Source organism: Janthinobacterium sp. SUN176 (genome assembly GCF_030587335.1).
GTDB lineage: Bacteria > Pseudomonadota > Gammaproteobacteria > Burkholderiales > Burkholderiaceae_D > Janthinobacterium > Janthinobacterium kumbetense.
Genome location: NZ_JAPWIA010000001.1, coordinates 282090 through 397432, shown reverse-complemented (window position 1 = coordinate 397432; position 115343 = coordinate 282090). Strand labels below are relative to the sequence as shown.

Annotated in this window: 97 protein-coding genes and 2 tRNA genes (2 of these 99 cut by a window edge); 29 read left to right on the top strand and 70 right to left on the bottom strand. The window is 63.2% G+C overall.

What is annotated here, in order from left to right; translation table 11 throughout:
- From O3299_RS01895 to flhD, 10 genes are all read right to left on the bottom strand, one after another.
- Nucleotides 1-1204, bottom strand: the 5' portion of a protein-coding gene (locus O3299_RS01895; protein ID WP_305053395.1) for a methyl-accepting chemotaxis protein. Its footprint begins 518 nt before the window's first position; 1204 of the gene's 1722 nt are visible here — the first part of the coding sequence; it begins with the start codon at nucleotides 1202-1204; the stop codon falls past the left edge of the window.
- Between the two features lie 188 nt (nucleotides 1205-1392).
- A complete protein-coding gene (locus O3299_RS01890; protein WP_034758356.1) occupies nucleotides 1393-1899 on the bottom strand; it encodes a chemotaxis protein CheW in 507 nt (168 codons plus the stop codon).
- Between the two features lie 30 nt (nucleotides 1900-1929).
- On the bottom strand, nucleotides 1930-4122 hold the full coding sequence (cheA, locus tag O3299_RS01885) for a chemotaxis protein CheA (protein WP_305053396.1): 2193 nt from the start codon (nucleotides 4120-4122) through the stop codon (nucleotides 1930-1932).
- A 43-nt stretch (nucleotides 4123-4165) separates the two neighbouring features.
- Nucleotides 4166-4531, bottom strand: coding sequence for a response regulator (locus O3299_RS01880; protein ID WP_034758362.1), 366 nt, complete (start codon nucleotides 4529-4531; stop codon nucleotides 4166-4168).
- Nucleotides 4532-4614: 83 nt separating this feature from the next.
- Entirely contained in the window at nucleotides 4615-5163 is a 549-nt protein-coding gene (locus O3299_RS01875; protein WP_077401991.1) for a chemotaxis protein, read from the bottom strand.
- A 46-nt stretch (nucleotides 5164-5209) separates the two neighbouring features.
- A complete protein-coding gene (gene motB, locus O3299_RS01870; protein WP_077401988.1) occupies nucleotides 5210-6187 on the bottom strand; it encodes a flagellar motor protein MotB in 978 nt (325 codons plus the stop codon).
- 58 nt (nucleotides 6188-6245) lie between these two features.
- On the bottom strand, nucleotides 6246-7106 hold the full coding sequence (gene motA, locus O3299_RS01865) for a flagellar motor stator protein MotA (RefSeq protein ID WP_077401985.1): 861 nt from the start codon (nucleotides 7104-7106) through the stop codon (nucleotides 6246-6248).
- A gap of 219 nt (nucleotides 7107-7325) precedes the next feature.
- Nucleotides 7326-8087 carry a class I SAM-dependent methyltransferase gene (locus O3299_RS01860; RefSeq protein WP_305053398.1) on the bottom strand — a complete coding sequence of 254 codons (762 nt, stop codon included), beginning with the start codon at nucleotides 8085-8087 and terminating at the stop codon, nucleotides 7326-7328.
- Nucleotides 8088-8208: 121 nt separating this feature from the next.
- Complete coding sequence (gene flhC / locus O3299_RS01855; protein WP_099664754.1) at nucleotides 8209-8772, bottom strand: flagellar transcriptional regulator FlhC; 564 nt, start codon at nucleotides 8770-8772, stop codon at nucleotides 8209-8211.
- Between the two features lie 48 nt (nucleotides 8773-8820).
- On the bottom strand, nucleotides 8821-9138 hold the full coding sequence (gene flhD / locus O3299_RS01850) for a flagellar transcriptional regulator FlhD (protein WP_034758381.1): 318 nt from the start codon (nucleotides 9136-9138) through the stop codon (nucleotides 8821-8823).
- A gap of 605 nt (nucleotides 9139-9743) precedes the next feature.
- On the opposite strand from flhD, the gene kynU reads away from it, so the two are divergent.
- The 5 genes from kynU to O3299_RS01825 all read left to right on the top strand — a co-directional run bounded on the left by kynU (nucleotide 9744) and on the right by O3299_RS01825 (nucleotide 15640).
- The gene (kynU, locus tag O3299_RS01845) at nucleotides 9744-10994 is read left to right on the top strand and encodes a kynureninase (RefSeq protein WP_305053399.1); all 1251 of its coding nucleotides are present in this window, start codon (nucleotides 9744-9746) and stop codon (nucleotides 10992-10994) included.
- 8 nt (nucleotides 10995-11002) lie between these two features.
- A complete protein-coding gene (kynA, locus tag O3299_RS01840; RefSeq protein ID WP_099664756.1) occupies nucleotides 11003-11890 on the top strand; it encodes a tryptophan 2,3-dioxygenase in 888 nt (295 codons plus the stop codon).
- Nucleotides 11891-11905: 15 nt separating this feature from the next.
- Nucleotides 11906-12451 (top strand): alpha/beta hydrolase, encoded by a 546-nt coding sequence (locus tag O3299_RS01835; protein ID WP_305053400.1) that lies wholly within the window; start codon nucleotides 11906-11908, stop codon nucleotides 12449-12451.
- A gap of 106 nt (nucleotides 12452-12557) precedes the next feature.
- Entirely contained in the window at nucleotides 12558-14612 is a 2055-nt protein-coding gene (locus O3299_RS01830; protein WP_305061371.1) for a toxin-antitoxin system YwqK family antitoxin, read from the top strand.
- A gap of 2 nt (nucleotides 14613-14614) precedes the next feature.
- Nucleotides 14615-15640 carry a hypothetical protein gene (locus O3299_RS01825; protein WP_305053402.1) on the top strand — a complete coding sequence of 342 codons (1026 nt, stop codon included), beginning with the start codon at nucleotides 14615-14617 and terminating at the stop codon, nucleotides 15638-15640.
- Nucleotides 15641-15642: 2 nt separating this feature from the next.
- Here the strand turns inward: O3299_RS01825 and O3299_RS01820 are convergent, their stop codons facing one another.
- Nucleotides 15643-16680, bottom strand: coding sequence for a hypothetical protein (locus tag O3299_RS01820; RefSeq protein ID WP_305061370.1), 1038 nt, complete (start codon nucleotides 16678-16680; stop codon nucleotides 15643-15645).
- 134 nt (nucleotides 16681-16814) lie between these two features.
- On the opposite strand from O3299_RS01820, the gene O3299_RS01815 reads away from it, so the two are divergent.
- Nucleotides 16815-17546, top strand: a complete 732-nt coding sequence (locus O3299_RS01815) for an alpha/beta fold hydrolase (protein ID WP_305061369.1) — start codon at nucleotides 16815-16817, stop codon at nucleotides 17544-17546.
- On the opposite strand, the gene O3299_RS01810 is transcribed toward O3299_RS01815, so the two are convergent.
- From O3299_RS01810 to O3299_RS01795, 4 genes are all read right to left on the bottom strand, one after another.
- Nucleotides 17523-17888, bottom strand: a complete 366-nt coding sequence (locus tag O3299_RS01810) for a hypothetical protein (protein WP_099664761.1) — start codon at nucleotides 17886-17888, stop codon at nucleotides 17523-17525. The genes O3299_RS01815 and O3299_RS01810 overlap by 24 nt on opposite strands.
- Nucleotides 17885-18274, bottom strand: coding sequence for a hypothetical protein (locus O3299_RS01805; RefSeq protein ID WP_305061368.1), 390 nt, complete (start codon nucleotides 18272-18274; stop codon nucleotides 17885-17887). Before O3299_RS01805 ends, O3299_RS01810 begins: the two co-directional genes overlap by 4 nt.
- A 148-nt stretch (nucleotides 18275-18422) precedes the next feature.
- The gene (gene htpG, locus O3299_RS01800; RefSeq protein ID WP_305061367.1) at nucleotides 18423-20342 is read right to left on the bottom strand and encodes a molecular chaperone HtpG; all 1920 of its coding nucleotides are present in this window, start codon (nucleotides 20340-20342) and stop codon (nucleotides 18423-18425) included.
- Nucleotides 20343-20440: 98 nt separating this feature from the next.
- Nucleotides 20441-21859 carry a PLP-dependent aminotransferase family protein gene (locus O3299_RS01795; protein WP_305061366.1) on the bottom strand — a complete coding sequence of 473 codons (1419 nt, stop codon included), beginning with the start codon at nucleotides 21857-21859 and terminating at the stop codon, nucleotides 20441-20443.
- A gap of 129 nt (nucleotides 21860-21988) precedes the next feature.
- Between O3299_RS01795 and O3299_RS01790 the strand changes: the two genes are divergently transcribed.
- From O3299_RS01790 to O3299_RS01780, 3 genes are all read left to right on the top strand, one after another.
- Complete coding sequence (locus O3299_RS01790; RefSeq protein WP_099664765.1) at nucleotides 21989-22903, top strand: DMT family transporter; 915 nt, start codon at nucleotides 21989-21991, stop codon at nucleotides 22901-22903.
- A 176-nt stretch (nucleotides 22904-23079) separates the two neighbouring features.
- Entirely contained in the window at nucleotides 23080-24273 is a 1194-nt protein-coding gene (locus O3299_RS01785; RefSeq protein ID WP_099664766.1) for a PLP-dependent aminotransferase family protein, read from the top strand.
- A gap of 290 nt (nucleotides 24274-24563) precedes the next feature.
- The gene (locus O3299_RS01780) at nucleotides 24564-25922 is read left to right on the top strand and encodes a diguanylate cyclase domain-containing protein (RefSeq protein WP_099664767.1); all 1359 of its coding nucleotides are present in this window, start codon (nucleotides 24564-24566) and stop codon (nucleotides 25920-25922) included.
- A 4-nt stretch (nucleotides 25923-25926) separates the two neighbouring features.
- Here O3299_RS01780 and O3299_RS01775 read toward each other — a convergent pair whose 3' ends face one another.
- The 4 genes from O3299_RS01775 to O3299_RS01760 form a co-directional block, all read right to left on the bottom strand.
- Complete coding sequence (locus tag O3299_RS01775; protein WP_305061365.1) at nucleotides 25927-27507, bottom strand: FGGY-family carbohydrate kinase; 1581 nt, start codon at nucleotides 27505-27507, stop codon at nucleotides 25927-25929.
- A 3-nt stretch (nucleotides 27508-27510) separates the two neighbouring features.
- Nucleotides 27511-27738 carry a hypothetical protein gene (locus O3299_RS01770; protein WP_305061364.1) on the bottom strand — a complete coding sequence of 76 codons (228 nt, stop codon included), beginning with the start codon at nucleotides 27736-27738 and terminating at the stop codon, nucleotides 27511-27513.
- Between the two features lie 135 nt (nucleotides 27739-27873).
- The gene (locus O3299_RS01765) at nucleotides 27874-29442 is read right to left on the bottom strand and encodes a glycerol-3-phosphate dehydrogenase/oxidase (protein ID WP_305061363.1); all 1569 of its coding nucleotides are present in this window, start codon (nucleotides 29440-29442) and stop codon (nucleotides 27874-27876) included.
- Nucleotides 29439-31049: an FAD-binding oxidoreductase gene (locus O3299_RS01760; RefSeq protein WP_305053411.1), complete on the bottom strand. Its 1611-nt coding sequence runs from the start codon at nucleotides 31047-31049 to the stop codon at nucleotides 29439-29441. The genes O3299_RS01765 and O3299_RS01760 overlap by 4 nt, the downstream gene beginning before the upstream one ends.
- A gap of 126 nt (nucleotides 31050-31175) precedes the next feature.
- Between O3299_RS01760 and O3299_RS01755 the strand changes: the two genes are divergently transcribed.
- The 3 genes from O3299_RS01755 (at nucleotide 31176) to O3299_RS01745 (ending at nucleotide 34142) form a co-directional block, all read left to right on the top strand.
- Nucleotides 31176-32249 (top strand): AraC family transcriptional regulator, encoded by a 1074-nt coding sequence (locus tag O3299_RS01755; protein ID WP_099664771.1) that lies wholly within the window; start codon nucleotides 31176-31178, stop codon nucleotides 32247-32249.
- Between the two features lie 92 nt (nucleotides 32250-32341).
- Nucleotides 32342-33124: a 3-hydroxybutyrate dehydrogenase gene (locus tag O3299_RS01750; protein ID WP_034777971.1), complete on the top strand. Its 783-nt coding sequence runs from the start codon at nucleotides 32342-32344 to the stop codon at nucleotides 33122-33124.
- Between the two features lie 169 nt (nucleotides 33125-33293).
- On the top strand, nucleotides 33294-34142 hold the full coding sequence (locus O3299_RS01745; protein WP_305061362.1) for a DUF2071 domain-containing protein: 849 nt from the start codon (nucleotides 33294-33296) through the stop codon (nucleotides 34140-34142).
- On the opposite strand, the gene O3299_RS01740 is transcribed toward O3299_RS01745, so the two are convergent.
- The 3 genes from O3299_RS01740 to O3299_RS01730 form a co-directional block, all read right to left on the bottom strand.
- The gene (locus O3299_RS01740; RefSeq protein ID WP_305061361.1) at nucleotides 34114-35742 is read right to left on the bottom strand and encodes a PAS domain-containing methyl-accepting chemotaxis protein; all 1629 of its coding nucleotides are present in this window, start codon (nucleotides 35740-35742) and stop codon (nucleotides 34114-34116) included. The genes O3299_RS01745 and O3299_RS01740 overlap by 29 nt on opposite strands.
- A 248-nt stretch (nucleotides 35743-35990) precedes the next feature.
- Complete coding sequence (locus O3299_RS01735; RefSeq protein ID WP_099664774.1) at nucleotides 35991-36587, bottom strand: hypothetical protein; 597 nt, start codon at nucleotides 36585-36587, stop codon at nucleotides 35991-35993.
- A gap of 61 nt (nucleotides 36588-36648) precedes the next feature.
- A complete protein-coding gene (locus tag O3299_RS01730; protein WP_099380591.1) occupies nucleotides 36649-37014 on the bottom strand; it encodes a helix-turn-helix domain-containing protein in 366 nt (121 codons plus the stop codon).
- Nucleotides 37015-37128: 114 nt separating this feature from the next.
- On the opposite strand from O3299_RS01730, the gene O3299_RS01725 reads away from it, so the two are divergent.
- Nucleotides 37129-37836 carry a glutathione S-transferase family protein gene (locus O3299_RS01725; protein WP_305061360.1) on the top strand — a complete coding sequence of 236 codons (708 nt, stop codon included), beginning with the start codon at nucleotides 37129-37131 and terminating at the stop codon, nucleotides 37834-37836.
- A gap of 118 nt (nucleotides 37837-37954) precedes the next feature.
- The gene (locus O3299_RS01720) at nucleotides 37955-40039 is read left to right on the top strand and encodes a prolyl oligopeptidase family serine peptidase (protein ID WP_370385262.1); all 2085 of its coding nucleotides are present in this window, start codon (nucleotides 37955-37957) and stop codon (nucleotides 40037-40039) included.
- An 81-nt stretch (nucleotides 40040-40120) separates the two neighbouring features.
- On the opposite strand, the gene O3299_RS01715 is transcribed toward O3299_RS01720, so the two are convergent.
- The 8 genes from O3299_RS01715 to O3299_RS01680 all read right to left on the bottom strand — a co-directional run bounded on the left by O3299_RS01715 (nucleotide 40121) and on the right by O3299_RS01680 (nucleotide 49823).
- Nucleotides 40121-42175: an esterase-like activity of phytase family protein gene (locus tag O3299_RS01715; protein WP_305061359.1), complete on the bottom strand. Its 2055-nt coding sequence runs from the start codon at nucleotides 42173-42175 to the stop codon at nucleotides 40121-40123.
- 72 nt (nucleotides 42176-42247) lie between these two features.
- A complete protein-coding gene (locus O3299_RS01710; RefSeq protein ID WP_305061358.1) occupies nucleotides 42248-43174 on the bottom strand; it encodes an AraC family transcriptional regulator in 927 nt (308 codons plus the stop codon).
- Between the two features lie 55 nt (nucleotides 43175-43229).
- Complete coding sequence (locus O3299_RS01705) at nucleotides 43230-44147, bottom strand: AraC family transcriptional regulator (protein ID WP_099664780.1); 918 nt, start codon at nucleotides 44145-44147, stop codon at nucleotides 43230-43232.
- Nucleotides 44148-44163: 16 nt separating this feature from the next.
- Nucleotides 44164-45645 (bottom strand): mannitol dehydrogenase family protein, encoded by a 1482-nt coding sequence (locus tag O3299_RS01700; protein WP_305061357.1) that lies wholly within the window; start codon nucleotides 45643-45645, stop codon nucleotides 44164-44166.
- The gene (locus O3299_RS01695; protein WP_289916111.1) at nucleotides 45645-46694 is read right to left on the bottom strand and encodes an ABC transporter ATP-binding protein; all 1050 of its coding nucleotides are present in this window, start codon (nucleotides 46692-46694) and stop codon (nucleotides 45645-45647) included. Before O3299_RS01695 ends, O3299_RS01700 begins: the two co-directional genes overlap by 1 nt.
- A 23-nt stretch (nucleotides 46695-46717) precedes the next feature.
- Nucleotides 46718-47536, bottom strand: a complete 819-nt coding sequence (locus O3299_RS01690) for a carbohydrate ABC transporter permease (protein WP_034777945.1) — start codon at nucleotides 47534-47536, stop codon at nucleotides 46718-46720.
- A gap of 10 nt (nucleotides 47537-47546) precedes the next feature.
- On the bottom strand, nucleotides 47547-48407 hold the full coding sequence (locus O3299_RS01685) for a carbohydrate ABC transporter permease (RefSeq protein WP_305061356.1): 861 nt from the start codon (nucleotides 48405-48407) through the stop codon (nucleotides 47547-47549).
- Nucleotides 48408-48518: 111 nt separating this feature from the next.
- The gene (locus O3299_RS01680; RefSeq protein ID WP_099664784.1) at nucleotides 48519-49823 is read right to left on the bottom strand and encodes a sugar ABC transporter substrate-binding protein; all 1305 of its coding nucleotides are present in this window, start codon (nucleotides 49821-49823) and stop codon (nucleotides 48519-48521) included.
- A gap of 310 nt (nucleotides 49824-50133) precedes the next feature.
- On the opposite strand from O3299_RS01680, the gene O3299_RS01675 reads away from it, so the two are divergent.
- The gene (locus O3299_RS01675) at nucleotides 50134-51402 is read left to right on the top strand and encodes a carbohydrate porin (protein ID WP_305053421.1); all 1269 of its coding nucleotides are present in this window, start codon (nucleotides 50134-50136) and stop codon (nucleotides 51400-51402) included.
- A gap of 79 nt (nucleotides 51403-51481) precedes the next feature.
- Here the strand turns inward: O3299_RS01675 and O3299_RS01670 are convergent, their stop codons facing one another.
- The 11 genes from O3299_RS01670 to xsc (O3299_RS01620) form a co-directional block, all read right to left on the bottom strand.
- The gene (locus O3299_RS01670; RefSeq protein WP_305061355.1) at nucleotides 51482-53860 is read right to left on the bottom strand and encodes a glycosyl hydrolase family 18 protein; all 2379 of its coding nucleotides are present in this window, start codon (nucleotides 53858-53860) and stop codon (nucleotides 51482-51484) included.
- 112 nt (nucleotides 53861-53972) lie between these two features.
- On the bottom strand, nucleotides 53973-55424 hold the full coding sequence (locus tag O3299_RS01665; RefSeq protein ID WP_305061354.1) for a glycoside hydrolase family 19 protein: 1452 nt from the start codon (nucleotides 55422-55424) through the stop codon (nucleotides 53973-53975).
- Between the two features lie 298 nt (nucleotides 55425-55722).
- The gene (locus O3299_RS01660; protein ID WP_099664788.1) at nucleotides 55723-56337 is read right to left on the bottom strand and encodes a c-type cytochrome; all 615 of its coding nucleotides are present in this window, start codon (nucleotides 56335-56337) and stop codon (nucleotides 55723-55725) included.
- Nucleotides 56338-56347: 10 nt separating this feature from the next.
- Nucleotides 56348-57574 carry a molybdopterin-dependent oxidoreductase gene (locus tag O3299_RS01655; RefSeq protein WP_305061353.1) on the bottom strand — a complete coding sequence of 409 codons (1227 nt, stop codon included), beginning with the start codon at nucleotides 57572-57574 and terminating at the stop codon, nucleotides 56348-56350.
- Entirely contained in the window at nucleotides 57567-59000 is a 1434-nt protein-coding gene (locus O3299_RS01650) for an amino acid permease (RefSeq protein WP_099664790.1), read from the bottom strand. The genes O3299_RS01655 and O3299_RS01650 overlap by 8 nt, the downstream gene beginning before the upstream one ends.
- Before the next feature lie 280 nt (nucleotides 59001-59280).
- On the bottom strand, nucleotides 59281-60075 hold the full coding sequence (locus O3299_RS01645) for an ABC transporter permease subunit (RefSeq protein ID WP_058049276.1): 795 nt from the start codon (nucleotides 60073-60075) through the stop codon (nucleotides 59281-59283).
- 79 nt (nucleotides 60076-60154) lie between these two features.
- On the bottom strand, nucleotides 60155-60970 hold the full coding sequence (locus tag O3299_RS01640) for a taurine ABC transporter ATP-binding protein (protein ID WP_070219220.1): 816 nt from the start codon (nucleotides 60968-60970) through the stop codon (nucleotides 60155-60157).
- Nucleotides 60971-61054: 84 nt separating this feature from the next.
- A complete protein-coding gene (gene tauA / locus O3299_RS01635) occupies nucleotides 61055-62107 on the bottom strand; it encodes a taurine ABC transporter substrate-binding protein (protein ID WP_305061352.1) in 1053 nt (350 codons plus the stop codon).
- A 121-nt stretch (nucleotides 62108-62228) separates the two neighbouring features.
- Entirely contained in the window at nucleotides 62229-63638 is a 1410-nt protein-coding gene (locus O3299_RS01630) for an FAD-binding oxidoreductase (RefSeq protein WP_305062939.1), read from the bottom strand.
- Nucleotides 63639-63696: 58 nt separating this feature from the next.
- Complete coding sequence (locus tag O3299_RS01625; RefSeq protein ID WP_289906548.1) at nucleotides 63697-64104, bottom strand: nuclear transport factor 2 family protein; 408 nt, start codon at nucleotides 64102-64104, stop codon at nucleotides 63697-63699.
- Between the two features lie 199 nt (nucleotides 64105-64303).
- Nucleotides 64304-66109 carry a sulfoacetaldehyde acetyltransferase gene (gene xsc / locus O3299_RS01620; protein WP_370385295.1) on the bottom strand — a complete coding sequence of 602 codons (1806 nt, stop codon included), beginning with the start codon at nucleotides 66107-66109 and terminating at the stop codon, nucleotides 64304-64306.
- A 224-nt stretch (nucleotides 66110-66333) separates the two neighbouring features.
- On the opposite strand from xsc (O3299_RS01620), the gene O3299_RS01615 reads away from it, so the two are divergent.
- Genes O3299_RS01615 through O3299_RS01605 form a run of 3 tightly spaced genes read left to right on the top strand, consistent with a single transcriptional unit; the run spans nucleotide 66334 to nucleotide 69911 of the window.
- Complete coding sequence (locus tag O3299_RS01615) at nucleotides 66334-67170, top strand: IclR family transcriptional regulator (protein WP_369811606.1); 837 nt, start codon at nucleotides 66334-66336, stop codon at nucleotides 67168-67170.
- Between the two features lie 39 nt (nucleotides 67171-67209).
- Nucleotides 67210-68184, top strand: coding sequence for an AAA family ATPase (locus tag O3299_RS01610; protein WP_257218678.1), 975 nt, complete (start codon nucleotides 67210-67212; stop codon nucleotides 68182-68184).
- Nucleotides 68181-69911 carry a cobalt chelatase gene (locus tag O3299_RS01605; protein WP_305061351.1) on the top strand — a complete coding sequence of 577 codons (1731 nt, stop codon included), beginning with the start codon at nucleotides 68181-68183 and terminating at the stop codon, nucleotides 69909-69911. The genes O3299_RS01610 and O3299_RS01605 overlap by 4 nt, the downstream gene beginning before the upstream one ends.
- A gap of 3 nt (nucleotides 69912-69914) precedes the next feature.
- Here the strand turns inward: O3299_RS01605 and O3299_RS01600 are convergent, their stop codons facing one another.
- The 3 genes from O3299_RS01600 to O3299_RS01590 all read right to left on the bottom strand — a co-directional run bounded on the left by O3299_RS01600 (nucleotide 69915) and on the right by O3299_RS01590 (nucleotide 73067).
- Nucleotides 69915-70823 carry an NAD(P)H-binding protein gene (locus O3299_RS01600; protein ID WP_099664796.1) on the bottom strand — a complete coding sequence of 303 codons (909 nt, stop codon included), beginning with the start codon at nucleotides 70821-70823 and terminating at the stop codon, nucleotides 69915-69917.
- Nucleotides 70824-71043: 220 nt separating this feature from the next.
- Nucleotides 71044-72183, bottom strand: a complete 1140-nt coding sequence (locus O3299_RS01595; RefSeq protein ID WP_305061350.1) for an AAA family ATPase — start codon at nucleotides 72181-72183, stop codon at nucleotides 71044-71046.
- Complete coding sequence (locus tag O3299_RS01590; protein ID WP_305061349.1) at nucleotides 72180-73067, bottom strand: RNA ligase family protein; 888 nt, start codon at nucleotides 73065-73067, stop codon at nucleotides 72180-72182. The genes O3299_RS01595 and O3299_RS01590 overlap by 4 nt, the downstream gene beginning before the upstream one ends.
- 446 nt (nucleotides 73068-73513) lie before the next feature.
- Here O3299_RS01590 and O3299_RS01585 point away from each other — a divergent pair, with 446 nt between their 5' ends.
- The gene (locus O3299_RS01585; protein ID WP_305061348.1) at nucleotides 73514-74911 is read left to right on the top strand and encodes an RtcB family protein; all 1398 of its coding nucleotides are present in this window, start codon (nucleotides 73514-73516) and stop codon (nucleotides 74909-74911) included.
- Here O3299_RS01585 and O3299_RS01580 read toward each other — a convergent pair.
- The 10 genes from O3299_RS01580 to hisC all read right to left on the bottom strand — a co-directional run bounded on the left by O3299_RS01580 (nucleotide 74901) and on the right by hisC (nucleotide 85762).
- Nucleotides 74901-75665, bottom strand: coding sequence for a TSUP family transporter (locus O3299_RS01580; RefSeq protein WP_305061347.1), 765 nt, complete (start codon nucleotides 75663-75665; stop codon nucleotides 74901-74903). The two genes, O3299_RS01585 and O3299_RS01580, sit on opposite strands and share 11 nt — an antisense overlap.
- A gap of 1 nt (nucleotide 75666) precedes the next feature.
- On the bottom strand, nucleotides 75667-76668 hold the full coding sequence (pta, locus tag O3299_RS01575; RefSeq protein WP_305061346.1) for a phosphate acetyltransferase: 1002 nt from the start codon (nucleotides 76666-76668) through the stop codon (nucleotides 75667-75669).
- 125 nt (nucleotides 76669-76793) lie between these two features.
- A complete protein-coding gene (gene xsc / locus O3299_RS01570; RefSeq protein ID WP_289899186.1) occupies nucleotides 76794-78608 on the bottom strand; it encodes a sulfoacetaldehyde acetyltransferase in 1815 nt (604 codons plus the stop codon).
- A 225-nt stretch (nucleotides 78609-78833) separates the two neighbouring features.
- Nucleotides 78834-79844, bottom strand: coding sequence for a porin (locus tag O3299_RS01565; protein ID WP_099664802.1), 1011 nt, complete (start codon nucleotides 79842-79844; stop codon nucleotides 78834-78836).
- Nucleotides 79845-79926: 82 nt separating this feature from the next.
- Nucleotides 79927-80742: a thiazole synthase gene (locus tag O3299_RS01560; RefSeq protein ID WP_289911914.1), complete on the bottom strand. Its 816-nt coding sequence runs from the start codon at nucleotides 80740-80742 to the stop codon at nucleotides 79927-79929.
- The gene (locus O3299_RS01555; RefSeq protein WP_305053435.1) at nucleotides 80739-82043 is read right to left on the bottom strand and encodes a D-amino acid dehydrogenase; all 1305 of its coding nucleotides are present in this window, start codon (nucleotides 82041-82043) and stop codon (nucleotides 80739-80741) included. The genes O3299_RS01560 and O3299_RS01555 overlap by 4 nt, the downstream gene beginning before the upstream one ends.
- Nucleotides 82044-82059: 16 nt before the next feature.
- Nucleotides 82060-83124 carry a YeiH family protein gene (locus O3299_RS01550; RefSeq protein WP_251352042.1) on the bottom strand — a complete coding sequence of 355 codons (1065 nt, stop codon included), beginning with the start codon at nucleotides 83122-83124 and terminating at the stop codon, nucleotides 82060-82062.
- 207 nt (nucleotides 83125-83331) lie between these two features.
- A complete protein-coding gene (locus O3299_RS01545) occupies nucleotides 83332-84201 on the bottom strand; it encodes an NAD(P)-dependent oxidoreductase (protein ID WP_099664806.1) in 870 nt (289 codons plus the stop codon).
- A gap of 63 nt (nucleotides 84202-84264) precedes the next feature.
- Nucleotides 84265-84702: a GNAT family N-acetyltransferase gene (locus tag O3299_RS01540; protein WP_305057838.1), complete on the bottom strand. Its 438-nt coding sequence runs from the start codon at nucleotides 84700-84702 to the stop codon at nucleotides 84265-84267.
- Between the two features lie 4 nt (nucleotides 84703-84706).
- The gene (hisC, locus tag O3299_RS01535; protein WP_305061345.1) at nucleotides 84707-85762 is read right to left on the bottom strand and encodes a histidinol-phosphate transaminase; all 1056 of its coding nucleotides are present in this window, start codon (nucleotides 85760-85762) and stop codon (nucleotides 84707-84709) included.
- A gap of 125 nt (nucleotides 85763-85887) precedes the next feature.
- On the opposite strand from hisC, the gene O3299_RS01530 reads away from it, so the two are divergent.
- A complete protein-coding gene (locus tag O3299_RS01530; RefSeq protein WP_305061344.1) occupies nucleotides 85888-86550 on the top strand; it encodes a hypothetical protein in 663 nt (220 codons plus the stop codon).
- Nucleotides 86551-86713: 163 nt separating this feature from the next.
- Here O3299_RS01530 and O3299_RS01525 read toward each other — a convergent pair.
- The 5 genes from O3299_RS01525 to O3299_RS01505 all read right to left on the bottom strand — a co-directional run bounded on the left by O3299_RS01525 (nucleotide 86714) and on the right by O3299_RS01505 (nucleotide 90682).
- Nucleotides 86714-86803 (bottom strand) — tRNA-Ser (locus O3299_RS01525).
- 347 nt (nucleotides 86804-87150) lie between these two features.
- A tRNA-Ser gene (locus O3299_RS01520) sits at nucleotides 87151-87240 on the bottom strand.
- Nucleotides 87241-87350: 110 nt separating this feature from the next.
- Nucleotides 87351-88640, bottom strand: coding sequence for a serine--tRNA ligase (gene serS / locus O3299_RS01515; protein WP_099664810.1), 1290 nt, complete (start codon nucleotides 88638-88640; stop codon nucleotides 87351-87353).
- A 146-nt stretch (nucleotides 88641-88786) separates the two neighbouring features.
- Nucleotides 88787-88984, bottom strand: coding sequence for a hypothetical protein (locus O3299_RS01510; RefSeq protein ID WP_305061343.1), 198 nt, complete (start codon nucleotides 88982-88984; stop codon nucleotides 88787-88789).
- Between the two features lie 276 nt (nucleotides 88985-89260).
- Nucleotides 89261-90682, bottom strand: a complete 1422-nt coding sequence (locus O3299_RS01505; protein WP_305061342.1) for a PLP-dependent aminotransferase family protein — start codon at nucleotides 90680-90682, stop codon at nucleotides 89261-89263.
- Between the two features lie 180 nt (nucleotides 90683-90862).
- Here O3299_RS01505 and O3299_RS01500 point away from each other — a divergent pair, with 180 nt between their 5' ends.
- Both O3299_RS01500 and O3299_RS01495 read left to right on the top strand, forming a co-directional pair.
- Nucleotides 90863-91153, top strand: a complete 291-nt coding sequence (locus O3299_RS01500; protein WP_305061341.1) for a DUF2917 domain-containing protein — start codon at nucleotides 90863-90865, stop codon at nucleotides 91151-91153.
- A complete protein-coding gene (locus tag O3299_RS01495) occupies nucleotides 91150-91890 on the top strand; it encodes an NAD(P)-dependent oxidoreductase (RefSeq protein WP_305061340.1) in 741 nt (246 codons plus the stop codon). The genes O3299_RS01500 and O3299_RS01495 overlap by 4 nt, the downstream gene beginning before the upstream one ends.
- A gap of 3 nt (nucleotides 91891-91893) precedes the next feature.
- Here O3299_RS01495 and O3299_RS01490 read toward each other — a convergent pair whose 3' ends face one another.
- From O3299_RS01490 to O3299_RS01480, 3 genes are all read right to left on the bottom strand, one after another.
- Nucleotides 91894-93201, bottom strand: a complete 1308-nt coding sequence (locus O3299_RS01490) for a replication-associated recombination protein A (protein WP_289906531.1) — start codon at nucleotides 93199-93201, stop codon at nucleotides 91894-91896.
- Nucleotides 93202-93274: 73 nt separating this feature from the next.
- A complete protein-coding gene (lolA, locus tag O3299_RS01485) occupies nucleotides 93275-93931 on the bottom strand; it encodes an outer membrane lipoprotein chaperone LolA (RefSeq protein ID WP_035826475.1) in 657 nt (218 codons plus the stop codon).
- Between the two features lie 3 nt (nucleotides 93932-93934).
- Entirely contained in the window at nucleotides 93935-96295 is a 2361-nt protein-coding gene (locus O3299_RS01480) for a DNA translocase FtsK (RefSeq protein ID WP_099664816.1), read from the bottom strand.
- 216 nt (nucleotides 96296-96511) lie between these two features.
- Between O3299_RS01480 and trxB the strand changes: the two genes are divergently transcribed.
- From trxB to O3299_RS01465, 3 genes are all read left to right on the top strand, one after another.
- Nucleotides 96512-97465 carry a thioredoxin-disulfide reductase gene (gene trxB / locus O3299_RS01475; protein ID WP_034786153.1) on the top strand — a complete coding sequence of 318 codons (954 nt, stop codon included), beginning with the start codon at nucleotides 96512-96514 and terminating at the stop codon, nucleotides 97463-97465.
- 7 nt (nucleotides 97466-97472) lie between these two features.
- Nucleotides 97473-98147 (top strand): Smr/MutS family protein, encoded by a 675-nt coding sequence (locus tag O3299_RS01470; RefSeq protein ID WP_305061339.1) that lies wholly within the window; start codon nucleotides 97473-97475, stop codon nucleotides 98145-98147.
- 123 nt (nucleotides 98148-98270) lie between these two features.
- Nucleotides 98271-98900 (top strand): trimeric intracellular cation channel family protein, encoded by a 630-nt coding sequence (locus O3299_RS01465; protein WP_034786156.1) that lies wholly within the window; start codon nucleotides 98271-98273, stop codon nucleotides 98898-98900.
- Between the two features lie 215 nt (nucleotides 98901-99115).
- Here the strand turns inward: O3299_RS01465 and O3299_RS01460 are convergent, their stop codons facing one another.
- Together O3299_RS01460 and O3299_RS01455 are read right to left on the bottom strand one after the other, a co-directional pair.
- On the bottom strand, nucleotides 99116-99454 hold the full coding sequence (locus O3299_RS01460; protein WP_034758685.1) for a P-II family nitrogen regulator: 339 nt from the start codon (nucleotides 99452-99454) through the stop codon (nucleotides 99116-99118).
- Between the two features lie 41 nt (nucleotides 99455-99495).
- Nucleotides 99496-101112, bottom strand: a complete 1617-nt coding sequence (locus O3299_RS01455; protein ID WP_305061338.1) for an NAD+ synthase — start codon at nucleotides 101110-101112, stop codon at nucleotides 99496-99498.
- A 90-nt stretch (nucleotides 101113-101202) separates the two neighbouring features.
- Between O3299_RS01455 and O3299_RS01450 the strand changes: the two genes are divergently transcribed.
- Complete coding sequence (locus O3299_RS01450) at nucleotides 101203-102336, top strand: GNAT family N-acetyltransferase (protein WP_305062938.1); 1134 nt, start codon at nucleotides 101203-101205, stop codon at nucleotides 102334-102336.
- Between the two features lie 52 nt (nucleotides 102337-102388).
- On the opposite strand, the gene ppa is transcribed toward O3299_RS01450, so the two are convergent.
- Nucleotides 102389-102931 carry an inorganic diphosphatase gene (gene ppa, locus O3299_RS01445; protein WP_034786159.1) on the bottom strand — a complete coding sequence of 181 codons (543 nt, stop codon included), beginning with the start codon at nucleotides 102929-102931 and terminating at the stop codon, nucleotides 102389-102391.
- A 624-nt stretch (nucleotides 102932-103555) separates the two neighbouring features.
- Here ppa and O3299_RS01440 point away from each other — a divergent pair.
- A complete protein-coding gene (locus O3299_RS01440) occupies nucleotides 103556-105985 on the top strand; it encodes a membrane-bound PQQ-dependent dehydrogenase, glucose/quinate/shikimate family (RefSeq protein ID WP_305061337.1) in 2430 nt (809 codons plus the stop codon).
- A gap of 108 nt (nucleotides 105986-106093) precedes the next feature.
- On the opposite strand, the gene O3299_RS01435 is transcribed toward O3299_RS01440, so the two are convergent.
- From O3299_RS01435 to hemC, 4 genes are read right to left on the bottom strand one after another with little or no spacing between them, the layout of a single operon-like run.
- Nucleotides 106094-107290: a heme biosynthesis protein HemY gene (locus O3299_RS01435; RefSeq protein WP_071653290.1), complete on the bottom strand. Its 1197-nt coding sequence runs from the start codon at nucleotides 107288-107290 to the stop codon at nucleotides 106094-106096.
- A gap of 4 nt (nucleotides 107291-107294) precedes the next feature.
- Complete coding sequence (locus O3299_RS01430; protein ID WP_077401782.1) at nucleotides 107295-108443, bottom strand: uroporphyrinogen-III C-methyltransferase; 1149 nt, start codon at nucleotides 108441-108443, stop codon at nucleotides 107295-107297.
- Nucleotides 108440-109222: a uroporphyrinogen-III synthase gene (locus O3299_RS01425; RefSeq protein ID WP_305061336.1), complete on the bottom strand. Its 783-nt coding sequence runs from the start codon at nucleotides 109220-109222 to the stop codon at nucleotides 108440-108442. The genes O3299_RS01430 and O3299_RS01425 overlap by 4 nt, the downstream gene beginning before the upstream one ends.
- Complete coding sequence (hemC, locus tag O3299_RS01420) at nucleotides 109215-110219, bottom strand: hydroxymethylbilane synthase (protein ID WP_099664820.1); 1005 nt, start codon at nucleotides 110217-110219, stop codon at nucleotides 109215-109217. The genes O3299_RS01425 and hemC overlap by 8 nt, the downstream gene beginning before the upstream one ends.
- 243 nt (nucleotides 110220-110462) lie before the next feature.
- Here hemC and ppc point away from each other — a divergent pair, with 243 nt between their 5' ends.
- Both ppc and O3299_RS01410 read left to right on the top strand, forming a co-directional pair.
- Complete coding sequence (gene ppc / locus O3299_RS01415) at nucleotides 110463-113303, top strand: phosphoenolpyruvate carboxylase (RefSeq protein ID WP_305053447.1); 2841 nt, start codon at nucleotides 110463-110465, stop codon at nucleotides 113301-113303.
- 176 nt (nucleotides 113304-113479) lie between these two features.
- Entirely contained in the window at nucleotides 113480-115237 is a 1758-nt protein-coding gene (locus tag O3299_RS01410; RefSeq protein WP_305061335.1) for a PAS domain S-box protein, read from the top strand.
- Nucleotides 115238-115296: 59 nt separating this feature from the next.
- Here O3299_RS01410 and rpoD read toward each other — a convergent pair whose 3' ends face one another.
- Nucleotides 115297-115343 carry the 3' portion of an RNA polymerase sigma factor RpoD gene (gene rpoD, locus O3299_RS01405; RefSeq protein WP_099664823.1) on the bottom strand. Its footprint extends 2500 nt past the window's final position, so 47 of the gene's 2547 nt are visible here — the last part of the coding sequence; its start codon lies beyond the right edge, outside the window; it ends in the stop codon at nucleotides 115297-115299.

Genomic DNA, 115343 nt, shown 5'->3' with positions numbered 1-115343 from the left:
GGTTGCGCACTTCCGACGCCACCACCGCAAAGCCGCGTCCCTGCTCGCCCGCGCGCGCCGCTTCGACGGCCGCATTCAAGGCCAGGATATTCGTCTGGAACGCGATGCCGTCGATGACGCCGATAATATCGACGATCTTGCGCGAACTGTCCTTGATGGAACCCATGGTATCGACCACTTGCGCCACCACCTTGCCGCCCTGCTCCGCCACCGACGACGCCGACACGGCCAGCTGGTTGGCCTGGCGCGCATTGTCCGCGTTCTGCTTCACGGTCGACGTCAGTTCTTCCATCGACGATGCCGTCTCTTCGAGCGAACTGGCCTGCGTTTCCGTGCGCGCCGACAGGTCCGCATTGCCGCTGGCGATCTCGCGCGACGCCACGGTAATCGTATCCGTTCCCTGGCGCACGTCGCTGACCGTCTGCACCAGGCTCGCGTTCATGTCCTTGAGCGCCTGCTGCAAGGCGCTCGTTTCATCCTTGCCTTCGACCACCACGCGCGCCGTCAGCTCGCCGGCAGCCACCTTCTGCGCCACGGCCAGGGCGCCGGACAACGGCACCGTGATCGAACGCGTGATGAAGATGGCGCACCAGGCGCCGATCGCCACCGCCGCGCCGCCCAGGATGAACAACACCGTCATCAGGCGCGCATCGGCCGCCAGCGAGTCGTCCATGAAGCTTTGCTGCGCCACGTGCTGCAGGTCGAGCAGCTTGTTGATGTCGGCCAGGGTCGTCTTGTTCAAGGGATCGATGCGGGTGGCAATCACCTTCGCCGCGCCCTCGCTGTTAAACGCCAGTACCTGCCCCATCGCTTCCTTGAAGGCGGCATCGACTTCGCCGTCAACCTTGGCGATATTGGCCAGCAGCGCCTTCTCGCCCTCGGACAGGCCCAGGCTGGCCAGCTTGCCGCGCGCGCCGTCGTACAGCTTGCGCTGCTCGCGCACCTTGCCCTCTTCCACCTGCATCAGCCCCACATCGCCCTGCAGGCCGATATTGCGCATGGCGATACCGGTTTCCAGCATCGCGCTTTTCATCAGCGACGCCTGCGTATTCTTTTCGCTTGCCAGCTCGAGGCCCGTGAGCAACTGGGCCTTGTTACGGTAATTCAGTGCATTCGCCGAAACGATCACTACCACCAGGATGGCGAGGATGCTGCCAAAACCTATCCCCAGCCGGGTGCCTATCTTGAAATCGCGCAAACTCATTACAGTCTCCAATATTTATGTGAACGGCGCCCGTTCAACCGGACGGCGCCGTGTTGTGGCCTGGTCTCTGACGGACCTTGCAGCCTGCCGGCGCGCCTCTAGTCGCACCGGTACATGCATATCTGTAGTGATTCTTTGCGTGCCAAAACGGCGGCGCACCGGGCGCCGCCTTGCTGCCATGCGACCTCTTAAGCCGCCAGCTTGTCGATCAGGCCCATCTCACTGCTCGACATCAGCTTGTCGATATCGACCAGGATCAGCATGCGCTCGTCGATGGTGCCCAGGCCGATCATGTAGTCGGTCGAGAAGGCGGTACCCATTTCCGGCGCCGGCTTCACCTGCTCCGGCGTCAGCGTGGTGACGTCGGAAACGCTGTCGACCACCATGCCGACGATGCGCCCGCCGATGTTCAGGATGATCACCACCGTGAACTGGTCGTACACGGGCGTGCCCAGGTTGAACTTGATGCGCATGTCGACCACGGGGATGATGATGCCGCGCAGGTTGATCACGCCCTTGATGAATTCAGGCGCGTTGGCGATGCGGGTAACCGCTTCGTAGCCGCGGATTTCCTGAACCTTCAGGATATCGATGCCGTACTCTTCGGAGCCCAGGGTGAAGGCCAGGAATTCACGGCCGGCGATGTCCTTGCCGTCGCCCGCATTGCTTCCGGATGTTTGTTGAGTATCTGACATGGTGCGTTTTCCTATCTTTATCTATCGGTATTACGAAAAAATGGACTCGTCGGCCAGCTGGCGAGAGGAGCGGATCAGGGCGGCGACATCGAGAATCAGCGACACGCCGCCATCGCCCAGGATGGTGGCACCGGAAATGCCCACCACCTTGCGGTAATTCGATTCGAGGTTTTTCACCACGACCTGCTGCTGTCCCACCAGGTCGTCGACGAACAGGGCCGCCTTGCGCCCTTCCGTCTCGAGGATCACGCAGATGCCTTCCGAGGGACTGGTAAAGCGCGGCGCGATGTCGAACATCTGGTACAGCGGGATCAAGGGCAGGTATTCGCCGCGCACTTTCACCACCTGGCCCTTGCCACTGATGTCCTTGATATCCTCAACGGCCGGTTGCAGCGATTCGATGACAAAGCCCAGAGGCAAAATATACACTTCGTCGCCGACGCGGATCGACATGCCGTCCAGGATGGCCAGGGTCAGCGGCAGCGAGATGGAAATCGTCGTGCCGAAACCCTTCGCCGAACGGATATCGACGACGCCGCCCATGGCGCTGATATTGCGTTTGACGACATCCATGCCCACGCCGCGGCCCGACACGTCGGTGACCGCTTCGGCGGTGGAAAAGCCGGGCGCAAAAATCAGCTGCCACACGTCGGCGTCGCTCATCGTCTCGGACACGTCCAGGCCCTGCTGCACGGCCTTGGCCAGGATGCGCTCGCGGTTCAGCCCAGCGCCATCATCGGATACTTCGATGATGATGTTGCCGCCCTGGTGGCTGGCCGAGAGGAACAAGCGGCCCGCTTCCGTCTTGCCGGCGGCCACGCGAGCGGCCGGCATTTCCACGCCATGGTCGATACTGTTGCGCACCAGGTGCGTGAGCGGATCGACGATGCGCTCGATGAGGCCCTTGTCCAGCTCCGTGGCGGCGCCATTGGTGATGAAGTCGACCTTCTTGCCCAGTTTCGTCGCCAGGTCGCGCACCATGCGCGGGAAGCGCGAAAAGACGAAATCCATCGGCATCATGCGGATCGACATCACCGCTTCCTGCAAGTCGCGCGTATTGCGCGTCAGGTGGCTGACGCTGTCGAGCAGTTTTTCATGCAGCATCGGGTCGAGCGCGCTGGCGCGCTGCTCGATCATCGCCTGCGTGATCACCAGTTCGCCCACCAGGTTGATCAGCTGGTCGACTTTCTCGATCGAGACGCGGATCGACGACGATTCGGCGCCGGCCTTGTCGCCCTCTTTCTTGGCCGGTTTCTTTTCCTGCTCCGCTTCGGCCACGGCGCTGGCCACGACCGGCGTGGCGGCGGCGCCGGCGTTGCCCGCCTTGGCCGCGTCGGCGCGAATCTGTTCGAGCGGCTGGAAGAAACCGTAGCCCTGTTCGGCCTCGCTCTGCACGCCTGCGGCGGCGCGGATGTCCTCGAGCGGCTGGAAGAAGCCGTAACCGGGATCGGCCGCGCCCTGCGCGCCTGGCAGCGGGTCGAAGAAGCCGTAGCCCTGGGCTTTTTCCTGCGCCGCGCGGGCCGCTTCGGCTTCGCCTGGCGCCAGTGGCGGCGCCTGCGTGATCACCATGTCGTCCGGATTGAGCACGAAGGAGCAGATGGCCAGGATATCGTCCAGGCTTTCATGCGTCGTCACTTCCAGCACCTTGCGCGCGTCGGGCAGGCTTGATACCACGACGTCGCCCAGCAAGCCCAGTTCGGCCGCCAGCGCATCGACTTCGCGCAGCTCCATGGCCGGCAGCTCCAGGCGGATGCGATGGCCGCCGGCATGACTGACGGCGGCCTTTTCCGCCGTATGGAAAGCCGGCGCGACGGGCGTGAGCGCGGCCACGGGCACGTCCTGCGAGAACGACTGCAGCATCATGCGCACATTGGCCACGGCATCCTGGTCGACGGCGCTGCCCAGACGGTGGCCGTCGAGCTGCATCTTGAGGATATCCTTGGCCGCCAAAAAGGCGTCGACGTGTTCCGCCGTCAGGGCCATCTGGCCCTGGCGGATGCGGTCGAGCAGCGACTCGAGGATGTGCGTCACCTCGCTCATGTCGCTCAGGCCGAACGTCGATGCGCCACCCTTGATCGAATGGGCGGTGCGGAAAATGGCATTCAGGTCTTCGGCGTCGGGCGCCGCAATATCAACGGCCAGCAGCAGCCGTTCTTTTTCAGCCAGCAGTTCTTCGGCCTCATCGAAAAAGACCTGAAAAAACTGGCTAATATCGATGGTCATAGGGTGACTCCGTCAATTGCATCGTTGTGCTGCGCGGCTGGCATCAGCCGATCACCTTCTTGACCACTTCGATCAGGCGTTGCGGATCGAACGGCTTGACCAGCCAGCCATTCGCGCCGGCGGCACGTCCCTTCGATTTCATCTCGTCCGACGACTCCGTCGTCAGCATCAGGATGGGTACCTTCTGGTAGGTCGGCAGTTCGCGCAGCAGCTTGATCAGCTCCAGGCCATCCATGCGCGGCATGTTCTGGTCCGTCAATACCAGGTCCACGGTTTGCAGCTTGGCTTTTTCCAGTCCATCCTGGCCGTCGACGGCCTCCACCACCTGGTAACCGGCGGCTTTCAGGCTGAACGCCACCATCTGGCGCAATGAGCTGGAATCGTCCACTGCAAGTATCGTTTTGGCCATCTTTGCTCCCACTTATTCCGGGCATCCTGCCCGAGTATTTGATTAATCAATCCATGCAACCACAAGCGTTCCGCACTGGCATGCTAGAACAGCTCGATGTCGCCACTTTCCAAATGCTGTTGACTGACAGCCTTGCGCAGCACGCTGCGCAACTCCAGGCTTTGAATCGCCAGCGCCATGCTGACCCGCCCCAGCAAGGCGACAATTTCTTCATTGTCGCTCTCCGGCAACATCTCCGCGCCATGCGAGCCCAGGGTTCCGAGGAACTCGCGCAAGCCCGTCACGCGCTTCAAGGTGCGCTCGATCAGCTGGCTGGTCATGTCCTGGAACTGCAGGCTGGTGATGGCGGCATTCACGTAGCCCCCCACCTCATCCTGCAACGCCAGCAGTTTTTCCCGCTGCTGCTCGGCCGGAATACCGCCGTCGAGCAGCAAGGCGATGGTATCTTGCTGCGCAGCAACAGCTGCGTGTATCGCCATGAAATTGAAGGACAGCTTCTCGATCGCCTCTTCCAGCAAGATGCCGGTCTGCACCAGGTCGGTTTCCACCTCCGTCAAGTGCTTGCGGCCATGGTCCGACACGCCAGACAGCAGGCGCTTTACATGCGAGCCAAGTATTTTCTTTCTTGTCATAAAGGTCTCATTGTTTCAATACACCACGCGTCGACAGCCTTGCGTGTTATTTTTTCGCCGCTACCGGGCTGGGGGCTGGCGCCGCCGCGGGCGGCGCACCGGCCGCCAGCCCAGAAGCGACAGCGGCGGCAGCGGCATCGGTCACCGGCAGCTCGATCGCCGAGCCATCGCGCAGGACATTTTCTTCCGTGCGTTTGTTCATGACGATGATGCTGATGCGCCGGTTGATCGGATTGAAGGGGTCGAGCTTGTCCAGGTGGGCGGCCGAGCCCAGTCCCACCACGCGCAATACTTTCTCTTCCTTCATGCCGCCAATCACCAGTTCGCGCCGCGACGCGTTCGCGCGGTCGGCCGACAATTCCCAGTTGCTGTAGCCGGCATCGCTCATGTAGGGCGTCGAATCCGTATGGCCGGACAGGCCGATGCGGTTCGGCACTTCATTGAGCACGGAGCCGATGGCGTGCAGGATTTCCTTGGTGTACGGTTGCAGATTCGCATTGGCGAGTGCAAACATCGGACGGTTCTGCTCGTCGACGATCTGGATGCGCAAGCCTTCGCTGGTGATGTCGAGCAGCAACTGGTTCTTGTATTTTTTCAGCAGGGGATTGGCGTCGATGGTCGCTTCGATGCGCGCCTTGAGCGCCTGCAGGCGCTTGCCCTCCTCGCGTTCGAGCGCGGCCTTGGCGGAATTGAGGTCGAACGATTTGCGCTGCTGCTCTTCCTGCGCCTTGCGCACTTGTCCATCCTGGCGCGACAGGTCCTGGCCGCCGCCCTGGATAACGGAATTGCTTTCGCCGCTGCCGGAACCGCCCGCCATGGCCACTTTCAAGGGTGTCTTGAAGAATTCGGAAATGCCGTTCAAGTCGCCCTTCGAGGTGGAGCCCAGCAGCCACATCAGCAGGAAGAAGGCCATCATGGCCGTGACAAAGTCGGCGTAGGCGATTTTCCACGCCCCGCCATGGTGTCCGCCAGCCGTCTTCTTGATACGCTTGACGATAATCGGGCGCATGCCTTCATCGGCCATGGCGTCCCCCTTCCGTGTGCTGCAAATGACTCATGGTGTCCAGGCGTATATTCACTGCTTACTTCGTTTTCGATTTCTTGATGTGGTCTTCCAGCTCATTGAACGTCGGGCGCTCGGTCGAGAACAGCACCTTGCGGCCGAACTCCACGGCCAGCGCCGGCGCATAGCCGTTCAGGCTGGCCAGCAGGGTCACTTTCACGCACTGGAACATCTTGCTCGACTCTTCCAGCTTCTGCTCCAGCAGGCTGGCCAGCGGTCCGACGAAACCATACGCCAGCAAGATGCCGAGGAAGGTGCCGACCAGCGCGTGCGCGATCAGCATGCCCAGTTCGGCCGGCGGGATACCCACCGATTCCATCGTGTGCACCACGCCCATCACGGCGGCGACGATACCAAAGGCGGGCAAGCCATCGCCCACCTTGGCGATCACGTGGGCCGGCACGGCGCCTTCGTGATGGTGCGTTTCGATTTCGTTGTCCATCAGGTTTTCGATCTGGAACGCATCCATATTGCCCGATACCATCAGGCGCAGGTAATCGGTCATGAATTCAACGATGTGGTGGTCGGCCAGCACGGCCGGATACTTGGAAAACAGGGGGCTTTCCTCTGGCTTGTCGATATCGCCTTCGATCGACATCAAGCCTTCCTTGCGCACTTTGCTGAGCACTTCAAACAGCAGCGACATCAGTTCCATGTACAGTTCTTTGGTATAGCGCGAACCCTTGAACAGGCTGGGCAAGGCGGCGATCGTCGCCTTGATGGCCTTGTTATTGTTACCAACAAGGAAGGCGCCCAGGGCGGCGCCGCCGATCATCAGCAGCTCCAGCGGCTGGAACAGCGCCGCCAGATGGCCGCCGGCCAACGCGAAGCCGCCAAAGACCGAGGCGCAGACGATGATGTATCCGATTATGACTAACAAGTGCCCTGACTCCCAATAATGGCCGGGGCTGTATGCCCGGCATGTTCAAACCTGTTCCTGTCTTCTGGCGGCTGCGCCGCCGGCAAAGACAGCGGCAAAAAAAGCAACCGGAAGTTAATTGAAATGCGCTGCTTTTCAATGCAATTCCGAGAAAATGCCGTGTGGAACTACAATAACGTGAGATTGCCCGACGGGCAAGCAAATAACGCAGACAATTGCTTAAAAGCACCATATGTAAAGTAAAGGGCCACCCTCTGTGGCGGCAATGGTCTTATCGGGCTCGCGTGCCGCAATCTGGAATTCGTAACTAAGAAGCATGCTACCGGGCAACATTTCCCTTTCCGCCTTGCGCCACAGGGCCGCCATCGCCGCCGGCGACAGGTAGGCAAAGACGGCATCGTAGCGGCCGAAATCGAGCGCCTCGTAGTCGCCGCGCAGGAAGCGCGCGCGGCTGCCCGCCAGCCATGCACGCAAGCGGCTTGCCAGCCACGGCAGCGGCGCCAGCTCGATGCCGGAAAACTGCCCGTCGGGCCGGCGCCGCGCCAGGTCCAGCACCAGTCCACCCAGGCCGCTGCCGATATCGACCAGGCGCACGCCGGGACGGTCCGCGATCAGCTCGGCCACCGCCTGCCACACCTTCGGCCCCGACGGATAAAACGGCACTTGCGTGCGAAACGTCGACCAGTACAAACTCAGCAGGAAAACAAAGGCCGCCAGGAACACGGCCGGCGGCAAATCGAGCAGGCTGGCCGCCAGCAAGGCAGGCGCAAACAGCAGGCCGATGGCGCACCACCAGCGCGCCAGTCCCGCGCGCCACGTGATAAGTGCCGCCAGCACGCCCTGCACCAACGCCACGGCCGGCAACGACATGGCCACGCCGGCACGCGCCAGACCATATACCAATAGCAACATCAAGGGAAAGGCCAGCACCTGGATCAGGATGGCCTTGAGCGCGGGCGCGCGCAGGATTTGTTGCAGCATGGGACAGTCAAAGGAGGAAAACGCCAGTGTAAGCGAAAGCACCATGAAAAAACCGGAGTCCGGTCTGGCGACCGCTCCGGTTTTCACTGAGGCTATTATTCGGGCAGCTATTGAAGCAGCATCAAGCGGCGACGCCCGGCGGCGCGACAGCGGCTGCTTCATCGCGCGCCTTCTTGGTCTTGCCGGCACGCGAAGGCATGTGGCACAGGCCGCACACATAATCGGCGTTCAGGTCGAGGCAGTTGACGACAAATTTGCCGCCGCACTTGCCGCAGGGCGCCATGTCCAGCATCTTGCTGCTGAAAAAGCGCACCAGGGTCCAGGCCCGCGTCAGCGACAGCAGGGGCTCTTCACCCGCTTCGGGCGGCATCTGCTCCAGATACAGCTTATATGCCTTCATCACGGCTTCGATGCCGGTAGCGCCGGCGTGGTCGACGAGGAATTTGTGGATATTAATGAACAGCGAGGAATGGATATTCGGTTGCCAGGTGATGAACCAGTCGGTGGAAAACGGCAGCATGCCCTTGGGCGGCGAGACGCCCTTCAATTCCTTGTACAGATTCAGCAGGCGTTCGCGCGACAGCGAGACTTCGGTCTCCAGCAGTTGCAAACGGGCGCCCAGCTGTATCAATTCGATGGCCAGCTGGATTTCCTGCGCTTCCGATACGACACTTTTCTTGGCCATGCTGTGTACTCCACTACTGACTGATACTGACTGATAAGGTCGGAAACCTTAAGCGATTTCTTCGACGCCCTGGCCGGCCATCAGGATGGCAGCATGGGACTGGGCCAGCGAGCGGTCTTTATTGTAGTTCGTCAACATGCCCAGGATGGCGCTGTCGTCGAAGCGGAAGCGGGCCAGCATCATGTTGCCGCCTGCCAGTTTCAGGATCTGCGCATTGCTCATGCCCTCGATCAGTTCGGCGATTTCGGCGGCAATGCCCAAACGGAAGATGGCCGTTACTTTGTCCGCACGAATCATTTGCTGGGCCAGCATCAGGTAGCTCAGGTTAGCGTCGCGAATCTCAGCCATCATATCGTTAGCAGTCATTTCCATCTCCTCAATCCGTTGAATTCAGCTGGCGTTGTGTGTTGCCAGTGAGATACATTCTGCAGGAGCAACATTAAACGCAACAGAGGCAAAGCGCTGTATTTTTGGTCGGGAAATAGCGGATGGGATCGTAGGTGTTTGTCTGACAAACACTGCTCGATCATGGTCGCACGCCAGCAACGGCGCGGATGTGGGAGGTTGGCTCTGTGCCGGATTTGCCCGACTTTTGGCCTGTAAAAAATATCACTTTTTTACAACAACTTGATAAGAATCAAGCCTGTCTACCTAGATAACGGCTGCCTTGGCAGGAACTTTAGGGCTTTTTTGAAAAATATTTAAAAAAGCTGCATTCTTTTTCCGTCGGTTTGACGCTGTTCATGTAATCGTTGACGGCGGCGCCTGGCAAAACTTTAGGGCTATTTGAAAATATTTTTAAAAATCGTGATTTTTTCGTTGACGCCCCACAAGCTGGCATTTTTTCGCCGCCTGCCCATGCCAGGAAACACGTTTTGCGACGGGGATTTGCTACACTGCCACTTCCGCGTGATACTTTAAGCCTCAAGCAATATCATGCCATTCAGACAAGTATCAATATGAAAGCCACCATGATTTCTCGACATGACTGCAGCGCGCGCGACCTCGACGATCCCCTGGCGCGCCTGCGCCAGGAATTCGACTTGCCGCAAGGCGTGATTTACCTCGATGGCAATTCCCTGGGCGCGCGGCCGAAAGCGGCCCTGGCCCGCGCCCAGCACGTCATCACGGCCGAATGGGGCACGGACCTGATCCGCAGCTGGAATACGGCCGGCTGGTTCGACTTGCCCAAGCGCCTGGGCGACCGCCTGGCCCCGCTGCTGGGCGCCGGCACAGGCGAAGTGGTGATCACCGACACCACCTCCGTCAACCTGTTCAAGGCCCTGGCCGCCGCCCTGCAGATGCAGGCCAGCGACCCGGCGCAGGCCGCGCGACGCATCATCGTCAGCGAACGCAGCAACTTCCCCACCGATCTGTACATGGCGCAGGGCCTGGCCGCCTGGCTGGACCGCGGCTACCAGCTGCGCCTGGTCGACAGCCCCGAGGAACTGGCGCAAGCTATCGATGCCGATTGCGCCGTCGCCATGCTCACGCACGTCAACTACCGCACCGGCTACCAGCACGACATGGCCGCCATCAGCAGCCATTGCCACGCGCACGGCGCGCTGGCGCTGTGGGACCTGGCCCATTCGGCCGGCGCCGTACCGCTGGACCTGAACGGCGCCGGCGCCGACCTGGCCGTCGGCTGCACCTATAAATACCTGAACGGCGGCCCAGGCTCGCCCGCCTTCATCTGGGTGCCGGAAAAACACCAGGCGCGCTTCCGCCAGCCTTTGTCCGGCTGGTGGGGCCACGCCACGCCGTTCGCCATGGATCCGGGCTTCGCGCCCGCCGACGGCATTGCCCGCGCCCTGTGCGGCACGCAGCCGATACTCTCGCTGGCCCTGGTCGAATGCGGCCTCGACATCTTTGCGCAAACGAGCATGGAAGCCATCCGCCACAAGTCGCTGGCCCTGACGGATTTGTTCATCGCGCTGGTGGAGCAGCGCTGCGCCAGCCATCCGCTGGGCCTCGTCACGCCGCGCGAACACGCGCGGCGCGGCAGCCAGGTCAGCTTCACGCACCCGCACGGCTATGCCGTGATGCAGGCGCTGATCGCGCGCGGCGTGATCGGCGACTACCGCGAACCGGCCATCATGCGCTTCGGCTTCACGCCCCTGTATACGAGCTTTGCCGACGTATGGGATGCCGTGGACATCCTGCGCGACATCCTCGATACCCAAGCCTATGACATCGCCGCCAAGCGCGATGCGGTCACCTGAACCATCCCATGAGCGACGACAAGACTATGAACAAGGAAAACACCAGCGGCTGCCCCATGCATGCCGGCGCCCAGGACGCGCAGTGGCATGGCGCGCAGATGGATTTCAGCGAATCTATGAGCTACGGTAACTACCTGGCGCTGGACCGCATCCTCACGGCCCAGCATCCGCTGTCGCCGAACCACAACGAAATGCTGTTCATCGTGCAGCACCAGACGAGCGAATTGTGGATGAAGCTGATGCTGCACGAAATGCACGCCGTGCGCGCCAACCTGCAAAGCGGCGATTTGGCGCCCGCCTTCAAGATGCTGGCCCGCGTGGCGCGCATCATGGATCAATTGGTCCATGCCTGGGACGTGCTGGCCACCATGACGCCGCCCGAATACACGGCCATCCGCCCCTACCTGGGCGCCTCGTCCGGCTTCCAATCCTTCCAGTACCGCGAAATCGAATTCATTTTGGGGAACAAGAACGCCGCCCTGCTCAACGTGCATACGACGGCGCCGGAAACCTATGCGGTGCTCGACGCCGCCCTGCGCGCGCCCTCCGTCTACGATGAAGCCATCAAGCTGCTGGCGCGCAGCGGCTTGCCCATCTCCGCCGAACGATTGAACGCCGACTGGACCCTGCCGACCGCCTCCGACGCCTCGGTCAAGGCGGCGTGGCTGGAAGTCTACCGCGACCCGTCGAAACACTGGGCCCTGTACGAGCTGGCCGAAAAGCTGGTGGACCTGGAAACGGCCTTCCGCTTCTGGCGCTTCCGCCATGTGACGACGGTGGAGCGCATCATCGGCTTCAAGACGGGCACGGGCGGCACGGCGGGCGTGAGCTATTTGCGCAAGATGCTCGACGTGGTATTGTTCCCTGAACTGTTCGCCCTGCGCACGGAGTTATAACCTCAAGGAGCATCGATGTCGCCTCTCGTCTTGACCCTTGCCGGCCTGTGGAATTCGGGGCCGCAGCACTGGCAAACCCACTGGGAAGCGCGCCACCCGCAATGGTCGCGCGTGCCGCACGGGGAATGGCAGACGCCGGACAAGGACGCATGGGTGGCGGAGCTCGACCGCGCCATCGCCGCCTGCGAGCGCCCGCCCGTGCTGGCGGCGCACAGCCTGGCCTGCACGCTGGTGGCCCACTGGGCGGCCAGCGGCTCGCCGCACAGGATCGCCGGCGCCTTCCTCGTCGCCCCCAGCGATGTGGAAGCGCCGTCCTACCCGTCCGGCACGACGGGCTTTGCGCCGATGCCGCTGCAAGCCTTGCCGTTCCCCAGCCTGGTGGTCGCCAGCGGCGATGATCCCTACGTCAGCTTCGCGCGCGCACGCGCATTTGCCGCCGCCTGGGGCAGCGATTTCACCATGATCGGCGACGCCGGCCATATCAACGGCGACGCCGGCTACGGCCCGTGGCCGGACGGCGAGCAGCTGCTGCTGGACTTCTGCGCCGCGCACCAACCCTGACACGCAGGGCGCGCACCTGCGCACGATAGGCGCATATTTGCCCACAAGTAAGAACGCAGGCAGAATCGTGGCCTTTCCATTGCGGCGCCCCGGCGCCAGCCACTCGATGAAACGTCTGCTTCTGCCCTTGCTCCTCTGCTCCGCGCTGGCCCACGGCGCGCCCTTTTATGAAGGCAAGAGCCTCGCCCATCCCGCCATCAGCGCATCCCAGGACAGCGGCTTCGATATCGCCTTCCTCAAGGAAAAAGATGGCGTCAACGGCTATTACTGCGAGTGCAAGAGCGGCAGCGCGAAACCGATTTTTCTCGACCAGTTCGGCAATGCCGTCATCCGTTCCGTCTTCTACGCCTCGCTGGACAAGGAAACGGACGACAGCGTGCAAACCATGCTGGTGCTGTTCCGCCAGGGCGACAAGAACGGCCTGCGCGCCTACCGCTACCACCGCAGTTCCGGCAAATACCGGCGCCTCGATGGCTTGCAGCCGGCCCTGAACCGCATCGCGGCGCAAAGCGCCAGTCCCAACGCGGGCCAGGTCAAGGCCGCGCTGGCCAAGCTGGCGCCGATGGACTACAGCGTCGCCCGGGGCAAGAGCGGCAATGCGGACTTCGACGCCATCGACCATACGCAAGGCACCATCGTCGGCTACTACAGCGATGACGGCAAACCCTTGGCCGCTGGCGGCAAGGACGCCATCACCTACAAGAAAACCTTCCTGAAAAAAGGTGACCACTACCTGACGGCCAGCTACACCCTGTACAGCGACGCGGGCGCGGGCATCCTGCCCAACTACCGCCTGTGGCAAGTGACATGGGAAACGGCGCCGCGGCAGTTCACGGGCAGCGCAGACGGCCCGTCCGTCATTTACAGCCTGGCCTGGGACGACGGTTCGGTGGTCGAACGAGGCCAGTACGTGAAGGGCAAGCGCCAGGGCTTGTGGGTACGCGAAGGCATGCACGAAGGCAGCGAAAAGGGACATTTCGTCAACGGCTTGCAGGAAGGCCTGTGGCGCTTCGATTATCCAAGGCAGAGCGAGAGCGGCATGTACCGGGCCGGCAAGCGCGAAGGCCGCTGGACGGTCGTCAACTATGCCGATGCAGAGGAAGTGACGGGCTTCGACACCTACACGGGCGGCCAGCTCAATGGCCCGCACGAGCGCAGCATGGGCGGCAAGCTGCAAACGCGCGGCAACTACGTCAACGGCGCGCGCCATGGCGCGTGGATCACGGAAGACGGCGACGGCAGCTTCATCGACGGCTTGCGCGACGGGCCGTGGAAACTCAGGCTCAAGGACAAGGTCACGCAGAGCGTCACTTTTGTGCAGGGCAAAAAACAGGGCGAGGCGGTCGACACGGATGCGCAAGGCGCGCTGCGCGTGCGCGACCACTACCAGGCCGGCGTGCTCGATGGCAGCCGCACGCGCTATCTTGGCCCGGCGGGCAAGGAATACGTGGTCTACACGGCCACCTACCGCAACGGCCAACTGGATGGGCGCGAACAGGCGTTCGACGACAGCGGCAATATCCTGCGCCTCGATACCCTGTGGGACAACGGCAAGAAGCAGGGGCTGGATGCGCGCTACTACCCGAACGGCAAGCCGGAACGCCTGGCCGTCATCGATCAGGGCCGTCTGCTCACGCACCTGCGCGAATACTATGAGGACGGCCAGCTGCTCAACGACATCCACCGCTGCACCTTCAAGGAGTACGGCAGCACGCGCGACGACGTGTGCGAGTACCACCACATGTACTACCCGGACGGCAAGCCACAGTCTTACTACACCTTCCAGTACGGCCAGCGCCAGGAAGGATACGAGAACTACCCGAACGGCAAGCGCAAGGACGAACTGCTGGTCGACCGTGCCGCCGACACCTCCGTCTTCAACGTGTATTACGAAAGCGGCCAGCTCAAATGCACGGAGCCGCGCAGCGGCCACAGCACGCGCACGGTGAATGGCCAGACCATGAACAGCTACGCGTCGGCCGACCGCGACGGCGACAATATCTGCTACCACCCGAACGGCAAGGTGGCCAGCATCTACACCTTCCGCAAGCGCGTGCTCGTCGATTGCGGCAAGCGCTACGATGACACGGGCAAGCAGACGTTCCCGGGCCCGGAAGGCTGTCCGCCCCCCAGGCAGGTAACCTACCCCATAGGATTGTGACGATGACGCAAGCAGAACGGCCGCAGTGCATCCAGAACCCCGAACGCATCGACGCCGTGGCGATCCGCGCCGCCATTGCCGCTGGCAAGCAGGTGCTGGTGCAGTTCAATACCCTGGCCGAGCCGGAACCGCTGCTGGCCGACCTCGACGCCCTGGCCGCCACCTGCGGCACGGCGCTGACCATCCGCATCTACGGCTATGACCCGAGGGTGTTCGATGCCCGCATCCTGCGCGCGCTGCCGCATGTGGCCAGCCTGTCCATCGATTACCACCGGCAAGCCATCCATCTGGAAGCGCTGGGCGAACTGCGGCATCTCAAGCGCCTGAGCCTGGGCGTGTACGAACTGGCGCAAGCCGACATCCTGCAGCTGGAGAGTTTGCGCGGCCTCGAATACCTGCACCTGGGCGAGTCGGCAAAGAACAATATCGACCTGGCACCCCTGCACCACTATACGCACCTGGCCAGCCTGGTCCTCGAAGGCCACCACCAGCGCATCGACACCCTGGCCGGCCTGCCGGCGCTGCACGAGCTGTCGCTGTACCGCATCAAGAACAAGGTGCCGCTGGATTTCATCTCGGAGATGGGCCGCCTGGACAGGCTGCTGTTGCAGCTGGGCGGCCGCGAATCGCTCGCCCACATCGAGGCGCCGCTATTGAAGAAACTGGAAGTGATACGCGTGCGCGGCCTGGAAACGCTGGGCGATATCGGCCGCTTCCCCCTGCTGCAGGCGCTATGGGTGGAAGACCAGATCAAGCTGCGGCAGATCGCGCTGGGGGCCAATCCCGTGCTCGAACGCCTGAACCTGCACACCTGCAAGACGCTCGACAGCCTGCCCGGCCTCGCCACCTTGCCTGCCCTGCGCCAATTGTCGGCATCCGAGACCATGCTCGACATCGACGCATTGCTGGCGCATGGCTTGCCCGCGTCCCTGACGCATGCGCGCCTGCGCACCGGCAGGAAAACACGCGACGACGCCATCGCCGCGCAACTGGTACAACTGGGCTACGAACCGGCGCGCCCTGGCTGAAATCAGCGGCCGGCCGCCAGCTTGCGCTGCCACAGCGCCACGTCAATCATCACGCCATCCGCGCCCGTGTTGCGGATGTAGACGCGATAGCTGCCCTGTCCCATGTCGCCATCGAGGTAGGCCGTGCGCTCGTTGCGCTGCAGCCTGGCGCCCTTGGCCAGCTGGCGGTAGCGCTCCACCACCGTGTCGAAACTGGCATAGCTGCGCAGCGCCACTTCCAAATCGCGCGGCGGGCGGCCTTCGGCATGGTCCAGCACATTGTTCTGTTTCTTGCCCTTCAAGGTGAGGGGATAGGCAAACACGCCGGCGCCGGCCGACGTCAGCACCGTGGACTTATCGAGCAGCAGCGGCAGCAGCGCCGGCGGATAGGCGGGCGGCAGCTGGGCGCGGTTCCAGCCCGGCAGGGCCGGCTGCGCCAGCACATATTCGACGCTGGCGATCTTTTGCCCGTCGGCGCCCGCTTCCTTGTCGCCCGCGATCAGCGCCAGCATGGGCGGCAATTGCCGGGCCCAGGCCAGCAGGGGCGCCGCTTCGCCGACCAGCATGCCCTTGCGGTGGAACACCGTCAACACCGCGTTCGGATCGGGATTACAGACTTTCGCCAGCGGCTGGCCCTCCAGGTGGCAATGCCCGTTGACGAGGCCAAAAGCGATGATGGCGCCGCGCTTGTCGAGCAGCATGGCACCCCGTTCGCGGCCCTGCTTGCGGTCATTCATCGACGCCAGTAACTGGCGGCCGTCGGCCAGCACGGTGCGCGTGGCGTCGCGCTTTTCGCTGATCGCTTCGAGCGCCTGCGCCAGCAGCAATTCATCGTCTTCCGTGTAACTGCCGCGCGCGTAACCGAAGAAGTCGAACAGGGCGGCCCGCACCTGCGCATCGTCGCTCAGGCGCGGCAAGGGGCCGCCGGCCAGCAGGGAGGACAGGCTTTTCCCGGCTGGCGCAGAGGGCGCCGCCGTGGCGCGGGCGGGCTGGGAAAGGACGCAGGCCGCTGCCAGCAAGGCACCGCCCAGGGTACGGTAATTCGAAAAAATGATATGCATGATTCTGTCTGTCGGGGATTTGGCCGCTCTTACGGCCACGCAGGGCGCGCTGGCGATTCTAGCATGGCGCCAGCGCCCACGCCGTGCGGCTGGCGGACGGCGCATATGCCGGCGCGGCTGCTATGATGGCCGCAATGACGACACCAACCCACGCCTCGCCCCTGCTTGTCCTCCTGCCCGGCATGGATGGCACGGCCCGGCTATTCGACCGCTTTGACGCCGCCCTGCGCGCGCAGGCCGCCATCGATACCCTGGCCATCGCCTATCCGGCCGCGCCACTCGATTACGCGGCGCTGGAAGCGTTCGTGCGCGAGCGCATGCCGCAGGATCGCCCTTTCGTCGTGCTGGCCGAATCGTTTTCCGGGCCGCTGGGGGCCGCCCTGCGCGCCGATCCGCCGCCCGGCATGCGCGCCCTGATCCTGTGCTCTTCATTCGTGCGCAATCCGCGCCCGATGCTGGCGCCACTGCGCCACCTGCTCGGCCTTGTGCCCTTTGGCCCCATGCCCGGCTTCGCACTGCGCCAGGCGCTGCTGGCGCCCTGCGCCACGCCGCAACTGCAGGCGGAACTGGCGGCGGCGCTGGCGCAAGTGCCTCCCAGCGTGCTGCGCCAGCGCCTGCGCGCCGTGCTGGAAACCGACGCCTCGCGCAGCTTCGCGCGCGGCAGCCTGCCGGTGCTGTATCTGCGCGCCCGCCACGACCGCCTGGTGCCGCCGGCGAACGCCCTGCAGATACTGCGCCTGGCACCCGGCGCGCAACTGGCCGACATCGCCGCGCCGCACATGCTGCTGCAGGCAGCGCCGGAAGCGGCCGCCATCGCCGTCGCCGCCTTTGTCAACGCCCTGTCAGCCGCGCAGGTATCCGCTTAAACGCGTGCCGGCCAGCACGGCCAGCCAACTCAAGCCGCCCGCCAGCACGCTGAAGTAGATCGCCCGTAGCGGATGCTGGGGCAACAGATACGCGAGCACGGCCGCGCCCAGCAAGCCGCACAGCAGCGGCTTCACCCTGCCGGGCGGCAGCAGCGCCAGCACCAGGTTGGTACCCGCATACACGTAAAACACCAGCAGCAGGGCCAGGCCGCCGGCCACGCCGCGCGAGCCGAGGCTGCCGAACAGCTGCGTGTACAGGTAAAACCCCAGCCAGCTCAATGCGATAAACAGCAGGCAGCCCAGCGCATGCGCGCCCAGGCCCGCCATCAGCCGGATCTTCATGGCTGCTTGAGTACGGGAATGAAGCGGTGGCCGCAGGCATGGCACATGAAGGTACGCGCATATTTGTCCTGCAAGGCGGCAGCCTCCTTGTCCCAATTGGCGACGACGGTCGTTTGCGACAAGGCGATGGAGACGACGCCCCCTGCCACGAAGATCCAGAACAGGCCATTCGCGCCAGCCTGGTAAAAGACGACGGCGGCGATGACAAAAATGATCACGCCCAGCACGATCAGCCCTGCCTTCTGGTGGGTCTGCATCGTCGGCCCGGCGGCCTGGCGTGACAGCAAGGTCTGGCTGCGCGTATGCGCATGGCCGTGGATGAAATCACCATCGATCCTGCCCGACATATGGGTAGAGGTGCCGGAAATGCCGGAGGCATGCACCATGGAGAGGCGTTGAATGTTGGAACTGTCACATGCCGGGCAATGCGCCATTGCTTTTTCCATAAAATAAAATAATCGCGCACTGTAGCATAAAAAAAGCCGGCCCTTTCACGAGGAAAGGGCCGGCTTGATGACGTTTGCAGCGAGGCGATTACTTCGCCGAATTGAGCAGCAATTCGTTGAGGCGTTTCACAAAACTGGCCGGATCGGCCAGCGAACCGCCTTCGGCCAGCATGGCCTGGTCGAACAGGATGTTGGCCCAGTCGCCGAACTTGCCGCCTTCCGCATCTTCATACTTCAAGCGCGTCACCAGCGGGTGGTTCGGGTTGATTTCCAAAATCGGCTTCGATTCCGGCGCGCTCTGGCCAGCAGCTTTGAGCATGCGCAGCAGGTTGCCCGACAATTCGTTTTCATCGGCCACCAGGCAGGCTGGCGAATCGGTCAGGCGGAACGTCACGCGCACGTCCTTGGCCTTGTCGGCCAGCACGGCCTTCATCTTGCCCACCAGGTCGGCGTACGAAGTTTCCGTTTCTTCGTGCTCTTTCTTTTCCGCTTCATCTTCCAGCGCGCCCAAGTCCAGGCCGCCCTTGGCGACGGAGACCAGTTCCTTGCCTTCGAAGTCCTGGATAAACGACAGCATCCATTCATCGACACGGTCCGTCAGCAGCAGCACTTCGACGCCCTTCTTGCGGAAGATTTCCAGGTGCGGGCTGTTCTTGGCGGCGGCGTAATTGTCGGCCGTGACGTAGTAAATCTTGTCCTGGCCTTCCTTCATGCGCGCCACGTAGTCGGCGAACGAAGTGATTTGCTCGTCGCTGTCGTTGGCCGTCGAGGCAAAGCGCAGCAGCTTGGCCAGGCGCTCCTTGTTGGCCGCGTCTTCGCCGATGCCTTCCTTCAGCACCTGACCGAATTCCTTCCAGAAGACGGCGTACTTGTCCTTCTTGTCCTGCTCATCCGCGTTCGCCAGTTCTTCCAGCATGCCCAGCACGCGCTTGGTCGAGCCTTCGCGGATCACTTTCACGTCGCGCGATTCCTGCAGGATTTCGCGCGATACGTTCAGCGGCAGGTCGGCCGAGTCGATCACCCCGCGCACGAAGCGCAGGTACGTCGGCATCAGCTGCTCGGCATCGTCCATGATGAAGACGCGCTTGACGTACAGCTTGATGCCGCCGCGCTTGTTGCGGTCCCACATGTCGAACGGCGCCTTGGCCGGGATGTACAGCAGCTGCGTGTACTCGCTGCGGCCTTCCACGCGGTTGTGCGTGTGCGTGAGCGGCGACTGGAAGTCGTGCGACACGTGCTTGTAGAATTCGTCGTACTGTTCCGGCGTGATGTCGGCCTTGTTGCGGGCCCACAGGGCGCTGGCCTGGTTGACGGTTTCGAATTCGTCTTTCAGGACGGTTTCTTTTTTCTCGTCGTCCCACTCTTCCTTCTGCATCACGATCGGCAGCGAGATATGGTCCGAATATTTGCGGATGATGGACTTGATCTTCCAGCTCGACAGCAATTCGTCTTCGCCTTCGCGCAGGTGCAGGATGATGTCCGTGCCGCGGCCCGTTTTTTCGATGGTCTCGATGCTGTAATCGCCTTCGCCGGCCGATTCCCAGCGCACGCCCTCGGAGGCGTCCGCGCCGGCGCGGCGCGTTTCGACGGTGATCTTGTCGGCGACGATGAAGCCCGAATAGAAGCCCACGCCGAACTGGCCGATCAGGGCCGCGTCCTGCTGCTGGTCGCCCGACAGCTTGCCGAAGAATTCCTTGGTGCCCGACTTGGCGATGGTGCCCAGGTGCGAGATTGCCTCGTCGCGGGTCATGCCGATGCCGTTGTCGGAAATGGTGATGGTGCGCGCATCCTTGTCGAAGCTGACCTTGATCTTCAATTCGTGATCGTTGCCGTACAAGGCGTCGTTATCGATCGCTTCAAAGCGCAATTTGTCGGCCGCGTCGGACGCGTTCGAGATCAATTCGCGCAGGAAGATTTCCTTGTTCGAGTACAGGGAATGGATCATCAGGTGCAGCATTTGCTTCACTTCGGTCTGAAAACCCAGGGTTTGCTTTTCGGAGACAGCCATTTTTACCTCATAGTCTTGTGGATGGGACGGATTCTACGGAGTTGGGGATGGTACAAGCGATTTCAAGAGCCCCAGCCGAATGTCCTGCAATGTCCAGTTTACCCCAGTGCGCGGTCGAAAAACGCCCAGATGCGCTCGTCCTGCACCGTGGCCAGGTTCAGGCGCATGCGGGTCGACGGCAGCTGGCGCGGCGAAAACAGGCTGCCCGGCGCCAGCACCAGGCCCTTGGCCAGCGCCTTTTCGGCCAGTACATTCGTGTCGCAGCCCGCATCGGCCCATACGAACATGCCCGCCGACGCCGGGTCGAAGCGCAAGCCCGCCTGCTCGACCTTGCGGTACGTGCCCTCGCGCACCTTGTCGAGCCGCGCGCGCAGGCGCTCCGCATGCTTACGGTACAGCCCCTGCGAGAGGATTTTATACACCACGCGCTCGCCGATGTCGCTGGTGGTGAGCGTTGCCAGCATCTTGCGGTCGGCCAGGCGCTGCGCCCGCTCCTGTGAGGTGGCGATGAAGCCCACGCGCAGGTTCGCCGCCAGGCTCTTGGAAAAGCCGCCCAGGTAAATCACGCGGCGCAGCTGGTCCAGCGCGGCCAGGCGGGTGGCCGGCTGCACCGCGCCGCCCGGGTGCATGTCGCAATAAATGTCATCCTCGACGATGAGGAAATCGTGCTGTTCGGCCAGGCGCAGCACCTGGAAAGCCTTGGCCGCCGACAGCGACGTCGAACTGGGATTGTGCAGCACCGAATTGATCACGTACAGCCTGGGACGGTGCAGCGCCGCCAGCTCGGCCAGCACGGCGATATCGGGACCGTCGGCCAGGCGCGGGATGCCGATGACATTCATGCCCATGGCGGCAAAAGCGCCGAACATCAGCCAATACGCGGGATCGTCGACGAAAATCGTTTCGCCAGGGCGGGCAAACTCGCGCGCCACCAGGTCCAGCGCCTGCATCACGCCCACCGTGGTGACGATCTGCTCGGGCGGACAGGCGATTTCCAGCCCCGCCAGCTTCAGCTGCAACTGCTGGCGCAGCGGCAGGAAACCCTGCGGCGCGCCGTAGCCCAGCAGCAAACTGCCGGGCTGGCGGCTGACGTCGCGCAAGGCGCGCGCCACCAGGTCGCCATCGAGCCACTCGGCGGGCAGCATGCCGGAGCCTGGCGCGGGGATGGCCGGCGTCTGGCGGAACATGTTACGGATCAGCCACACCACGTCCATCGGCTGCGCCGCCGCATCCTGCGCGCCAGCGGGCGGCAAGGGGGTGTTCAACGGCGAGCGCTCGCACACGAAAAAGCCGGCGCCGCGCCGCGATTCCAGGTAGCCGCGCGCCACCAGCTTGTCGTAGCTGGCCACCACCGTGGCGCACGACACGCTCAGGCTGGCGGCGCACTGGCGGATCGACGGCATGCGCGCACCGCCGCGCAGCAGCTTGTCGTCGATGCGCGCCGCCAGCGAGCGCACGATCTGGTCGATCAGGGTTTCGCCCGAGACGCGCGACAGCAAAGGGAGTGTATTGCTCATATGACCATCACAGTATGTGAAATTATGCGTGGAAGTGTATTTGTACTGTATTGCTATTGCCCCCTAGGATAGCAGTATCGGGCAGTTTAATCCATGCCAATACCTTGTCACGCCAGCCTCGGGAATCCCATGCCTTCGCACACCAGCACCATCGTTTCCAACCATCCACCGCGCCTCGGCGCCGACCGCACCGGCCTGTTGCTGGGCTTGATCGCCGTCGCCCTCTTCAGCCTGACCCTGCCTTTTACGCGGCTGGCGGTGGCTGAACTCGATCCCACCTTCGTCGCCCTGGGCCGCGCCCTGGTGGCCGCCGTCCTGGCCGGACTGTGGCTATGGCAGCAGCGCGCGCCTATGCCGCGCCGCGAACAATGGCTGCCGCTGGCGCTCGTGTCGCTGGGCTGCGTGCTGGGCTTCCCCTGGCTGACGTCGATCGCCATGCGCAGCCTGCCCGCCTCGCACGGCGCCGTGCTGGTGGGCATCCTGCCGCTGGCCACCGCCGTGTTTGCCGTATTACGCGGCAAGGAGCGCCCATCGCCGGGCTTCTGGCTGATGGCCCTGCTCGGCACGGCGCTGGTGGTGGCCTTCGCGCTGCGCCAGGGCGGCGGCAGCTTCCACCTGGCCGACTGGCTGATCTTTGCCGCCGTACTGCTGGCCGCACTCGGCTATGCCGAAGGCGGGCGCCTGGCGCAAGCCATGCCGGGCCAGCATGTGATTTCCTGGGCGCTGCTGCTGGCCGTGCCATTTGTCTTGCCCGTGGTGCTGTGGAACGCCTGGCCGCAGCGCGCGCTGATGGCGCAGGCCAGCAGCGCGGCCTGGCTGGGCTTTGCCTATATTTCCGTGTTTTCCATGTTTATCGGTTTCTTTTTCTGGTACCGGGGCATGGCGCTGGGCGGCGTGGCACGCGTGGGACAGACGCAGTTGCTGCAGCCTTTCCTCACCCTGCTGGGCGCGGCGCTGCTGCTGCACGAACCCCTGACGGGTGAAAGCCTGCTGTTTGCGGGCGCCGTGATCGCCGTGGTGGGGATCGGGCGCAAGCTGAAGTAACGCTCCTTGACGCCCATTTGCAACGCCGTTGCGCGTGCGGATGGGCAGAGCGGCGTGCAAGCCGTACAATACCGCAGCACCATGGCGACGCCTATCCGGCGCCGCTTGCGCACGCACCGCCACAAGCGGGCCAACAAATCCAGCCGGCGCAGCTCGGCATCTTCTGTGAGACTCGTATGAAAATTGAAAATCCGAATCCGATCCAATGGCGCTTTGCCGAACGCGCGGAACAGCTGCAAAGCTCGTTCATCCGCGAAATCCTGAAGATCACGCAGCGTCCCGAGATCATCTCGTTTGCCGGCGGCCTGCCCTCGCCCGCCACCTTCCCCGTGGAAGAAATGAAGACCGCCTTCGACAAGGTCCTGTCGAACAATGGCAAGGTCGCCCTGCAATACGGCCCCACCGACGGCTACCTGCCGCTGCGCCAGTGGATCGCCGATTCCCTGTCCGCCAACGGCAGCACCATCATGCCGGAACAGGTGCTGATGACGTCCGGCTCGCAGCAGGCACTGGACTTGCTGGGCAAGGTCCTGATCGACGAAGGCAGCAAGGTATTGGTGGAAACCCCCAGCTACCTGGGCGCCCTGCAGGCGTTTTCCGTCTACCGTCCCGAATTCGTTTCCGTCGATACCGATGACGAAGGCCTGGTGCCGTCGTCGGTCAACCCCGTCGCCGATGGCGCGCGCCTGCTGTACGCGCTGCCGAACTTCCAGAACCCGACGGGCCGCAGCCTGTCCGTGGCGCGCCGCGTGGAACTGGTGGAAACCTGCGCCCGCCACGGCCTGCCGCTGATTGAAGATGATCCGTACGGCGCCCTGAGCTACAGCGGCGAGCCGTATCCGAAGATGATCAACATGAATCCGGACGGCGTGATCTACATGGGCTCGTTCTCGAAAGTGCTCACGCCCGGCATCCGCCTCGGCTACGTGGTGGCGCCGATGCCGCTGGTGCGCCGCCTGGAACTGGCCAAGCAGGCGGCCGACCTGCACACGTCGCAACTGACGCAGATGGTCGTGCATGAAGTGATCAAGGATGGCTTCCTGGACCGGCATATCCCCAGCATCCGCAGCCTGTACGGCAACCAGTGCCAGGCCATGCTGTCGGCGCTGGAAGAGCACTTCCCGGCCGGCGTCACGTGGACCAAGCCTGAAGGCGGCATGTTCATCTGGGTTACCCTGCCGAAGCACATCGATGCGATGCAACTGCTCGATGAAGCCATCGCCAACAAGGTCGCCTTCGTGCCGGGCGCGCCGTTCTACGCCAACACGCCGGAAACGCACACCTTGCGCCTGTCGTTCGTGACGGTGCCGCCGGAACGCATCCGTGTAGGCATCGCGATCCTCGGCAAACTGATCGCCGCAAAAATGTAATCGCACTCCCCACGCCCCGCCTGCCGCGGGGCGTGTCCCAGCTGTCCCTGCTCCAGGGGGCACGCGTCTTTTTCGCCCAAAAACCGCCTTCACGATAGCAATTGCGTGTATTTATTTTTAAAAATAGCATAAAAATAATATTTTACCGCCTCGCGCAACGTCGATTTTTTTACCCAAAAAATTGGCAAGGCGGTATGATTTGACCGCTGTCGCAGATTTGAACCCGGTCAGCATCACCGAAAGTGCAGCAATCGCTGGCATCGCAAAGTACATCGAGAAGGCCGGAAGCAATGAGTCCAGGCAGTGTGGAGCATTCCCAGCGGCGCGAGGCCGCCATTTTGATTGTCGACGATGCGCCGGCCAACCTTGAGCTGCTGCGCAAACTGATGAGCGAGCAAGGCTATCAAACCTATGTCGCCACGTCCGGCGAACGGGCGCTGGCGATCGCCCAGCGCGCCCACCCCGACCTGATCCTGCTCGACGTGCTGATGCCGGACATGGACGGCATCGAAACGTGCCGCCGCCTCAAGCAGCACCCGCTGACGCAGGGCATCCCCGTCATCTTCATGAGCGCCAAGACGGAAACGGATGACGTGGTGGCCGGCTTCGACTGCGGCGCCGTCGATTACATCAGCAAGCCGCTGCGCATGGCCGAAGTGTGCGCGCGCGTGCGCGCCCAGCTGCAAATCCGCAGCAACAATGAAACCCAGCAGGAACAGGCCGAGCGCCTGCGCACCATCGTCAACAACATGGCCGAGGGCTTGCTGATCATCGAAGCCGATGGCCGCATCCAGTACACCAATCCGGCCTGCGATCAGTACCTGGGCTACCGCGAAAACGAACTGGCCGGGCGCTCCATCGGCGAGTTGCTCAGCCCCCTGGTGACGCAGGAATACCTCGATTACTTCGCCATGCACGCGGCCAATCCGGAAAAAGCGCACAACCATGGCACGCGCGAAGTGGCGATCCGCCACCGCAACGGCGAGGCGCTGAGCATGGACCTGACCCTGACGCCCATGTATCTGCGCCAGCCCCTGTATATCGGCCTGCTGCACGACATCACGCACCACAAGCAGTCGGAAGACGCCTTGCAGCGCGCCGCCTATCTCGACCCGCTGACGCAGATCGCCAACCGCCGGCATTTCGACAGTTTCCTGGAAAAGGAATGGCAGCGCGCCGTGCGCGGCGGCGGCGTCCTGTCGCTGGTGGTGCTCGATGTCGACCACTTCAAGCTGTACAACGATAGCCTGGGCCATCCGGCCGGCGACAGCTGCCTGCAGCAGGTGGCGCAAGCCATCGCCTCGCACGCCGCACGCCCCGGCGACCTGGCGGCCCGCTACGGCGGCGAGGAATTCGTCCTGCTGTTCGCCGACACGGATGCCGAAGGCGCCCTGCACCTGGCCGCAGCCATCCGCGCGCACATCGAGGCGCTGCAGCTGCCGCACCCGCGATCGATCACCTCGCCGTGGATCACCGTCAGCATCGGCGTGGCGACCATCCGCCCGCACCAGCTGGACGACCGCGAAGCGCTGTTCGTCGCCGCCGACCGCGCCCTGTACGTGGCCAAGGAAGGGGGCCGCAACCAGGTGCGCGTCACGCAATCGGGCAGCGCGGCCTGGGAAACGGTCAAGGCGCTCGTCCTGCGCTAGCCGTTCACTTTTCAGGATAGCCGGTGATGTCGGCGATTTCGCGGTACAGGGGCTGCAGCCGCGCATACATCTTGCGGTACACGCGCCGGTACAGTTTTTCATAGACCTTGCTGTGCCCGGGATCCGGCTCGAATACCTTGCCCTTGCGCGTCATGGCTTGCACGGCGGCGGGAAAGTCCGCATGCCAGCCCAGGCCCACGCTAGCGGCGATGGCCGCGCCCAGGCCCGAACTTTCATACACGTGGGCGCGCGCGGCGGGCAAGCCGAAGATGTCGGCCGTCAGCTGCATGGCCGCATCGCTTTGCGAACCGCCGCCCGCGATGCGCAGCTCCGTGATGGCGATGCCGCTGCGTTGCTCGATGCGCTCCTTGCCTTCGCGCAGCGCATATGCGAGACCTTCAAGGATGGCGCGATAGATGTGTGCGCGCGTGTGCACGTCGCCAAAGCCGATCATGGCGCCCTTCGCTTCCGGTCCCGGCACCTTGATGCCGGGACTCCAGTACGGCTGCAGCATCAGGCCCATGGAGCCGGGCGGCACGGCCTCGACCAGGCGGTCGAACAGCGCTTCGGCGGACAAGCCCGTGCCATCTTCGGCCGCCGCCGCCCGTTCGCGGTCGCCGAACTGCTCCTTGAACCAGTTGACCATCCAGTAGCCGCGGAATATCTGCACTTCCGTGCTGTAGGCGCCCGGCATGGCGGCCGGATACGGCGGAATGAAGCGCGTCACTTCCACATACTTGCGGTTGGTCGTGTTGATGGTGGCCGTGGTGCCGTAGCTGAGGCACGCCACGTGCGGTTCGACGCAGCCGGCGCCCAGCACCTCGCACGCCTTGTCGGCGGCGGCCGCCAGCAAGGGCGTGCCTTCCAGGATGCCCGTCGCCGCAGCGGCGGATGCCGTGATGGCACCCATGCGCGTGCCCGGCGTTACCAGCTCGGGCAGCATGGCGCGTCGAATCGCCAGCGCCTGCCATTTCCAGTCGAAGCGCCCGGCCCAGGCGTGGCGCTTGTAGTCGAAGGGAATATACGCCACTTGCGAGCCCGTCGAATCGATATACTTTCCGCAGAGCCGGTGGTTCAGAAAACCCGACAGCAGCAGGAATTTGTGCGTGCGGCGCCAGATGTCGGGCTGGTGCGCGCTGATCCAGTTGATCTCGGCCTCGCGGCGGAAGTAGCGTATCGTGCCGTCGAGGCGCGTGGCGCGGAAGGCGGCGCGCCACCATGGCGCCAGCCGGGGAATGTCGCGCGTGCTGCGCTGGTCCAGCCAGGTGATGGCGGGCCGCAATGGTGCGCCATGTTCATCCACGTTGACCACCGTGCCGCGCTGCGTGGTGACGGCCACGCCGGCCACCGAGGATTTGGCTATGTCCGTGCCGCGCCACAGCTGCTGGCACGCTTCGCATACGGCTTGCCAGTAGCCGTCGGCGTCGTGCTCGGCCCAGCCGGGGTGGTCGGAGTAATACGCTTCCAGGAAGACTTGCGCCTTGGCCGCCAGCTTGCCGTCGCGGTCGAACAGCAGCGCGCGCACGCTTTGCGTGCCATTGTCGATGGAGAGGATGTACGGACCATCGTCCGCCAGGGAAGCCATGGCTTATGCCACGCTGGCCAGCGCGGCGCGCAGCGCCTGCAGCAGCGCCTGCGGATCCTTGTCTGGCTGCGCGCTGAACACGGGCGCGTCCCAGTCCTGTCCCCGCACGGCCACCACGCGCAAGCGTCCCTGCGCATTCCAGGCCGGATACCAGCCCACGTCGACGATGTCGCCATTCGCGCACGTGATTTGCAGCAGGTCCTCGCCCAGGTCGTCGACGAGGACGTCCACGCTCTGGCGCAAGTCCAGCGGCGACAGGCTGTCATAGGTGATGCGGGCGTCGCCCAGCGCCAGGGGCTGGCCAAACAGGGTAGTTTCGATGATGCTCTCCTCTTTTATGTTTTTATCGCTGCTTTTATCATTGCGTCATTCGCCTTGCGGCACGCTGTAATGGCGGCGCCACAGGGCCAGGTAGCGCTGCTGTTCGTCCTCCCAGCGTGCGTCGTCCCAGCCCAGTTCCTGCTGGCAGATGGCGCGCAGGCGCGGCATGATAGCAAGCGCGCCGCCGGCCAGCTGCAAACCGAGGCGCGTGCGCCGCAGCAGCAAGTCGTCCAGGTGCTGCACGTCCTCGTTGCGCGCGCCCCAGCGCAGCTGCGCCCATAAAGTCTGCGTGCCGGGAACCGGCGCCAGTTCGCCCTCCTGCGCCGCATCGCACAGCGCCTGTGCGGCCGCGCCATGACGGCCCAGCAGGCGTGCGCGCTGCTCGCCATCGAGCGCCAACGCCTTGCCCGACAAGGGCGGCGACGGGTCAAAGATCGGCAAGGGGCGCAAATCCGCCTGCCAGCCCGGCAGCAGCGGTGCGGCGCGGCGCAATGCGTCCAGGGCGATCACGCGAAACGTCGTCAATTTGCCGCCCGCCACCGTCAGCAAGCCGTTTTCCAGCCATAGCGCATGTTCGCGCGCTTCCTTCGACGGGTCAAGCTGGCCGCTGTCGATCACGGGGCGCACGCCGGCAAACGTGGCCAGCACATCGTCTTCGCCCAGCGCCAGCTGCGGGAACTGCCAGCGCAACGCCGCCAGCAGATAATCGAGTTCGCCGCGCGTGATGGCCGGCTCCAGGTCCAGGCTGGCGCCATGGTCGACATCGGTGGTGCCCACCAGGGTCACGCCCTCCCAGGGATACGCAAACACGGGGCGGCCATCGCGCGGGTGCATCAGGCTGACGGCTTGCGCCAGCGGCAGGCGCCAGGCCGGCAGCAGCAGATGGCTGCCGCGCAGGGGCCGCAGTTTCGGCTGCTCTCCCACCTGGCCGCGCAAGCCGTCGGCCCAGGCGCCCGTGGCGCTGATCACCAGGCGCGCGCGCACAGTAAGTGCCCTGCCATCGACCGCATCGTTCAAGGTGGCGCCGGCGACCTTGCCATCGTCACGCAGCAACGAGTCCACGCCCAGGTAATTGACGGCCACGCCGCCATGGCGGCGCGCCTCCTGCAGCACGCGCAGCACCAGGCGCGCATCGTCCGTCTTGGCGTCCTGGTACAGCATGCCGCCCCGCAGCCCATCGCGGTTGACATGCGGCGCCAGCATGGCGAAATCCGCCGCATCGACATAGCGGCGCGCGCGCCGGCCCGCCATCACGTCATAGATGGCCAGGCCCAGCATGAACTGGCGCCGCCCCGGCTTCCGGCCCGTGTAATCGCCAAAGGCAAAGCCCTGCGGCTCGACCAGCCCCGCCGCATCCGTCAGCAAGGCTTGCCGCTCATGCACCGATTCGCGCGTCAGCGCGAACTGTCCCTGCTTCAGGTAGCGCAAGCCGCCGTGCACCAGCTTCGAGGAGCGGCTCGACGTGCCCCAGGCGAAATCGCGCTGCTCCACCAGCAGCGCCGTCAAGCCGCGCCGCGCCGCTTCCAGCAGGATGCCGGCGCCCGTGATGCCGCCGCCGACGATCAAGATGTCCCACTCGCGCGCCAGGAGGCCAGGCAGCTCCGCCCTGTTCACAATCGGTCTCCAAGGTCAGGCAGCAGTTTGCCGGGATTCATCATGCCCTGCGGGTCGAACTGGCGCAGCAACGCGCGCATGGCCGCGATGCCCAGCTCTCCCTTTTCCGCCGCCAGCCACGGCGCGTGATCGGTGCCCACGCCATGCTGGTGGCTGATGGTGCCGCCGTTGGCGACGATGGCAGCGCTGGCCGCGTTTTTCAGGCTGCGCCAGCGCGCCATGTTTTCCTCGAAGGTGGGCGCCAGCCGATAGACATACGTGGTGTAGACGCTGGCGCCCTGCGCGTACACGTGCGACAAATGCGTGTACGCATGCACCTGCTCGCCGTGCTGCGCCAGCGCTTTGGTGCCCGCCTGCTCCAGCGCCGCCATCATGTGCGCCACGCGCGGCCAGTCGACGGCCGTTTCCACCGTGTCGATCACGTAGCCGTGTTCCCACGCGCCGTTGCGCAGGTAGACGTTGCGAAAGCGCCCCTGCTTCCATTTATCGCCCATGTGCCGTCCCACGTGCACGCCCTTGTGCCGCCGCGCCAGCGCCAAGGCCCCGCGCAGGGCCGCGCGCGCCGGCCCGGCTTCGCCGCTGACGCCCAGCATCAGCATGCACTTGCCTTCGCCGCAGCCGCGCAGCGACAGATAGCGCTCCAGCAGTCCCACCAGCTTCTTGTGCCCGGCCAGGGTCAGCATGGTCTGCGTTTCCAGCGCATTCGACAGGCGCAGCATGCACAAGGACAGCCGCGACTGGGCCAGCGCCCGCACGGCCGCTTGCGCCTGACCCCAGTCGGCGAAAAACACGGCGTGGAACGCTTCATAAGGGGGCAGCGGCGAGACGCGCACCGTCGCCTGCGTCACGATGCCCAGCCGGCCCTCGGAGCCGAGCACCATTTCGCGCAGGTCGATGCCGGCCGCCGAAGCTGGAAAGGTGGGAATGCTCAAGGTACCGGCCGGCGTTTCCACTTCGCCGCCCGCGAACAATTGCTCGATGCGGCCATAGCGCAGCGATTGCTGGCCCGACGAGCGCGTGGCGATCCAGCCGCCCAAGGTCGAATACTCGAACGATTGCGGATAGTGGCCCAGGGTGTAGCCATGCGCGCGCAACTGCGCTTCCAGGTCGGGGCCATACACGCCCGCGCCGAACGTGGCCAGCTGCGCTTCGCGGTCCAGGTGGCCCAGCGCGCACAGGCGCGCGAGGCTGAGCGCCAGCACGGGGCGCGGCCCCGCCGCCACCGTCAAATGCCCGGCCACGCTGGTGCCGCCGCCGTGGGGAATCACGGCCACGCAGGCCTGGCGCGCATACGCGAGCAGCTGGCGCACCTGCAGCGCGCTGTCGGGAAAGGCCACGCCATCAGGCACGGCGCCGATGCGGCCATGGCGTAATTTAAACCAGTCGGGCAGGCTTTGACCGAGCGCATGGCGCACGCGCGTGGCAGGCTGGGTGTCGATCAGCGGATGCGGCGCCAGGCGCGAAGCGGGCACTTGCGCGCAGGCGTCGTCGAAGGTGGCGTCGACGATGGCGCTGCCCGGCCCCAGGCGCTCGCCCAGGAAGGCCAGCGCGTCCTCGCTCAGCGCATACGTGATGCTCTCGTCTCCCCATCCATTCCAGCGTTGCATCGACATCCCCTGTGTTCGGCCAGTTGCGCGCCACGGCGGCTTGCTATACTGTTCTTGCCTGTTCAACAGCATATGCCGCCACAGGCCAAGGGTATTGGTTTTTCATGACAATCGCATTGTTCCATCATGACAAGCACTGAAGGCCGGGTCGCCGGCGCCTATCTGCAGCCGCTGCTGGAAGCGGCCGGCGCGCACGGCATCCCCGTTGCCGCCCTGGCGCAGGCGGCCGGCGTGGCGCCGTACAGCCTGGAAGCGTCCGCAGCCAGCCTGGCCGCGTGCGACTACGTGAGCCTGCTCGATGCGGGCGCGCAACTGGCGGGCGATGCGCATTTCGGCCTGCACGTGGGCCAGCGCGTGCGCATGGGCACCTACAGCGCCTACGGTTTGATATTGCTCAGTTGCAGCAACGTGGGCCAGGCACTGGAACAGACGGCCCGCTATGAACGGCTGGCGCACGACCTGGGCCGCTCGACCCTGCAGCGCGACGGCGCAGTCGCGCATTACCGCTGGGCAAGCAACTACCCGGGCGCCAGCCGGCACCTGGTCGACAGCGTCTTCGCCGGCATCCGCGTGTGCGGCGACTGGCTGGCGGGCATGCCGCTGCCGCCGGCCCGCCTGGCGTTCACGCACGATGGCGGCGGCGACCTGCTGCGCCACGCGGCGCACCGCGACGAATATGTGCGCGTGCTGGGCAGCCTGCCCGCCTTCAATGCCCCTGCCAACACGGCCACCTTCGATGCGCAATTGCTGGACTGGCCCGTGCCGAACGCCGACGTCAGCCTGTACCCCGTGCTGTGCCAGCATGCGGAACAACTGCTGGCGCAGCGCCAGGCTGAAAACGACACCGGCGGTGCCATCGACGCGCAAGTCCACGCGGCCATCGTCGCGGGCTTGCGCCACGGGTCGGCGCGGCTGGCCACCGTTGCCGCCGCCTTGGCCGTCACGCCGCGCACCCTGCAGCGCAAGCTGGCCGACGCGGGCACCAGCTTCCAGGCCCTGCTGGACCAGGCCCGATACGGGCTGGCGCGCGATTATCTGCGCGCGCCGGATTTGTCGCTGGTCGACATCGCCTTCCTGCTCGGCTACCAGGAGCAAAGCGCGTTCAATCATGCGTTCCGCACCTGGGCGGGCACCAATCCCGGCGCCTGGCGCTTGCAGGAAATGCAAGAGAGGCAACTTGACCGGCAGCAAGCCCCATAGGCGTGCGCGGGGCATGCGCGGCGCGTTTTCTGGCTATACTGGCATAGTCAGGTTTTCCACGATCACTCCAACCCGCAATGCAAAGGATTAATATGCAACTCAAAGACAAAGTCGCACTGATTACCGGCGCCGCCAGTGGTATCGGCAAGGAAATGGCTATTGAATACGCGAAACAAGGCGCCAAGGTCGTCATCGCCGACCTGGCCCTGGAAGCGGCCAGCAAGACGGCCGAGGAAATCAAGCAGTCGGGCGGCCAGGCGTTTGCCGTCGCCATGGATGTCTCCAGCGAAGAACAAGTAGACAAGGGCGTGGCCGATGCCGCCGCCCACTTCGGCGGCATCGATATCCTGATCAGCAATGCGGGCATCCAGATCATCAGCCCCGTCGTCGACTACCCGTTCGACCAATGGAAAAAGATGCTGGCCATTCACATGGACGGCGCCTTCCTCACCACGCGCGCCTGCATGCGCGAAATGATCAAGGCGGGCCGCGGCGGCGCCATCATCTACATGGGTTCCGTGCACTCGCACGAAGGCTCGCCCTTCAAGAGCGCCTACGTTGCCGCCAAGCACGGCTTGCTGGGCCTGGCCAAGGTGGTGGCCAAGGAAGGCGCCAAGGATGGCATCCGCGCCAACGTCATCTGCCCAGGCTTCGTGCGCACGCCGCTGGTCGACAAGCAAATCCCCGAACAGGCGGCCCAGCTGAACATCAGCGAAGAAGACGTGATCAAGAAAGTCATGCTGAAAGACACCATCGACGGCGAATTCACCACCACGCAGGACGTGGCGCAAACGGCCGTCTTCCTGGCCGCCTTCCCGTCGAACGCCCTGAGCGGCCAGTCGATCGTCGTCAGCCACGGCTGGCACATGCAATAACAGTGACGCCCGCCCACATCGGCTGCGCGGCGCCCTGTGCGGCCTGCGATGCTCGCTGTGCTCCAGCACAGCTGCGCGTCTCGGCCACACATCGCTGCCGCTCGCGATGATGTGGACGGGTGCTTTTGCATCAGCGTATTCCCCCGGTATCTACCCCGAAAGTTCCCAATTGCAAGACAACACTTACCGCCACCCGCGCGCGGGCTGGCCGGGGCGCCTGTTTGCCGCGCTCGCCAATTCCACGCGCTTTGCCAACCTACGCCAGGCGATCATGTCCCGCCTGCCCTTCCTGACCCTGCACAGCGACGTGCGCGACGTCGTCTACGTGAGCTGGCTGGTCGACGCCGCTGCCGCGCAGCAACTGCTGCCCGCCGGCGTGACCCTGTGGCAGCGCGACGGCAAGACGCCATTTACCGTGCTGACCTACCGTCACGGACACTTCGGCCCGGCCCTGCCCGGCCCCCTGCGCCGGATGCTGCCGTCTCCGTTGCAAAGCAACTGGCGTGTATATCTGGACCACACGCCAGCGGGCGCGCCGGCCGTGCCCTGCGTGTATTTCTTGAAAAACATCATGGACAGCTTGCCGCATGCGCTGGGCACGCGGCTGTTCAGCGACATCTTGCCGACCCACCTGGCCGCCGGCATGACGCTGGAAGTCACGGCCACGCAAGCGCGCTGCAGCATTGCCAGCGGCGCCGGCAGCGCGCCCTCGCTGGACGTGCAGGCGGACATCGCAACCGACCATGCCCTCGATGCCGGCTGGCAAGCGCTGTTCGGCAACTGGCGCGACGCCGTCGCCTTCCTCGCCTGCCAGGATGCGGCCATCGCGCACGTGCCGCGCAACGGCAAGCTGGTCTTCGGCGAAATCGACTTACCTGTTGATCTGGATCAAGTGCAAGCGCTGACGGCCTTGCGCGCCGACTGCGGCTTGCTGGCGCAGTTGCCGCCCGTCTCCCAGCCGTTTGCCTTTGTCGTGCCCAAGGTTCCCTTCAAGGCGTTGTCAGAGCGCCTGCTGTAGCACGCCGGCGCTCCCCCGTGCGCGGGGGCGTGGCGGAGCCTGCCTGGCCGCCGCGCCGCCGTTCCAGCTTGAACAGGGCCATCGCCTGCTCCAGCTGCAAGGTCTGGTCTTGCAGCGACGCCGAGGCGGCCGCCGACTCCTCCACCAGCGCCGCGTTCTGCTGCGTCACTTCATCCATCTGCGTGACGGCCATGTTGACTTGGCCGATGCCGTGGCTTTGCTCGCGCGAAGCGGAGGCGATCTCTTCCATGATGCCGTGCACGCCCTGCACGGCGCCCAGCATTTCGGCGCTGCTGGCGCCCGCCTGCACCTGCGCCAACGACGCCGTGATCAATTGCTTGATTTCCGTGGCCGCCGCCGCGCTGCGATGGGCCAGGCTGCGCACTTCGCCCGCCACGACGGCAAAGCCCCGCCCCTGGTCGCCGGCGCGCGCCGCTTCCACGGCCGCGTTCAGGGCCAGGATATTCGTCTGGAAGGCGATGCCTTCGATAATGCCCGTAATGTCGCCGATCTTCTTCGATGAAGCGTCAATATCGGCCATCATGCTCACCATCTGACCGACGATCTCGCCGCCGCGCCCGGCCAGGCCGTGGACCTTGCCCGCCATGTCGCTGGCCTGCACGGCGTTGCCGCTGTTTTGCTGCACCGTGGCCGCCAGCTGCTCCATGCTCGACGCCGTCTGCTGCAGGGCCGACGCCTGCGCTTCCGTGCGGCCCGACAAGTCCATATTGCCGGCGGCGATTTCCTGGCTGGCCATGCTGATACGCAAGAAATTGCCGCGCACGTCGCCGACGATGGAATGCAAGTTTACGCGCAGCTGGCGCAGGGAGCGCAGCAGTTGCCCCATCTCGTCGCGCCGCGTGGTGTCGAGCTCGCCCGTCAAGTCGCCGCCCGCCATCACGTCGCAAGCCTGGCGCGCCTGCTGCAACGGTTGCAGCACGGCGCGGTGCAGGCTGTGCCAGAAATACAGGGTCGCGCCCAAGGCCGCCACGGACAAGCCCGTCAGCCAGCCGGCCGCGCCGGCCGGCAACAGGCCCGCATTCCACGCCAGTTGCAGCAGCAATACCAGGCTCAGCAAGCCCAGGTTCCAGCCGATGCGCTTGCCCAGCGGCAAGTCGCGCAGGCGCGCGAACCTGGCCAGCCAGCCAGTCCGCACGGCCGCACCCTGGCTGATGACGATGCCGTCGGCCTGCCCCGCCTTGATGCACGCGTACAGGGCCGTGGCCTGCGCCACCTGCTGGCGCGTGGGCTTGGTGCGCACGGACATGTAGCCGACGGCCACGCCGTCTTCCACCACCGGCGTCACGTTCGCCAGCACCCAATAGTAATCGCCATTCTTGCAGCGGTTTTTCACCATGCCGCTCCACGAACGCCCCGAACGGATGGTGGCCCAGAAATCGGCGAACGCTTCGACCGGCATGTCGGGATGGCGCAGGATGTTCTGCGGCGCGCCGATCAATTCTTCCGCGCTGTAACCGCTGACGGCGATGAAATACGGGTTGGCATAGGTGATATTGCCTTGCAAGTCGGTAGTCGAGACGATGGTCTCGGTATCGCTCAGGTTGATTTCGGTATCGCTGACGGGAAGATTGAGTCGCATGGTCACATCCTCAAAGGTAGCCCGTGCAGGCACGGGGAAGCGGGCAAATGCAAGGCGGCAGGAAGCCGGCGGCGGTCTGCACCGATACATTAATTTTAATATCTAATTATTAATTTAAATCGGCAATTTTCACTGGCGAAATTGCCTTGCGAATCTGCAAATATTGCAGGCGGCAGCGTGGCCGCAGGGTGATGGCGGGAACGGCGCCGGAACAGCGTGACTGTCCCGGCGGCAAACAACGCGGCGACTTAGCGCGGCACGTAGCGCCAGCTGGCGTTTTCCAGCATGAAGGTCAGTTCCGTCTTGATGGCTTCCGGACGGCTCGGCACGCTCAATTCCGTATCGCACACCAGATAGCCCGTCTTGCGCTTGACCTCGCACTCGTTGATGGCCTTGACCTGCATGGTGCTCTGCGCTTCCTGCATCTGCACATCCTTGGCCGCTTCCGGATTGCGCGCCACTTCTTCCTTGGCCCAGGCGCGTATCATCGCTTGCGCCTCGGCCGGCGACGGTCCCGCGAACTTGGCATCCTTGCGCTCGACGCCCACCCAGGTACCGTTCTCGTTGCGCAACGGCAGCACCATGAAAGCATCGCGCATGCCCCCGCTCATGGCGACCAGGCACACCACTTCGCCCGGCACTTCCTGCGAATCCTGGCAGCCGGTCAAGCTGGTGACCTTGACGGCAATCGGTACCGTCACAGTCGATTGCATTTTGGCCCGGGTCTTGGCCACGCCCACCTGCACGGCGGCGTGGATTTGTTCGAGCGTCGGCATGGTGGCCGCCTGGGCCGGCAAGGCGGCAAACAGGGCGGCGGCGGTCAGGGCGAGGGAAGTCAGGCGCATGGGTATCGAAAGTAGTGAGCAAAGGCCGGCAGTCTAGCACTTTACATAAAGACAGTTGTTTCTATTGAGAATGATCGTCGCCATCGGGCGCGAGAAAGGCGCCGCCCCCGTCCGCCTGTCCGCGCAGGCGCAAGCCGATGGCGCGCAGCATCTCGACCAGCTCCCGCAAGCGCAAGCCCTCGTCCGTCAGCCGGTATTCCACTTTCACAGGCACTTCCGCGTAAATCGTGCGCGTCAGCAAGCCCGCCTCTTCCAGCGCGCGCAAGTCCAGGGTCAGCATGCGCTGCGAGATATTCGGCACGGCGCGGCGGATTTCGCTGAAGCGCTTCGGCCCCGCCATCAGATAGCTGAGCAGCACGATGCGCCAGCGCCCGCCCAGCAATCGCATGGCTTCTTCCACGGCGCAGCCGGAGACATTGTCTTTCATGGTTGCCTTCCCACCTAGTATAAAAAATGTACCTATACCACATTATTCTGCCTTCTTCCAAATAGTAACCATCACGATTAGACTGCCCTTCTTTTATCTCACCGGAGCTCCAGCATGGAAACCACCCTGATCTACAGCGTGCCGTTCGGCTGCTCGTTTGCCGCCATCGCCGCCCTCGAATGGAGCGGCCTGCCGTACCAACTTGCCCGCGTGGAAGCGCGCGACCCGGCCAGCAAACAGCATCCCGCCTTTCTCGCCATCAATCCCCTGGGCCAGACGCCCGCCCTGCTCACGCACGCGGGCGCGCCGCTGCTGGAAAGCATGGCGATCCTGCTGCACATCGCCGCGCGCGCACCCAATAGCGGCCTGGGCTTTGCGCAGGGCACGCCGCAATACGACCGCCTGAACAGCGTGCTCTCCTTTTTGCACACGACCTTCCACGCGGCCTTCATGCCCGCCTTCCAGGCGTCACGCGCGCCGGAAACCGACGCGCGCGCGGCCGTCTGGCGCGAGATGGCCGTCGAGAAGGTCAACAAAAGCCTGGCGCACCTGGAGCGCCTGCTCGCCGGCCGCGCCTGGCTCGCTTCCGATACCGGCCCCACCATCGCCGACGCCTACCTGGCCGCCACGGCGCGCTGGGCCGAACCGCTGCAGCTGGCGCGCCTGGCAGACTATCCGGACACGGCGCGCGTGCTGGCGGCGCTGGAACAAGACCCCGGCATCCGCTTTGCCCACGCCATCGAGGCGGGCTTGCCGGCCGCCAGCCAGGGCGGCTTCCTGGGCCACGTGGCGCTCGACCAACTGGCACTGCCGGCCGGCTAACCGGCGGTCAACTCCCGCAGCAGGCGCGTCTTTATTGCTATGATGTCGGGCTGCCGGCGGTACAGCCGGCCACATCAATACCATATCGATAACGTCGTCATAAAAATCGGGAGTTTGAATGAGTTTACGTCTGCTGCTCTTGGGAGCATTCAGTGCCGCCATGGCCACCACCGCCGCCGTGCCGGCTCTGGCTGCGCCGCGCGGTTTCACCGTGGAAGACATGGTTGCCATGGAGCGCGTGGGCAGCCCCGTGCTGTCGCCGGACGCCACGCGCGTCGTCTACACGGTGCGCACCACCAACCTGGACAAGAACCGCGGCAACACGCAGCTGTGGATGATCGACCTGCGCGCGCCGAACGCGGCGCCGCGCCAGCTCACGCGCGGCGATGCCAGCGCCAGCGACCCGCAATGGTCGCCGAACGGCGACGCCATCTACTTCCTGTCCGGCCGCTCCGGCTCCTCGCAAGTGTGGCAGCTGCCCCTGAACGGCGGCGAAGCGGCCAAGGTCACCGACCTGGCGCTGGACGTCGACACCTACCGCCTGTCGCCGCAGGGCGACCGCCTGGCCTTCAGCATGGGCGTCTTCCTCGATTGCGCGGACCTCGCCTGCACCAAGAAGCGCCTCGATGACAAAGCGAAAAACAAGGCCAGCGGCATGGTCTACGACCAGATGTTCGTGCGCCACTGGGATACCTGGGCCGATGGCCGCCGCAACGCGCTGTACTCGGCGCCCATCGACGCCACGGGCAAGGTCAGCGCCGCGCCCGTGAGCCTGAGCGGCACCCTCGACGGCGACGCGCCCTCGAAGCCGTTCGGCGACAATGGCGAATACCACTTCAGCCCGGACGGCAAGACGGTGGCCTTCTCCGTGCGCGTGGCCGGCCGCACGGAATCGTGGTCGACCAACTTCGACGTCTACACGATTCCTGCCGCTGGCGGCCAGGCGCCACGCAATCTCACGGCCGACAACCCGGCCTGGGATGCCAAAGCCACCTGGTCGCCCGATGGCCGCACCCTGGCCTATGTCGCCATGACCAAGCCTGGCTTCGAAGCGGACCGTTTTCACCTGGTGCTGATGGATGTCGCCACCGGCAAGAAGCGCACCCTGGCCGATGACTGGGACCGTTCCGTGGCCGACTTCCGCTGGACGCCTGACAGCAAGGCTTTCCTCGTCGCCGCCGATGACGTGGGCCAGCACCGCTTGTTCCACATCGACGCGGCCAGCGGCAAGGTCGCTGCGCTGACGGGCAAGGGCGCCGTGGGCGACTTCGACGTGCGCGGCAATACCATCGTGCTGGCGCAAGCCAATCTGGCCTCGGGCGCGCAGCTGTACACGCGCAAGCTCGACGCGAAGTCGGAAAACGCGCCGATGGTGCAGCTGACGAAGCAGAATGCGGCGGCCCTGGCCGACGTGCGTTTCGGCGAATATGAACAGTTCTCGTTTGCGGGCGCGAATGGCGAAACCGTCTACGGCCACGTCATGAAGCCGTGGAATGCCAAGGCCGGCGAAAAGTATCCGGTCGCCTTTTTGGTGCACGGCGGCCCGCAAGGCAGCTTTGGCAATAGCTGGAGCTACCGCTGGAACCCGCAAGTGTATGCGGGCGCCGGCTATGCCACCGTCTTCATCGACTTCCACGGTTCGACCGGCTATGGCCAGAAATTCACGGATTCCATCAGCGGCGACTGGGGCGGCAAGCCGCTGGTCGACTTGCAGAAGGGCCTGGAAGCGGCCACCAAGAAGTTCCCGTGGCTGGACCGCGAGCGCAGCTGCGCGCTGGGCGCGTCCTACGGCGGCTACATGATGAACTGGATCGCCGGTAACTGGCCGGACGGCTTCAAGTGCCTGGTCAACCACGACGGCGTGTTCGACAACCGCGGCATGGCTTACGCAACGGAAGAACTGTGGTTCACCGAGTGGGAAAACGGCGGCCCGTACTACGACGCGCCGGCCAAGCACGAGCAGTTCAACCCCGTCAACTTCGTGAAGAACTGGAAGACGCCGATGCTGGTGGTACAGGGCGACCTGGATTTCCGCATCCCTACCGCGCAAGGCCTCGGCACCTTCACGGCGCTGCAGCGCCAGGGTATCCCGAGCAAGCTGCTGGTCTTCCCGGACGAGAACCACTGGGTACTGAAACCAGCGAACTCGCTGCTGTGGCATCACACGGTGCTCGATTGGCTCAATACCTACACTAAAAAATAAGCCTGTTCCAGCGTAAAAAAGCCGCACAGTTCGCACTGTGCGGCTTTTTTCATCCATCAATTAAGCCAAATCAATACGCCATCAATACGTATTGAGCGCTTTGGCGAACTTCACGATCCACAAGCGGCTAGGACGCTCGCGGTCGTCGCCGCGCGCCACGCGGATGGTGTTGGCGGCGTTGCAGCCGGCCGCGCTGCTCGTGACGATGGTGCCGTTGGCATCGACCGTGCACTTGGTGACGTCAGCGCCATCGACTTCCACGCCGTTCGCGTCAAAGATCTTCGTCTTCAGGCCGAAGTCATTGTCGTTGGCCAGCGCGATGGTGGAGTCGTCGATCAGGGTCAGGCCTTCCGCCTTTTCCGCCGCCCAGCCGATGGCGTTCAAGTCCAGCAGCAGGGTTTTCTTCAGCGGCGTGACGGCGGCCCAGTCGGCGCCGTTGACGCCAGCGCCGCCCATGCTGCTCTTCTCCAGGTCGGACGTCGTCGCATTGAAGGCGGCGGAGGAAATGTCCGTGGCGCCCTTCAATTCGACCAGCATCAGTTTATTGAACACCTTGCCCGACGGCGCGGCACCCTGCTCGATGACGAGGAATTTGCCGCCGCCCAGCGCCACCATGTCGCCCAGCTTGGCGTTGCCCGTGCGGCCATCCTGGTAGTCGGCCGCATTCAAGGGATACGCATACATCTTGCCGCTGGTGCCCGTCACCGGGTCGAATTCGATCCAGCGCGTGAAGCGGGCGAAGCGTTCCACCTGCTCCGCCTTCTTCGTCACCGAATACATGGCCGTGCCGTCGCTCAAGGGGCTTTGCAGGAAGGCGTACAGCTTGTCGTTGCTCGCATCGAGGGTCATGCCTTCCATGCCGCGGTTCGCGCGGCGCTTGGCGAACAGCGCCGGCAAGCCCTTGCCCGGCTCGTACTTCGCCTGGATGACGCCCGTGGCCGCATCGATCTTGATGATGAACGGGCCGTATTCGTCCGATACCCACAGCGCATTGCGCTTCGCATCGACGACGATGGCTTCCGAATCGAGGCCGCCCGCGTTGAACACGGCCTTGCCGGCGGCGTCGAACTTCATCGCATCCATGACGGGAATCTCGGCCGAATTGCCGACCGCGCCCACGGGCACGGGCAAGCCCGAGCTGTTGACGGCGGCCGACACCTTGATCGGCGTGCTCGATGCCAGCACGGCGCCGTTCTTACCCACCGTGATCACGCCGAATGACGGAGTAAAACTGGGCGACGGGAAGATCTTGCTGCCGATGGTGCCTTTGCCCGAGGGATCGGGCACCAGCGGGCCGTCGCCGTTCGGGCCGCGGTCCGTCAAGCCATAGAATTCCAGGTCGCCGGCCGCGTTCTTGCCCTTGTAGGCCAGGCCCGAGCCGTACGACGGCAGGAAGCCGTTCGGGAATTCGCCCTTGATCTTCGCGTTCGCGCCTTCGTACGGCACGTAGAATTTATCGGCCGCCTGGATCTGGTAGCGCGTCACGGTCACTTTCACTTCGCCCACCGGATTGGCTTGCGTCAGCGCTTCGTTGACGGGCGCGCCCGCTTTCGAGGCCAGGGTGTCTTCGAAATGCTCGCGCACGAGGGCGCGGCGCTCCGCATCGACCGTGCGGCCGGCGAATTTCGCGCCCACCGTTGCCAGATGCGCGGCCAGGGCCGTGTTGAAGGCTGCCGGGGCGGCGGCGAAGTCCAGGGTCTTGCCTGCCAGCGCAGCCTTCACTTCGGCCGTCAGCCTGATCCCGTTCGACGGATCGCTGTCATCATCCAGCAGTTGCAGCGCCAGCAGGCGGTTGACGACCTTGTCGTCCGCCACGTTGGTGCTGGCGGCCAGCGCCAGCGGCGTGACGACGGCGCCGCACGGCGCCGAACCCAGGGCCAGGCCGCCCACGCTGAAGGCGACCGTCTCGCCCGGATTGCAAACGAACTCGCCCTTGGCATTGGTGCTGGCCTTGGCCGCGCTGCCCGCAACGTAATCGAGTCCTTCCACCGCGCCATCGAGGAACACGCCCGTCTGCGCCACGGGCTTGGAAGGCTCCGCCGGCGGATTGTCGCTGCCGCCGCACGCGGCCAGGGCCAGGCCGGCGGCGATGGCCAACAGGGTCAGTTTCGGGATCGGCGTTACGGCAGTATTCATGCATTCCTCGGCTAAGGTGGGTGGAGTAACCGTGGAGCATAACTAATCAAAGTGACAAGGTAATGACAGCGGCTAGGCCTGTGGCATATCCGCCACGGGCCCGCCGATGCCGCCAAAACGGCCATCGGCCTGGCGCCGGAATTCCTTCGGCGTGACGCCCTTCACCTGCAGGAAGCGGCGGTTGAAATTGGCCACGTTCTGGAAGCCCACGTCGTAGCAGACGTTCGACACATACTGGTCCGTATCCATCAGCAGCTGGCACGCCTTGTTGATGCGCAGCCGGCTGATGAAATCCGTAAAACTGTTGCCCGTCGCTTTGCGGAAGAAGCGCGAGAATTTGCTCAGCGACATGCCCACCTGCTCGGCCAGCATTTCCGCCGAAATCGGCTCGCGGTAATTGTCCGTGATGTAGTTGAGGACGGAATTGACCTTGGCCAGAGTCGCATCGTCGTCGTACGAACGCAGGGAGGCGCTCGACAGCAAGCGGTAATTGGCCGTGCGCGCCAGTTTGCTCATCAGTTGCACGAATTCGGCGAAGCGCTCGGCGCCATGCGTGGCGCGGATGCGCGCCAGGTGCCGCTCCGCTTCCGCGCCCATGTCGAAAAACTCCACGCCATAGCTGGAGCGCTCCAGCAGCGGCAACAACTCGCGCAATTCGGGAATGACGCGCGCGGCGCCCGCCAGCGGCGCGTGGGCGAATTGCACGATCATGTCGCGCAGGGCCACGCCGCCTTCCGGCATCACGTTGGAAATCCAGTTGTGCGGCAGGCGCGGGCCCGTCAGCACCAGGTGGCCGGGCGAAAACTCGCCGATATAGTCGCCCACGAACAATCGCCCGCTGGTGGCGACGATCAGGTGCAGCTCATATTCCTCGTGGCAGTGCCAGCGCACGCGCGAGCTGGGATAGCCGTGTTCCAGGTAATTGATGATGCCGTCATAGCTTTCGCGTTCCAGTTCGGGCGCCTTGCGCTCGCTGTCCTTCTGCCACAGGTGTTCCATGCTCGTCTCTCCCAGGCTGTCCCCGCCTGTGCCATCCAATGTACCTCAAAAAGCCTCACTCGCCAAAACGGCCCAGCGCCTGCTGGCGAAACTCCTTCGGCGTCATGCCCTTCAATTCCAGGAAGCGCCGGTTGAAATTGGCCACGTTGTTGAATCCCGCCTCGTAGCAGATGTTGCTGACATAGCGCTCCGTCTCCATCAGCAGCTGGCACGCCTTGTTGATGCGCAGGCGGTTGACGAAGTCCGTGAAGCTGTTGCCCGTGGCGTGGCGAAAGAAGCGCGAAAACGTCCGCTCGGGCATGTCCACCTGCTCGGCCAGCTGTTTCAGCGAAAACTGGCTGCTGTAATTGTGCACGATGAAGTTGATGGCGGAGCTGATGCGCGCCAGGGCCACGTCGTCGTCGCTCGACTGCATGGGCACCGTCGACAGCAGCTGGTAGTCGCTGGTCTGCGCCAGTTCGCCCAGCAGGCTCAAAAATTCGATCAGGCGCGGCAAGCCGCTGCTGTCGCGGATGCGCTGGAAGCGCCGCAGCGACTGTTCGCTGACGCCGAAAAATTCGACGCCGTGCAGGGAGCGCTGCAGCAGCGGGAAAATATCCTTCAACTCGGGCATGGCGGCGGCCATCGACGCCAGCGGCGCGTGCGAAAACTGGATCACCATGTCGCGCAAGGCCACGCCTTCCGGGGGCGTGCCGAGCGACACCCAGTTGTGCGGCACGCGCGGCCCCGTCAGCACCAGGTGGCCGGGCGCGAACTGGCCGATGTAGTCGCCGACAAACACCTTGCCGCTGCTCTCGACGATCAGGTGCAGCTCATACTCGTCGTGGTAATGCCAGCGCACCAGCGAATTCGGAAAGCCGTGCTCCAGGTAGCGGATGAAGCCGAAACTGCCTTTCGGCTCGAAGCCGGGCGTCGCGTCGCGCTGCTGTTCCAGCTCCATCTGTGGTTGCGGATATTCGGCCTTGCGTTGCATGGCACGCCCTCCCCCGTCAGGCGACGATCTGTTCCAGCGCCGCGCGCGCGCCCAGCCCATACAGGCTGGCCAGCGACTGCCCCACCGCCTGCGTGAAGGCCGGTGTGTCGCTCAAGTCGCCGAACAGCTCGCGCAAGGACAGCAGCGCCGCGGCGTCCGACCCGCCCTGCAGCGCCAGCGCGCGCAGGCGCACCGCGTACGGATCGTTCAGCGGCATCTCGCGTCCCTGCTCGTCGTGGCCTTCCAGGTAGCGGAACCAGCACGCCACGGTAAACGCCAACAGCGTGATGGCGCCGCCCCGGGCCAGCGCTTCGCGCACGGACGGCAGCACGAATTTCGGGATGCGCGCCGAACCTTCCGTGCCGATGCGCGCCAGCTGGTCGCGCACGGCCGGATTCGAGAAGCGCTCGATCAGGGTGTCTTTGTAGCTGTCCAGATGTATGCCTTCCACTTCGCCGAGCAAGGGCGTGACCTCGTCATCCATCATGCGGCGCACGAGCGCGCGGATGCCAGGGTCACCCATCGCTTCATGCGCAAACGTGTAACCGAGCTGCATGCCAATGTAGCATAGGGCCTGGTGGCTGGCATTGAGCAAGCGCAGCTTCATCTTTTCATACGGCAGCACGTCGTGCGTCATCTGCGCGCCCACCTGTTCCCAGGCCGGCCGGCCCTGCGGGAATTCGTCTTCGATGACCCACTGGCGGAACGGCTCGCACACGACGGGCCAGGCGTCGACGATGCCGAAGGTCTCGCGCACGAGCGCCCGGTGTTCATCCGTGGTGGCCGGCGTGATGCGGTCGACCATGCTGTTGGGGAAGCTGCCATGCGTGGCCAGCCAGCGCGCCAGCTCCACGTCGCGCAGGGCGACAAAGGCCAGCAGCATCTTGCGCGTCACGTCGCCATTGTTTTGCAGGTTATCGCAGGACATGATGGTAAACGGCGCCAGGCCACGCTGGTGGCGCAGGGCCAGCGCCGCGGCCAGGTAGCCGAACGAGCAGCGCGGCGCCTCCGGGTGCGCCAGTTCGTACGCAATGTCGGCATGACCGGCGTCAAACTCGCCCGTGCCCTGGTTCACGTAATAGCCGCCTTCCGTGATGGTCAGCGCGACGATGCGCGTGCCGGGGTCGGCCAGCTTATCCAGCACGGCCTGCGGCTCGTCGGGCGCATACAGGTATTCGGCGATGCTGCCGATGATGCGCGCGCTATCGCCGGCCGCGCTGCGCTCGACCACCGTGTACAAGCCATCCTGCGCCTGCATGGCGTCGCGCATGGCCGCGTCATGCGCCAGCAAGCCCACGCCGCAATAGCCCCACTGCGCATGCTCCTGGCCTTGGAGCGCCAGCAAGTCGTCGAGGTACACGGCCTGGTGGGCGCGAAAAAAACCGCCCACGCCGATATGCACGATGCTGGGCACGAGCGCGCCGCGCGCAAACGCTGGCACGGCCACGGTCCCTGGCAACTGCGCCAGGTTTGCCTGGTTCAAGGCGATGGCGTCCATTACAGCACTCCTTTCGCCGCCGCGTAGGTCTTGCCGGCGCGGTCGAAATAATGCACGAAGCCCGGCTCGAACGTCAGGTGCGTCTGCTGGCCCGGCTGCAGGCTGCTGCGCTCCGCGCCGCGCGACACCACCTGCACATTGTTCGGCAGGCGCACATAGGTGAGGGTTTCCACGCCCAGCGATTCGACCAGGTCAACGGTGACGGGCACGCTGCCCGGCTGCGCCGCACCCAGGTGCACGTGCTCGGGGCGGATGCCGACAAAACCGTCGGCCTGCGCCGCGCTGCCCGCCTGCGCCAGCAGCTGCGGCGCCGCGTCGGCCGGCACCACGTTCATGCTGGGCGTGCCGATGAATTGCGCGACGAAGCGATTGGCGGGACGGTCATACAGTTCCAGGGGCGAGCCATGCTGCTCGATCTGCCCGTCGCGCAGCACCACCACGCGGTCGGCCAGGGTCATCGCCTCGACCTGGTCGTGCGTGACGTAGATGGTGGTGGCGCCCAGTTCGCGGTGCAGCTTGGCGATCTCGATGCGCGTCTGCACGCGCAGGGCCGCGTCGAGGTTCGACAACGGTTCATCGAACAAGAACACTTTCGGGTCGCGCACGATGGCGCGGCCGATGGCCACGCGCTGGCGCTGCCCGCCCGACAATTCTTTGGGCGTGCGCTCCAGGTACTTCCCCAGGTCGAGGATGGCGGCCGCCTTGTCGACTTTTTCGCGGATGATGGCCGGATCGACGCCGGCCAGCTTCAGCGCGAACGACATGTTCTGGAACACCGTCATGTGCGGGTACAGCGCATACGACTGGAACACCATCGCCAGGTCGCGCTTGGACGATGGCAGCGCCGTGATGTCGCGCCCGTCCAGCGACAGCTTGCCGCCGTCGATCGGTTCGAGGCCCGCGATCAGGCGCAGCAGGGTTGATTTACCGCAACCCGACGGTCCCACGAAGACGACGAACTCGCCCTGCCGGATCTCCAGGTCGATGCCCTTGATGGCGCGGTGCTCGCCAAAGAATTTCTCGATATTGCTCAGTTGAAGGTAAGCCATGATGTGTGTCTCTATTCTGTAGTTTATTTGACTGCGCCAAAGGTCATACCCTGGACCAACTGCTTCTGGCAGAACCAGCCCAGCGCCATGATGGGCGCGATGGCCATCAGGGAAGCGGCCGACAATTTCGCCCAGAACAAGCCTTCCGGGCTCGAATATGATGCGATGAGCCAGGCCAGGGTGCCCGCGTTGGAAGCGCCCAGGTTCAGCGACCAGAACGATTCATTCCACGACCACACCATGCACACGAGGGCCGTGGAAGCGATGCCGCCCACGGACAGGGGCAGCACGACGTGGCGGAATTCGTCCCACACGGTGGCGCCATCCATGCGCGACGCTTCCAGGATTTCGCGCGGCAACTCCTTCATGCTCGTGTACAACAGCCAGATCATGATGGGCAAATTCATCAGCATGAACATGATGGTCAGGCCGATGCGCGTGTCGAGCAGGCCGAAGTACTGGTAGCAGATATAGATCGGCATCAAGGCGCCCACGCCGGGCATGTAACGTGAGCTGAGCATGAATTTCAGCAAACCGATGGTGCCGCCCGTGGGAAAGAAAGCCATCGAGTACGCGGCCGGGATGGCAATCAAGAGGCCGATGGCCGTCGAGAGCACGCTGGTAAACAGCGAATTCCACGCATAGCCGAAGTAATTGTCGCGCGCCAGCACTTCGCGGAAGCTGTCGAGCGTGGGTGTGAAGAACAGCAGCGGCGGCGTGGAAATGGCTTGCCCTTCCGTCTTGAAGGCCATCAGACCCAGCCAGAAGATGGGGAAGAACAGCAGCAGCGCGAACAGCCAGGCGGCAGCCGTGCGGCCATATAAGTTAAGTTTGCTATGCATCAAGGTCTCCTTATTTCGACAGATTCTTGCCGATGACGCGCATCAGGAAGAAGGCGGCGATGTTGGCGATGAGCACGGCGAACAGGGCGCCGGCCGAGGCCGCTCCCACGTCATAGGACAGCAGTGCCTGCTGGTAAATCATGAAAGTGATGGTGGTCGTGTCGAAGCCGGGACCGCCGCCCGTGGTGGTAAAGATTTCCGCAAAGATCGACAGCAAGAAGATCATTTCGATCATCAGCACCACCGAGACGGCGCGTCCCAGGTGGGGAATGTAGAGGTAACGCAACTGCTGCAGATACGTGGCACCATCCATGCGCGCCGCTTCCAGCTGTTCCCGGTCCATCGATTGCAGCGCCGTCATGAAGATCAGGCAGGCAAACGGCAGCCATTGCCACGAAACCATCATGATGATGGAAAACAGGGGGTGGGCCGACAGCCAGTCGACGGGCGTGGCGCCAAAAAACAGGCTGATCTGCGCGAACAGGCCGTAGATCGGGTTAAGCAGCATGTTCTTCCACATCAGGGCATTCACGGCCGGCATGACGAGAAACGGCGAAATCAAGAGCACGCGCACGACGGCGCGCCCCGGAAACGCTTCATTGATCAGCAAGCCCAGCGCCGTGCCCAGCACCACCGTGATCAGCATGACGGAAAACAGCAGGGTAAACGTGTTCTGCAGGGCCGGCAGGAACGAGGCATCGGTAAAGAAAAAGTGGAAATTGGCCAGGCCATGGAAAGGATGGCCGCTGGGATCGAGCATCGAATAGCGCACGAACGCGTAATACAGGGTGATCAGCAACGGGATCACGGAAATGACGGAGACGGAGACCACGGCCGGCGTCAGCAAAGTCCGGGGGATAATGCGTTTCATAGGATTTCTCTTGGGGCAAGAAGGAACAATCGCCGGCAAAAATCTGGGGTCAGACCCGTCGGGTCTGACCCCGGCTTTACGCTATTGGAGCAAGCAAACTATGCAGCAGGCTTACTTGTAGTACCCTCCTTTGCGCATCTCGCGTTCAGCCGTCTGCTGCGACAATTCCAGCGCCTGGTCCACCGTCACCTTGCCCAGCAACGCCGCCGCCATCTGCTGGCCGGCCGCCACGCCGATCACCTGGAATTCGGGGATCGACGCGAATTGCACGCCCACATATGGCGATGGCGGCAAGGTGCTTTGCACGGCGCGCGTGGTGGCCAGGGCCTTGCCTTCGGCGGCGGCAAATTTCGCCACTTTCTGGAATTCGGGGCTCGCATACGTCGACTTGCGCGTGCCCGTCGGCACGTTGGCCCAGCTCGTTTCCTTGGCAACCAGTTTCACGTAGTCGGGCGAGGTGGCCCAGTTGATGAAGCGCTGCGCCTCGTTCGGGTGCTTCGAGCTGGACGGGATGGCGAGCGACCATATCCACAGCCAGTTGGCGCCCCGCTCCGTCACGCCCACGGGCGACTGGGCGAACGCCACCTTGTCGGCCACCTTGCTTTGCTTGGGGTCGGTGATGAAGGACGCGGCGATGGTCGCGTCGATCCAGATGCCGCATTTGCCCTGGTTAAACAGCGCCAGGTTTTCATTGAAGCTGTTGGCTGCCGCGCCCGGCGGGCCGTATTTCTTCATCAGGTCGACATACATGTTCACCGCGTCTTTCCACGGCTTGCTGGTAAATTGCGGCTTCCATTGCATATCGAACAACTGGCCGCCATAGGAATTGGCCATGGTGGTGATCAGCGCCATGTTGTCGCCCCAACCCGGCTTGCCGCGCAGGCAGATGCCGTACACGCCGTTGGCCGGATCGTGCAGCTTGGCCGCCACGTCGCGCAACTGGTTCCAGGAAGGACGGTCCTCGATCGTCACGCCCGCCTTTTTGACCAGGTCGCTGCGGTACATGATCATCGAGCTTTCGCCATAGAACGGCGACGCGTACAGCTTGCCGTCGCCGGAGAGGCCTTCGCGTATGGCGGGCAGCAAGTCGTCGATATCGTATTTGGCGTCAGGTTTGATGGGGATCAACCAGTTTTTCTTGCCCCAGATGGGCGTTTCATACAGGCCGATGGTCATCACGTCGAACTGGCCGCCCTTGGTGGCAATATCGGTGGTCATGCGCTGGCGCAAGACGCCCTCTTCCAGGGTCACCCATTTGAGCTTGATGTCGGGATTGGCTTGCTCGAAGAACTTGCTGAGCTTTTGCATTTCGATCATGTGGCCATTGTTGACGGTGGCGATGACGAGGTCGGTTGCGGCGAAGGCGGACGAACTGAGGAAGCCGGCGCACAGCGCGGCAATGGCGGAACGTTTCATTGTGTGTCTCCAGTGTTTTTTGTCGTTGGCAATGCTCAGGTACTTAGCACCACGACCACAATGTAGCACCAGACTTTGATACTTTCTGATACTCCAAAACCGCAATTCGATACTCCTTTGCAAGCCCACTATGCGCAAGAGTATCGACATTGGATAAAAACAACACTTTGAAAGAAAGTATCGTCACTTGTTCGTTTTGTATCAGGGTGGTTAAAAAAGCGCTGCTAGACTTGGTTTTCGGCATTAGACCGTGTGCGGTGACAGCCTTCCGGGGCGCCACCGCTACCACCTACATTTTTCTGGAGACCGCATGAACCGCACTGCATTGAAAACCTTGCCTGCCCTGCTCCTCGCCATCGCCAGCGCTTCCGCCATGGCCGACCCGATGTACCCATCCGACTCCGAAGGCTTCCACGGCTACCTGCGCGCCGGCGCCGGCAGCAATACGTCGGGCGACGGCGGTTCGCAAGGCTGCTTCGGCCTGGGTGGCAATACCATGAAATACCGTCTGGGCAATGAGTGCGACGCCTACACGGAATTCGGCTACACCAAGTCCATCGCCAAGTCCGGCGGCGTGAACTACCTGGCCACCATCTGGGTCAACGCTTATGCGCCTAACTCGGATTTCGGCGACAACAAGCTGGGCATCGTCAAGGCCTACGTCGAAGCGCAGGGACTCGATTTCCTGAACGGCGGCACGGCCTGGATCGGTAAACGCTTCTACTACCGTCCTGACATCCACATGTTGGACTTGCAATACATCAATATGAACGGCACGGGCGCCGGCCTGGACCGCATTCCCGCTGGCCCGGGTAAATTCTCGTATGCTTTCTTCAAGGACAACGACGTCAAGGTCGCGTTGCCGAACGGCGGCGTCAACACCAAATCGGCCGTGCGTCAGAACTTCATCTACGGCGAGATTCCCGTCAATGAAAACGGCACCCTGGACCTGGCCGCGACCTACATCATCGGCGAAGGCAAGGATGACGTCGCCACTGGCAAGCGCAATAACGGCTGGCAGCTGTCGGCATTCCACCGCCAAGGTAAAGTGTTTGGCGGCGGCAATACCTTCGGCGTGCAGTACGGCGTCGGTCCCGGCACGGGCAAGGGCGCGCAGTTCGGCGCTTCGGGCGACACCAATTTCGGTTCGGACGTGAAACGCACGCGTATCTTCAATGACATGGCGATCCAGCCGATGGCCAACTTCGGCATGGAATTCGTTGCCCTGTGGCAAAAAGACGAGTCGAACGCCAACGGTTCCTCGACCTGGACCTCGGTTGGCGTGCGTCCCGTGTACGCGTTCACCGACAACTTCAAGCTGGTGGGCGAACTGGGCACGGACCGCGTGACGCAAGCGGGCGGCCTGCCGGCCAAGCGCCTGACCAAGCTGACCATCGCGCCGACGATCTCGGCCGGTCCTGGCCTGTGGTCGCGTCCCGAACTGCGCGCTTTCGTGACCTACGGCAAATGGAACGATGCGGCCACCGCCTCGGTCAATGCGTCGAACAACGGCGGCCCGATCTACAACAACAATACCAGCGGCACCTCGTACGGCTTCCAGGTGGAAACCTGGTTTTAAGCCAGCTTAGCTAACGCCAGAAACCAAAAAGGGCGGAACCGCGGTTCCGCCCTTCTCTGTTTACATTACCGGATTCAACTTACGGCAAGGCCACCGGCAATTCCGGATACTCTTGCGTCAGCGCATACTTGGTGCCGCCCACGGTGACCGTGTAGTTGGCAGGTCCCGAGATCGGCAAGCGGTAATTCAAGGTCAGCGCCACGGAGCCGCCCGGCGCCAGCGATTGCCAGGCGGGAATCGCAAAGCGGGCCCGGTTGTAGTTCTTCGTGAAGCCGCCGATATTGTTCGGCCCCGTGTAACCGGCATTGATCACCGTCAAGCCGAAGCCGGACTGGTCGCTCATGTCCGACGGCGCCGAGACGGGATAGTCGAACTCCACCACGGTGCCGCCCGGCAAGGTCGAAGCCGTGTTGTTCTTCACCGTCATCACCGGATTGATGGGAAAGTTGTTGTCGCCCAGCTTCCAGCCCCCCAGGGTGATGCTGACGTTGGCCGCCGTGCCCGGCATGGCGATTTCGGCGCGTTTGTTGCCATACGCGCCAGCCGTGCGGAAGGCCTGGTACAGCACGTCCGTCAGGGTGGTACCCATGAAATACTCGCCCTTGCCGCCGTTGCGCGTGGCATCCCAGGCATAGTCGCCCGCCATTTCCCAGATCATTACGCCGCCGATATTGTTGTTGACGATGTACTGGGCCTTGGCCGCGATCGACTGCGTGGTTTCCGTGGAAATGAATACTTTCTTGGTCGCATTCCACAGCCACGGCGCCACCATGGTGCTGCTGTAATACGGTACATACGTGCCCACCAGCGCCTTGTCCGTGACTTTATACGCACCCAGGTAGCTCGGCACGATACCGTTCTGCAAGTTCAACGCATGCCAGATGGGATTGCCGCCGCCTGGCGTCGGTTTGCCCTGCGAATCCAGGTCGTACCACACGTTGTCGATGCCAGTGGCGCCCGTGCCGCACGTCTTGGTGCCGGCGCAGGTGACCGTGGAACTGATCAACGGCGTCGTGCCCCACAAGCCATTCGTGCCACCCGTCACATCCTTCCAGCCCCGCGTGTAGAACGGCACGCCGATATTGATGCGCCCCGCCTGCATGGCGCCACGGTAATAGCGGTAGGCCCAGTCCGTGTTCAGATAGCCGATGTTCTGGAACTGGTAGGCGTTACCGGCGCGCAACTCACCGTCGTTGCCGTCGTCAAACAGCGCCGCGTTCGGTCCCACGTACTGGTTCCACGCGCCGTGCAAGTCATACGACATCAGGCTGGCGTAATCGAGATATTTCAATCCCGACATGTTTTCCTCGCCCCGCAAGACCCAGCCCGAGGCGGAGCCGGCGATGGTCAGCAGGTAATATTTATTGTCCTGCACGGCCGCTTCGTCGAGCTTCTGGCGCAGCACCTTCAGCAGCACGTTGTAGCTCGTCATCAAGCCCGCCAGGCGCGGCTTCGAGACGGCGAAGTCGTTCGGATTGCCCGCTTCATTGTTGGTGGTCGGATGTTCGTAATCGACATCGACGCCATCGAAGAAGTTGTATTGGCGCACGAAGGCCACCATGGAATCGGCCAGGGTGTTGATGCCGGCCGTGTTGATGCTGCCGTCCGCGTTCGTCGTGGCCGTGTAGAAGCCGCCGCTGCCGGCCCAGCCGCCCACGGAAATCATCAGTTTCACGCCCGGGTACTTCTTCTTGTATTGCGACAGCAAGTTGAAGTGGCCCTTGTACGGCAGCGACGGGTCCATGGCGGCGGCAGGCACGTTTGGCCACGTGAGGCCCGTATCGGGATTGGCCGCGCCGCTGCCGATGGCGATTTTTGACGTGGCCGGATCGACGGAGGCAAACGCATAGTTCAAGTGGGTGATCTTGTCCCACGGCAAATTGTTCACCAGGTAAGTCGGGCTGCCATCGGCGCCCGTGCGCCAGCTGGCGAAATAGCCGACGATGCGCCGGTTCAAGCCATTGCCCAGCACTTCGCGGCCATTCGCGTCGTACACCTTGCAATACGGCACATTCGGCACGGCCGAGATCAAGCCGTCCGGACGGCAAGCCGTGGGGGTTGGCGTCGGTGTCGGCGTTGGGGTCGGTGTTGGCGTCGGGGTCGGTGTCGGCGTTGGGGTCGGGGTCGGTGTCGGTGTTGGCGTTGGTGTTGGCGTTGGCGTCGGGGTCGGTGTCGGGGTTGGCGTCGGGGTTGGCGTCGGGGTATCCGTCACGGCCCATGGGCCCCACTGGTCGGTGGCGCTGGGGACATTGCCCTGCGTCCACCACTTGGCCTTGTAGGTGACGCCCTGGTACAGCACGCACTGGCCGCCCGTGTAGACGGTGGCGGCATCCCAGACGGCGCACGCTTCCGCGGCGGCCAGCAAGGTGTTGGGCGTGGCGGTCGTGCCTTCCTGGCCGCCGCCGCAAGCGACGAGCACGCCGCTGAGCAGGGCCATCAATAATGCATTCGATTTCATGTTGTATTGGTCTCCGTTATGGTTGTACAGGTTGTACGTTGTGAGCTGTTGCAGGCCCCTGAAGGGGCTCTTGTCAACTGTTATCCCTGGCCGGCTATTCCTGCATTTACTGCTACTGCAACTTCACATTCCAGTTGGCTTCCACGCATTTCACGTAGTTTCCGGCCAGCAAGGCGCTGTACGGGGTTTGGTAACTGACCAGCTGGCATTGGTTCTCGCCACCCGCGCTCCAGTTCTTTTCCCAATAGATGTTGTAGGAAGCGGAACTGGCCGGGGTGAAGCGCTGCATGTTGGCGCATGACAATTGTTCGCCGGAATAATCCCAGCCCATGTCGGCGGCAAATTGCTTGTAGTAATCGATGCGGTTTTGCGCGGCCTGCTTTTCCGTGCCCTGCCCGCATTCGGCGTTGATGATCATGATGGTGGTGGCAAAGTTATTGCCCGCGCCAGCCGTCGTATCGGCCGCGTTCGGCACCCACGTGCCATCGAGCACATGCAGCATCGACGGTTTCGGCGGTTGCGGATAGACGAAGAAGAACGTGGCCGACGCCAGGTTCAGCCACGTCGAGGCCACCAGGTCCGGATTTTTCAGCAGCACGGATTGATCGCCGTCATGCATGGCTTGCGAAAACGGCCCATAGTTGTAGTTGTACGACAGCTGCTTGGCGCCACGGCCGAAATACTTCTTGAAGCTGCCGTCGGCGTTCTTGCCGCAGGTCCACACCTTGTTGAAGACGGGGTCGGCGCACTCGATGTTGTAGCCGCAGCCGGCGCCCGTCTCGTCGCAGCCCAGTTCGCGCAAATACTTCAAGCCCTGGCGCCATTGCGGCAGCGGGCTGCTGGCGTTGTGGTCGCCCGTTTCCTGCCCGAAGTGGGCGAACATGGTCGCCAGGCTGTGGCGGCAGATGGCGTCCGCATTGCGCCCGTCGCTGTAGTCGTCGCACACGGCGGGGAACTTGGCCACCGCTTGCAGAAAGCGCTGGTACGTATAGCTGGCGTCGCGCGCGGCAAAATAGTAATCCCACTTCGCCGCCGGCAGCAGGCGCTCGACCCGCTTGACGTTGAGCGGATTGCTGGCCAGGCCCGGCTGCACGGCTTCGACGGCCGCATTGCCCAGGGTGCGGATCGAGGCCTTGACCTTGCGAAAGAAATCGTTATTCGTCAGCGCCGCCTCGTTGGCCTCGGCCTGGGCCTTGGTGGGGATGCCGGGCGTAGGCGTGGGTGTCGGCGTGGGAGTGGGTGTTGGAGTGGGCGTCGGTGTCGGGGTGGGAGTCGGCGTCGGCGTGGTGCTATCGAGGCTCCACGGTCCCCACTGGTCGTTGTTCGGCGCCGTGCCCTGCACCCACCATTTGGCCCGGTACACCTTGCCGTCGTAGACAGCGCACTGGCCCGCCGTGTAGACGGCAGCGGCGCTCCAGGCCGCGCAATTGTCGCTGGCGGCTGTGGCGGCCAGCAGGGTCGATGGGGGTTCGGTGGTGGAATTGCCGCCGCAAGCGAGCAGCGCGCTGCCCAGCAGGCCAGCCATCAAAGGCGAGGCCAGCCGGCTAATTTGCCGTGTCTTCACAATGTCTCCTGAACGTTATACGAAAACTATCAAAGTAGCTTTTATGTTGTACGTAAAGAAAGCACAGCGAAGCGTCGGCTTTCTGCACAGAGAATGCGACGCCCTAAATTGGTAGTCAAGTGGTTTTATATAACGGTGTTTTTTACAATACCAGTGCATGCAACCGCCGCGTTGGCAAGCGAGGTAGCGGCGAATAGGGGACGTAAAAAAAAGCCCGCTGCATGATGGCAGCGGGCAATACCGCGCAGGACGGGTGGCGGCAAGTGGTATTAAGGGTCACCGCGCGTCTGAGACGAACTTATCTGTTCAGCACGTATTTCGCCAGGGTCGCCGCATCGGCTTCGCTGAGCTGGCTGAACGGCGGCATGGGCACGGGGCCCCATTTGCCGGCGCCGCCACTGCGGATGTTGGCCGCCACGGCGGCGATGCCATCCTTGCCCTTGTACCTGGCCGCCACTTCCGCAAAGCCGGGGCCGACCACTTTCTGGTCGAGGGCGTGGCAAGCCATGCAGCCGTTCGCCGCCAGCAAGCTTTTGACATCCTTGCCGCCGGTAGCCGGGACGGCGGCTGCCACGGGCTTGGCGACGGCGGCGGCAGGCACGGCGGCGCCCCGCTCTGCGCCATAGGTTTTCACCAGGTAATCGACCATGGCCGGCACGTCCGCGTCGTCAAACTGGGCGCCGAACGGCTTTTTCATCTTCTTGACGGTCGCTTCCCAGTAGGCGCGCGGCGAGGCGGGCGGCTGGGTCGATGCGTACTGGGCCGCATGGCACGTCATGCAGTTGCGCTGCACCAGCTGGTAGCCCGGCAATTCGCTGGGTTTGTAGGTCGCCGTTTCCGGCGGCAAGTGGATGTCCAGCGCGCACGCGCCGCCCGCCGCCGACAGTGCCAGCGCGGCAAGTAATATCTTCATATGGTTCTCCTCAGACTGCCTGGATGCGCGTGGTTTCCACCACGTTGCGCATATAACCCATGGGATTCCACAGGGCTTTCATGGGCTGGCTCTGGCCAATGCGGTTGACTGCGCGCACCATCAGCACATGCTTGCCCTTGCGCGGCGCCTTCATGACCATCGTCCATTCGCGGAACGAAAAGCGCCCCAGGTCCTTGCCCAGCCTGGCTTCTTGCCAGCTCTGGCCGCCATCCACCGAGACGGTCACCTCGCTGATGCCCTGGCCGCTGTCAAACGCGATGCCGCGCAGGGCCAGGTCGCGTCCCGCCTTCACTTGCGCGCCATCTTGCACGCTGGTAATGAAGGAGCGCACGTTGAGGCGGCTGATCGGCGTCGTCTTGCCCACGGGCGCGCCCGGCTCGATGAAGCCGGAGCCGTTGTCGGGGATACGGTAGCCCGTGCTCATCCAGAAACCGTCGAATGGCTTGTCGAGCACGGTGATGTCGCTCAAGTGCTTGACCCAGTAAGTGCCGTAATAGCCTGGCACAATCAGGCGCAGCGGATAGCCGTTGAGGAAAGGAATGTCTTCGCCATTCATGGCCCAGGCCAGCATGACGTCGCCCGCCATGATGTGCTCGACGGACAAGGCTTTCTGAAAGTCGGGACCATCGCCCACTGGCGGCGCTTCCAGGCCATTGAAGGCGACTTGCACGGCGCTGGCCGCGATACCGGCCTTTTCCAGCACGGTTTTCAGGGGGATACCCGTCCAGCGGGCATTGCCCATGGCGCCATTGCCCAGCTGTCCGCCATTCGCACGGGGGGCAAAAAAGCCGCGGCTGTTGCCAGAACATTGCGTCACGGCCACCACGTCGACGGGCTCGGCCAGCTGCTTCAGTTCCGCCAGCGACAGTTCCAAGGGCGTCTTGACGAGGCCGGCGATGCGCAGGCGGTAGCTGTCGCCGTCTATGCTGGTAGGCAAGCCGCTCCAGTGATAACGCACGAAAAATGCATCATTGGGCGTGATCGCGCCTTCATTGAACACGCCGAACGGCGTTTCCAGCTGGGGCGGACGGCTGGTCAGCAGAATCAGCGGGCGCTTTTGCGGGAAGGCCACCAGTTCGCGTTCACCGTTTTCAAACGGCAAGGTGACGGAAGCGGCCAAGGCTGACCCAGGCCCCGCCACTGCGGCGGCGCCCAGGGCGGCCGTCGTGCGCAGGAAGCGGCGCCGGCCTGCGGGCAACAAGGTCGTGTCAGACATGTTTGAGCTCCACTTTGGTGTCGGCCGCCTCACCGCCGTTGCGGTCATCGTTGACCAGTTTCTTGATGTAGTACATGACGCTCAGGATGACCACGCTCAGCAGGCCGAACCAGAACGACACGCGCTGCTCCGTATCGGACGACACGCTCATGGCGCCCAGGATCACCAGCATGGCGATGATGGTGAAATACGTCAGGTAAGGAAACAGCCACATGCGCACCTTGATGCGTTCCGGGCATTCGCGTTCCAGGCGGCGACGCAGACGCAATTGAGATATCGCAATGAGCAGGTACACAAACAGGATCAGGATGCCGTAAGAGTTGACGATGAAGGGGAACACGAGGTCGGCCGACACATACGAGACGGCAATGGCGAAGTAGGCAAACAAGGTGCTGAACAGGATGGCGCGGATCGGCACGCCGTTCTTGCTCAGCTTAACCAGGCCTGTGGGCGCATCGCCGCGGCGCGTCAGCGCAAAGATCATGCGCGACGAGGCGTACAGGCTGGAATTCAAGGCCGACAGCACGGCCGTCAAAATGATGGCATTCATGATGTGGGCCGCGTACGGGATGTTCATGACGGTCAGGGCGCTGACGAAAGGCGTGGCGATGGCCGGCGAATCCCAGGGCACGATGCAAACGACGACAAACATGGAGCCCACATAGAACATCAGCACGCGCGTGATGACGGAATTGGTGGCGCGGGCGATGGCCTTGGCCGGGTCCGACGTTTCGGCGGCGGCGATGGTGACGATTTCGGCGCCCGAATAAAAGGCCGTGGCGGCGACGGCGCCGCTGAGCACGGGGCCCCAGCCATGCGGCATGAAGCCGCCGTTGCTGGTCAAAAAGCCCAGGGTCGGGATGCTGTTAGGCAAGCTTCCCGTGATGAACAAGGCGCCGACAAACAGGAAGACGATGATGGCGACCACCTTGATCGAGGCGAACCAGAACTCGAATTCGCCAAACGCCTTCACGGAGAACAGGTTCAGGATGGTCATCGACACGAGCAGCACGAGGCTGATCGACCACGACGGCACGTCGGGCAGCCAGAAGTTGACCAATTTCGCACCGGCAATGGCTTCCAGGGCCACGACGACGACCCAGAAATACCAGTACATCCAGCCGCTCATGAAGCCGAGGAATTTCGACACTTTCGGCTTGTCGTCGAAGGCCAGGCGCGCATATTCGTAAAAGGAGCCGACCACGGGCAGGGACGAGGCCAGCTCGCCCAGCATGCGCATGATCAGGACGACGAGGCCGCCCGTGAGCAGGAAGGAAAGGATGGCGGCCGGGCCGGCGGCCTTGGCGATGACGCCGCTGCCGACAAAGAGGCCGGCGCCGATCACGCCGCCGATGGCGATCATGCTCATGTGGCGTTGCTTGAGCGAGTGCTGCAAGCCGGTACTGTTATGCGATTCGCTAATCATGTTTTGTCTCCTGAAAATCTCTGAAGCTCGGTGCGCCCTGCCTGCTGCGGCTTGTTCTTGCCGCGCGGCTTTGTTTTATTTAGGCAACACCGTCAAGCAGCATCGATACATCGTGTGAATCAGTCTGGTTGGCCGCATTCCATAAGTCAATCTGGAAATGCAGCGGCCCGGCGCGGCGCCCAAGGGGCAAGCGCGCTGGAGGGTAAGTACGGCTTATTGCGGATTAAAAAAAGGGAGCGGCGGCAACACTTGTGGCGTGCACGCCACTCCCGGGAACGTCTTACACCTTGCCCTTCCATGGCACGAGGGTACGTTCGAGGTAACGCATCATCAAATCAAACAGGAAAGCGAAGAAGCCGATCACGATGATGCCCATGATCACCACGTCGCTGGCGAGGAACTCGGAGGCGCTCAGCACCATGTAGCCGAGGCCCCGCGTGGCCGCCACCATCTCGCCCGCCACCAGGGTGGTCCAGCCCACGCCGATGCCGATACGCATGCCGGTGAGGATTTCCGGTATCGCCGCCCGCAGGATCACGTGCACGATCACCTGGAAACGCGTGGCGCCCATCGAGTAGGCCGCGTGGATTTGCTCCAGCGACACGGAGCTGACGCCGGCGCGGGCCGCGATCGCCATCGGCGCGAAGATGGCCAGGAAGATCAGGTAGACCTTCGAGAATTCGCCGATGCCGAACCAGATGATGACCAGTGGCAAGTACGCGAGCGGCGGCAATGGACGGTAGAACTCGATCAAGGGATCGAAGATGCCCCGCGCCACGCGGTTGACGCCCATCATCACGCCGACGGGAATGGCAAACAGGCAAGCCAGGCCAAAGGCGCCGAACACGCGCACCAGGCTGGCGACCGTGTGTTCCCACAGGGTGGCGCCGCCGAAGCCGGTGGTGGCCGCCATGATGAATTTTTCATACACGGCTTGCGGCGAAGGTAAAAACAAGGGTTTCACCATGCCGCTGGCCGTCACGCCAAACCACAGCAGGAGCACGGCTATGACGGTGACGGTGGCGATGCGGCTGGAATTGCCCTGCCCCGGCGCGCCGAACGCTTCGCCGGGCATGGCGCAGCGGGGGGCGAACAGGCGGCCGAAGAAGCCGGCGCGCTTGGCGGTGGTGGGAGGAAATCCCACGACGGATGGGCTATGCATGGGACACCTCCAGCTCTTTATTGACGGCGCGCTCGTCGCCATAAATGATGTTGAGCACCGTTTCGCGCATCTTGATGAAGTCCGGGCTTGATTTCACGGCGCGCGCATCGCGGCACTCGAGGAAGCGCTTGTTGAAATCGAGTTCATACGTGTGCGTGATGCGGCCCGGACGGGGCGACATGACGATCAGCCGGTTCGCCAGGAACAGCGCCTCGTCGACGCTGTGGGTAATGAAGAAGAACATGGTGCTGGACTTGGCCCAGATATCGAGCAGCAACTCCTGGATGGTTTCGCGGGTCAGCGCGTCGAGCGCCGCCATCGGTTCATCCATCAACAGCATGGCGGGATTGCTGGTCAGGGCCCGGGCGATGCCCACCCTTTGCTGCATGCCGCCCGACAATTGATAAATCATATTGTCGTGAAAGTCCTTCAAGCCGACGAGCGCCAGGTTTTTCGCCGCCTGTTCGCGCCGCACGGCTTTCGGCACGCCTTGCAGCTTCAAGCCGAATTCCACGTTTTCCATCACGTTCAGCCACGGCAGCAAGGCATGTTTCTGGAATACGACGCCACGGTCGGCGCCCGGCCCTTCCACTTTATTGTCGCCGAGCATGATCTCGCCCTTGGACGGGGCGATAAAGCCTGCCATCAGGCTCAGCAAGGTAGTCTTGCCGCAGCCCGAGGCGCCCAGCGCGACGACGAAGTCGCCGCTGTTAATCGTCAGATTGATATTGTTTAAGGCATGTACGCGTTCACCGGCCGTCTTGCCCGGATAAATCACGCTGACATCCTTGACGTAGAGATTTTCCATCGTGTGCCCCGCATAGGTGTAGTCACTTCAGTTCAACGCATTCTGTTCAGTCAGCGCGCCCGCAAGCGCGCCATCGCACAACGTTTACTTCAGCAGGCCGGCGGCCTGTGCATACTTGGGTGTCACATATTTGGCGTAATCGCTTGCCAGGGTATCGATCTTGCCTTCGCCCTTCAAAAATTGCGCCGTGGCCAGCAAGGCTTGCGCCACGCCGCCCTTCGCGCCGCCACCGAGCCAGGCCGGCGACGCCTGTTCCTGCAGCGATGGGTAGGCGTACAGGGCCACGGAAGCGGCCACGTCCTTGGCGGCCGCGCCCGAATGCTTGACGTTGGCCTTTACTTGCGGGGAATCGATGGTCCACGCCTTCGGATTGGCGCGGTAGTCGGCGTCGGCAGCGGCCATCACCTTGACGAACTTGGCCATGAAGTCCGCGTTCGCTTCGCCCCAGGCGCGCTCGACGGCCATGCCGTCAAACGTGGCCTTGCCCTTCTTGCTCAGTTCGCCGGAAGTGACGAGCACCTTGCCGTTTTGCTTGAGTTTGCTCAAGGCCGGGTCCCACACGAAGGCGGCGTCGATGTCGCCCCGCTCCCAGGCGGCGGCGATCTGGTTCGGCTGCATGTTCAGCAATTTCACTTCCGTAGGCTTGATGCCCCACGTTTCCAGCGCGAACATGGTGTGGAAATGCGTGGTGGAAACGAATGGCACGGCGATCTTCTTGCCGCGCAAGTCCGTCGGCTTGCTGATGCCGGCGCCGTTGCGCGCCACCATCGCTTCGGCTTCGTTGATGTCGTCGATGATCCAGAACAGCTGCAAGTCGACGCCGCGGCTGACGGCCGCCGTCAATGGGCTCGAACCGATGACGCCGATCTGCACGTCGCCGGACGCCATGCCGGTGGCCACCTTGGCGCCCGAGTCGAACTTGCGCCAGTTGATTTTATAGCCGGTGGTTTTTTCCACTTCGCCGCTGGCGATGGCCACCAGGAAGGGACCGTTGATTTCCTGATAGGCAATCGTCACTTCCTTGCCTTGCGCGAAGGCGGAGCCGCTGGAAGCCAGGGCGACACCCAGCACCAGGGTGCCGAGGACGGCGCGGCGCATCGTTGAAAATACCGTGTTTTTGCTCGTGTATGTGTTCATGTCTCACTCCAAGTTATTGTTATGTGTGAACGTGCGGGCAATCTCATCCCTTGCGGGAGGCGCCGTTGGTTGCTCTATGTCAACTCATACGGCGGCTTAGTACGGCTACTGCTATTGCTATTTAAAACACTTCATCCTTCAAGTGATACCAGCGGTACAGGAAGCGCTGGCCCAGGCGGCGGAACGGGGCGAACGCTTGCGACTCGACCAGTTCCATCATGTTCGGATACGGCAATTTCGAATTGAAGATCGGCAAGCCCGTGTCGCTGGCCTTGCCCGCGATGCGCTCGGCCATGCGCCGGCCCGCCTGCGCCGAGTACATGACGCCGTTGCCGCCGTAACCGAGCGAATAAAAGATCGATTGCTTCGGGTCCGGTTGCACGATGCGCGGCATCATGTCGTGGCTGACGTCGACCCAGCCCCACCACGAGTAATCGATGCCGATGCCCTTCAGCGCGGGGAACTTGCGGTGCAGATCGTTGATCAAAAACTGTTTGTATTTGTCGTCCGGCGCGTCGGCGCCCGTGATGGCGCTGCGGCTGCCGATCTGTACGCGGTTGTCCGGCATCAAGCGGTAGTAGTGGCGCAAGATGCGCGTATCCGTGATCACCTGATGGGTGCGGAAGTTGCACGCCTCGATTTCCGCCGGGGTCAACGGGCGCGTGACGAGCGAGTTCGACAGAATCGGCAGCAAGCGGTTCTTCACTTGCGGATGCAGGTGGGGCGAGGTGTAGCCGCCCGTGGCCACGGCCACGGAACGGGCACGCACCACGCCGCCCGGCGTTTGCAGATAATGCACGCCGTTGCGCGTTTCCCAGCCCATCACGGGGCTGGACGGATGCACCTTGGCGCCCAGCGCGCGCGCCTTGCGCAGGTAGCCGAACGCCAGCTTGCCCGCATGGATGCCGATGCCTTCCGGCTCGTGCAGCGCGCCGGCCGCTTCCTTGTCGTCGACGTACTCGCGCTTGACGGTGTCGGCGTCGAGGATGCGGGCGTCGTACTTGAAGATCTCGCGCATGACCTTGGCTTCTTTTTCCAGCGCGGGCATGGCTTTCGCCTTGTGGGCGATGTACAGGTGGCCGCCCGGCTGCGGGTCGCAATCGATGTCGGCCGTGATCTTCTTGAACGTCTGCATCGCGTCGCACACTTCCGCGTGCAGTTTCAGGGCCGTGTCCAGGCCATAACGGTCTATCCACTGCGAGCGCTTCAGGCGGCCCGTCGTGCACTGGGCCTGGCCGCCATTGCGCGTGCTGCAGCCCCAGCTGACCCGGTTCGCTTCCAGCACGGTGGCCTTGATGCCGTGTTCCTGTGCCAAAAAGATGGCGCAGGACAGGCCGGTAAAACCCGAGCCGATGATGGCCACGTCGACGTCGATGTCATGCGTGATGGGGCCGTCGTCGGCGGGCGGCTCGCCGGCCGTGCCGATCCAGTAGGTGGGCGCGTAGGCATTGCCGTGGCCGGGGCGCTGGGCCACCAGCGGATCGAAGGCGGGGTCGTAGGGCGTGCGGGCGGCGGTGCTGTTGTTGCCCATTACGCCAGGAGGGGTGTCGACAGGTTTGTTCATGGTCATTCCTGGTGAACGTGCTGGCTCAGACTGTGACGACGGGTGGGCGATCCTTGCGGAAAGCATTCTTGACTGCGATCTTGCCGTCGCGGAAGGTGAAGATATCGACCATGCGCGCTTCGATGCGCGTGCCGTCCGCCTTGGTGCCGGCAAAGGTCGACTCCGTCACGCCGCGCTCGCCGCTGACGAAATGCACGGGGTTGAGCCAGGCCGCGTCGGGGAAGGTTTGCCAGGCCAGCTCGAAGCCGGCGCGCACGGCGTCGCGGCCGATGAAGCTCTTGCCCAGAAGCTCAGGACCGGCGACGGCGTGGAATTCGCAATCGTCGGCCATGGCGGCCATCAGGGCGTCGATATCGTGGCGGTTCCAGGCATCGCCGAACGCTTGCAGGAAGTCCGTGGTGACGGCGTCAGTGTGCGGTACAGGGTGGTTCATGGTTGTCTCCGTAAATCGTTTTTGATACGCTACGTTCCGTTTTTTTGTCTTTTATTGAATTTAAGCCTTAAGCATGGCCTTGTCAAATCAAATAATTCAAAAAACGGGACGCCTTGTATTCTTTAATGAAATTATGATGTTTTCGTGACAATCTGTGAGAATTTGGTCACAGCCCATTCCCACAGGCTGGCTCACTTAATTAAACATAGTCCTTGTACTTGTCCAGGTGGCGGATCGGCTTGCTCAGCGCATCGCGGCGGAACGGGTCGCCCAGCTCGCGTGTGCACATGATTTCGATGATGGTGGTCTTGCCCTCATTCATCTGCATGTCGATGGCCTTTTTCAGGGCCGGGCCCACGTCTTCCAGCTTGTCGACCGTGATGCCTTCGGCGCCCATGGCCCGCGCAATTTCCGCAAAGCTCTGGTTGTCGAGTTCCCCGGCGACGAAGCGGCGGTTGTAGAAATCCACCTGGTTTTTCTTTTCCGCGCCCCATTGGCGGTTGTGGAACACCACGGCCGTCACGGGAATGTTGTGGCGCACGCACGTCATCGTTTCCATCAAGCTCATGCCCCAGGCGCCGTCGCCCGCATACGACACGGCCGGGCGGTGCGGTGCAGCCACTTTCGCGCCGATGATGGTCGGGAAGGCATAGCCGCAATTGCCAAAGCTCATCGCCGCAAAGAAGCTGCGCGGCTTTTCGAAGCGCAAGTAACTATTGGCCACCGAGTTGATGTTGCCGATGTCGGTCGACACCATCACGTCTTCCGGCATGGCTTTTTCCAGCTCGCGCAAGACCTGGCGCGGGTGCAGGTAATTGCCCGGCTCTTTCTTTTGCTCTTCGATCATGTCCAGGCTGTACGCATCCTTTTCATGGGTCCAGTTCGTCAATTCCTCTTCCCACGCAGCCTTTTCCGCTTGCACGGTGGCATAGCGTGCGTCGCGCGTGGCGTCGCAATCGAGCGTCTTGCCATCCAGCCGGGCAATAATCGCCTTGGCAGCCGCCTTGGCGTCGCCGCAGATGCCCACCGAGATTTTCTTGACCAGCCCCAGCATCTTGTTGTCCGCGTCGATCTGGATGATCTTGGCGTTTTTCGGCCAGTAATCCATACCGTGCTGCGGCAGGGTGCCGAACGGTCCCAGGCGCGAACCGAGGGCCACGACGACGTCGGCCTGGGCGATCAGTTTCATTGCCGCCTTGGAACCCTGGTAGCCAAGCGGGCCGCACCACAGCGGATGGCTGGCGGGGAAGGAATCATTGTGCAGATAGCTGTTGACGACGGGTGCGCCCAGGCGCTCGGCCAGGGCCTTGCACTCTTCGATCGCTTCACCCATGACGACGCCGCCGCCCGAGATGATCACAGGGAACTTGGCTTTGGCCAGCAGTTCGGCCGCATCGTTCAGGCTTTGCTCGCCGCCGGCGCCACGGTCCAGGCGGTTCGGTTTCGGGATTTCCGCCTTGATTTCGCCATAGAAATAGTCACGCGGGATATTCAATTGCGTCGGGCCCATTTCCGACATGGCGCGGTCGAAGCAGCGGCCCGTGAATTCCGCCATGCGGGCAGGATTGGTCACATGGCCTTGATATTTCGTAAATTCTTCGAACATCGGCAACTGGTTCGCTTCCTGGAAGCCGCCCAGGCCCATGCTCATCGTGCCCGTCTCCGGCGTAATGATCACGACGGGGGTGTGCGCCCAGTAGGCGGCGGCGATGGCCGTCACGCAATTGCTGATGCCGGGGCCGTTCTGGCCGATGACGACGCCATGGCGGCCCGAAACGCGGGCATAGCCGTCGGCCATGTGGCCGGCGCCCTGCTCGTGCACGACCGGAATCAATCGGATGCCGGCGGGGGCGAAGATATCCATCGGGTCCATGAAGGCCGAGCCCATGATGCCGAACATGTCGGTCACGCCATTGGCGGCCAGGGTTTCCACGAACGCTTCGGAAGGCGTCATCTTTTGCGGGCCTACAGGTATCGCCGCGGCGGCGGCTTTTTGCTCGGTCATGTCATTCATGGGTGTCTCCTGGTCTGTGGTGATGAAGTGCAGCGAATTATCAAATAATTTATCAAAAATCGGTATATTTTGTTCCGAAATTTGATATACAATTCAATTTAAGCGTTCAGCAATCAAAAGTCAAACAGATTTTCAAGGAAACGGTACAATTTGAGTTCGAAAATGAAATAAGCTGACGTCACACTCAGAGCTACCCAACCGAGGCCACCATGGACATGATTTCATCCCCAAAACTTGAGCCGGAAAAACTGGAAGGCGACACGCCCACGATGCGTTTGTTTGCCTTGCTGGAAGTGATTGCCGAAAAAGACCAGTTGCTGTCGCTGCAAGCGCTGGTGGAAGAAACGGGCTTGCCGAAGCCCACCCTGCACCGCATGCTGCAACAGCTGGAAAGCGTGGGCGTGCTGCAGCGCGAAAGCGATGGCCGCCACTACAGCACGGGCGTGCGCCTGCGCCGCCTCGCATCGAACCTACTGATTAACAACACTTTCCATGGCGCCCGCCGCATGGTCTTGCGCCAGCTGGTCGAGGAAGTGGGCGAAAGCTGCAACCTGACGGCCTTCAGCGGCAGCGAAGTCGTGTACCTGGACCGGGTGGAAACGGCGGCCCCGCTGCGCTTCTACCTGCATCCCGGTTCGCGGGTGCCGGCCCACTGCTCGTCCAGCGGCAAGCTGTTCCTGGCGCAAATGACGCCCGTGCAACGGCGCCGCCTGCTGGGCCACATGGAATTGACGCGCTTTACGGACAAGACGGAAACGGACCCCGTCAAGCTGGAACGCGAACTGGAACTGGTGCGCCGCAACGGCTATGCGCTGGACGACGAGGAATTCCTGCCCGGCCTGCTGTGCGTGGCCGTGCTGGTGCCGAACCCGAACGGCCGCTCGAACCTGGCCGTGGCCATCCAGGCGCCCATCATCCGTTTGACGCACGACAAGGCTTTACATTTCTTGCCAGCATTGCAACGCGCCGCGCAAGCCCTGGCCGCCATCGAATCGGAAACCATGCCGACGACGGGCGGGGACGACGACGCATTGCAGGCAGGTAATTCATAACCCCGTAGCGCCCCCGCTGCGGTTTCACAGGAGAACAAGGTGCCAGATTCACGCCAACATCCCCCCGCCGCAGCGGCGCAAACCTTGCAGTCCGTGCGCAGCCTGTTCCACATCGACAGCGACCTGCACGTGCCCGTCTTCACGGAACGCGACCCGCACGTGCCCGACATCGACCCCGCCTACCGCTTCAACAAGGATGTCACCCTGGCGATCCTGGCCGGCTTTACCCACAACCGCCGCGTGATGGTGCAAGGCTTGCACGGCACGGGCAAGTCCACGCACATCGAGCAGGTGGCGGCGCGCCTGAACTGGCCTTGCGTGCGCGTCAACCTCGACGGCCACATCAGCCGCCTGGACCTGGTCGGCAAGGACGCCATCGTGCTGCGCGAACAGCAGCAAGTGACGGAATTCCAGGAAGGCATCGTGCCCTGGTCGCTGCAGCGCCCCGTGGCCCTGATCTTCGACGAGTACGATGCGGGCCGGCCCGACGTGATGTTCGTCATCCAGCGCATCCTCGAGCGCGACGGCAAGTTCACCCTGCTCGACCAGAACCGGGTCATCACGCCGCATCCCCACTTCCGCTTGTTCGCCACGTCGAATACGGTGGGACTCGGCAACCTGAACGGCATGTACCACGGCACGCAGGTACTCAATCACGCGCAGATCGACCGCTGGAACATCGTTGCCACCCTGAACTATTTGCCGCAGGCGGAAGAAGCCGAGATTGTGCTGGCCAGGGTGCCCGCCATGAACGACGAGGCGGGCCGCCAGCTGGCAGCCGCCATGGTGGCCGTGGCCAGCCTCACGCGCCACGGTTATGCGGCGGGCGACCTGGCGTGCCTGATGTCGCCGCGCACGGTGATTACCTGGGCGGAAAATTGCCAGATCTTCCGCGACCCGGCGCTGGCCTTCCGCTTGTCCTTCCTCAACAAATGCGACGAGGCCGAACGGCCCATGGTGGCCGAGTATTACCAGCGCTGTTTCAATGAGGAATTGCTGGCGAGCCAGGCATGAGTACGGAAGCGACCGCGCCTGCGCCCTACACGCGCGAGCAGCAGGAAACGGACGAGTTGTGCGCGGGCGCCATCCGCGCGCTGAGCGGCGTTGCGTCCATCCGCTACCGGGGCCGGCGCCTGCACGACGGCCACCGCCCCCTGCCCATCCACTCCGCCCATCTGCAGCCCGATGCCGCGCTGCAGGATTTGCCGTCGCTGCGGGGCGCGGCCGACAGCGTGGCCCTGCGCCTGCTGCACACGGATGCGGCCCTGCACAAGTCCTTGTGTCCGGTGGAACCCGTGGCGCGCCTCGTCTTCGAATTGCTGGAACAGCTCAGGGTGGAAACGCTTGCGCCAGATCAACATGCGGGCGTGGCGCACAACCTGCGCCACCGTTTCACGGCCTGGTCGCATGCGTTTTACGATTCCGGCCTGGCCGAAGGCGCGTCGGGCTTGCTGCTGTACACGGTGTTCCAGATGTGCTGGTCGCGCCTGACGGCCCGGCCCGTGCTGGAAAAGACGGAGGATTTCATCGAGGCCACGCGCTGGTCCGTGTCTTCGCAACTGAGCGGCGACCTGGCGGGCTTGCGCCGCCACCGAACGGACCAGGCGGCCTTTGCGCGCCACGCTCTGGCCATCGCCCACGGCGTCGACGCCATGCTGCAAGAGGCGCAGGCGAAGCGCGAAGGCGACCAGGACGAGGCGGGCGACGCCAGGGCGCAGGCGGCCTTCAAGCTGCTGCTCGATTTCGACAGCGACAACGACCACCTGCCCGATGCCGCCCCGCTGGGCGACAGCCGTGCCTTCAGCGATGGCAAGGGCGCCTACAAGGCGTACTCCACGGCTTATGACCGCGAAGAAAAAGCGGGCGAACTGGTGCGCCGCGCCCTGCTGCTCGAGTACCGCGAACGCATGGATGCGCGCATCGCCAGCCTGGGCATCAACACGGCCCGCCTGGCGCGGCGTTTCACGCAACTGCTGGCCGTGCCGCAACGCGACGGCTGGTCGTTCGGCGAGGAAGAGGGTTATATCGACGGGCGCCGCCTGGCTCAGCTGATCAGTTCCCCGTCCGAACGCCGGCTGTTCCGCAAGGAACAATTCCTGCCGCAAGCCGATTGCCTCGTCACCTTCCTCGTCGATTGCTCCGGCTCCATGAAGACGCATGCGGAATCCGTGGCCGTGCTGCTCGACATTCTGCTGCGCGCGCTGGACCAGGCGGGCATCGCCACGGAGTTGCTGGGTTTTACGACGGGCGCGTGGAACGGGGGACGTGTCAAGCGCGACTGGATGCGCGCCCGCTCGCCCGCCCAGCCGGGCCGCTTGAACGAACTGGTGCACATGGTTTTCAAGGATGGCGACACGAGCTGGCGCCGCGCGCGGCCCGACATCGCGGCCCTGCTGAAAGCGGACCTGTACCGCGAAGGCGTCGATGGCGAAGCCGTGGATTGGGCGTGCACGCGCATGCTGGCGCGCCCGGAACGGCGGCGCATCTTGCTCGTCGTATCCGACGGTTGCCCGATGGATACAGCCACGAATCTGGCCAACGACGAGTTTTATCTGGCGCAACATTTAAAACAAGTGGTGGCGCGCCGCGAAGCGCAGGGCGCCGTGGAAATCTGCGGGCTGGGACTGGGCCTGGATCTGGGCGCCTACTACAGCCGCAGCCTGGCCACCACCCTGCCCGCCTCGCTGAACAATGAGCTGTTCAGCGAGATCGCGCAGTTGCTCGGTGGACGCAAAAAGTAGCCGCTATGCCGGCGGAAGCGCCAGCAACTGGCGGCGATGCGCGTGCAGGAAGGCTGGCACGGGCGACGCCTGCCGTCCCGTCAACGCGCGATAATCGTCGCTGACGATGTGCATGGCATCGGTGGCCAGCCAGCGCTCGATGCCTGCCAGCATCTGCGCCATCGGCGCCGGCATGCCGGTGGCGATGAAATGACGCGCCCGTTCCTCCGCATCGAGATTCACGACCTCGACAGGCTTGCCAGACAGTAAGGCGGCCATGGCGGCCAGCGCCGGCGCATCGGGGGCGGCGGGCCCCGTGATGTCCAGGATGCGGCTGCCAGGATAGCCATCCGATAGCGCCGCAGCCGCCGCATGCGCGCAGTCTTCGCGCGCCACGTACGACACATGACCTGTTCCCATGGCCGTTTGCAGCCGGCCATCCACGGCGGCAGTGCCCAGCACCACGAGCAGCAAATCCTGGTAAAACGCGTTGCGCAAGATCGTATGGGCCATGCCGCTGTCCGCCAGCAGCGCTTCCGTGGCCCGGTGATCGTCGTTCAGCAGCGAGCGCTTGCCCTCCTGCGGCTGCAGGAACGAGGTGTAGACGATATGCGCCACGCCCGCCTGGCGCGCCGCCTCGATGGCATGACGGTGCTGTGCCACGCGGCGGCCCGTGCCGTCGAGGGTATTCGTGCTGATCAACAGCAAACGCTCGACGCCGTGGAAGGCGCTAGCCAGGCCTTGCGGCTGGTCAAAGTCGCCGCAGCGCACGCCGACGCCCTGCTGCTGCCACGCCGCGTGGCGCCCTGGCGTGCGGGTGATGGCCGTGAGCGCCATGCCGGGCCGGCCGGCGCGATGCCCGATGAGTTCATTGACGACGAGGGACCCCAGTTGGCCGGAAGCGCCGGCGACGGCGAGATGCATTGTTTTCATGTTCTTTTCCTTGTGGCGCGCGCAGGCGCACCCCGGATGGGGCGGCAACGCGCGACGATGATGTAGGGGAATCAAAGGCGGCCATGCGGCGGCCCGCCCCTTGCGGGGCAAAGCTGCGGCAGGCTTACAGGAAAGAAGGGAAAACAAGTGTCATGCGCCCACCATGGCGCGTGGCGCCCGCCTGGTCAAGCGCTTTCGATGGCGCTTGACGGCGGCAGGGCTAGTCGACGCAGTACCGCACGGCATGCGCTTCCATGGGCAGCGGAATTTCCCAGTTCCACAGCATCGCTTGCAGCTTCTTGTTGCTGAGCGACGTGTCGCGCTGGCCGTTGCGCCGCAGCAGCTCCTTGCGCGGCTGCTCCAGGTACACGAGTTCCACCTGCGCATGGTATTTGTACAGCAGGTTGAGCGTCTTTTCGCGCATCAGTTTGGACAGATGCGTGGCGTTCCACACGAACGGTTCGCCCTTGCGCAGCAGCTCGCGCGCCCGCTCTTCCGCATAGTCGCCCACCTGCCCTTCGTTCTTGCCGTGCTTCAAGCCCAAGGCGATGCGCGCATCGTCGAAGGAGACGACGGGCAGGCGCGGATGGTGCTTCTCCACCCACGTATTCTTGCCCGACGCGGGCAAGCCCGACATGACGATCACGTGCGAGCCCGGCTCCTGGAACAGGGAATAATCGGGGTGCGCCTCGGCGCCGCGAAAGTATTTCACGCGTGTGTGATCGTCGACAAACACCCGGCGCTGGCCATAGCACCCCTCCTCGCGCGCCAGTTCGCGGAACAGCTCGATGGCATCTAAAATGCGCTGCGGATCGGGACAGATCCTGCCGCGGATATCGGCCTCGGCCAGCATGGCCAGCAAGCGGATATCGACTTGCCACGACAGTTCGCGCACGGTGAACTCGGGCGTCACGCCGCGCCGCGATTGTTCCAGCGCAAAGAACGGCACTTGATGGACGTTAATCAGGCGACAGATTTCCTCGCGCACGGCAAACGGCACGTCCCCATCCCACAGGGCGATACGCGCATCGAGGGCGCCCTTGCGCGAGTGGCCGGGCTGGCCGATGGCGCCCGTGACGGGGTCGATCACGGTGGTGCTGCACTTGGCCACGTCGTGCAGCAAGGCGGCCAGGAACACGATTTCCTGCTGCGCCCGCGTCGCTTGCTGGTAATCGGGCATGGCCAGCAGGGATTCCACCACCATCATCGTATGCGTCCACACATCGCCTTCCGCGTGGTACACGGGGTTTTGCGGCGTCGTCTTCGCCAGTTCCAGCTGCGGGAAGGCGGCCAGGCAGGCGTTGAAATCGGGCGACTGGCCCGCCGACGGCACCAGTTGTTGTAACTGTTTCCAGTTCATCTAGTACTCCTTGAAAATATTGCCAGTTCGTCCAGCGACTGGCAGGTGTGCAAGCCCAGGCTCTCCCACGTGACGAGCGGCTGCGGCGCGTACAGGTCGACGCCCTCGGCCAGCAGATTCGGGATCAATGGACGCGTGCTGTGGTGCGAGCCGCTGTCGAGGATGGTTTGCGTAAAGTCATGCCGCACCAGCTTGTAGCGGGCCAGTACCTGCTCGTCGTCTTCCACTTTCAGGTACAGGCCTTCCGCGTGGTCGGACTTGTCCGTCTGCTTCCAGCACAGGTCCAGCGGCAGCCGTTCGCGCGCCACGACGCCTTCGAAAGCGTCGCGCCACAGGCGGGACTTGGCCAGCGAATGGCGCAGCAGCTGCCACAGCTGTTTCGGCGAAGTCGGCATCAATCCCGCATACAGCACGGGCACGGACAGCACGGGCGAGCCGGCCAGCATGGCGTGGCGGCGCGCCGTCGACAAAAACATCTGCGTGCGGCGGCAATACACGTCGAACTCGTTGAAGTAATGGGGCAGCCGGTCATAAAACACGGAATGCTTGCTGTAAGACCATTCGCCAAACAGCACAAATTGATCTTCCAGCAAGTGCAGCAAGGCGTGTTCATGCGCATGCGCCCACGGTTTGAGCAGGTTGAACTGGCGTTCGCTGCCGCCGCCCGCCAGGTAATGGCCGCGCGACTGCAGCAGCACCTCGCCCGCGTCGCTGAACGACACGGCGGAGTTGGCGCCATCGATTTTTTCCTCGATGACGACGTACTGGCCGGCCAGCTTTTTCAGGGGCATCTGGTCGGAACCGTCGTCGCCATCCTGCAGGCGCGAGCCTTCCAGGTGCGGCGTGCGCGGGTATTTGAATAAGGGCAAAGATTGTAAAAACATAGCGTCCCACGCCGCGTTCACCGGGGCGTGTCCATACAGGGTCAGGGGTGCTGACGACGTGTTCGGGCGTGGACGATCGAGACTAGCGTCTCGGATACGTGTGCGGAAGGAGCAAAAACAGTGCCGCAGCAATCGGGGGCGTCAACGCGCCGAACGATGCTGCAGAGAGCATTTCGTCAGCGTTAGCAGGTGATGGCGAAGAAGCGAGGCACTTTTGGCTCCAATAAGGAAGAGGTTCGAGAAAGAACCGCGAATATAAAGGCTGTTTGATTATTTTGCAAGTGGCGCTGCGTATCGTGCGCCCTCTTGTGCGCACTGTCAGGGCCGGCGGCTTTGCAATCCGCACAAAGTTTGCTAAGCTGGCGGCACTTCCTGTCGCTGCTGCGTGGAAAACAAACATGGCCCTTGCAAAAGGGCCGTGCATTCGTTATTTCCGGAGCAGAATCGTGTTTCCCCTATCCAGATTACAAAAAGCCCTGCGCCGCCAGGGCATCGCTGTCGCCTATGCCGACGGCATTTATACACTCAGCAATCCGCACGCCCAGGCGTCGGTGCTGCTGCCCCACAACTTTCCCCTCGAGGAAAAAGCCGTGCGCCAGCTGATGGCATTCGCCGCCGTCGCCGTGCCCGGCCAGGATGGCCATGTGTGCAAGGCCTGCGCCACGCCCGACTTCCACCCGGGCAGCATCGCGCCCGTGGGCAGCATCGTTGCCACCAGCCCCGACATGGTGATTCCCGCCATCCCCGGCACGGACATCGCCTGCGGCATGCGCCTGATCACGACGGGTTTGACCCTGGCGCAGTTCGAGGCGCGCAAGCCGCAACTGCTCGCCAAGCTCAAACATGTGCTGCTGGAAGACGGCCGCAACGTGCCGCTGCGCTCGAAAGCGTTTGCCGCCCTGTTCGACGTGGGGCCGGAAGCGTTCATCGACAGCCTGCACAATGAGGGCTTGTGGCCACGGGTCGACAAGCAGCGCTTGCTGCGCGAGCTCGACGATTGCATCGCCTTGCGCGAACTGGGCGGCGGCTTGCGCCATGCGCCCGAAGCGCTGGTGGGCACGCGCGAAGTGATACGCGACCCCACCCTGGGCACCACGGGATCGGGCAACCACTTCGTGGAAATCCAGCTGGTCGATGCCGTCATGGACCGCCATGCCGCGTACCGGCACGGACTGGTGCCCGGCGAAGTGGTCGTCATGATCCACAGCGGCAGCCGCGACGTGGGCTTTTTTGTCGGCAGCCGCTGGATGGACCGCGCCAAAGAAGCGTGGCCGGCAGGCGTGCGCCATCCGAAGTCCGGCCTGTACGGCTTGACGGGCGAACTGGCCGGCGAATACATGGACGCCATGGGCGTGGCGTCGCGCTATGCCTGGGTCAACCGCATGGTATTGGCCGAGCTGGTGCGCGACAGCTTGGCGCAGGTGTTTGCGCAGGATCAATCCCGCTTGGTGGTGGACGTGCCGCACAACGTCATCCTGCGCGAGCACGGCATGAACATCCACCGCAAGGGCGCCACGCCCGCGCGCGAAGGCGACCTGGCGCTGATCCCCGGTTCCATGGGCGATTATTCCTATGTAGCCACGGGCATGGGCAATCCCGACTGGCTGTGGTCGTGCTCGCACGGCGCGGGACGCAGCATCCGCCGCCAGGCCATGCGCGCCATGCGGCCCACGGTGGGCGGCGACGAAATGGCGTTCCAGTGCGTGACTTTGCGCGAAGAGCGCCGCGTCGAGGAAGCGCCGATGGCGTATAAAAAGATCGGTCCCGTCATCGCCGCGCAGGAGGAAGCGGGCTTGCTGCAATCGGTGGCCCGCCTGAAACCTTTACTGACGTTCAAGGCCTGAGCAATTGCGGCACGGCCGCCGCCATCAGCGAAATGCCGATGGCGGTCAGCACGGCAAACGCGATGCGGCGCATGCCGCGCTGGGCGATCGGCGGCGGATAGCGCTTGCCGGCCACCGTGGCCAGCACGCCGACGGGCAAGGCCAGCGTGCACAGCAGCAAAACTTTCGCATCGAGCTGGCCCTGGCTGCCCGCCATCAGCGAGCGCCCGCCCGCGCTGATGGCGAACAGGAAGATCAGGCTGTAGCGGATGGTGGTCAGACTCATTTCCTGGCGATAAAACTGGTACACGAGCGGCGGTCCCGCCAGCGAAAACAGGCCCGAGAACAGGCCGCCGCATACGCCGCTGATGAAAAAGCTGCGTTTATCCGCCGCGCCCGGTCCCGGCGGCGCCTGCAGCAGGATGCTGACGCCGCCATACACGATGGCCGCGCCCAGCAAGAGTCTCAGGATGGGCGCATACGCCTGGTCCAGATATCCCAATAGCAAGACACCGCCCGCCATGGCCGGCAGCAAGCCGATGCTGGCGGCGCGGATGGCGCGCCAGTCCAGGTGGTGCAAGGCGCCCGGCAAGGCCACGAGGCAATTGGCCAGGGACAATAAACTGACGAGGGCCGCCAGCGCGGGCACGGACGCCAGGCCCAGGCCGCTGGCCACGCCCATGACGATCATGCCCAGTCCGAAACCCGTGACGGTCTGGAAATACGTGCCTGCCGCCACCACGCCCAGCAGCGCCAGCACGGGCAGGCTGAACAACTCAGCGCCCACCCTGGGCCTGCACGGACGTGACGGCAATCACGTTATACACGTCGTCGGCGCAGCAACCGCGCGACAAATCGTTGGCCGGTTTGTTCAAGCCTTGCAGCAAGGGGCCGATGGCGACGGCGCCGCCCATGCGTTCGGCCAATTTATAGCCGATATTGCCCGCGTCCAGGTTCGGGAACACCAGCACGTTCGCGCGGCCGTTGACGACGGAATCCTTGACTTTTCTTTGCGAAATCTCGGCCACGATGGCCGCATCGAGCTGCACGTCGCCATCGATGGCCAGCAGCGGACGCTGGGCCTTGACCCGGTCCGTGGCCGCATGCACCTTGTCGACGGCCGCATGGTGGGCGCTGCCGCTGGTGGAAAACGACAGCATGGCCACGCGCGGCTCTTCCATCAGCAAGGCTTGCGCGCTGTCGGCGGCGGCCATGGCGATGTCGGCCAGCTCTTCCGCCTTCGGGTCGACGACGAGGGCGCAATCGGAAAAGATGAAACCGCCCTTCAGGCTGTGGAAAGGTTCGCACAGCATCATCAGGAAAAAGCTCGACACGAGCTTGAAGGCCGGATCGACGCCGATGATCTGGATGGCGCTGCGCACCACGTCGGCCGTCGTGTGCACGGCCCCCGCCACGCAACCGTCCGCGTCGCCCAGGCGCACCATCAGGTTGGCGTAGCACAAGGGATCTTGCACGGCGATCCTCGCCTGCTCCACCGTCATGCCCTTGGCTTGACGCAGCACAAACAATTGCTGGGCATAGTGCTCCGACTCGTCGGACGTTTCCGGGTCGACCAGGCGCACGGCATCCAGGTCCAGCGCCTGTTCGCGCGCCAGGGCCAGGATGACGGCCGGCTTGCCGACGATGGTGATGTGCGCCAGGCCTTCGCTGGCCGCCCGCGCGGCCGCCTGCAGCACGCGCACGTCGCCGCCCTCGCACAAGACGATGTTTTTCGGCACGGCGCGGGCTTGCGCGATGATGCGGTGCAGGGCTTTCATGGCGACTCCAATTCGGTAAAAAAATGCCGGAACCACGCAAGCATGAAGCATGAGACATGAAACATGATTCCGGCACATAAAACCCGGCGCGATTACCGGGGTCATACAAGGATCGGGCAGACTGATTACACGTAGTCTTTGTACTTGTCCAGGTGGCGGATCGGCTTGCTCAGCGCATCGCGGCGGAACGGGTCGCCCAGCTCGCGCGTGCACATGATTTCGATGATGGTGGTCTTGCCTTCATTCATCTGCATGTCGATGGCCTTTTTCAGGGCCGGGCCCACGTCTTCCAGCTTGTCGACCGTGATGCCTTCGGCGCCCATGGCCCGCGCAATCTCCGCAAAGCTCTGGTTGTCGAGTTCTCCGGCGACGAAGCGGCGGTTGTAGAAATCCACCTGGTTTTTCTTTTCCGCGCCCCACTGGCGGTTGTGGAACACCACGGCCGTCACGGGAATGTTGTGGCGCACGCACGTCATCGTTTCCATCAGGCTCATGCCCCAGGCGCCGTCGCCCGCATACGACACGGCTGGACGGTGCGGTGCGGCAACCTTGGCGCCGATGATGGTCGGGAAGGCATAGCCGCAGTTGCCAAAGCTCATCGCCGCAAAGAAGCTGCGCGGCTTTTCGAAGCGCAAGTAACTATTGGCCACCGAGTTGATGTTGCCGATGTCGGTCGACACCATCACGTCTTCCGGCATGGCTTTTTCCAGCTCGCGCAAGACCTGGCGCGGGTGCAAGTAATTGCCCGGCTCTTTCTTCTGTTCCTCGATCATGTCCAGGCTGTACGCATCCTTTTCATGGGTCCAGTTCGTCAATTCCTCTTCCCACGCGGCCTTTTCCGCTTGCACGGTGGCATAGCGTGCGTCGCGCGTGGCGTCGCAATCGAGCTTCTTGCCATCCAGGCGGGCAATAATCGCCTTGGCGGCCGCCTTGGCGTCGCCGCAGATGCCCACCGAAATCTTTTTCACCAGGCCCAGCATCTTGTTGTCGGCGTCGATCTGGATGATCTTGGCATTTTTCGGCCAGTAATCCATGCCGTGCTGCGGCAAGGTGCCGAACGGCCCCAGGCGCGAACCGAGGGCCACGACGACGTCGGCCTGGGCGATCAGTTTCATCGCCGCCTTGGAACCTTGATAGCCGAGCGGGCCGCACCACAGCGGATGGCTGGCGGGGAAGGAGTCGTTGTGCAGGTAGCTGTTCACGACGGGGGCACCCAGGCGCTCGGCCAGAGCCTTGCACTCTTCGATCGCTTCGCCCATGACGACGCCGCCGCCCGAGATGATCACCGGGAACTTGGCCTTGGCCAACAGTTCCGCCGCATCGTTGAGGCTTTGCTCGCCGCCGGCGCCGCGGTCCAGGCGGTTCGGTTTCGGGATTTCCGCCTTGATTTCGCCATAGAAATAGTCACGGGGAATATTCAATTGCGTCGGACCCATTTCCGACATGGCGCGGTCAAAGCAGCGGCCCGTGAATTCCGCCATGCGGGCGGGATTGGTCACGTGGCCCTGGTATTTCGTAAATTCCTCGAACATCGGCAACTGGTTCGCTTCCTGGAAGCCGCCCAGGCCCATGCTCATCGTGCCCGTCTCCGGCGTGATGATCACGACGGGGGTGTGCGCCCAGTAGGCGGCGGCGATGGCGGTGACGCAATTGCTGATGCCGGGGCCGTTCTGGCCGATGACCACGCCATGGCGGCCCGAAACGCGGGCATAGCCGTCGGCCATGTGGCCGGCGCCCTGCTCGTGCACGACGGGGATCAAACGGATGCCGGCCGGGGCGAAGATATCCATCGGATCCATGAAGGCCGAGCCCATGATGCCGAACATGTCGGTCACGCCATTGGCGGCCAGGGTTTCCACGAACGCTTCGGAAGGCGTCATCTTTTGCGGGCCTACAGGTATCGCCGCGGCGGCGGCTTTTTGGTCGGACAGATCGGTCATGGCTCAGTCTCCTTACGGTTTTATGAAAAATCGGTATATTTTGTTCCGATATTTGAAATACGTGTTCAATTTAACGGTTGCGAAATGCGCTGTCAATGAAATTTCATGAAAAATCGGACTGTTTCATTCCTGAATCCGGAATCCGCGACTTTGCCCCACTCCTGAAACAACAATGGCGGCTTATCCGCAACAGACAAGCCGCCATCCCTCGCTGCGCCGTCGCGCTTAGAACTTCAGGCGCATGCCGGCCGTGAAGGCGCTCGAGTTATGCCCAGGCAAGGGCACGCTGCCGCCGCTCGATGCATCGCCGACGAAGTTGGTGCCCGCGCCATCGTTGCTGATGCGGCCGTACGAGGTGTACAGATTCGTGCGCTTGGACAAGGCATACGTGTAGCCGATGGCCAGCTGGCGCCCGCCGCGGCGCGCATTCGTGCGGTCATCCTTGCGGATGTACGAAGCCATCACGCTGCCGGCCGCCCCCACGGGGGCCGATGCGCCCAGCATGTAGTTGCGGAAATCCGTGCCCGCATCGTCCTTGTCCGTCTCATACGCGGCGTGCAGCTTGGCGGGGCCGAAGTCGTAGGTGCCGCCCAGCAAGGTGACTTTCGCCGTGTTCAGCGGCGTATCCTTGCGGTTGTCGTGGGCCAGGGTCAGCACGAGCGGGCCGTTGGCGTAATCGATGGAAAAGTCGATGGTGCGGCCCAGGGTGTTGCTGTCCGGCTTTTCGCCCAGGCCGTACATGACGGCGGCCGACAAGCCGTTCACCTTCGGCGTCTCGTACATGATGGAATTTTTCGTGCGCAGGCTGGCCACGCTCATCAGGTTGATCGAGGCGCCCGTCATGCCCGTCTCGAAGGGGTCGATATTGTCCAGCGCGGTGAACAGCGGGTTGTGCTGCAAGCCCAGGTTCACGGCGCCGAAGCCGCCCGACAGGCCCACGTAAGCCTTGCGCCCGAACAAGGCGCCCTGGCGGTTGGCGCCCGTATCCACGTCGAGGCCGTTTTCCAGCAAGAAGTTGGCCTTTAAATTATTGCCCAGGTCTTCCGTGCCCTTGAAGCCGATGCGGCTGCCCGACTGCACGCCGGTGGCCAGTTTGGTGACGGAACCGTCCGCGCCGCCGTGTTCGGACGTCAGGCCCGCGTCGAGCAAGCCGTACACGGTGACGGACGATTGGGCGCTGGCGTTGCCGGCAAGGAAGGAGGCCAGGATGGCTGCCGCTACGAGTGTGTGTTTCATGTCATCTCCAGGTATTGTGGTTTTTATGGGTACTTCAACAAGAATCAACAACGGTGCTGCAATTGCGGGTAAATGCGGCGGCTCAGGCGATCAGCCCGGCCATCGGCGACGAGGGCGAAGCGCTCATGGCGTTCGCTCTCCGGGGCATGCGTCCGGCCAGGTAAGCCTCGCGTCCGCCCTGCACTGCCAGTTTCATGGCGCGCGCCATGCGTATCGGTTCGCGCGCCGCCGCGATGGCGGTATTCATCAGGATGCCGTCGCAACCGAGTTCCATGGCGATGGCCGCGTCCGACGCCGTGCCCACGCCTGCGTCGACCAGCACGGGCACGCGGGCTTGCTCGATGATCAGCGACAAGTTCCACGGATTCAAAATACCCATGCCCGAGCCGATCAGGGAGGCCAGCGGCATGACGGCGATGCAGCCGAGGTCTTCCAGCATGCGCGCCTGGATGGGGTCGTCGCTGCAATACACCATCACCTGGAAGCCGTCGCGCACCAGCTCCCCGGCCGCCTTGAGGGTTTCCGGCATGTTCGGGAACAAGGTCTTTTCATCGCCCAGCACTTCCAGCTTGCACAGCGGGTGGCCGCCCAGCAACTCGCGCGCCAGTTGCAAGGTGTAGACGGCGTCGCGCGCGTTGTAGCAGCCGCCCGTGTTGGGCAGAATCGTGTATTTCGATGGCGGAATGAAGTCGAGCAAGTTCGGCTCGCCCTTTTCCTGGCCGATATTCACGCGGCGTATCGTCACCGTGACAATGTCGGCGCCGCTCTCTTCGATGGCCAGGCGCGTTTCCTCGAAATCCTTGTACTTGCCGGTGCCCACCAGCAGGCGCGACTGGTAGGTGGTGCCGGCCAGGGTCAGGCCGCTGGGTGGCTGGCTGGGGGTGGCGTCGTCTCTCATCGTGGTGCTCTCCTAAGTTGAACCAAAGCGGTCTCTTGCCGGGGCGGCTCCCCGCAAAACGCAAAATCGACTTCCGGCCGGCGTCCCGACACGAGGTCGGCGATCGCCCTGCCCGCGCCGCAGCCCATGGTCCAGCCCAGGGTGCCGTGGCCCGTGTTGAGGAACAGCTGGCGGTAGCGCGTGGCGCCGATATAGGGCACGTTCGACGGTGTCAGGGGGCGCAGGCCGGCCCAGTAGACGGGGTCGCTGTAATCGCAGGCGTGGGGAAACAGCGCCTGCACGCGGCGCGTGATGGCGGCGCAGCGCACGGGATTGAGTTCCCGCGTGTAGCCGTTCAACTCGCACGTGCCCGCCACGCGCAGGCGCTCGCCCAGGCGCGAAAACACCAATTTATGGCCATCGTCCGTCAGCGAGACGGTCGGCGCGGCGGACGGGTCAAGGATGGGATACGTGGCGGAATAACCTTTGCCCGGATACAGCATCAAGCGTATGCCCAGCGGCTGCAGCAGGGGCGCGGAAAAGCTGCCCATGGCCACCACCACGGCGTCCGCGTATTCCAGGCGGTGGCGGCCCTGCGCATCGATGCATTCCACGCCCGCGATGCGTTCGCCATCGGCCAGCAAGCGCGTCACGGCGGTGCCGTACTGGAAATCCACGCCGGCAGCGGCGGCGCGCGCGGCCAGCGCCGTGGTAAACAGGTGCACGTCGCCCGACTCGTCGCTGGCCGTGAAATCGCCGCCGACGATGTGCCGGCGGGCGTGGGCCAGGGCCGGTTCCAGCCGTATCACTTCATCCGCGCTGACGGTGTTGCGCGGGCAGCCCAGTTCGCGCAACAGCGCGGCGCCCGCTTGCGATTTGTCAAACTCTTGCTGCTCCGTATAAAAATGCAGGATGCCCCGCTCCAGGTGGTCATACGCGATGCCCGTCTCGCGCCGCAAGGCTTGCAGGCTCTGCCGGCTGTACTCGGCCAGGGCAACGATCTGGCGCATATTGCGCGCCACCCGCGACGGCAAACATTCGCGCAGGTAGTGCAAGGCCCACTGCCATTGCAGCGCATCCAGGCGGGGACGGAACAGCAGCGGCGCATCGTCCTTGCCCAACCAGCGCACGACCTTGCGCAGGGTGGCGGGATTGGCCCACGGTTCCGCATGCGAGACGGAAATCTGTCCGCCGTTGCCGAAGCTGGTTTCCTGCGCGGCGCCCGCCTGGCGCTCGAGCACGCGCACATCGTGGCCCGCCTGGCGCAAATACCAGGCCGATGCCGTGCCGACCACGCCGGCGCCGAGGACGAGGATCTTCATGGCGGGCCCGCTTCGCTCAGCGCGTCAGCAGGACGGCAATGGCGACGAAGGCGGCGATCCACACCGTTTCCATCACCAGCATGATCACGGGACGCCAGCCCAGCGAGGCCAGCGACTGGAACGACGTTTTCACGCCCAGCGCGGCGATGGCGATGACGAGACAAGCACGCGAGGCATTGTTGATCCAGCCATTCACTTCCTGCGGAATCAGGCCCAGGCTGTTCGTGATGACGAGCCAGACAAAGCCGATCAGGAAGAACGGCACGAGCGGCGGCGCATCGACTTCGCTCTTGCCATCCTTGCGCTTGAACATGATCGACAGGCCCAGCACGACGGGCACGAGGCACGCGACGCGCGTCAGTTTCACGAAGGTGGCCACGTCGCCCGTGTGGTTGCTGACCAGGTAGCCGGCGCCCACCACTTGCGCTACATCATGGATGGTGCCGCCGATGAATACGCCCGCTTCCGTCGGGTCAAAGCCCAGCAGCTTGACCAGCAGCGGGTAGACGATCATGGCCAGGGTCGACAGCGACGTCACGCCCACCACCGTCAGCAGCGTGAATTTTTCGTTTTCCTTGGTTTGCGGCAGCACGGCCGAGATGGCCAGCGCGGCCGAGGCGCCGCAGATGGCCACGGAACCACCGGACAAAATCCCTTCCGTGATGGGCCGTTTCAGCCACCTGGCCAGCATATAGCCGAAACCCAGGGTGGCGACCAGGCCGCCGACGACGATCAATAAGGGCGTCACGCCCACGGAAGCGATCTGGTTGAACGTGATGCGCGCGCCCAGCAGGGCCACGCCCGTGCGCAGCAGCACCTTGCTGCAAAACTCGATGCCGGGCTTGCAGGTAGGGTCGGATGCGAGGAAGTGGAAGGCCAGGCCGAAGAACAGCGCATACAGCAGCTGGGGGCCGCCGTAATTGCTGGAAATAAAGGTGGCCGACAGGGCGATCACCAGCGCGATGGCCACGCCGGGCCAGCTGCGCAGCACGGCGCGGGGACGCCAGATGGCGACGGCGGAAGACAGGTAGGGAATGTTCTTGTCGACAACGCGTGTTATCGCTGAGGAGTTGGTTTTCATGCGGGTCCGCTCATAATGTTTTAAAAATTGGGACATTTCATCTCGTTTTTTAATAATACACGATGAGCTAGCGAAGTCCATGCTTTTCCATGAAAATCGAAACCGGATGTTCCGGAAACTGACGTTTTAAGGTTAATGCTGGCGTAAACGACAAGCGGCGCGGCCCTTTGCAGGGACGCGCCGCTCTTTAACTATGAGCCTGAGGGCTTACTTTTTGTTCAGGCGGGTAATCAGGCTGGATGTATCGTAGCGGTTGCCGCCCGCCTGCTGCACTTCGCCATAGAACTGGTCCGTCAAGGTCGTCACGGGCAAGTCGCTGCCGTTGCGCTTGGCTTCGGCGAGGCAGATGCCCAGGTCCTTGCGCATCAGGTCGACGGCGAAGCCGAAGTCGAACTTGCGCTCGATCATGGTCTTGCCCCGGTTTTCCAGCTGCCACGACTGCGCCGCGCCCTTGGAAATCACGTCGACGACGAGCGCCGCATCAAGGCCCGCGTTTTCCGCAAAGGCGATGCCTTCGCTCAAGGCTTGCACCAGGCCCGCGATGCAGATCTGGTTGACCATTTTTGTGAGCTGGCCGGAACCGGAAGCACCCATGTAGGTGACGGCGCGCGAGAACAGCGCAATGACGGGCTCGGCCCTTGCATACGCTTCCGCATCGCCGCCCACCATCACGGTCAGCTTGCCGTTTTCCGCGCCCGCCTGGCCGCCGGACACGGGCGCGTCGAGGAAGAACACGCCCTGCTCTTTCGCCGCCGCATGGATGGTGCGCGCCGCTTCGGCCGATGCCGTCGTATGGTCGATCAGGATGCTGCCCGGCGCCATGGCGGACAGCAAGCCGCCCTCTTCCAGGATGACTTGATACAGATCATTATCGTTGCCGATGCACGTAAACACGAACTCGGCGCCTGCAGCGGCGGCGGCCGGCGTGGCGGCGCTGCTGCCCTTGTGCTGTTCCAGCCAGGCGGCCGCGCGGGCCGGATTGCGGTTGTACACGGTGACGTCGTGCCCGCCCGCCGCCAGGTGACCTGCCATGGGGAAACCCATGACGCCCAAACCGATGAATGCCACTTTTGCCATATTGTCCGTCCTGTCGATGAATGAATCCGATTATTGTTGCACAAACAGTCGCCGCCGGCAGCCTCAAGGCGCGGGGGCGCGCCGATAATACAGGTCGAACTCTTCCTCGCCATCGGGCACGAAGCCGTGACGCACATAGAAGCGGTTCGCCTCGCTGCCGCGCAAGGCGCCCACGCGCACGCTCTGGCGGGCCGCATCGGCCTCGGCAAACACGCGCGCCAGCACGGCCGCGCCCATGCCTTGCCGCTGGTAGCCGGGCGCCAGGTAGAGGTGGTCGAGCAACAGATAGTCCGCTTGCGGCCGCAACACATAGAAGCCGGCCAGCGTGTCGTCATGGCGCAACTGCCAGGTGCGGGCTGGGTCGTAGCTGGCCAGGAAACGATCACGCGCGCGCTGCGGATCATAGCGGCCGATGCGCTCCAGGCTTGCGCGCATGGCAGCCACGCGCAGGCTGGCCAGCGCCTCGCCATCGGCCAGGCTGGCAGGCAAGAAGGTCAGCATGGCGTCACAGCAGGTCGCGCAGCGCCGCCACCAGGGCTGCGCATTCGGCTGGGTTGCCTATGCTGATGCGCAAATACTGGCTGATGCGCGGCGCGTTGAAATGGCGCACGATCACGGAGCGGGCGCGCAAGCCGGCGGCCAGTTGCGCCGCGTCATGCTGCGGGTGGCGGGCAAAGACGAAATTGGCCACCGAAGGCAGTACCTCGAAGCCCAGCGCCGCCAGGTCCGCCGTCAGCTGTTCGCGGCTGGCGATCACGGCCTGGCGCGTCTGCTGGAAATACGCTTCGTCATGCAGCGACGCCACAGCGCCGGCCAAGGCCAGCCGGTCCAGCGGATACGAGTTGAAACTGTTCTTCACTCTTTCCAGCGCCTCGATCAGGTCAGGATGCCCGAAGGCGCTGCCCACGCGCAAGCCGGCCAGCGAGCGCGACTTCGAGAACGTCTGCACCACCAGCAAGTTCGGATAACGCTCGACCAGGGACACGGCGCTCTCGCCGCCAAAATCCACATACGCTTCATCGACCACCACCACGGCGTCGGGATGCTCGCGCAGCAGCGCTTCCACGCCGGCCAGCGGCAAGTCCACGCCTGTCGGCGCATTGGGATTAGGAAAGATGATGGCGCCGCACGGCCCCTGGTAGTCTTCCGGGCGGATGCGCATGGCATCGTCGAGCGCGACCGTGCGGTAGTCGATGCCGTACAGCTTGCAATACACGGGGTAGAAGCTGTAGCTGATATCCGGGAACAGCAGCGGCGCATCGTGCTTGAGCAAGGCCATGAAAGCCAGCGCCAGCACTTCGTCGGAACCGTTGCCGACGAACACTTGCGCGCTGCTCAGTCCGTGGTAAGTGGCCAGGGTTTGCTTCAGTTCGCTGGCGGAAGGGTCCGGGTAGAGGCGCAGGCTGTCGTTGGCCGCATCGCGCAGCGCGGCCAGCACCTGGGGCGACGGGCCGTAGGGGTTTTCGTTGGTGTTGAGTTTGACCAGGCCGGGCAGTTTCGGTTGCTCGCCCGGGATGTAGGGGGTCAGCTCGCTGACGATGGTGCTCCAGAATCGGCTCATTGGTTTTATTGGTGGGGGCAGGATGGGGGTACGGTAGATTACCATAGGGTGAGCGGGGTCAAGGCGGACACCATCGGCGAAGAGTAGCCTGGGCGGCATCGGCCCCAACGCGAAGAGGACGCAGCATGAACAGCATGCACAAGCTGAGCGATACGCAGGTGCGGCATGGCGCGCTGACGCAACAGTCACGCCAGCGCAAAATCGATGCGTGGCTGCAGGTCGCAGCCAGTCTCAGCGAGCAGATCACCGTGGAATTGCAGACTGCCACGGAGCAGCTACAGGGCGAAGGAATGGCCGACTTGCAGCGCGTGACGGCGCTGGCGCAACGCCTGGCAAGCAATAGCAAAGCCATGCGCGATACCCTCGGGACACTGTTTGACAGCGGTGAAAAAAGCGAGGAGCATGCAGTGACAAGCACGGAGGATTCCGCCATGGACGAGCAAGTCAACGCACTGGCAAAAGACATGGCCAGTGTGAAACTGGACGTAAAGGATGTAAAGGTCGATGTGGCTGACATCAAGGTGGATGTTGCCGGTCTGAAAACGGATGTCACTGGCCTCAAGGTGGATGTTGCTGGTCTGAAAACGGATGTCGCTGCTCTCAAGACCGATGTCGGCGTTCTCAAGACGGATGTCAGTGGCTTGAAACTGGACCTCGCTGTGGTGCGCTCCAATTATGCGACCAAGTCAGATGTGGCTGAGGCGAAGTCGGCTGTCATCCTGTCGTGCGTGGGGACGATCATTGCCATGTCGGGCGTCGCGTTTGCGGTGGCCAAGCTCGTGCACTAGCTTGCGGTAGTGGGGACGCTGGCTTTCAAAGTCTGAATGGAGGAAAAAACGCCTTGCGCTGCGCGCTTTGGGCGGTTTTTCTACCTGGGTTTGATGCGCTGGTGGCTGGCATCTGTTGTGGGCATAAAAAAAGCTCCCTTGCGGGAGCTTCTCTTATGTATTCTGGCGGAGAGGGTGGGATTCGAACCCACGGTACGATTTAACGTACGCTTGATTTCGAGTCAAGTACATTCGACCACTCTGCCACCTCTCCGTTTACTGCGGTCTATTCGTTCAAACTGACGTGCCTGTTTGAACGAGGCGCTATTTTAGCATGGGGATTGTTGGGTTGGGTAGGGGTTTTATTGGCGATTTGCAACTGAGGGCTGGTAGCCAAACCAAAAAACTGATCGGGCGATTCGGGGAGCCTCGTACAAGGCGCGGCTCGCCTTTGTAGACGCCACCTTGGCGCACGCGTGAAAACCAATTTGACGATTCGGGGAGCCTCGCGCGAGTACGCGCTCGTCTTCGAATCCCACGCGCAAGGCGCGCAGGCGCCTTGCTCCTCTTCGCCGCCACAAATAAAAAAAGCTCCCTTGCGGGAGCTTTCTCTATTTGTTCTGGCGGAGAGGGTGGGATTCGAACCCACGGTACGATTTAACGTACGCTTGATTTCGAGTCAAGTACATTCGACCACTCTGCCACCTCTCCATTTGCTGCGGTCTTTCCCGCATTGCTGCGAGAAGGCAAGATTATAGCAGCCGCTTGGAAAAATGGAAGGACTATTTTGCGCCTTCCATTCACCGGGCTGCGTGAACCTTTCAGGCCTTCAGGTGCGTCAGGCCACCCATGTACGGGCGCAGCACGGCCGGGATCTCGACGCTGCCGTCCGCTTGCTGGTAGTTTTCCAGCACGGCCACCAGGGTGCGGCCCACCGCCAGGCCGGAGCCGTTCAGGGTGTGCGCCAGTTCCGGCTTGCCGGCCGCGTTGCGGAAACGCGCCTGCATGCGGCGGGCCTGGAAGGCTTCGCAGTTCGACAGGGACGAAATCTCGCGATAGGTGTTTTGCGCCGGCAGCCAAACTTCCAGGTCGAAGGTCTTGGTGGCGCCGAAACCCATGTCGCCCGTGCACAGCGACATCACGCGGTATGGCAGGCCCAGGCGTTGCAAGATGCTTTCCGCATGACCGACCATTTCTTCCAGCACCTGGTACGACGTGTCCGGATGCACTACTTGCACCATTTCCACCTTGTCGAACTGGTGCTGGCGGATCATGCCGCGCGTGTCGCGGCCGTAGCTGCCCGCTTCCGAGCGGAAGCATGGCGTGTGGGCCGTCATTTTCAGGGGCAGTTGATCGAGCGCAAGGATTTCATCGCGCGCGATGTTGGTCAGCGACACTTCCGACGTGGGGATCAGGTAGAAGGTCTCGCCCTCGCCTTCCGCGCCGCCTTTTTTCACCGAGAACAGATCGGCTTCGAATTTCGGCAACTGGCCCGTGCCGCGCAAGGAATCGGCGTTGACCATGTACGGCGTATAGCATTCCGTGTAGCCGTGCTCGTCCACATGGGTGTTGAGCATGAATTGCGCCAGTGCGCGGTGCAGGCGGGCGATGCCGCCCTTCATGACGGAGAAGCGCGAACCGGTCAGCTTGGTGGCCACTTCGAAGTCGAGGCCCAGCGGGGCGCCCACGTCGACGTGATCCTTGACCTCGAAATCGAAGGTGCGTGGCGTGCCGACCTTGCGCACTTCCACGTTGCCCGACTCGTCCGTGCCCAGGGGCGACGATTCATGCGGCAAGTTCGGCACGGCCATGATGAAATCGCTCAGCTTGGCTTGCACCAGGGTCAGGGCCGCTTCATCGGCTTTCAACTCATCGCCCAGGCCGGCCACTTGCGCCATCACGGCCGAGGTGTCTTCCCCCTTGCCTTTCAACATGCCGATTTGCTTGGACAGCGCATTGCGCTTGCCCTGCAGCTCTTCGGTGCGCGTCTGGATCGCCTTGCGTTCGGCTTCGAGGGCGGTAAAGCCTGCCACGTCGAGCTGGAATTTGCGCGTCGCCAGGCGTTCTGCGACGGTGGCGATGTCTTTACGGAGAAGTTGGATATCTATCATGGGTGGATGGCGGTGCCGATGTATCGAAAGCACTCATTGTACCAAGACCCAGTTCACTTCGATGAGTTTTGCGCAAGGTCAACCATCGTCATGGCGGCCTGGCCGGGCACTCCCGCCCCCTTTACATTTTCTGCTTGGCTTATTGCTTAAATGAACGCGGCTTTTTCGGCAGCCGTCAGGCGGCGGGCGCTGACGGTAACGACAGGCATGTCTGCGGCCTGGGCGATCACGCTGCTGCCGGCGCTCACTTCCAGGGTATTCGCGCCGGCGGTGGCGAAGCTGGCGCCGATGGCGATGATGGCGGCGGCGACAAAGGTGATTTCCATGTTTTTCAGTGCGTTCATGATGTGACTCCTGGTTAGTTTGTTTCGTTGACTGCTGCTGGTATGGTGGTACTTTAGCCAACGGCCGCAAACAACGCCACCGGCTTGCGACCAGCGGCGAAAAACAGGGAGCGAACGGTGAAAAACGGGGACTGAAGGGAAAACAAGGGAATGAACAACGCCTGACAAAACCGTAGCGAGCGGCAGTGATTTGTGGCTAAGAAGCGCAACCGTGCTAGAGCACGGTGAGCATCGCAGGCCGCAAAGCGCGCCGCGCAGTAGGTTTTGACAGGCGTTCTACAAGGCGTCCTTGACGAGACGCCCCAAGCGGCCGATAGCCTGCTCGATGCGCGGCGTCCACGCATTGCCGCAATTGAGGCGCAGATAATTGCCGAACTTGCCCGAGGCCGAGAAAAGCTGGCCCGGCATATACGCCACGCCGTCCGCGATCGCCTGGCCATGCAGGGCCAGCGCATCGACTTGCGGCGGCATCTGCACCCACAGCACGAATCCGCCCTGCGGCTCGGACAGCATGCAGTCCGCCGGAAAGCTGGCCGCCACGGCGTCGGACATGCGGGCGATGCGCTGCACCAGGGTGCGCCGCATCTTGCGCAGCTGCTGGTCGTAGCTGCTGCCTTCCAGAAAGTCGGCCAGCACGGCCTGGAAGAAATGGCTGGTGGCGCCGCTCGACACGGTTTTCAGCAGCGCCACTTCCTGCGCGAAACGCCCGGCCAGCACGTAGCCCACGCGCGACGCGGGGGTGATCGCCTTGGAAAACGAGGAGCACAACAGCACATTGCCGCTCGTGTCATAGGCCTTCACGGGCCACGGACGCTGCGGCGCAAAGCACAGGTCGCCATATACGTCGTCTTCCACCAGCGGAATATTGAATTCCGACAGCAGCCCCGCCAGCCGCTTCTTGTTTGCTTCCGGCATGACGCAGCCCAGGGGATTATTTGCGTTCGGCACGAACAGGCACGCTTGCACGAGGCCGGCGCGCAAGGCCAGTTCCAGCGCGTCGAGCGACGGCCCCGTCTTCGGGTCGGTGGGAATTTCCAGCGCCTTCATGCCCAGGCTTTCGATCATTTGCAGCAGCACGAAATACGTGGCCGACTCGATGGCGATGGTGTCGCCCGGCCTGGCGACGGCGCGCAGGCACAGGCTGATCGCTTCCGTGCAGGAATTCGTCACGACGATCTCGTGCGGGTCGAGCTTGCCCCAGTCCAGCGCGCGACGCGCCACCTGGCGCAGGAAATTGCCTTCGCTGATGTCGTAGCAGCTGACTTTACTCAGCAGTACAGGATCGCGCCGCGCCACGGCGCTGATGGTGCGCTGCATGCGCTTGATCGGCAGGATCTCGTCGGGCGGCCAGGCCGTGCCCAGCTGCACGATATTCGCCGTTTCGTTGTCCTTCAGCACACGCATCAACAGATTGTTGATGCCGACGAAGGCCGGCTCCTTCAGGTGCTGGGCGTCGGCGCTGCAGGGCCGGCGCGGCGCCCGGTGGCGCACGAAATAGCCGGACTGGGGCCGCGCATCGACTTGCCCCCGGTCTTCCATCAGGCGCAAGGCTTGCATCACGGTACTGATGGAAATGCGCTTTTGCTGCGCCAGGTGGCGTATCGAAGGCAGGCGGTCGCCGGGCGCGAACACGCGCGAGTCGATCAGCGCACCCAGCTCGTTGGCCAGGTGCTCGTACAGATTCAAATGCGCGCTCATGTTCATCCCTTCAGTATGCGGCCGCCGCGCGGGGCCGGCACAGATACAGTTGCCCGCTTTTTTGATAAGCACAGTCTACGACGAAGTGTACTGTATTCATCACAATTTCGTTTTCCTGCATCTGTCATGGTTCACCGCAAGGGCCTAAGCTGTTCCTGTCAGCACAACAGGAGCGACGCCATGCATACCGACCACGAATTACGCAGCGAACAGCCCTTGCGCCTGGAAAAAGGGTGCGCCAAGGTCATCGAATGCCTGTCCGGCACGGCGTGGATCACGGCCTACGCCCAGTTCGAGGATTGCGTGCTGCGCAGCGGCGAACGCTACACGATACCGAATGACGGCCTGGTGCTGGTCGAAGCCGTGGGTAGCGGACACATCCGCGTCCATGGCACTGCCGCACCGCGCCCCGCCCTGCTGCGCTGGCTGAACCTGGCACTGCCTCACACCTTGAATACTAGGAATACATGACTCAAGCACCACCACTGCGCGTCCTCGTCACGGGCGCCGCCGGCGTGATCGGCACCGTTTTCTGGAAGAGCCGGCACGGGGAATTTTCCCTGCGCCTGGCCGACCTGCACACAGGCAAGCTGGCCGAAGCGCCCTGCCCGTTCATTCAGCTCGACGTGAGCGACTATGGTGCCTGCCTGGCCGCCTGCGCCAACATCGACGTGGTACTGCACCTGGCCGGCGTGCCGCACGCCAGCGCCGATTTCGATGCGCAACTGTTGCAGCCGAACATCATCGGCACGCACAACATCTTCCGCGCGGCGCAGGCGCAAGGCGTGAAAAGAGTCGTGTTCGCCAGCAGCGCGCAAGCCGTGGAAGGCTATCCACTCGACGTACAGGTGCATGAGCACATGCCCGCGCGCCCGGCGAACATGTATGGCGCCAGCAAGGCCTTCGGCGAAAGCGTGGCCTCCGCATTCGCCCACCAGCATGGCATGACGGCGATCGCCGTGCGCATCGCCAACGTGGCGCAGTTTGAGAAAGGTCAACAACACAGCGCGCGCGACGTCGCCGCCTTCATCAGCGAACGCGACGTGGTGCAATTGCTGGCCCGCTGCATCGCCGCCGACGTGCCGGCCGGCTACCACGTCGTGCATGGCGTGTCGGACAACCGTTATAAACGCTTGTCGATCGCGGCGACGCGCCAGCTGGTGGGCTACGCGCCGCAGGATGACGGTTTTACTTTGCTGGGCCTGTAAGCCTCAGCCCTTCCCTGCCTTCCTGTCCAGCTCGCGCAGCCACGCCAGCTTGTCGGCAATCTTGCTTTCCAGGCCGCGGGGCACGGGTTGGTACCAGCCCGGCTCCGCCATGCCATCCGGAAAATACGTTTCACCGGCCGCATACGCATCGGGCTCATCGTGCGCATAACGGTAGGCGTGACCGTAGCCCAGCTCCTTCATCAGCTTCGTCGGCGCATTGCGCAAGTGCACGGGCACTTCCTTCGATTTATCTTTCTTGACGAAGGCCATGGCCGTGTTGAACGCGTTATAGCCGGCATTGCTTTTCGCGGCAATCGCCAGGTAGATGACGGCCTGGCCCAGCGCCAGCTCGCCTTCGGGCGAACCGAGCCGCTCATACGTTTCCGCCGCGTCATTGACCATGGTCAAGGCGCGGGGGTCGGCCAGGCCGATGTCTTCCCAGGCCATGCGCACGATGCGCCGCGACAAATAACGGGGGTCGGCGCCGCCGTCGATCATGCGGCAAAACCAGTACAGGGCGGCGTCCGGGTTGGAACCGCGCACGGACTTGTGCAGGGCAGAAATCTGGTCATAGAAATTGTCGCCGCCCTTGTCGAAGCGGCGCGAATTCAAGGTCAGCGCATTGTCGACGAAGGCCGCGTCAATCTTCGTTGTGCCCGTCGAGCTGGCAGCCGTCTCGGCCTGCTCCAGCAAATTCAGGAAGCGGCGCGCATCGCCGTCCGCGTAGCCGATCAGGGTATCGGCCGCCGCCTCGTCGAAGCTCAGGTGCGTCAGCGCCGTGCTTTGCGCCTTGGCCAGCAACTGCTTCATCTCGTCTTCGTTGAGCGATTTCAACACATACACTTGCGCGCGCGACAGCAGCGCCGAATTGACTTCGAAGCTGGGGTTTTCCGTCGTCGCGCCGATGAACGTCACCAGGCCCGATTCAACGAAGGGCAGCAAGGCGTCTTGTTGCGATTTATTAAACCTGTGGATTTCATCGACGAACAATAAGGTGTGCTTGCCGAACTGGTCCAGGCTGTGGCGGGCCTGGTCCATGGCTGCGCGGATATCTTTCACGCCAGCAAACACGGCCGACAAGGCGATGAATTCACTGTCGAAAGCATTCGCCATCAGGCGCGCCAGGGTGGTCTTGCCCACGCCGGGCGGCCCCCACAGAATCATCGAATGGGCCTTGCCCGCCTCGAACGCGAGGCGCAGCGGCTTGCCAGCGCCCAGCAGGTGCGTCTGGCCGATGACTTCGTTCAGGGTGGCTGGCCGCAAGGCTTCGGCCAGCGGCTGGCGCGGTGCGGTGGAAAAGAGATCCGCCATAATGAGTTACCTAATAAGAATGCAAAAGCCCCGCATTGCTGCGAGGCCGGCTCATACGCAAGGCGCAACAGTCTTAATTATTAATGACGTCGGCGCCCTTGGGCATGACAAATTTAAAGTGATTGGCCGAAAGCGCCGGATTCTTCTGGAAGTTCTTGAACGCCAGCACCGAGGTCTGACCGAACGAATCGCGCAATTCCATCGCTTCCGGCACGCCATTGCGCAGGCCGATGGTGATTTCATCAAACGTCGTGTCCTTGGCTTTCGGTGTCGCTTTCAGCCATTCCAGGCCATCGCGCGTGCCCGCTTCGGCCAGGGTGAAATTCTTTTCCAGGTCGTTGCTGCCGAACAAGATGGCCGCCGGCGAGGAACCGAGCGCGTCGCCCAGTTTCTTGACCGTCACCTGGCTCAAGTCCTTGTCGTAGATATACAGCTTGTCGCCATCGGCTTGCAGCAACTGCTCGTACGGCTTCAGGTAGGTCCAGATGAACTTGCCCGGACGGGCGAACTCGAACGTGCCGCTGGCGGGCGTCGACACTTTCGCCTTGCCGCTGGCGTCCGCCTTCTTGACTTGCCGCTGCACGAATTCGCCCTTGGCCGACTTGGTGCCGGCCGCAAAGCTCTTGAATTGTTCAAGCGCGCTGGCCGAGGCGCTGGCCGCGAACAGCAGGCTGCAGGCAACGCTGGCCGCGCCGATCATCATTTTTGCTGCGAAAGTATTGCTTTTCATTCTTTACCCTTGTTCGGCACTTGCCGCCGGCACCAGGATTTCCCGGTTGCCATTGGATTGCATGGTTGATACCACCCCGCTCTGCTCCATCTGCTCGAGCAGACGGGCGGCACGGTTGTAGCCGATGCGCAAATGACGCTGCACCAGCGAAATCGAGGCGCGGCGGTTTTTCAGCACCACCGCCACCGCCTGGTCGTACAGGGCATCGGCCTCGCCGCCGCCCTCGCCCGGCGCGCCGCCTTCGGCGCCGTCGCCTTCCAGCGTGCCGCCTTCGAGGATGCCCTCGATGTAATTCGGTTCGCCCTGCAGCTTCAAATGGCTGACGACGCGGTGCACTTCTTCATCGGACACGAACGCGCCGTGCACGCGCATCGGCAAGCCGGTGCCGGGCGGCATGTACAGCATGTCACCCATGCCCAGCAGGGTTTCCGCGCCCATCTGGTCCAGAATGGTGCGCGAGTCGATCTTCGACGACACCTGGAAGGCGATACGCGTAGGAATGTTGGCCTTGATCAAGCCCGTGATCACGTCTACAGATGGGCGCTGCGTGGCCAGAATCAAGTGCAGACCGGCGGCGCGCGCCTTTTGCGCGATACGCGCAATCAATTCCTCGACTTTTTTGCCCACCACCATCATCAAATCGGCCAGTTCGTCGATGATGATGACGATGGTCGGCAGTTTTTCCAGCGGTTCCGGCGAATCCGGCGTCAGGCTGAACGGATTCGGGATGTGTTCTTCGCGCTTTTTCGCGTCGGCAATCTTCGCGTTGTAGCCGGCCAGGTTACGCACGCCCATCTTGCTCATCAGCTTGTAGCGGCGTTCCATCTCGTTCACGGCCCAGTTCAGCGCATGGCCAGCCTGGCGCATGTCCGTCACGACGGGCGCCAGCAAGTGCGGAATGCCTTCGTAGACGGACATTTCCAGCATCTTCGGATCGATCAGGATCAAACGCACGTCGAGCGGGTCGGATTTGTACAGCAGCGACAGGATGGTCGCATTGATGCCCACGGATTTACCGGAACCGGTGGTACCGGCCACCAGCAAGTGGGGCATCTTGGCCAAATCGGCCACGACGGGCTTGCCGGCGATATCCTTGCCCAGCGCAATCGTCAGGCTGGACACACCATCGTTGTAGACCTTGGAGCCGAGGATTTCCGTCAGGCGCACGATCTGGCGCTTGCTGTTCGGCAATTCCAAGGCCATGTAATTCTTGCCGGGAATGGTTTCCACGACCCGGATCGACGTCAGCGACAGCGAACGGGCCAGGTCGCGCGCCAGGCCGACGATCTGGCTGCCTTTGACGCCCGTGGCCGGCTCGATTTCATAGCGCGTGACCACGGGGCCGGGGTAAGCGGCCACTACCTTGGCATCCACGCCAAAGTCGGACAATTTCTTTTCGATCAGGCGGCTCGTAAATTCCAGGGTTTCCACGGAAACCGTTTCCACCACGGGTGGCGCCTCGTCCAGCAGCGACAAGGGCGGCAGCTTGCCATCGCCCAGGTTCTCGAACAAATGAGCCTGGCGTTCCTTTTCCACGCGCTCGGATTTCACCACCGTCACAACCTGCGGCTCGATCTTCACGGGCGGCGCGGCCACGTGCTTTTCCACGTGCTTGGCCCGCTCGATGACCACCACTTCGTCGCGGCGCACGGCGGCCACTTCGCCTTGGCGGCGGTCTTCGCGGTCCTGGTAGCGCAGCACGAACCAGTTGAAGGCATCTTCGATGGCGCCGCCGATGCGCTCGGCCACTTGCAGCCAAGACACATGGAAGAACAGGCTGAAACCCAGGCCAAACAGCAGCAACAGCAATAAAGTGGCGCCCGTGAAACCGAACGCCACGTGGGCCGAGTGCCCCACCAGCTGGCCCAGCACGCCGCCCGGATCGCGCGGCAGCTGCACGTGCAGGCTTTTCGCCATGCGCAGGTATTCGAGACCCATGCTGCCGATCAGCATGATGGAGAAGCCGACGATGCGGATCAGCATCTCGACATGGTGCTCGCGCTCCACCTCTTCCTCTTCCAGCAGGAAGCGCTTACTCAGGCGCCGGTAGCCATGCCACACCGTGCGCAGCAGCCACACGCACCACCACCAGGCGGAAAAGCCGAAGATGTACAGCAACAGGTCGGAAAAGGTGGCACCGAGCTTGCCGCCCAGGTTGGCGACCTTGTCGACGTTGGTGGCATGCGACCAGCCAGGGTCAAGCTTGTTGAAGCTGGCCAGGATCAGCACGAAATACAAGGCAAACGCGGCCAGCGCGAACCAGCGCGCCTCGGACAACAGCCGCACCAGCCGGTTGGGCAGGGGCCGGCGTTCGACCGGTTTTCGGGTGTAGCTATTTTGATTGGCCTGGGCTGGTTTAGTCATTCTGGGAAGCGCTGCAAGGTGAAAAATGTTTCTGAAAGGGAATTTCCCATAATAAGGAAGTATTCTAAGCCATATATGCCCCGGACGGCCCCACGATTCGTCGCTACAGGCGGCTTGGTCTATAATCGTGGATTGCTTGCGCAAGCGCAATACGCCCTTGTTCTTCGCGCGTATGCCCCCAATTCGGATAGACCCCACTCATAGAGAAGCCTCATTATGACCACTACCAAACACGCCCGCGTTTTGATCCTCGGCTCCGGCCCAGCCGGCTACAGCGCCGCCGTCTACGCCGCCCGCGCCAACCTGAACCCGATGCTGGTCACCGGCGTGGAACAAGGCGGTCAGCTGATGACCACCACCGACGTGGAAAACTGGCCAGGCGACCCGATGGGCGTGCAAGGTCCGGACCTGATGCAGCGCCTGCTGCAGCACGCCGAGCGTTTCAATACGGAAATCGTGTTTGACCACATCCACACCACTTTCCTGAATGAAAAACCGATCCGCCTGAAGGGCGACAGCCACGAATACACGTGCGACACCCTGATCATCGCCACGGGCGCATCCGCGCAATACCTGGGTCTGCCATCGGAAGCGGAATTCATGGGCAAGGGCGTGTCCGCCTGCGCCACCTGCGATGGCTTCTTCTACCGCAACCAGGAAGTGGCCGTCGTCGGCGGCGGCAATACGGCCGTCGAGGAAGCGCTGTACCTGTCGAACATCGCCAATAAAGTCACGCTGATCCACCGGCGCGACAAGTTCCGCGCGGAAGCGATCTTGATCGACCGCCTGAACGCCAAGGTTGCCGAAGGCAAGATCGTGTTGAAATATAACCACACTCTGGATGAAGTGACGGGCAACGAAGGCGGCGTGACGGGCCTGAACATCAAGTCGACCATCGACGGCAAGGTCGAAGCATTGAGCGTGCATGGCGTGTTCATCGCCATCGGCCACAAGCCGAACACGGGCATCTTCGAAGGCCAGCTGGAGATGCACAACGGCTACATCAAGACCAAGACGGGCCTGGAAGGCATGGCCACCGCCACCAGCGCGCCGGGCGTGTTTGCGGCCGGCGACGTGCAAGACCATATCTACCGCCAGGCCATCACCAGCGCCGGCACGGGTTGCATGGCAGCACTGGACGCCCAGCGCTACCTGGAAGGCCAGGAGTAAGCGTCGCATGGCGTCGATGAAAGACTTTGCCGACCTGAAAGCGGTCAGCAAGCAGCTCAAGGAACAGGCCGATGCGCGCGCAGCCGAGCAAGCGGCGCGCGCCCAACAGGCCAAGGTCCAGGCCGTGGAAAGCAATCTGTTCAAGGCCAGCATCGGCGGCGTCAAGCGCCTGCCCGAATCGGACCGCTACGTGCCCAGCCTGCCCAAGGCGGGCGCCATGGCGGCCCAGCAGCCGGCCCGCAAGCTGTCGCCGGAAGAGGACGATGCGGCCGTGCTGCGCGAATCGCTGTCGGACTTGTTCGAAGTCGACCATTATCTGGAAAACGATCCCGCCCTGAACTACGCCCGCCCCGGCGTGGGACCGGACGTCGTGAAAAAGATGCGCAAGGGCCACTGGCCCGTGCAGGACGAGCTGGACTTGCACGGCTTGCGCCGCGACGAGGCGCGCGACGGCATCGGCGCCTTCCTGAACCAGGCGACAAGGCGCAAGCTGCGCTGCGTGCGCGTGATCCACGGCAAGGGTTTCGGCTCGAAAGGCCAGGAACCGGTCTTGAAATCGATGGTGCACAGCTGGCTCGTGCAAAAGGATGAAGTCATCGCCTTTTGCCAGGCGCGCCGCTCCGAAGGGGGCGATGGCGCCCTCGTCGTGCTGCTCTCCGCAGCGCTGCAGCCCATCCGCTAGGCTTGACAGCAAGCAATTACAATTCAGTCACCAGTTCCGCACTGCACACGGCCCCGTTTGTCACCATTCGGGGCCGTGTCATGTTAACCTGTGACAATTATTTCCTGCTCAAGCGCTCCACCCATGATGCCACCCCAATTGCCGCCTGGCTCGCTGATCAAGATCATTGAGGTCATCGCCATCCTGGTGGGCGCGTTTTCCGGCTTCATCGAAGCGCGCCGCAAGCGCATGGACCTGGTCGGCGTGTTCGTCGTGGCCTTCATCACGGCATTCGGCGGCGGCACCCTGCGCGACATCCTGCTCGACAAGCGGCCCCTGTTCTGGGTGTCGCACCAGGAATACGCAATTTTGATCTTCGTGCTGGCCCTGACGGCCGCGCCCCTGATCCAGCATTTGCGCCAGATCGTCTCGGAACGCCTGATCGTCATCGCCGACGCCATCGGCCTGGGCATGTTCGCCATCGCGGGCGTGGCTGAAGCCATGCGCGCCGGCATGCCGATCTTTATTGCCTCGATGATGGGGGTGATTACGGGGATTTTCGGCGGCGTGATGCGCGACATCGTCTGTAACGAAGTGCCGATGGTGTTTCGCGACGGCAAACCCTACGCCATCTGCGCGTTTTTCGGCTGCTGGGCTTATTTATTGCAGATGCACTTCGGCGCCGAGCACGACTTTGCGCTGTGGACCAGCGCCAGCGGCATCACGATTCTGCGCCTGATATGCTGGAAATTCGACATGCGCTTGGGGCGCTGAACGGTGCTGATGCGTAATCCATAATATTATTAGCAACTCATGTCGGATTACGCGCTGGCGCTAATCCGACCTACGGTCTGCTGAAGAACATCTACATAGCGCCTGCCAGAAGCGTAGCGAGCGGCAGCGATTTGTGGCTAAGAAGCGCAACCGTGCTGAAGCACGGTGAGCATCGCAGGCCGCAAAGCACGACGCGCAGTAGCTTATGGCTGGTGCTAGACGGCGTCTGGACCCGTTTCGCCCGTACGGATGCGGATGACCTGCTCCACGTCGCGCACGAAGATCTTGCCATCGCCAATCTTGCCCGTGCGGGCCGCCTTGATGATGGCATCGACCACCAGTTCCGACACGCTGTCGTCCACCACCACTTCGACTTTGACTTTCGGCAAGAAGTCGACCACGTACTCGGCGCCACGGTACAGCTCGGTATGGCCTTTCTGGCGGCCAAAGCCCTTCACTTCCGTCACGGTCAAGCCCGTCACGTTCACATCGGCCAGGGCCTCGCGTACTTCGTCGAGCTTGAATGGTTTGATGATGGCGGTAATCTGTTTCATGGCTACTCCTTAAAATTGTTGGATTGTGGACAGATGGCTGCTTACTCGTAGAACTTCGACGTAATGGGGTAACGCCAGTCGCGGCCGAAGCCACGGTGCGTGACGCGGATGCCCACCGGCGACTGGCGCCGCTTGTATTCATTGATCTTGATCAGGCGCGTGATTTTCGCCACGTCGGCCGGCGGGTAGCCAGCCTCGATAATGTCGGCGATCGGCCGATTTTCTTCCATGTACAACTGCATGATGCCGTCGAGTATTTCATACGGCGGCAAGGAATCCTGGTCCAGCTGGTCGGCGCGCAGCTCGGCCGACGGTCCGCGCGTCAGGATGCGCTCGGGAATCACGTCCGACACGCTGTTGCGGTACGCGCACAGGCGGTAGACGAGGGTCTTGGCGATATCCTTGATCACGGCAAAGCCGCCCGCCATGTCGCCGTACAGGGTGCAATAGCCGACGGCCATCTCGCTCTTGTTGCCCGTCGTCAAGACGATGCTGCCATGCTTGTTCGACAGGGCCATCAGCAAGGTGCCGCGGATGCGCGCCTGGATATTCTCTTCCGTCGCGTCTTCCGCCAGTCCCGCGAACTCCTCGGCCAGGGTGGCGCGGAAAGCGTCGAAAGTTTGCTTGATCGGAATTTCATCGTAGCGCACATCGAGGCGTTTTACCATGTCGCGCGAGTCTATCCACGAGATATCGGCCGTAAATTGCGACGGCATCATGACGGCGCGCACCTTGTCGGCGCCCAGCGCATCGACGGCGATGGCCAGGGTCAGCGCGGAATCGACGCCGCCCGACATGCCGATCAGCACGCCAGGGAAGCCGTTCTTGCCTATATAGTCGCGCACGCCCAGCACCAGCGCCTGGTACACCTGCGCTTCGGTGGTCAACGGTGCGGCCAGCGGCTGCGATACGGGGGTGGCGCCGTCGAAATCGACGACCTGCAAGTCTTCCCCGAAATGGCGCAGCTGGGCGCAGATCGTGCCGGCCGCATCCATGACAAACGAGTCGCCGTCGAAAATCAGCTCATCCTGGCCACCGACCAGGTTGGCGTACACGAGGGCCATGCCTTGCGCGCTGACGTTCTTGCGCATGGTTTCATAGCGCAGATGCTGCTTGTTCATGTGGTAGGGCGAGCCGTTCGGCACCAGCAGCACTTGCGCGCCGGCCGCGCGGGCGCGCATCGGCGCATGCTCGAACCACGTGTCTTCGCAGATATTGATGCCGAAACGCACGCCCTTCACGCCAAACACGAAAGCCTGGTCGGACGACGTAAAGTAACGTTTTTCATCGAACACGGTCGTATTCGGCAAGTCGTGCTTGCGGTAGGTGCCCAGCACTTCGCCGTTCAGCAGCACGGAGGCGGCATTGTGGCGCACGCCCTTCTCGTCCTGCAGGGGCAAGCCCACCACCACGTGCAAATCCTTGAACTGGGCCAGGTCGGCAGCCAGTCCCGCAAACGCTTCCTGCGTTTTTGCGTAGAATGCATTGCGCAGCAACAGGTCCTCGGGTGGATAGCCGACCAGCGACAGTTCCGGCGTGAGCACGATATCGGCGCCCGCCTCGAACGCGCGGCGGGAAAGATCGAAGATCTTGGCACGGTTGCCGGCCAGATCGCCGACCGTACTATTCATTTGAGCAATTGCGACTTTGACTGTCATGATGATGATGGATATTTCGTTCTATTAAACAAGACAGGGGCGCGCAGGCCGATGGCGGCGCCCCGAGAGTGATGAATGCACACTACAACAATGAATTATCGCACGGCTATCGTCACTACCCTGGCTGAAATTGGCGAAGCGGCCTGGTCTGAACTGCTGGCAAGCCAGGCGGACGCCACTCCCTTCCTTTCCTACGCCTTTTTGCACGCACTGCACGAGTCCGGCTGCGCCAGCGCGGACACGGGCTGGCAACCGAATTACCTGGTGCTGTGGCAAGGCGAGGTGCTGGCCGCCGCCCTGCCCCTGTACCTGAAGCTGCACTCGTACGGCGAATACGTGTTCGACTGGGCCTGGGCCGATGCATATCAGCAACATGGTCTCGAATATTACCCGAAACTGCTGTCCGCGATACCGTTTACGCCCGTCAGCGGCACGCGCTTGCTGGCCCGCGATGGCCAGGCGCGCGCGGCCCTGCTGGCCTTCCTGCAGGCGCAGCAACAAGCCAGCGAGGTATCGTCCTGCCACATCCTGTTCCCGCCGGAAAGCGAGGCGCGCCAGCTGGAGGAAGCCGGCTACCTGATGCGTAGTGGCGTGCAGTTTCACTGGCTCAATCCGGGCTACACGGATTTCGAGCAATTCCTCGCCACCCTGGAACACAAGAAACGCAAGAATATCCGCGCCGAGCGGCGCAAGGTGCAGGAAGCGGGCGTCGTCATGCGTCAGGTGCGCGGGGTGGAGGCGACAGATGCCGACTGGAAACTGTTCCACCGCTGCTACAGCAATACCTACGCGGAACACCGCTCCTCGCCTTACCTGAGCCTGGACTTCTTCCGGCGCATAGCCCTCAGCATGCCGAAGAACATACTCCTGGTGATCGCGGAGCGCGAAGGCCGGGCCATTGCCGCCTCGCTGGTGATCCACACGGCCGACACCCTGTATGGCCGCTACTGGGGCGCACTCGAACACGTGCCTTGCCTGCATTTCGAGACGGCGTATTACCAGCCGCTGGAGTTTTGCATCGCCAACGGCATCGCCACCTTCGAAGGGGGCGCCCAGGGCGAGCACAAGATGGCGCGCGGCTTCCTGCCGCAAAAGACCTGGTCCGCCCACTGGCTGGCGCACCCGGCCTTTGCGGACGCCGTGCAACGCTTCCTCGAGCGCGAACGGGGTGGCATCGATGCCTACCTCGATGAATTGAACGAGCACAGCCCGTTTCGCGCATAAAAAAACGCTCCCGGCCATCGCAGGCGGGGAGCGTTTTTCTTACCGGGTGTTCTTAGGCTTTGGCGGCGTCGGTCTTGAAGGCGGCAACGCCGTTCAGGATTTCTTCCTTGGCCACTTCAGGACCATACCAGCCGTCGATCTTGACCCATTTGCCTTTTTCCAGATCCTTGTAGTGCTCAAAGAAATGCTGGATCTGGCGCAAGCGCAGTTCGTTCAGGTCTTCCGGCTTTTGCCAGTGGCTGTAGATCGACAGGACCTTGTCGACTGGCACGGCCAGCACTTTCGCGTCTTCGCCCGACTCGTCGGTCATTTTCAGCACGCCGATAGGACGGCAGCGCACGACCACGCCCGGGATCAGCGGGAACGGGGTGATGACCAGCACGTCGACCGGGTCGCCGTCCGGCGACAGGGTGTTCGGCACGTAGCCGTAGTTGCACGGGTAATGCATGGCGGTACCCATGAAGCGATCGACGAAAATCGCGCCGCTTTCCTTGTCGACTTCGTACTTGATCGGATCGGCGTTCATCGGGATTTCGATGACGACGTTGAAATCGTTCGGCAGATCGCGGCCGGAAGAGACGTTATTCAAACTCATGGGGTTCCTCATTAGCGGATTGTGTTTTAACCGCGCAATTATAGCGAAGTACAGGCAGCTTGTGCGATGCAGCAGCGGCCCGCCGGCGTTTTGCGCGTCCAGCCAGCAACAGTGGCGTGCATGGCCCGCCGGCGCGCGCAGCCGGCCATCGAGAGAATAAACAAACCATCAGCAATAATAAGTATAAACACCTAAGCAATACTACCGACGCCTTGAATCAATGCCGATGGAATATCTGCGTATTTTCATTTGAATATCGCCACACGCCAGGCATGGTTATTATAATCCGCATTGCATTTTTTGCAGCCACTTATAACAACAGTTTTATTCTCATTCATTCCGCAGCGCCCCTGCATTATTGCGCGACACCCCGCCCTCCCCCCTCCAGGCGGCCTGCCAGCCCCGCAACACCGTTATCCAGCATAATATTTGTTCTTATTTGAAGCGTTTATTTGATTCAAACAAGAGCCCCGCCAAAAAATGGCGCTACCGGAAGACAATCATCAATTCTGATAAACTGTCACATTCTGGTGATTCCAAACTTTGTATATTCTGCAATCGACGCCTTCCCTGAATTCAATATGGCGCATCACGCGCCACCGATAAATCCTTGCAAAAAGGAATATGATGATTCCCTCTTTCCGGCCCGGTCCTTTATTAAAGGTCACCGGCGTTATTTTCATTCTGTTTGGCCTCGCCCTGCTGGGCGGCGGCATCTGGCTGGCCACGCTCGGCGGCTCCTGGTACTACTTGCTGGCCGGTATAGGCATGCTGATCGCCGGCGCGCTGGTATTCCAGGGCAAGCGCAGCGCGCAACCGTTCATGGCGCTGCTGCTGCTCGCCACCCTCATCTGGTCCCTCATTGAAGTGAAATTCGACTGGTGGCAATTGTTGCCGCGCCTGGACATCTGGTTTGCCGCCGCCGTCTGGCTGCTGCTGCCCTTCGTCAGCCGCCGCCTGGCCCCTCCCGCCGACGCAGCGAAACAGCCGCAAGCGGGCAAGACGGCCCTCTCCGCCGCCGTGGCCCTGACCGTCATCGCCGGCGTCATCGCCCTGTTCCAGGATTACCATGACCTGCATGGCGACGTGCCGGCCGAAAACATGGCCGCCACGGCCTCCGGCGATTTCGCGCCCGGCGTCGAGCACAACGACTGGTCCGCGTATGGCCGCTCCGGCTATGGCGACCGCTATGCCCCGGCCGCGCAAATCACGCCCGCCAATATTTCCGGCCTGAAAGAAGCCTGGACCTATCACACGGGCGACTTCAAGGGACCGAACGACCCGGGCGAGATCGCCAACGAAGTCACGCCGCTGAAGGTCAATGACATGCTGTACCTGTGCACGCCGCACAACATCGTCATCGCCCTGAACCCGGACACGGGCAAGGAAATCTGGCGCCACGATCCAAAGATCAACCGCGATGCGGCCAGCTACCAGCACATGATCTGCCGTGGCGTGGCCTACTGGGACGTGAACGCGGGCCGCGCGAAGAACAATCCGGCTCCCGAAGCTGCCGGCATGGAATGCCCGCGCCGCATCCTGGCGCCGACCATGGACGGCACCATGATCGCCGTCAATGCCGATACGGGCGAGTCGTGCAAGAGCTTTGGCAACAACGGCGTCGTCAACCTGTATAAAAACATGGCCATGATCAAGCGCGGTTTCCTGATGCCAACGTCGCCGCCGGCAGTCTCGCAGAAAATGGCCGTGATCGCCGCCAGCGTGACGGACAACCATTCGACGGAAGAGCCATCGGGCGTGATCCGCGGCTACGATCCCGTCACCGGCAAGCTGATGTGGAACTGGGACCCGGCCACGCCGGAAGATACGGCGCCTTTCCCTGAAGGCAAGAACTACACCAACAACTCGCCCAACTCGTGGGGCGTGGCCAGCATCGATGAAAAGCTGGGTATGGTCTACATTCCGATGGGCAATGAAACCCCTGATACCTGGGGCGGCAACCGCAACAAGAATGGCGAGAAATTCAACAGCGCCATCGTCGCGCTGGACCTGGCGACGGGTAAAGTACGCTGGGTCTACCAGACCGTGCACCACGATATCTGGGACATGGACATCGGCGGCCAGCCGAGCCTGGTCGACATCGACACGCCGAAGGGCAAAGTGCCCTCTGTTGTTGCCACGACGAAACGCGGCGACATCTACGTGATCGACCGCCGCGACGGCAGCCTGGTCGTGCCGGCGCCGGAAAAACCCGTACCGACGAGCAATCCTGCCGCCGGCGACACCCTGTCGCCCACGCAGCCGTTCTCGGCCCTGACCTTCTTGCCAGAGCGCAATATCAGCGAAGCGGACATGTGGGGCACCACGCCGTTCGACCAGCTCGCTTGCCGCATCATCTTCAAGGAACGCCGCTATGAAGGCCCGTTCACGCCGCAAACGGCCGGCAAGGGCGCCGTCATCTCGCCGGGTCCGCTGGGCATCTTCGAATGGGGTGGCGCGGCCATCGACCCCGTGCGCCAGTTGTTGATCGTCAACCCTGACTACATGGGCTTCCTGGAAAAACTCGTGCCGCGCGCGGAAACGACGGCCAAGGGCGGCACGGGTGGCGAAATGGGCTTGCAGCCGCAGACGGGCGTACCGTTCGCCGTGGAAATCAAGGCCTTCCTGTCGCCGCTGGGCTTCCCATGCCAGGCACCGCCGTGGGGCTATGTGGCCGCCGTCGACCTGCGCACCATGAAGAAAGTGTGGATGCACAAGAACGGCACCACGCGCGACAGCGGCCCCGTGCCGATTCCCTTGCCGCTGGGCGTACCCAGCCTGGGCGGCATGGTCACCACGGGCGGCGGCGTGACCTTCCTCAGCAGCACGCTCGACTACTACATCCGCGGCTACGACGTCAGCAACGGCAAAGTGATCTGGAAAGCCCGCCTGCCAGCCGGCGGCCAGGCTACGCCGATGAGCTATGTGTCGAACAAGTCGGGACGCCAGTTCGTCGTCGTCATGGCCGGCGGCCACGGTTCGCTGGGCACGAAGATGAGCGACACCCTGGTCGCGTATGCCTTGCCGGAAGGCACTGCGGTAACGAAGAAGTAAGTTAGTCAGGTAGCAGCGCACTCCGCCATGGAGTGCGCACAAAGAAAAAGCCGTTCAGTCTGCACTGAACGGCTTTTTTACGTCTGGACAATTGGCTTACAAAACGGCTTACAGGATGGTAGCCAGTGCGCACTGCCGGTAATGCGCTGCAGCCTGTTCCGTCTGCTGCAGGGCGTCGTGCATCTGCGCCAGCTTCAGGTGGGCGTCGCGCACCATTTGCGGCTCGTTCGCATCCGACAAAGCCTGCTCCAGGTGGCGCTGGGCTTTGCCCCACAGTTTTTGCTTGAGGCACAAGGTACCCAGGGTCAGCGCCAGTTCCGCATCCAGCGGACGCTGTTTCATCCATTGCTCGCAATGCTCGATCTGCAGCAGCAGGGCCGGCGTGCCGCTTGGCGCCGCCGCTTCGCGGTAGGCGCGCACGACGCGCTCGTCCCAGTCGGCGGCCAGCGACTCTTCGCACACGAGGCGCGCTTCATCGTGCAGGCCGCGCGCATTCAGGGCCGTGGCGGCGCGGCAGGCGATGTACGGCTTGACCCGGTCGGCGCTTGGCACGGTGGACCACACGCGCATCAGCGACTCGGCGTCATGCGAGGGGTCGGACAGCAGATGGTCGTAGGCCAGTTCGCGCAGGCGCGACGACAGGGCCGGATGTAGCGCGCGGTGCTTGTCGAGCGAACGCACGAGGCGCAGCACTTCCGGCCAGTTCTTCGCCTGCTGCTCGGCTTTCAGCGACCATTGCAGCGCGTGGATGTGGCGCGTGCCGCTGGCATTGAGTTCGCGCACGGCGGCCAGGGCCGCTTCCGGCTGGTGGTCGTCGACCAGCAATTCCGTCACCGTCATCAAGCGGGCCGTCTTCAGGCTGGCATCGCCTTCAACGCGCGACAGCCAGCTGTCGCGGCGTTCGGACTGGCGCATGCGGTGCGCGGCGCGCGCGCCGATCAGCGCGGCCAGGCCGGCGTTCTCTTCCAGCTCGGCGGCGCGCAAGGCGGCCTTCTCGGCATGGCCGAAACGGCCTTCGAACAGGGCTTTCAAGGCTTCGCGCAAGCCCTTGTTGCCGTCGCGCTCACGCTTGCGCTGGCGGTAGGCCGCCACTTGCGCCGGCATGCGCACGGTGGCGCGCACGGCGCGCACCAGCAGGTACAGCAGCACGAACAGCACGACCTGCAGCAGCAGGAAGAAATTCAGCGACAAATCGATGCGGTATGGCGGATAGAACAGCACCACGTTGCCGGGGTTGAAACGGGCCGTCACGGCGATACCGATCGCCGCGGCCATCAGGGCGAGTAACCAGAGAAATAGACGCATGGGCTCAGGACTTCGCTTTGTAGTTGCGCACAGCCGTCAGGCTGTCGGACAAGGTTGGCATTTCGATGGCCAGGTTGCTGCCCTGCACCTGGCGCAGCAGGGCTTGCGCCGTCTGCGTGCTCTTGGCGCGGGTGTCGAAATACTTGGCCAGCGCATCCTGTGCGGCGATCAAATCGTTGCGGAAAGCCGTTTCATTGCGCGACAACAAGGCCATGCGGGCATTGAGCAGGCGCAACTTGACGTTTTCACGCAAGAAATACGATTGCGTCGGCGACAGCATCAGTGCTTCCGGCGTATCGACGCGGCGGATGCGTATCAATTGACGCACGTCGGCCCACATGTCGCCGCTCCAGGTATTGAAGCCGTCGCGCACTTTTTGCAGCAGCGGTTCCGGCGCAGGCGGCCCCATCAGCTTGCCGCTCGCATCGCGCACGGGCTTGGCCTTGCCCGGTTTTTCCGGTGCGGCCGGCAAGGCCGGGGTTTCGTCGGACAGCATCGGCAGCGAGTCGACCTGGGCGATCACGGCGTCGAGGCGCAGGGCCACGCCCGTCGAATCGACGCTGGGCAGGGCTTTCAATTTTTCCATGTCGCGCCCGATGGCGCGGCGGATGGTGATGAATTGCGGCTTGTCGGAACGCGACAGGCTGCGGTCCGCGTTTTGCAGGGCGATCAGCGCGCCGGGCACGTTGCCGGCCAGTTGCAGCTGCTGGCTGGCCGTCGACAGCACTTGCTCGATTTCCGTCAGCGCCCACTCGTCGCGGTTCTTCGACAAGTCGTTGTACAGTTGTTCCAGCGCAAGCTGCTGGCTTTGCGTTTCGCTCTGGCGGTTTTCCAGCGCGCCCACCTTGATTTGCAGCTCTTTCGTGCCTTCTTGCACGTTGCGCGCCAGCACGCCCGTTTCGGCATTGCTGACATCGCCTTTTTGCAGGCGCTTGGCCACTTCTTCGCGCAGGTTGCGGATCTGCTTGCTGGTCGACCAGCTTTGCGCAGCCAGCAGCACGGCCAGCACGATGACGGCGATGCTCATGGGCTTTTGCAGCTGTTCCAGCAGGGTCGGCGCGCGGCCGGCAGGTTGGTCGGCCGCCTGCGGCGCCGTCTTCACGGCGCTGCCAGGCGTTGCATTCGGTTCGGAGAGTGTAGGCATTTCGTTCATGGTCGTGATTGTAACGCGGCGAGCACTCCTGCGTCGCCTGATCCTGTCAAGGTGACTCGGGCAAAACCCAGGGCCGCCGCCGTTTGTGCAATGCGGGCGTGCGGCACGATCAGATGCTGCTGTTGCATTTTCACAACAGCTGCCTTTTCAGCATCCATTTCGCCCAGCAGCGCCAGCAAGCCGCGCAGCGCTTCCGAGCTGGTGATGATCCAGTCATTATTATGCTGCAACAGGTTTTCCAGGGTCGCCCGCAAGGCGGGCGTCAGCCTTGGCACCTTGCGGCGGTAGGCCGTAACGAACTCGACACTGGCTCCCGCCGCGCGCAAGCCGTCGGCCAGGTAATCGCGTCCGCCATCGCCGCGCACGATCAGCACGCGCTTGCCGCGCAGGGCCGGCAAGTCCAGCGCCAACAATAAATGTTCAGAGTCGCTGCGCGCCGTGTCCAGCGGACTCGTGATGGTCGCGTTGGCGTCCGTGACGCCATGCGCGCCCAGGGCCATCCGGCTGCCCTCGCCCACCACGGCCAGCGGCAGGCCGGGGGGCCAGGCGGGCAGATGCGCAAAGACGCAATCGATGGCGTTGGGCGAGACGAACGCCACCAGGTCGTAATCGCGCAGGCGGGCCAGCACGGCTTGCAGCCGCGCGCATTCCTCTGCGCCGTCAAGCGCGTGGATTTCCAGCAGCGGCAGCAGTTGCACGGGCAAGCCCAGCGCCGCGATCCGGGCGGCCAGCGGCCCCGCTTGCGCCGCGGGCCGCGTGATCACCACGGTGTCAGGCATGCGGCGCCAGGCCTTCATGGTTGTCGGGCGTGACTGCGCACGAGGCGAGGATGCCGGCGGCATCTTGCCCGCGCAGCAATTCGGCCACTTGCTCGCCCAGCTGTTCCGGCGCGCCGGCAGCACCGCTAACATCGGCGCTGGCCATGCGCGCGCCGTCCGGCGTGGCGACCATGGCGCGCAAGCGCATCTGCCCGCCCTCGACGGTGGCGAACGCGGCCAGCGGAATCTGGCAGCTGCCGCCGAAGATCTTCGACACCTTGCGCTCGGCCGTGACGGCTTGCGCCGTGGCCGTGTGGTTCAGCGGCGCCAGCAGGCGCACCAGGTCGGCGCCGTCCGCGCGCCCGCTGCGGATCTCGATCGCCATGGCGCCCTGACCGGCGGCCGGCAAGCTGTCTTCCGGCGCCAGCACGGCGCGGATGCGCGACGCCAGGCCCAGGCGTTTCAAGCCGGCGGCGGCCAGGATGATGGCCGCGTAGTCGCCACGGTCCAGCTTGCCCAAACGCGTATCGAGATTGCCGCGCAGGGGCAAAATCGTCAGGTGCGGGTAGCGCGCGGCGATCAGCGACTGGCGGCGCAGGCTGCTGGTGCCGACGACGGCGCCGTGCGGCAGCTCGGCCAGGCTGGCGTAATCGTTCGACACGAACGCGTCGCGCGGGTCTTCGCGCTCGAGGATGGCGGCCAGGGCAAAGCCTTCCGGCAACTCCATCGGCACGTCTTTCAGCGAATGCACGGCCAGGTCGGCGCGGCCTTCTTCCATCGCCACTTCCAGCTCCTTGACGAACAGGCCCTTGCCGCCTACCTTGGACAAGGCGCGGTCCAGAATCTGGTCGCCGCGTGTGGTCATGCCGAGAATTTCGACGCTACACTGCGGATACAGGGCGGCCAGGCGGGCGCGCACATGTTCAGCTTGCCACATGGCAAGACGGCTCTCGCGCGTGGCGATCACCAGGCGGGCAGGAATATTCAATTCGTTCGGGGTCAATTCGGATGCTTTCAAAACAAGTTCTTTCGCTGTGGCTGTCGTTGTCATTATCGTTGCCATTTCGCCCGTCTGATATCAATTTTGTATCGGGTGGCGCCTGGCGTCGCTATAATCGTTATCGCTTAGCCTAGAAGGCCAAGTCAGGCTAGCGTCCATGTTGAAGACCACAAATTTTATCATGCGCCCCCTCCCCTCTGCGGCCAAACGCCCGGTGCGATCCACATTCCCTTGCTTTTACACTTACTTTGGTTCTTTATTATGCTCAATGACGCAGTAGCACCAGAAATAGTTCCAGCGGCCGGCTCCGACAAGGACGCGCCGCTGAAAGAAGACATCCGCCTGCTGGGCCGCCTGCTGGGCGACGTGCTGCGCGAACAGGAAGGCGACGCCGTCTTCAATGTGGTGGAAACCATACGCCAGACGTCCGTGCGCTTCCGCCGCGAAGCGGACGCGGGCGCCGCGCTGGAACTCGACGCCATGCTCAAGGAACTGAGCCGCGAACAGACGATTTCCGTCGTGCGCGCCTTTTCCTACTTTTCGCACCTGGCCAACATTGCGGAAGATCAACACCACATCCGCCGCCGCCGCGCCCACCTGCTGGCCGGCTCGCCTGCGCAAAAGGGCAGCGTCAGCTTCGCGCTGAGAAAACTGCGCCTGGCCGGCGTGCCGCGCAAGACGGTCGACACCTTTTTCCAGGACGCCCTGATCGCCCCCGTGCTGACGGCCCACCCGACGGAAGTGCAGCGCAAGAGCATCCTCGACGCCGAGCACGACATCGCCCGCCTGCTGGCCGAGCGCGATTTGCCGCAGACGCCGAAAGAGCGGCACGCCAACATGCAGCTGCTGCGCTCGCGCGTAGCCACCCTGTGGCAGACGCGCATGCTGCGCTACTCGAAACTGACGGTGGCCGACGAAATCGAAAACGCCCTGTCCTACTACCGCATCACCTTCCTGCGCGAACTGCCGGGCCTGTATGACGACATCGAGGACGATATCGCCGCCGAATACCCGAACGGCGACGGCACGATCGAGCCCATCAACGCCGCCTACGTGCAGATGGGCAGCTGGATCGGCGGCGACCGCGACGGCAACCCGAACGTCAACGCGGGCACCATGCAGCACGCGCTGGCGCGCCACGCCACCACCATCCTCGACTTTTACCTCGACGAAGCGCACGCGCTGGGCGCGGAATTGTCCGTCTCCACCCTGATGGTGGGCGTGAGCGCCGAACTGCAGGCGCTGGCCGACCAGTCGCCCGACGCCTCGCCGCACCGCAGCGACGAGCCGTACCGCCGCGCCCTGATCGGCATCTATGCGCGCCTGGCCGCCACGGCCCGCGCCCTGGGCGCCACCAACATCCTGCGCAAGGAAGTGGGCGCCGCGGCCGCCTACCCGGACGCGGCCGCCTTTGTGGCCGACCTGCGCACCATCGTCGCCTCGCTCGAATCGCACCACGGCGCCGCCCTCGTGCGCCCGCGCCTGGCCACCCTGGCGCGCGCGGCCGACATCTTCGGTTTCCACCTGGCGTCGCTGGACATGCGCCAGACCTCGGACGTGCACGAGCGCGTGCTGGCCGACCTGTTCGCGAAAAGCGGCGTGGCCGCCGATTACACGGCCCTGTCCGAGGAAGATAAGCAGGCGCTGCTGCTGAACGAACTGGCCCAGCCGCGCCTGCTGTACTCGCCCTACATCGCCTACGCGGCGGAAACGGATTCCGAACTGGCGATCCTGCGCGCAGCGCGCGACATCCGCCAGCGCTACGGCGCGCGGGCCATCCGCAACTACATCATTTCGCACACGGAAACCGTGTCCGACTTGCTGGAAGTGTTGCTGCTGCAAAAGGAAACGGGCTTGCTGCGCACCGACTGGCAGACTGGCGACAGCATCTGCGAGCTGATGGTCATCCCCCTGTTCGAGACGATCCCCGACCTGCAGCGCGCGGCCGGCATCATGAGCCAGGTCATGGCCTTGCCTTTGGTCAAGCAATTGATCGCCAAGCAGGGACAGTTGCAGGAAGTCATGCTCGGTTATTCCGATTCGAACAAGGATGGCGGCTTCCTCACGTCCAACTGGGAACTGTACAAGGCGGAACTGGCGCTGGTCGCCGACTTCCAGAAGGCCGGCGTCAAGCTGCGCCTGTTCCATGGCCGCGGCGGCACGGTGGGCCGTGGCGGCGGACCCAGCTACGAAGCCATCCTGGCCCAGCCGCCGGGCACCGTCAACGGCCAGATCCGCCTGACGGAGCAAGGCGAGATCATCGCCTCGAAGTTTTCCAACGCGGAAATCGGCCGGCGCAACCTGGAATTGCTGGTGGCCGCCACCCTGGAAGCGAGCCTGGCGCCGCAGGAAGCCAATCCGGCCCGCAACGGCCAGCTGGCGCAGTTCGAAGCCGTGATGGCGCAACTGTCGGACCTCGCCTATCACGCCTACCGCCACCTCGTGTATGAAACGCCGGGTTTTACGGAATATTTCTTCTCGGCTACGCCGATCGCGGAAATCGCCGAGCTGAACCTCGGTTCGCGCCCCGCCTCGCGCAAGGCCAACCAGCGCATCGAAGACTTGCGCGCCATTCCCTGGGGCTTTTCCTGGGGCCAGTGCCGCTTGCTGCTGCCGGGCTGGTTCGGCTTCGGCAGCGCCATCGAAACGTGGATCAATCAAGCCGACGGCGCCGCGAAAGATGACAAGATCGCCACCCTGCGCGCCATGTACGCCGAATGGCCATTCTTCGCCACACTGCTGTCGAACATGGACATGGTGCTGGCCAAGACGGACCTGGCGATCGCCTCGCGCTATGCGGAACTGGTGGCGGACCAGGGCTTGCGCGAACGCATCTACAAGCGCATCACGGACGAGCACGGCAACACCCTGCGCTGCCTGGAGCTGATCACCGGCAACACGGAACGCCTGGCGGGCAATCCGCTGCTGGCCCGTTCGATCCAGAACCGCTTCGCCTATCTCGACCCGCTGAACCACCTGCAGGTGGAGTTGATCAAGCGCAACCGCGCCCTGTCGGCGGAAAGCCGGATCGACGAAAGGGTGCACCGCGGCATCCAGCTGTCGATCAATGGCGTGGCGGCCGGCCTGCGCAACACGGGCTGATCGCACCGCCTTGCCATCGGTAAACAGGGCCGGCACCGCAAGGGCCGGCCCTTTTGCTTGCCCAATGGAAAAATATTCTCAAGAAAACAACAATTGGTATTACACTAGCGTCGGATACCTTCCCCTCTCCGGCGCCAGACGCACGGCAGCGGCCAACCACGACGCCAGGGACGCGGATGAGCAAATGGTCGATTGAAACCCTGAGTGGCGCTTGCGGCGCCCTCATCCTGATCATGCTGGGCTGGTTCGCCGGCGCGGCCTGGCAAGAACTCGATTTCTGGCAGCATGTCTGGCTGGCCCTGCTGCTGCTGGCCGCCGCCGTCGCCGTCCTCTGGCTGATGCGCAAGCTGCGCAGCCACCTGGCCCTGACGCGCGCACAGCTCGACGATAGCCTGATGCGCTACCAGCACCTGAGCGAAACGGCGCAGGACGGCATGTGGCAAACGGATGCGCACGGCCGCATCCTGCACGTCAACCAGCGCCTGTGCGACATGCTGGGCGTCCCCTCGGAACAACTGCTGGACCACTCGATGGACGAATTCCACGACGAAGCCACCTTGCTGCGCCTGTGTCCGCTGCGCCAGACGGCGACGGATAGTTGCATGGGAGAACTGCATTACCAGCATGGCGACGGCTCGGAACGCTGGGCCATGCTCAGCGGACGCCGCCTGTACGACCAGCGCGGCACCCTGACGGGAGCGCTGGTCATGGCCAGCGACATTACGGAACACAAGCGGGCCGAACACGCGCTGACCGTCGCCCATGCGGAGCTGGAAAGCCGCGTGGCCCTGCGCACGGCCCAGTTGCTCGACGTCAATCTCCAGCTCTCTGCGGAAATCGCCATGCGCGCGCAGACGGAAGCAGCCCTGGCGCGCAGCGAAGAGCGGCTGCAGGACATCATTTCCATGATGCCCCTGTCGCTGTTCCTGAAGGACGCCGATTCGCGCATGCTGCTGATGAACCAGGCCTGCGAGCAGCAATGGGGCGTGCTGTTCCAGGATATCGCCGAGGGACGCGACGTGCAGCACTTCCCCTCGGACCAGACCCAGGCATTCCACGCGGCGGACCAGGAAGCGTTTGCCAGCCGCCAGGTGGTGATCCGCGAAGAACTCGTGTGGAATGCGCGGCTGCAGGAAAACCGCCTGCTGCAGACGCATAAAAAACCCATCTTCGATGCGCAAGGCCGGCCGCAGATGATCATCGCCATGGGCATCGACATCACGGAAAGCAAGCGCAACGAGGAGAACCTGCAGCGCACCCTGGCCCAGCTGCGCGAACTGACCGACCACCAGCAGACCATCAAGGAAGAGGAAAGGCGTCGCATCGCGCTCGACATTCATGACGACCTGGGCCAGAACCTGATGGTGCTGCGCATCGACGTGTCGCTGCTGCACGCGCGCACGGCCAGGACCCACCCGCGCCTGCACCGCCACGCCCAGCGCGTGCTCGACACCATCGACGCCACCATCCGCTCGGTGCGCACCATCATCAATGACTTGCATCCCAGTACCCTGGAGCTGGGCCTGGGCCCGGCAGCCGAATGGCTGATACGCCAGATGGAAAGCCGCGGCGCCATCCGCTACCAGCTCTCGCTCGACAGCGAGGCGCCCGACCTGGGCCTGGACCAGCGCCAGACGTCGGCCATCTTCCGCGTGCTGCAGGAATCGCTGTCGAACATCGTGCGCCACGCCCAGGCCAGCGAAGTGGAAGTGGCGCTGGCGCAAGATACGGATGCCATCGTGCTGCGCATCAGCGACAACGGCATCGGCATGCAGCCGGACGCCCACGGCAAGAAGGCGACCTTCGGCCTGAAGAGCATACGCGAACGTGTCCACGCGCTGGGCGGCGAACTGCGCATCGACAGCCAGGAGGGGCGGGGCACGGCGCTGGCCATCCGCCTGCCGATCGCCAAAAGCCAGGCCGTCGAAGCCTAGGACAATTCCAGGGCGAAAAAAAAGAGGCTTGCGCCTCTTTTTTATTGCCTGCTGACTACTTAATTTTGCGTCAAGAAGGTTTTCAGCTTGTCCGAACGCGAAGGCT

Bases quoted from the DNA above. Each gene is read 5' to 3' on its own strand.
- O3299_RS01890 (WP_034758356.1), bottom strand. From the start codon at position 1,899: ATGTCAGATACTCAACAAACATCCGGAAGCAATGCGGGCGACGGCAAG.
- cheA (WP_305053396.1), bottom strand. From the start codon at position 4,122: ATGACCATCGATATTAGCCAGTTTTTTCAGGTCTTTTTCGATGAGGCC.
- O3299_RS01880 (WP_034758362.1), bottom strand. From the start codon at position 4,531: ATGGCCAAAACGATACTTGCAGTGGACGATTCCAGCTCATTGCGCCAG.
- O3299_RS01875 (WP_077401991.1), bottom strand. From the start codon at position 5,163: ATGACAAGAAAGAAAATACTTGGCTCGCATGTAAAGCGCCTGCTGTCT.
- motB (WP_077401988.1), bottom strand. From the start codon at position 6,187: ATGGCCGATGAAGGCATGCGCCCGATTATCGTCAAGCGTATCAAGAAG.
- O3299_RS01860 (WP_305053398.1), bottom strand. From the start codon at position 8,087: ATGCTGCAACAAATCCTGCGCGCGCCCGCGCTCAAGGCCATCCTGATC.
- flhC (WP_099664754.1), bottom strand. From the start codon at position 8,772: ATGGCCAAGAAAAGTGTCGTATCGGAAGCGCAGGAAATCCAGCTGGCC.
- flhD (WP_034758381.1), bottom strand. From the start codon at position 9,138: ATGACTGCTAACGATATGATGGCTGAGATTCGCGACGCTAACCTGAGC.
- kynU (WP_305053399.1), top strand. From the start codon at position 9,744: ATGATTTCTCGACATGACTGCAGCGCGCGCGACCTCGACGATCCCCTG.
- kynA (WP_099664756.1), top strand. From the start codon at position 11,003: ATGAGCGACGACAAGACTATGAACAAGGAAAACACCAGCGGCTGCCCC.
- O3299_RS01835 (WP_305053400.1), top strand. From the start codon at position 11,906: ATGTCGCCTCTCGTCTTGACCCTTGCCGGCCTGTGGAATTCGGGGCCG.
- O3299_RS01830 (WP_305061371.1), top strand. From the start codon at position 12,558: ATGAAACGTCTGCTTCTGCCCTTGCTCCTCTGCTCCGCGCTGGCCCAC.
- O3299_RS01825 (WP_305053402.1), top strand. From the start codon at position 14,615: ATGACGCAAGCAGAACGGCCGCAGTGCATCCAGAACCCCGAACGCATC.
- O3299_RS01820 (WP_305061370.1), bottom strand. From the start codon at position 16,680: ATGCATATCATTTTTTCGAATTACCGTACCCTGGGCGGTGCCTTGCTG.
- O3299_RS01815 (WP_305061369.1), top strand. From the start codon at position 16,815: ATGACGACACCAACCCACGCCTCGCCCCTGCTTGTCCTCCTGCCCGGC.
- O3299_RS01810 (WP_099664761.1), bottom strand. From the start codon at position 17,888: ATGAAGATCCGGCTGATGGCGGGCCTGGGCGCGCATGCGCTGGGCTGC.
- O3299_RS01805 (WP_305061368.1), bottom strand. From the start codon at position 18,274: ATGGTGCATGCCTCCGGCATTTCCGGCACCTCTACCCATATGTCGGGC.
- htpG (WP_305061367.1), bottom strand. From the start codon at position 20,342: ATGGCTGTCTCCGAAAAGCAAACCCTGGGTTTTCAGACCGAAGTGAAG.
- O3299_RS01795 (WP_305061366.1), bottom strand. From the start codon at position 21,859: ATGAGCAATACACTCCCTTTGCTGTCGCGCGTCTCGGGCGAAACCCTG.
- O3299_RS01790 (WP_099664765.1), top strand. From the start codon at position 21,989: ATGCCTTCGCACACCAGCACCATCGTTTCCAACCATCCACCGCGCCTC.
- O3299_RS01785 (WP_099664766.1), top strand. From the start codon at position 23,080: ATGAAAATTGAAAATCCGAATCCGATCCAATGGCGCTTTGCCGAACGC.
- O3299_RS01780 (WP_099664767.1), top strand. From the start codon at position 24,564: ATGAGTCCAGGCAGTGTGGAGCATTCCCAGCGGCGCGAGGCCGCCATT.
- O3299_RS01775 (WP_305061365.1), bottom strand. From the start codon at position 27,507: ATGGCTTCCCTGGCGGACGATGGTCCGTACATCCTCTCCATCGACAAT.
- O3299_RS01760 (WP_305053411.1), bottom strand. From the start codon at position 31,049: ATGCAACGCTGGAATGGATGGGGAGACGAGAGCATCACGTATGCGCTG.
- O3299_RS01755 (WP_099664771.1), top strand. From the start codon at position 31,176: ATGACAAGCACTGAAGGCCGGGTCGCCGGCGCCTATCTGCAGCCGCTG.
- O3299_RS01750 (WP_034777971.1), top strand. From the start codon at position 32,342: ATGCAACTCAAAGACAAAGTCGCACTGATTACCGGCGCCGCCAGTGGT.
- O3299_RS01740 (WP_305061361.1), bottom strand. From the start codon at position 35,742: ATGCGACTCAATCTTCCCGTCAGCGATACCGAAATCAACCTGAGCGAT.
- O3299_RS01735 (WP_099664774.1), bottom strand. From the start codon at position 36,587: ATGCGCCTGACTTCCCTCGCCCTGACCGCCGCCGCCCTGTTTGCCGCC.
- O3299_RS01730 (WP_099380591.1), bottom strand. From the start codon at position 37,014: ATGAAAGACAATGTCTCCGGCTGCGCCGTGGAAGAAGCCATGCGATTG.
- O3299_RS01725 (WP_305061360.1), top strand. From the start codon at position 37,129: ATGGAAACCACCCTGATCTACAGCGTGCCGTTCGGCTGCTCGTTTGCC.
- O3299_RS01720 (WP_370385262.1), top strand. From the start codon at position 37,955: ATGAGTTTACGTCTGCTGCTCTTGGGAGCATTCAGTGCCGCCATGGCC.
- O3299_RS01715 (WP_305061359.1), bottom strand. From the start codon at position 42,175: ATGAATACTGCCGTAACGCCGATCCCGAAACTGACCCTGTTGGCCATC.
- O3299_RS01710 (WP_305061358.1), bottom strand. From the start codon at position 43,174: ATGGAACACCTGTGGCAGAAGGACAGCGAGCGCAAGGCGCCCGAACTG.
- O3299_RS01705 (WP_099664780.1), bottom strand. From the start codon at position 44,147: ATGCAACGCAAGGCCGAATATCCGCAACCACAGATGGAGCTGGAACAG.
- O3299_RS01700 (WP_305061357.1), bottom strand. From the start codon at position 45,645: ATGGACGCCATCGCCTTGAACCAGGCAAACCTGGCGCAGTTGCCAGGG.
- O3299_RS01695 (WP_289916111.1), bottom strand. From the start codon at position 46,694: ATGGCTTACCTTCAACTGAGCAATATCGAGAAATTCTTTGGCGAGCAC.
- O3299_RS01690 (WP_034777945.1), bottom strand. From the start codon at position 47,536: ATGCATAGCAAACTTAACTTATATGGCCGCACGGCTGCCGCCTGGCTG.
- O3299_RS01685 (WP_305061356.1), bottom strand. From the start codon at position 48,407: ATGAAACGCATTATCCCCCGGACTTTGCTGACGCCGGCCGTGGTCTCC.
- O3299_RS01680 (WP_099664784.1), bottom strand. From the start codon at position 49,823: ATGAAACGTTCCGCCATTGCCGCGCTGTGCGCCGGCTTCCTCAGTTCG.
- O3299_RS01675 (WP_305053421.1), top strand. From the start codon at position 50,134: ATGAACCGCACTGCATTGAAAACCTTGCCTGCCCTGCTCCTCGCCATC.
- O3299_RS01670 (WP_305061355.1), bottom strand. From the start codon at position 53,860: ATGAAATCGAATGCATTATTGATGGCCCTGCTCAGCGGCGTGCTCGTC.
- O3299_RS01660 (WP_099664788.1), bottom strand. From the start codon at position 56,337: ATGAAGATATTACTTGCCGCGCTGGCACTGTCGGCGGCGGGCGGCGCG.
- O3299_RS01655 (WP_305061353.1), bottom strand. From the start codon at position 57,574: ATGTCTGACACGACCTTGTTGCCCGCAGGCCGGCGCCGCTTCCTGCGC.
- O3299_RS01650 (WP_099664790.1), bottom strand. From the start codon at position 59,000: ATGATTAGCGAATCGCATAACAGTACCGGCTTGCAGCACTCGCTCAAG.
- O3299_RS01645 (WP_058049276.1), bottom strand. From the start codon at position 60,075: ATGCCCGGCGAAGCGTTCGGCGCGCCGGGGCAGGGCAATTCCAGCCGC.
- O3299_RS01640 (WP_070219220.1), bottom strand. From the start codon at position 60,970: ATGGAAAATCTCTACGTCAAGGATGTCAGCGTGATTTATCCGGGCAAG.
- tauA (WP_305061352.1), bottom strand. From the start codon at position 62,107: ATGAACACATACACGAGCAAAAACACGGTATTTTCAACGATGCGCCGC.
- O3299_RS01630 (WP_305062939.1), bottom strand. From the start codon at position 63,638: ATGGGCAACAACAGCACCGCCGCCCGCACGCCCTACGACCCCGCCTTC.
- O3299_RS01625 (WP_289906548.1), bottom strand. From the start codon at position 64,104: ATGAACCACCCTGTACCGCACACTGACGCCGTCACCACGGACTTCCTG.
- xsc (WP_370385295.1), bottom strand. From the start codon at position 66,109: ATGACCGAGCAAAAAGCCGCCGCCGCGGCGATACCTGTAGGCCCGCAA.
- O3299_RS01615 (WP_369811606.1), top strand. From the start codon at position 66,334: ATGATTTCATCCCCAAAACTTGAGCCGGAAAAACTGGAAGGCGACACG.
- O3299_RS01605 (WP_305061351.1), top strand. From the start codon at position 68,181: ATGAGTACGGAAGCGACCGCGCCTGCGCCCTACACGCGCGAGCAGCAG.
- O3299_RS01600 (WP_099664796.1), bottom strand. From the start codon at position 70,823: ATGAAAACAATGCATCTCGCCGTCGCCGGCGCTTCCGGCCAACTGGGG.
- O3299_RS01595 (WP_305061350.1), bottom strand. From the start codon at position 72,183: ATGAACTGGAAACAGTTACAACAACTGGTGCCGTCGGCGGGCCAGTCG.
- O3299_RS01590 (WP_305061349.1), bottom strand. From the start codon at position 73,067: ATGTTTTTACAATCTTTGCCCTTATTCAAATACCCGCGCACGCCGCAC.
- pta (WP_305061346.1), bottom strand. From the start codon at position 76,668: ATGAAAGCCCTGCACCGCATCATCGCGCAAGCCCGCGCCGTGCCGAAA.
- xsc (WP_289899186.1), bottom strand. From the start codon at position 78,608: ATGACCGATCTGTCCGACCAAAAAGCCGCCGCCGCGGCGATACCTGTA.
- O3299_RS01565 (WP_099664802.1), bottom strand. From the start codon at position 79,844: ATGAAACACACACTCGTAGCGGCAGCCATCCTGGCCTCCTTCCTTGCC.
- O3299_RS01560 (WP_289911914.1), bottom strand. From the start codon at position 80,742: ATGAGAGACGACGCCACCCCCAGCCAGCCACCCAGCGGCCTGACCCTG.
- O3299_RS01555 (WP_305053435.1), bottom strand. From the start codon at position 82,043: ATGAAGATCCTCGTCCTCGGCGCCGGCGTGGTCGGCACGGCATCGGCC.
- O3299_RS01550 (WP_251352042.1), bottom strand. From the start codon at position 83,124: ATGAAAACCAACTCCTCAGCGATAACACGCGTTGTCGACAAGAACATT.
- O3299_RS01545 (WP_099664806.1), bottom strand. From the start codon at position 84,201: ATGGCAAAAGTGGCATTCATCGGTTTGGGCGTCATGGGTTTCCCCATG.
- O3299_RS01540 (WP_305057838.1), bottom strand. From the start codon at position 84,702: ATGCTGACCTTCTTGCCTGCCAGCCTGGCCGATGGCGAGGCGCTGGCC.
- hisC (WP_305061345.1), bottom strand. From the start codon at position 85,762: ATGAGCCGATTCTGGAGCACCATCGTCAGCGAGCTGACCCCCTACATC.
- O3299_RS01530 (WP_305061344.1), top strand. From the start codon at position 85,888: ATGAACAGCATGCACAAGCTGAGCGATACGCAGGTGCGGCATGGCGCG.
- serS (WP_099664810.1), bottom strand. From the start codon at position 88,640: ATGATAGATATCCAACTTCTCCGTAAAGACATCGCCACCGTCGCAGAA.
- O3299_RS01510 (WP_305061343.1), bottom strand. From the start codon at position 88,984: ATGAACGCACTGAAAAACATGGAAATCACCTTTGTCGCCGCCGCCATC.
- O3299_RS01505 (WP_305061342.1), bottom strand. From the start codon at position 90,682: ATGAGCGCGCATTTGAATCTGTACGAGCACCTGGCCAACGAGCTGGGT.
- O3299_RS01500 (WP_305061341.1), top strand. From the start codon at position 90,863: ATGCATACCGACCACGAATTACGCAGCGAACAGCCCTTGCGCCTGGAA.
- O3299_RS01495 (WP_305061340.1), top strand. From the start codon at position 91,150: ATGACTCAAGCACCACCACTGCGCGTCCTCGTCACGGGCGCCGCCGGC.
- O3299_RS01490 (WP_289906531.1), bottom strand. From the start codon at position 93,201: ATGGCGGATCTCTTTTCCACCGCACCGCGCCAGCCGCTGGCCGAAGCC.
- lolA (WP_035826475.1), bottom strand. From the start codon at position 93,931: ATGAAAAGCAATACTTTCGCAGCAAAAATGATGATCGGCGCGGCCAGC.
- O3299_RS01480 (WP_099664816.1), bottom strand. From the start codon at position 96,295: ATGACTAAACCAGCCCAGGCCAATCAAAATAGCTACACCCGAAAACCG.
- trxB (WP_034786153.1), top strand. From the start codon at position 96,512: ATGACCACTACCAAACACGCCCGCGTTTTGATCCTCGGCTCCGGCCCA.
- O3299_RS01470 (WP_305061339.1), top strand. From the start codon at position 97,473: ATGGCGTCGATGAAAGACTTTGCCGACCTGAAAGCGGTCAGCAAGCAG.
- O3299_RS01465 (WP_034786156.1), top strand. From the start codon at position 98,271: ATGATGCCACCCCAATTGCCGCCTGGCTCGCTGATCAAGATCATTGAG.
- O3299_RS01460 (WP_034758685.1), bottom strand. From the start codon at position 99,454: ATGAAACAGATTACCGCCATCATCAAACCATTCAAGCTCGACGAAGTA.
- O3299_RS01455 (WP_305061338.1), bottom strand. From the start codon at position 101,112: ATGACAGTCAAAGTCGCAATTGCTCAAATGAATAGTACGGTCGGCGAT.
- O3299_RS01450 (WP_305062938.1), top strand. From the start codon at position 101,203: ATGAATTATCGCACGGCTATCGTCACTACCCTGGCTGAAATTGGCGAA.
- ppa (WP_034786159.1), bottom strand. From the start codon at position 102,931: ATGAGTTTGAATAACGTCTCTTCCGGCCGCGATCTGCCGAACGATTTC.
- O3299_RS01440 (WP_305061337.1), top strand. From the start codon at position 103,556: ATGATGATTCCCTCTTTCCGGCCCGGTCCTTTATTAAAGGTCACCGGC.
- O3299_RS01435 (WP_071653290.1), bottom strand. From the start codon at position 107,290: ATGCGTCTATTTCTCTGGTTACTCGCCCTGATGGCCGCGGCGATCGGT.
- O3299_RS01430 (WP_077401782.1), bottom strand. From the start codon at position 108,443: ATGAACGAAATGCCTACACTCTCCGAACCGAATGCAACGCCTGGCAGC.
- O3299_RS01425 (WP_305061336.1), bottom strand. From the start codon at position 109,222: ATGCCTGACACCGTGGTGATCACGCGGCCCGCGGCGCAAGCGGGGCCG.
- ppc (WP_305053447.1), top strand. From the start codon at position 110,463: ATGCTCAATGACGCAGTAGCACCAGAAATAGTTCCAGCGGCCGGCTCC.
- O3299_RS01410 (WP_305061335.1), top strand. From the start codon at position 113,480: ATGAGCAAATGGTCGATTGAAACCCTGAGTGGCGCTTGCGGCGCCCTC.